A 110,528-nucleotide genomic window follows, 5' to 3' on the forward strand; every position below is an offset into this window, starting at 1 on the left:
ATTTCGCCAGAGACGCTGTTGTCGAAAACGTGACGACCAGGAACTCGCGCGGCTCAGGGGTCAATCTCCGCTACTGCTACGACTATCGGGTGCAGAACTGCGCTGTTTTTGACGGCTTCAACAAGGCACTGAGCGGTCATGCCTACGGCATTTCGATCCTCTTTAGCCGGAAGGGTGATTTGCGCCGCATCACTACCCGCAACACCCGCAATGGCATCGACTTCTCTGGCTGCTACGACGCATCTGTTGATGGTTATGACATCGAGGACTGCAACTATGGCATCGCACTGGCGCATGTCATCCATGGCGGATACTTCCGCGTTCGACACGGCAAGATCACGCGCATTGCAACGGGCGGTTATGCTGTCGGAAACAGTGCGGTCACCGCCGGCCTCTCCAATCCGCAGAACCATGTCTTTCGTGATACGATCGTTCAGGACCTGGCCTATTCATTCGATGAAGCGGCCGATGTCACCAATGACAAGCCGGGGGTGTGGTTCCAGAGCTCGATCAGCAACTGCCATGCCATCGACATCGAGGCATCCTACCGCCGCGGTGGGTCGATCTCGGTGGAGAACGCGGTCATCGTTCGCCTCGAAGGGTTTCCCCTTGGCATCTGTGTCTTTGAGAAGATCAAGACCGAAGCCTACTACAATGACGGCAATCACGGTGTAGGCTGGTGCGTTCACTGCAAACTGGCCGGCGACGCCAGCACCCTGGGCGCGAGCAGCATTGGTCTGCTAGTGGTCCGAGACTGCTACAATCGCTACGGACAGGGCGTCTTGAAAGGCGAGGGGCTGAAGAACGTCCATAGCCAGAACCTTACGATGAGCTTCGCGCCAGGCACTGCGATCAAGTCGTTGTCGACAGCGCACTCTGTATCGAACGTGGTGGACAGCACGGCCGGCGTGCTGGCCGTCGTCTAGGCGCCCACCGCATAAGCGGCACTGAACTATACACAATCTTTCTTGATCATCTCCTGGCCTAGCGCGTCCGCTTGGCCCTTCAAGATGGCAACTTCCGTTTCGCGGTCGGTGCCGGCGAGTGATGAGACGGGCACTCCAATCATGAACACCCCGAGTGCGTCGCCGGTTGCCGCCCGCTGCTGTGCGTTCGAGGCGATTCCCAGCCGGCTATTTACGTCTGTCATTTGTGCGCGGAGATCGGCGCAGGAGAGTGCCGCGTACGCCCCAGCCGGCGGAGCAACCGCCGCAATTCGGTCAGGCGGGGTGGCACATGCTCCGACAACACCAAGAGCAAGTGCAGATACAGTTCTCTTCATTTGATCACTCTCTCCTTGTCCGGTGCTGCTGATCATTCTGTTGCGAGAAGTATTTCGCTGATCTGTTCGTTCCTTGCAACAACAAAGGAAAACCGCCCGATGTTCGACGACGCTACGCGGCGCGCGATAGCGGCTTATGCCGCGCGCCATAAATTCGAGGAAGCTGCGCTTCTTGCCGTGGTCGAGGTCGAGAGCGGTGGCCGTCTTTACGCGACGGTCGCTGGCCGCCAAGAGCCGCTGATTCGGTGGGAAGGGCACTATTTCGATGACCGTCTGACAGGCGAGCAGCGTGCGAAGGCACGCGCGCTGGGGCTTGCGCATCCGAGCGCCGGGCGCGTCGGCAATCCTGCATCGCAGGCAAAGCGCTGGAGCCAGTTGTACCTACCGGCATCGAGGATCAATGCACGGGCGGCCTACGAATCTGTGTCGTGGGGCATCGGCCAGGTCATGGGTGCGCATTGGGCGTGGCTGGGCTATGCATCGCCGGCTGCCATGCTGAAGGTGCTTCGATCCGGGGTCGCTGGACAGATCGAAGTCATGGTGCGCTATATCGAAAAGGCCGGTCTGGTCGGCTCCCTGCAGCGCCTCGACTTCGCTGCCTTCGCCCGCGGTTACAACGGGCCTGCCTACGCCAAGTACGGCTATCACACGAAGATGAAGCGCGCCTATGAGCGTTGGGCTGGCAAGAGGGCTAGTTCGGCCGCCTCGGGCATGCTGCGGATGGGTTCGACCGGCGCCAAGGTGCGTGAGCTGCAAGCGCTGCTGGTGCGCGCGGGACATGCCGTGAACGTCGATGGCGACTTCGGCCCAGCAACTCAGCGCGCGCTTATGGCGTTCCAGATGACGAACAAGCTGACGGTCGACGGTGTGGCCGGGCCGGAAACCTTCGCTGCCCTGTCAGCCTACAAGGTCGCACCCGAAGAGAAGCCGGGCGAACAGGGGCCACTGCAGACGGACGAGGCACTCCAAGGCGGAGGCGGTATCGTGGGCGGCGCCGGCGTAGAGACCGCGAGCCGGGCGATCGAGGAAGCTGCTGACAAAACATCCTGGGTTCCCGGCCTGGAATGGCTGACAGCGATCCTCTCGCTAATCGCCGCACTGCTGGTCATCGGCGGCCTCTGCTGGATCGCCTACGGCTGGTGGAAGAGCAAGAAGACAGTGGAGGCGCCGGCATGATCTCGTGGCTAAACATGGGCATAGGCGGGGCGCTGGGCATGCTGGTCATGTTCGGCGGCTTCTCGGCCTGGGATGCGATCATCGACGATCCGGCGATCCGGAAAGAAACCCGCTCCATCGTGGAAGCGGAGGCCGAGGAGCGGACAAAGGAGGCTCTCAATGAAGTCAGTGATGCTGCGGAGCGTGCTCGCGCTATGCGCCGTTATTGCGCTGAGCGGGGCGAGTTGTACGACTTCGAAACCAATCAGTGCAGGGAGCCGTGATCTGGCATCGGCGGCCCGCTCGGCCGCCGGCACGTCGCTGATCGGCGCGCGGGGCGAATCCCCGGAAGATCAGGACGCGATCGACGACACGGCCGCGGGCCTGTGCGCCGTCGGGGCGTGGACGCGCTCTGAATGCGCCCGCCACGGGCGGGAAAGCCGGCGGCAATAGACGGGGAGCATGGCAATGTCTAATCCACCCGGCCTGTCGGCGATCGAGAGCCGAGTTGCCGCGCTCGAGCAATGGAAGAATGCGCAGACCACGGCTCAGGCTGTTGATGGTGAGCGCCGCAAATATATGGAGACGCGATTCAACGAGCTGGAAAAGCGTCTCGACCGCATCGACGGCCACATCAGCAAAGTGGTCTGGATCGTGATTTCGGCGATCGGCATGGGCTTTATGGCTTTCGTCGTCAGTGGAGGCCTCAATGTTATCCGCTGACCGGCTTTTGTCGCGCGGGGCGATCGCAGCGTGGATGATGCTGATTGCCATTCCGCTGCTCTGGCCGCTTGGTCCTCGCATAGAGGGTTTCCTCCTGCCGGTCACAGGTAAAGTGCAGGTTTCCAAAGTAGAGCAGCGGAGCGAGGGGCTGGCCTTCTTTGTGAAGTTCACGAAGCGCCGGCAATGCGAGTTTGAAGCGATTATCTGGTATGAGGGGCCGGTGCGGCTGACCCTCACATTCGAGCCGGAGGCGGAGCAGCAGCATCGCACGCGTCCGGTCGGCGATCAGTATATCGGTCCATGGCTGCTGAACGGCGTCAGCGATCTCGATGGCGTCGTCGCTTACGTGCTGCACCGATGCCACCCGCTCTGGATGACTTTGACGCGGTTCTACCCGTAACCCGCCTGTTTATCCCTGCCTCGCCCCGCCAGCCTTCGTGCTGTGCGGGGCTTTTTTTGTGTCTGCGGCCTGCGCGAGTGTCCCGGCCTCTTTCCGAGCCATTCTGATCAAGTAGAGCAGGAACTGAGCGTTAAGCGTTGCGGCCAGATACTCTGCCTTCAACAGAAGATCATAGACATTGTTAGGGTCAATCGGTCGGGGAGCCATCCATGCATTATTGGTGAATAGCATTTGTTGTTGTCATGGCGCGATAGCGCCAGTTGCCTATACATGGCACCCGAAGATCGTGCCTCGCGGAAACTCAGAGTTTCTATTCTGCGTCGATTTCCGGCGGGCGTTCGAAGCACCATTCGTTTGCAAACTCGACGACAAGGGCGGCAATCTCCTCCCGACTGCGGCCGTCGCGAGCTGTCGCATCCAGCAAGGCGCGAAGGTGTCGCTTCAGCTCCGATTGTGTCGGTTGGCCCGAAGGCGTTGGCTGGATCGGTTTCATGACGTGGCTGTGTCGCACACTAGCTGTGTGCCTGACCAGAAGTCTCTACCGCTGCCGTGGCGTCAAACCAGGCGCTCTCGACCGCCAATGCCGCGGTTTGCTTGTCGCCAGCCCTGCCGGAATAGGAAACGGTGCGCTGGCCGCAGCGGCCGTAACAGGTCCAGTGCCACATCGTCGGAATGTCGCCGGCGCCGGGCATGAGGTAGATGCGTCCGATCTGTTGGCCATCCGAGTTCGCAACGAAGTCGCGAGACTTGTCCGGCCAGGTGCGGGACCAGCTTAGGCGTAGAGTCTTCTGTCGGGGTGCCATTGGCAATCTCCTTGCTAGAGGTCGATCGCCGCTCGCAGGCAATTAGTCCTACGATGGTGTGCTGGTCAATCCCATGGGGATGATTGTCCGTTTTACAGTTTGCCTCTCCATCATTTGCATACTGAGAGCCGGACGACGGTGCGGGGGAGCGTGTTCGAGGCCGCAATGTTTTCAATGGGCCAGCTTCCGTAGGTGCGGGCGCGCATGCCATTGTATTCCCTCAACCCTTGGACATCGGCAGGGGGCACCACCGGCGACAGATAACATCTTGTATCATCGAAACTGCTTCGCGATGCGGGCCATCTGGTCAAATCGAGCGCTGCTTGGCACATTCGCTTCTGAATCGGGAGTGAATGCATGGCCAAGAAAAATGCCTGGGCGCCGCCCAAACCCTGGAGCGATCTCGCGCCGCTGCTGGTCGATGTCGCGATGGGCCGCAAGCCGGCAGACATGGTGGTGCGCAACGGGCGCTGGGTGAATGTTTATTCCGGCGAGGTGATCTCCGGCACCGATTTGGCGATCGTCGCCGGGCGCTTCGCCTATTGCGGACCGGACGCCAGCCATGCCATTGGCGAAAAGACGAAGGTGGTGGACGCCGCGGGGCGTTATCTGGTGCCCGGCCTCTGCGACGGCCACATGCATGTCGAAAGCGGCATGGTGACGGTAACGGAGTTCTGCCGCGCCGTCATTCCGCATGGCACGACCTCCATGTTCATCGACCCGCACGAGATCGCCAATGTGCTGGGCCTGCCGGGTGTCAGGCTGATGCATGACGAGGCGGTTGCCGCGCCGATCAACGTCTATGTGCAAATGCCCTCCTGTGTGCCGTCGGCACCCGGGCTGGAGCAGGCGGGGGCCGAGATCTCACCCGCCGATGTGGCGGAGGCGATGACCTGGCCGCAGATCATCGGCCTTGGCGAGGTGATGAATTTTCCGGGCGTTGCGGCCAATGACGACACCATGGTCGGCGGCATCCGCGAGACGCTGAAGGCCGGCAAGACGGTTGGCGGCCACTACGCGTCGCCCGATCTCGGCCTGCCTTTTCACGGCTATGTCGCAGGCGGCCCGCAGGACGACCATGAGGGTACCCGGCCTGAAGATGCGATTGCTCGCGTGCGCCAGGGCATGAAGGCGATGCTGCGGCTGGGTTCGGCCTGGTACGACGTCGCAAGCCAGATCAAGGCGGTGACCGAAAGCGGGCTCGACCCGCGCAACTTCATCCTGTGCACGGACGACAGCCACTCCGGCACGCTGGTCAATGACGGCCATATGGACCGGGTGGTACGCCACGCGATTGCGCAGGGGCTGAACCCGATCACCGCGATCCAGATGGCTACGGTGAACACCGCCGAGCATTTCGGGCTGGAGCGCGAGCTCGGCTCGATCACGCCGGGCCGCCGCGCAGACTTACTGATCGTGGCAAATCTCGCGGAGCTTCAGATCGACGAGGTTTATGCGCGCGGGCAGAGGCTGGCGCAGGCCGGCAAGCTTTCGGTCGACATTCCGCCTTACGAATATCCAGACGATGCGCGCGACACGGTGAATACAGGTCGAACGATCGCCGCGGCCGATTTCGACATTGCCGCACCGGCCGGCGCCAACGAGGTGCGGGCGCGCGTCATCGGCGTGGTGGAAAACCAGGCGCCGACGCGCGCGCTGGAAGCCGACCTGGCGGTCCGGGACGGGCTGGTCGAAATGGACCGCCGCAACGATGTCTGCCAGATTGCGCTGGTGGAGCGGCATCGCGGCACGGGCGCGGTGGTCAACGGTTTCGTGTCCGGCTTCGGTTACGTGAAGGACTGCGCTATGGCCTCCACTGTCGCGCATGACAGCCACCACATGATCGTCGTCGGTACCAACAAGGAAGACATGGCGCTCGCCGCGAACATACTTTCAGATGTCGGCGGCGGCGTGGTGCTGGTGTCGGAAGGCAAGCAGCTTGCGCTGGTCGAGATGCCGATCGCCGGCCTGATGTCTGACGAGCGCGCGGAGATCGTAGCCGAGAAGGCGGCACAGCTGACGAAAGCCATGCAGGACATGGGCTGCAGCCTGAACAACGCCTATATGCAGCATTCGCTGCTGGCGCTGGTCGTCATCCCCGAACTCAGGATTTCCGACGCAGGCATCATCGACGTGACCAAGTTCGAAAAGGTGGACCTGTTCCTTTAGGCCTACCGCTCCCAGAACACCGGCGAGAAGATCACCAGCACGGCGAGGATTTCGAGCCGGCCGAGCAGCATGGCCAGCGACAGCACCCATTTGGCGACATCGGGAATGGGGGCGTAGGTGCCGGCAGGCCCGATGATATCGCCAATGCCGGGGCCGACATTGGTCAGGCACGCGGCCATGCCGGCCAGCGCCGTCACGATGTCGAGGCCGGTCGCCGCCAGGATCAGCGTGCCTATGCCCCAGATGACGAGGAAAGAGGCTACGAACAGTACGACGGCCCGCTGCACCTCATCTTCCACAACGCGGTCGCCATAGCGCACGGTCAGCACGGTGTTGGGGTAAATCAGCCGGCGCAGGCCGTTGGCCAGCAGTTCGAAAACGATCAGGAATCGGTAGGCTTTGATGCCGCCGGTGGTTGAACCTGAGCAGCCGCCAAGGAAGGTTGCAATGAAGGCCGCCGCGGCAACAAACGGACCCCACTGCATATAGTCTCCGCTCGCGTAGCCGGTCGTCGTTATCACCGAAGTCATGTTGAACGCCGAGTGGGTGAAAGCGTCGAAGAACGTCTCGTCGGTGGTTAGCCGCCGGTAGATTGTGACGGCCAGAACGAACGACACGACGTAGCCGACGAACACCTTGATTTGCGGATCGGCGAGCGCATCCAGCCGGCCGCGCGCGATGAACAGCATCAGGATCGCGAAGGGCAGGGCACCGATGATCATCGAGATCGTACCCACCCACAACACCGCGTAGTTGTCGTCATAATGGCCGAGCGAGGCGTCGTGGGTGGAGAACCCTGCCGTGGAAATGCTGGTCAGGGCATGGTTGAGCGCGTCGAACCCGGTCATGCCGGCGGCCGCGTAGCAGATGGCGCAAATGACCGTCAGCGTGACGTAGATGGTCAGCAGGCTGGTTGTGTAGGTCGAGAAGCGGGCAAAGGGCCGGTCGTCGATCGCCGACGAGGATTCGATCTGGAAATAGGAAACGCCGCCGACATTGAGGAACGGCAGCACGAATACGCCGAGCGCGATCACGCCAAGCCCGCCGAACCATTGCAGCAGCGAGCGCCACAGAAGCAGGCCGGGCGGCAGGTCGTCGAGACCGTTGATGACCGTCGCGCCGGTGGTCGTCATGCCCGAAACCGCCTCGAACACGGCGTCGGTGAGCGACATCTCGATTGAGGCCGCGAGAAACGGCACGGCGGCTACGGCGCAGGAAGTCAGCCACAACAAATTTACGACGAGAAAACCGAATCGCGTGGACAGCGCCGGTGCGCGCCCCTGCGTGGCCAGCGCGACCGCAAGGCCGAGGCCGCCGGTGAACAGCGACGAAAAGGCGAACACCTTCCAGTCGGGATTGCCGTAATAGAGATCGACTGCCGCCGGGATGAGCATCGCGGCGGACAGGTAGATCGAAAACACCGATGCGACGTGAACCGCGGCGCGGATGGCAAGATATTGCACGGGGTAGGAGCCCTGGTGTCGATTCCCTGCGCGGCCGGACGCGGCCGCAATGCGGGCCGGACAGTGGCTTCAAGTGCCGAAATATGCAAGAGCGGGCACGCGAACGCTTGTCGCGCCTGTGCAGGAGGAAATGCGGTGACCGTCTATGTCGTGCTTTTCCGGGGCGTCGGCGGCGCGACTCAGCTGCCGGTAAAACCGCTGCGCGAGCAGCTTTCTGCGGCCGGGTTCGAAAACGTCGTCACTTACATCAACAGCGGCAACGCGGTGGTGCGCAGCGCGCTCTCGCCCGACAGGGCGGTCGCGCTGATTGCCGAAATCTGCGCCAGGGAGTTCGCGTTCCAAAAACCGATCTACACGCCGACGGCGGCCGAGTGGGATGCCCTGATTGCCAACAACCCGTTCCCCGGGGCAGTGTCGGAGCCGAAGTCCGTTCACGCGGCCTGGCTGGCGGCGGAGCCTGAACCGGCGGACGTGGATACCGTGCGAAGCTTTGCTGTCGATGGCGAAGGCATCGAGGTCGCTGGCAATGTCGCTTATCTGCACACGCCGCACGGCTTCGGGCGCTCGAAAATGGCCGACATGTTTGACAAGCGCATCGGCGTTCCAAACACGGCGCGCAACTGGCGCACCGTGCTGGCCTTGCAGGATCTCGCCCGCGAGGCGGCAGGCTGAGGTCAGGGCAGGGCGCGTATCCACGCCGTGATGAATGTTGCGAATTCAGCGGTGGTCGAGGGCGATAGCGCATCGCCGACGATCACATGGTTTTCGCTGTCGCCGCTCTGCGTGATGACGCGCATTTCGTGCGGCCCGCCCCAGCGTTCCGCGATCGCACGCGTTACCGTGTGATCGACCACGGTATCGTCATCGGAAAAGACAAACAGCGCCGGCGTTTTTGCGGCCTCGTATTCGGCCTCGCGCGCCAGCTTCGTCAATGCCGCCATCGGCAGAAGCGCCGCCGTCGGGTAGCGCGTTGTCCATAGCCGGCCATGCGCCTCGTTCTGCGGCTCCCACGAGCGCTCGGCGCCGATGATGAGATTGGCAAGCTGTGCGCCCCAAGGGCCGGTGAGAAGCGATGCGCCGCCGGCCTTCACCTGAAAATTCGGCGAGATCATCACCAGACCCTTGAGGCCGGTGGCAAGATCGGGCTGCAGCGAGCCCCACGCCGCGAGGCCGCCACCGGTGGACACCGAGATCACGACGACCTCTTCGCCGATGCTGCGGCCTATCGCCATCGCCTCGGCGAAGTCGTTCACCCAGTCATTCACCGAAGCCTCCGCCATGGCCTCGCCGTCACGCCCGTGCCCGGCAAGGCGGGTGTAAAACACGTTGGCGCCGAGCTCGCCCGCGACCCGCTCCGTCAGTGGTGCTGCCTCGCCGCGCGAGGCGGAAAAGCCGTGCACATAGACGAGCGCAAGCGGCGTCCTTGCCTTCGAAGTCGGGTAGGCCCAGACGATGCCCTTTTCCAGGCCCTCGCGGATATCGTCGAAACGTGCCTCCCGCGCTGCGAGATAGGCGTCGGGGTCGGCGCCGATAGCACTGGCCTGGAACGTCGTTTGCGTATCGGTGGAAACGCGCGGGCCGAGCAGGAACGCTGCCGTTAGCAGCGCGGCAACGACTGCCATGCCGATGATGATTTTCTTGCCCATCGTTGCCTCCCGAGCGCTGCTTTCAAGAAGTACTGCTGGGCACAAAAGTGCGCAACGGCTGCGTCAGGCCGGCGGTGGCGCCGGTTTGCGTTTGTGCCAGCCGGTGAAGCGCCGCTGAACCGCATATGTCCAGGGTGCTGGCAGGAACGTCAGCGCTTTCAGGAACCAGGTGAAGCGGCGCGGGAAGGTGAACTCCGTACCGCCGGTTTTCAGACCCTGGATCATGCGCCGCGAGGCATTCTCCACTTTCATCAAGGCCGGCATGGCGAACCGGTTTTCTTTCGTCAGCGGCGTATCGACAAATCCGGGATTGGCGACCTGAATACGGATATTGACGAGGTCGAGATCGTATTTCAGCGACCAGGCCATGCTGTTGAGCGCGGCTTTCGACGCGCCATAGGCCGCCGCCGCTGGCAGCCCGAAAATCGCCGAGGCCGAGCCCACCATGGCGATGTGGCCGCGGCCGCGGCGGCGCATATGTTCCAGCAGCGGCACGAGGCCGTTGACGACGCCGAAGAGATTGACCTCGTAGGTCCTGACGAAATTGTCGGTGCTCAGCCCGTCGAGCTTTGTCGGGAAATAGTCGCCGGCGTTGAAGATGGCGAGCGCGATCGGGCCGGCTTCCTTCTCGATGCGCTCGACCGTCTCGCGCATTCTGGCGGCGTCGGTCACGTCGCAGGGAAAGGCGATGATCTTGCGTCCGGCTGCCGCGGCTTCCTCGGCAAGCGCGGTGAGCTTGTCGGCACTGCGCGCGGTCGCGGCGACTGTGTAACCCTCGGACGCCAGATCGAGCGCCAGCTGCCTGCCGATACCGGTGCTGGCGCCGGTGATCCATGCAACGCCGTCGCCGGGGCGTGCCCTGTAAAGTGCCATGAAATGCCTTTCCGACGTTGTGACTGCCTACCTTCCAGATACGGCTTCGTCGGCGCAAGGTTTCGGGCAACAGGTAACCGATTGTCGCGAAAGCCGTGTTTCGCGCAAAATCGCTCCTTGAAAGCCCGGTTCGCCGTTTCTAGACAGTTGAAAGCTTGACCGCCGCTGCGCGCAACGCGATGCCCTGCCGGCGTACCAGACAAGGACAGAAAATGTTTCAATCGGCAATCGACGCCATCGGCAACACGCCGCTCATACGCCTCAACCGCGCGTCCGAGGAGACCGGCTGCGAAATTCTCGGCAAGGCCGAATTCATGAATCCCGGCCAGTCGGTAAAGGACCGAGCCGGCCTTTTCATCATCCGCGACGCCGAAAAGCGCGGTCTTCTGAAGCCGGGCGGCGTGATCGTGGAAGGCACGGCCGGCAATACCGGTATCGGATTGACCGTCGTGGCGAAGGCCCTCGGCTACCGCACCGTGATTGTCATCCCCGAAACGCAGAGCCAGGAAAAGAAGGACGCGCTGCGTGTGCTCGGCGCGGAGCTGATCGAGGTGCCTGCGGTTCCCTACAAGAACCCCAACAACTATGTGAAGGTTTCGGGCCGGCTCGCCGAACAGCTGGCCAAAACTGAGCCCAATGGCGCGATTTGGGCCAACCAGTTCGACAATGTCGCCAATCGCGACGGCCATATCGCCACGACGGCCGAGGAAATCTGGAGCCAGACCGGTGGCAAGGTCGACGGTTTCGTCTCGGCCGTTGGCACCGGCGGCACGCTTGCCGGCGTTGCGGCGGGCCTGCGCGGCCACAGCAAGGATGTGAAGATCGCGATCGCCGACCCGCTCGGCGCTGCGCTGCACAGCTTCTACACCGACGGTGTGCTGAAGTCCGAAGGCACCTCCATCACCGAGGGCATCGGCCAGGGGCGGATCACGGCAAATCTCGACGGGTTCACGCCCGACTTCTCCTTCCAGGTGCCGGACGAAGAGGCGCTGCCTATCGTTTTCAACCTCGTGCAGGAAGAGGGGCTCTGCATGGGCGGCTCGACCGGCATCAATATCGCCGGCGCCATTCGCCTTGCGCGCGAGCTGGGACCCGGACACACCATCGTGACAATCCTGTGCGACTACGGAACCCGCTATCAGTCCAAACTGTTCAACCCCGAATTCCTGCGCGGCAAGAACCTGCCAGTGCCAGGCTGGATGGAAGCGAAATCGACGGTCCAGATCCCGTTTGAGGACGTGCCGGACTGACAGCTGCGGTGTGGATGCAGGTTGCGCCGGCCACGCTGGCACAATCATGCGGCCCCGATCCGGCTTGCACCTGGGCGCGTGTCGGGGCACACGGTTAGAGTGATTGAACTCATTCTGCCCGGGGCCGCCAAAACATGACCGTCGCCACCGATCCCCTGTTTCGCGATGATTCCTACCTTGCCGAAACCGAGGCGTCGGTGTCGGCCGTCAACGATCGCGGCGGGATCATTCTTGACCGCACCGTCTTTTACGCCACCTCCGGCGGCCAGCCGGGCGACACCGGCAGGCTTGTCCGGGCGGACGGTACTGAAATCGCCATTGCCGGTACCATCACAGGCGAGAGCAAGGACGAGATAATCCACATCCCGGCGCCCGATGCGCCGACGCCCGAAATCGGCGAAAAACTGAAGCTAGTCATCGACTGGGAGCGGCGGCTCAAGCTGATGCGCATGCACACCGCCTGCCATCTGTTGACGGTGATCTGCCCCTTTCCGATCACAGGCGCCTCGGTCAGCGATACCGATTCACGCGTCGATTTCGACATTCCGGACCAGACCTACGACAAGGCCGAAGTCACTGAAAGGCTGATGCAACTGGTCGCGGCGGACCATCCGGTTTTCACCCGCTGGATCACCGACGAGGAGCTCGCCGCCAATCCGGGTCTGGTGAAATCGAAAAATGTGCGCCCGCCGGCCGGCACCGGTCGCATCAGGCTCGTGTGCATCGGCGACAATGGCCTTATCGACAGCCAGCCCTGCGGCGGCACGCATGTGCGCTCCACCGCCGAGGTCGGCGACATCCACATTGGCAAGATCGAAAAGAAGGGGCGCGAAAACCGCCGCTTCCGCATTCGTTTCGGGCCGCTGCCCGAAAGCTGAGGAGAAGCGATGTCTGAGCGCTCGAAGTTTGTCGTTTCGGCCGACTGGCTGCAGGAAAGGCTGGGTACGCCCGGCCTCTCCATCATCGATGGATCCTGGTATCTGCCGGCACACAACCGCGACGCCAAGGCAGAGTACGAGGCCGGGCACATCCCTAGTGCGGTGTTTTTCGATCACGACATGGTGGTGGAACCCGACACCGGCTTGCCGCATTCGCTGCCGCATGCGCGGCTCTTCGCGGCTTTCGCCGGGTCAATGGGGATATCGGAAGACGATACGATCGTCGTTTACGATGGCCCGGGCTTCTTTTCGGCTCCGCGCGTTTGGTGGATGTTCCGCATCATGGGCGCGAAAAACGTCTTCGTGCTCGACGGCGGTCTGGACGGATGGAAGCGCGGAGGCCGGCCGCTGACGGACGCCAACACCAAAGTTGCGAGCTGCGTATTCGACGCAAAGCTGGACAAAAGCCGTGTAGCCAGTTTCGATGAGATGATGCGTACCGTTGAGGCAGGTTCGTCGCAGATCGCGGATGCACGCCCGGCTGGCCGGTTCGAAGGCACCGATCCGGAGCCACGAGCCGGCATGCGTTCCGGTCACATGCCTGGCGCCAGAAATGTGCCCGCAATGGCTCTCGCCAAGGACGGAGAATTGTTATCTGTCAATGAGTTGCGGGAAATATTTGAGAAATCAGGTGTGGATTTGACTCGACCTGTCGTTACCAGTTGCGGATCGGGCGTGACAGCCGCCGTGATCACGCTTGCGCTGGAATCGCTCGGCCATACGGACAACCGGCTCTATGACGGCTCCTGGTCGGAATGGGGCTCGCGCGCCGACACGCCGATCGCCACTGGCAAGGCCTGAACAATGGCAGCCAAGGGACGCAAGGCGGTCGAAGTGACCGTCACCTACCTTGAGATGAATGCACGCCCGGCGCGCCATGTGCCGCTGCCGCTCAACCGGCATGTCGCCCTTTTGGCTGCGACGAATGTGCCGCTGCACTTCTACCGCTATCTGCAGGACCGGGTCGGCCGCGACTGGACCTGGGTGAACGCGCTCAGGCTTTCCGATGAGGAACTTTCGGCCCGCCTCGCAAGCCCGGCCTGCGATATGCGTGTGCTCTATGTCGATGGCGTTCCGGCCGGGTTCTTCGAATTGAAGCTCGACCTGTCGGCCGAAGTGGAAATCGCCTATTTCGGGCTGATGGAGCATGCAGCGGGGCAGGGCCTCGGCCGCTGGTTTCTTGGGGCGGCAATCGAAGTCGCCTGGGAGCACAACCCCGCCAAGGTGGTGCTGCAGACCTGCACGCTCGACCACCCGGCGGCCTTGCCGCTATACCAGAAGATGGGGTTCTCGCCTGTCGGCCAGGCCCGGGAAACGCTGACACCGCTGTCGAAAGCGGAGCGGGCGTCAATCGTGATGCGCTAAGCGCGCGCCGCTTCCCCAAACCCAGTCTAAACAGCCCGTTCATCGCCGCTTCAGGGCGCGTTCGGCATGGTCCGGTCATTGGAACCCGCCAATGAACCAGAGAGGAACGACCATGTTTACCCGCCGCACCATGATCGCTGGCCTCGCCGCTGCGATGCTTGCCCCGACCGCCGCCTCGGCAACCAGCCTCGCGCTTGCCCCGGGCGCTGAAATGCCGTCCGCCGGCAAGATCCTGCGCCAGCTCGAGGCACGCCCGCGCCTCAAGATTGCGCCGCATCAGCGCATGACGATCCAGGAACTCAAGGTTCGCCCCGAGATCCGCGAACTCGCGCCGGCAATCGACATTCAGTCGATCAACTTCGCCTTCGGCTCCGCGATCATTCCGTATTCGCAATACGGCAAAGTCGAAAACATCGCCAACGCTCTGCGGCTGCTGCGCAGCCGCGGCAGGTTTGCCACCGTCCTGATCGAAGGGCACACCGATGCCGTCGGCTCGCCCTATTCGAACCAGCGCTTGTCGGAACGGCGTGCGGATGCACTGAAGCAGGTGCTTGTCTACCACTTTGGCATCCCCGCACGCATGCTGCAGACCGCCGGTTACGGCGAATCCTACCTGCTGGTGTCCACACCCTACGAGGAATGGCGCAATCGCCGCGTCACACTGCGCCGCGTCGACGAGTTCCTGCGCTAAGTCAGGCGCCGGACGCATTCGGGGGCAGGGTCAATCCTGCCCCTTTTCGTTTTTGCGGGCGCGTATCTAGGCCGACAGTCCTTCGATGAAACCGGGTGCGAAAGCCTGTCTGCCTTCCAGAAGAAACCGCAGTGTCGTCCAGCTGGACCAGTCGCTGGTGAGCTGTGCGTTGTAAGGCCCGGCGGCGAGCAGGCCATGCGTTGCTTCAGGCACAACGATGACGCGGTTTGCCGGATTCAGTCCTGCGAGGGCCGCCGCGAAGATGGCTGAATCGCCCGCTGCGTCGACATTGAGATCGTCGGCGCCCCATATCGCCAGCACCGGCATGTCGAGCGCGCTCAGGAGTGCGCGGGAATCTTCGCGCCGGTTGCGCCTGATGAACCCCCAGCGCGCCTGCGAAAGTCCCTCCGCCGCGTATGCCGCATCGTATTCGTCGGTTTCGGCGAAGATGACATCGTCGCTGGCTTGCGAACGTTCGATTTCAGCCGCGATTTCGGCCGCGCCGGCACCTTCCAGCCGCAGCCGCGTGCGCGTGTAATATCGGCCCTGATCGCGCCAGGAAACCGCGGGGCCCACGAGCACGATGAAATCCGCATCGGAGGAGGTGAGCCGCGGCAGCACCCAGCCGGCCTGGGAAAAGCCAACCGCGCCGACGGCAACGGTTGCAAAGCGTGCGCGCAACTGCCTGAGCGCGGTTTGCGTCTCATCCGCACGATTCTGCATCGACTGCGCCAGCCAGTCGCCGCCGGAGCCGCCTACGCCGGGCTTGTCCCAGGAGGCCACAGCGATGCCGTCGTCCAGAAGCGCGTTGATCAGCGGCGCGTAGCCGCCGCCTGAGGTGCGGTCCTGCGCACCGTCGCCATGCGTGAACGCAACCGCTGCGCGCGGCGCGGCGTCAGGTAGCCACAAGGTCCCGGCCAGTTCCGTGCCGTTCGAATTGGAGTCGAAGGGCTCGCTCGGTCGGTCCGATAGGTCGTGATCGCCAAGCCGCCAAAGCACAATGCCGGCCAGTATCGCCAGAACGACGCCCGCCAGAAGGGCAGCCGTCCACCGTCGTTTGATTCTCATGACCCGTTATTTGCGAACTGGCGGCAACTGCCGCAATGGCTGCTTTGGCAGAATGCGGCGCCGGTGCCCGATGTATGAAGAAAAAAGCCCGCCGGTCTTGCGATCGGCGGGCAGCTTCAGGGAAGGAGGCGTCCTTGCCGGACGCTCATATGATCGGGTTCAGGCAGCGAGCGCTGCTTTCGGTTCGGCCATCTCGTATCCCAGCGCCTCGGCAACCGCGTGGTTGGTGATGCGGCCCTTGTGGACGTTGAGCCCGTTCCTGAGATGCGGATCGTCGACCAGCGCCTTCAGGCCTTTGTCCGCGAGCTGAAGGCCGTAATACAGGGTTGCGTTGTTGAGTGCGTGCGCCGAGGTGATCGGAACCGCACCGGGCATATTGGCAACGCAATAATGCACGATGCCATCGACCTCGTAGGTCGGATCGGCATGAGTGGTCGCCTTGGAGGTCTCGAAGCAGCCGCCCTGGTCGATTGCGACGTCGACGAGAACCGCGCCCGGCTTCATGCCCGACAGCATTTCGCGGCTGACGAGCTTCGGTGCGGCAGCGCCCGGGATCAGCACGGCACCGACAATCATGTCGGCGGAGAAACACTCTTCCTCGATCGCTTCGACTGTGGAGTAGCGTGTGTGAACGCGGCCGTTGAAAATGTCGTCGAGCTGCCGCAGACGCGGGATCGAACGGTCGATGATGGTAACGTCGGCGCCGAGGCCGACCGCCATCTTGGCCGAATGAAGGCCGACGACACCGCCGCCGATGACGGCAACCTTGGCCGGCAGGACGCCCGGCACGCCGCCCAGCAGGATGCCGCGGCCGCCATTTGCTTTCTGCAGCGCGGTCGCACCCGCCTGAATGGCGAGACGGCCGGCCACTTCAGACATTGGCGCCAGCAGCGGCAGGCCGCCGCGATCGTCGGTCACGGTCTCGTACGCAACCGCCGTAACGCCGGATTCGACCAGTCCTTTGGTCTGCGCGGCATCGGGGGCCAGGTGCAGATAGGTATAGAGGATCTGGTCTTCGCGCAGTTGCACCCATTCCGAAGGCTGCGGCTCCTTCACCTTCACGATCATGTCGGACTGGGTGAAGACCTCGGCTGCCGTCTTGACGATCTGGGCGCCTGCGGCGCGGTAGGCATTGTCGTCAGCACCGATGCCGGCACCGGCGCCGCTCTCGATGACCACGGAGTGGCCATGCGCGACATACTCGCGTACCGAACCCGGGGTCAGGCCGACGCGATATTCGTGATTCTTGATTTCCTTTGGGCAGCCTACGCGCATCCCGATATCCTCCCGGCTGGAGCGTTGAACCTGCCCTAAGGTAACCGACTTCGCTTCGCATGTGTTTGCGACATCAATTGCCCTGGTTCACATTTTTCGATAATATTTGCGCCAACCGCCAGAAATGCGAAACGAAATGCGAGAATTGCTCTTGGACAGGATTGATATCGCCATTCTGGACACGTTGCAAAAGCAAGGTCGGATCTCCAACGCAGCGCTTGCGGAGAAGGTCGGCCTGTCACAGTCGGCCTGTTCGCGCCGGCTCGATAATCTCGAGCAGTCTGGCGTCATTTCGGGCTACCATGCACGGCTTTCCAATGCGGCGCTCGGGCACAAGATGACGGCGATCGTGCATATTTCGCTGTCCGGCCAGTTCGAGAAATCCTTGTCGGAATTCGAGGCCGCGATCAGGCGCTGCCCGAACGTGCTGTCCTGCCATCTGATGTCTGGCGAATACGACTATATTCTGCGCATCGCCGCGCGCGACCTCGAGGACTATGAGCGTATTCACAAGGAATGGCTGTCGGCCATGCCGCATGTGACGAAGATCAACTCATCGTTCGCCCTGCGCGAGGTGATCGACCGGACCGGCATGGGCATCCGCGCCGACATGGCGTGAGCGCGCCGGTCAATCCTTCGGAATACCGTCTGCGACACCGCGCGGCGCGCCACCCTTCATGATGATTTCGCGATGCGGGTAAGGGATTTCGACGCCGTTCTCCTTGAACGCATCCCACAGCGCCAGAAGCACCTTGCCGCGCACATTGGTGAGCCCCTGCTGGGGGTCGCGTATCCAGAAGCGCAGCACGAAATCGAGGGAGGAATCGCCGAAGGCCGTAATCCAGCAGACCGGCCGCCGGTCGGCATCGACGCGGGCGACTGAAACCGCGGCATTGATGGCCAGCTCGGTGACCTTGTGCGGGTCGCAATCATACGAGACGCCGAAGGGCACATCGAGCCTCACAAGCTCGTCCGAAAACGACCAGTTGATGACCTGTTGTGTGATCAGGTCCTCGTTCGGAATCAGATACTCGCGCCCGTCGCGCGTGACGACGGAGACAAAACGCGCCCTCAATTCTCGTATCCAGCCGAATGTGTCGCCGAGTGAGATCGTGTCGCCGGGCTTGATCGACTTGTCCAGCAGGATGATGACGCCCGAAACGAAGTTGGAAACGACCTTCTGCAGGCCGAAGCCGAGGCCGACGCCGACCGCACCGGAAAAGACGGTGAACGCGGTGAGATCGACGCCGACGGCGGTGAGCGCCACGATACCGGCCAGAAGCACCAGTCCGAACTTCGCGAACTTTCCGATCAGCACCCGGATAGAGGGCGTGAGTTCGCTGGAGCGCTGGACCCGCTCGTCGACGAAATTGCCGATCGTGGTGGCGATCCACACCGACAGCGTGAGCAGGAACGCCGCTTTCAGCACGGTGAGCGCGGAAATGCGTACTTCGTTGAGCGGCAGGGCCAGATTGTCGAGCAGCAGAGCGACGCGCTCGTCGATGCCCACAATGACGAGTGCGGCGTAAATCCATACTAGCCACGCGACCGAACGCGCGACGAGCCGGTTGCGGATGATGCGCGACAGGATCGCGACCACCACCCAGGTGCCGGCGAGCCAAAGCAGGATCCCGAGCAGCCAGCTGCGGCTTGGCCATGTCACGCTTCTCAATACCGCGATGGCAATGAAAAGCAGGACGATGAAGATTACCCAGTCCGAACGCCGCAAGGTCGCCGCGACCAGCCTCAAAAGACCCGGATGCCCCTTGATCGCACGGGCGCGGCTTTCGAGCTTCGGCTCAAGTCTGTTGCCGAGAAAACGCGCCAGCGCAAACAGCGCCAGCGCAATGACCACCTGGTAGATGAACCAGGGTTCCGAAATGTAGTCGAGCGCGCGCGCAGATGTGTCCGTGAGGAATTCGATCAGTTGATTGAGATAGCCGTCCATGCTCGATGCCCTCGGCGCTTGCGCGACTGTTCCACATGAATTCTAGCGCGCGAGGGGACGGCGGCAAACCGGCACCCGGGGCCGTCTCTTGTTGCAATGCACAATCGCGACTATCTTCGTTTTGGCAAATGCGGAGCATAACCATGAACGCGAACACCGGCAGGCATCATGTGGTGGTCGTGGGCGCCGGGTTCGGCGGCCTCCAGCTCATCAGCTCATTGCGCGGCGCCGGTGTTAAGATCACCCTCATCGACCAGCGCAACCATCATCTGTTCCAGCCACTGCTCTATCAGGTTGCGACCACCTCGCTGGCGACATCCGAAATTGCCTGGCCGGTGCGCCATCTGCTGCGCCGCCGCAAGGACGTCACGACGCTGCTTGCCACGGCCACCGGTGTCGACAAGGCGGCCAAGACCGTGCAGCTCGCCGACGGAGGCAGCGTCCCATACGACACGCTTGTAATCGCAACGGGCGCCAGGCACGCATATTTCGGCCACGACGAATGGGAGCCCTTTGCACCCGGCCTGAAGACGATCGAGGACGCAACGGCGATCCGCCGCCGCATTCTGCTCGCCTTCGAGCGTGCCGAGCGCGAGACCGATCCCGTCAGGCGGAGCGCATTGCTGACCTTCGTTGTAATCGGCGGCGGGCCGACCGGTGTCGAACTCGCCGGCACGATCGCGGAGCTGGCGCGCGACACGCTGAAAGGCGAATTCCGCAACATCGATCCCGCCGGCGCGCGCATTGTGCTCGTCGAGGCTGCCGACCGCGTTCTGGCGAACTTCAGGCCCGAGCTTTCCGCCTATGCCGGCCGCGCGCTGGAAAGGCTCGGCGTGGAGCTTATGTTCGGGCACCCAGTGACGGCTGTGGATGCCGACGGGGTTACTGTCGACGGCGTGCATCTGGCGGCCAGGACGGTGCTTTGGGCCGCGGGCGTCGCGGCTTCGCCGGCGGCCGAATGGCTGGGCGCTGAAGCAGACCGCGCCGGGCGCGTCGTCGTGGAGCCGGACCTGACGGTCGGGGGCGAGCCGGATATCTTCGTCATCGGCGACACCGCCCATGTCGAGCGGCCCGAGGGTGGCCTGGTGCCGGGCGTCGCACCGGCGGCAAAACAGCAGGGCCGCCACGTTGCCGAAATCATCAGGGCAAGGTGCGCCGGAACGAATGCGGCGAGACCGTTTCGTTATAAAAACCAGGGCGATCTTGCGACGATCGGCAAGCGCGCCGCGGTGGTCGATTTCGGCTGGATAAGGCTCAAGGGCTGGCCGGCCTGGTGGCTGTGGGGCATCGCCCACATCTACTTCCTGATCGGCCTGCGCTACCGTCTCGCGGTGGCGCTGTCCTGGCTGTGGATCTACGCCTCCGGCCAGCGCTCTGCGCGGCTGATAACGCAGGGCGGCGGCGATGGCGGCACCGGCTAGCGAAAGCTTGCTTGCCGCAGATCATTGCCGCAACGTCACTTGCCCATGCTTTGCCTGTCATGAAGATGTGTCCTGAATCTGCTGGACTCCTGAACAAAGCGGCGCGAAACTTTTCAGATTAGCAGCCGACTTAGTATTTCACTTCAGGAGGCATTCTATGACCACTCATCTTCATTCCGTTTCCCGACGCTCATTTCTCGGAGGCGCCGCCGCACTGGGCAGCCTCGTCGTGATGCATCCTTTCGCCGCCCGCGCCATGGGCAACCAGGCGCATCTGCGCATCATGGAAACGACAGACATTCATGTGTCGGTGCTGCCCTACGATTATTATGCCGACCGGCCCAACGACACGATGGGCCTGGCTCGCACCGCGTCGATCATCGACGGTTTTCGCGCCGAGGCGGCCAACACGATGCTGGTCGACAATGGCGACTACCTTCAGGGCAATCCGATGGGCGACTGGATCGCCTATGAGCGGGGCATGAAGGAAGGCGACATGCACCCGGTCATCAAGGCCATGAACGTGCTGGGCTACGATTGCGGAACGCTCGGCAACCACGAATTCAACTACGGCCTGTCCTTCATGGACAAGGTGAACGCCGGCGCGAATTACCCGATCATTTGCGCCAATCTGGTCAGCGGCACTGAGCTCGCGGCCAACCCGCGCGATGACAAACTCTATGCCAAGCCCTACGTGATCATGGACAAGACGGTGACCGACGGCGCCGGCGCCGAGCAGACCGTACGTGTCGGCTTCATCGGCTTTGTGCCGCCGCAGATCATGACCTGGGATTCGCGCCATCTGGTCGGCAATGTCGTCACCCGCGACATCGTCGAGGCTGCTGCAGCCTGGGTGCCGCAGATGAAGGAAGAGGGAGCCGACATCGTGATCGCGCTTTCGCATTCCGGCATCGACAACAAGAAGTCCGACATGATGGAGAACGCCTCGTTCTTCCTGGCCGGTGTCGAAGGGATCGATGCGGTGTTCACCGGCCATCAGCATCTCGTCTTCCCGGGCGCGTTCGATGGACTGGAAGGCATCGACAACACCAAGGGAACCATCCAGGGCAAGCCCGCCGTGCAGGGCGGTTTCTGGGGTTCCCATATGGGCCTTATCGATCTCCTGATCGAACGCGACGGCAACAGCTGGAAGGTGGTGGATTCCACCTCCGAGGCACGGCCGATCTACACCCGCGACGAAAACCGCAAGGTGAACCCGACCGTGGAGAACCTGGCCGCGGTCGAGGCGGCCGTGATGGAGGACCACGAGAACACGCTCACCTATGTGCGCACGCCGGTCGGCAAGACCTCCGCACCGCTTTATTCCTATTTCGCACTGGTCGCCGACGACCCGTCGGTGCAGATCGTGAGCCAGGCGCAGATCTGGTATGTGAAGGACCTGCTGAAGGACGGCGAATACAAGGATCTGCCGGTGCTTTCCGCGGCGGCTCCCTTCAAGGCCGGCGGCCGCGGCGGCCCTGAATATTATACCGACGTTCCCGCTGGCGACGTGGCGATCAAGAACGTCGCCGACCTCTACCTTTACCCGAACACGGTGCGCGCGGTCGCCGTCACCGGTGCGACGGTCAGGGAATGGCTCGAAATGTCGGCCGGCATCTTCAACCAGGTTGAGCCCGGCAAGGCCGACCAGCCGCTGCTCAACCCGGACTTCCCGTCCTACAATTTCGATGTGATCGACGGCGTGACCTACAAGATCGACCTGTCGAAGCCGGCGAAATACACGCCGAAGGGCGAGGTCCAGAATGCGGATTCAAGCCGCATTGTCGACCTGATGTTCGACGGCAAGCCGATCGACCCGGACCAGAGGTTCATCGTCGCCACCAACAACTACCGCGCCGGCGGCGGCGGCAATTTTCCGGGCATCAATGACGATGTGGTGGTGCTGTCCGCACCCGATACAAACCGCGATGTGATCGTGCGCTATATTGTCGACCGGGGCACCATCAATCCGTCTGCCGACGCCAACTGGACCTTCGCCGCGATCGACGGCGCAACCGTGCTGTTCGACACCGGCCCGAAGGCGAAGGAGTTCATCGCCGACGTGAAGGGCGTGAAGATCGAGGCCGCAGGCGAGGGCGCCGACGGCTTCGCGCAGTACCGCATCACGCTTTAGGTGTTGTTCGCTCTTCTCCCCGTTCACGGGGAGAAGATGCCAGCAGGCAGATGAGGGGCAGCGCGAGGCTGCGAAAGTTCGGGTCGGCCCCTCATCCGGCCCTACGGACCACCTTCTCCCCGTGAACGGGGAGAAGGAAAGCGGTTCAGGCCTTGTAGACCACCTGCCTCACGTCGATGTATTCGGCGCGAAAACCTGCTTCGCAATAATGCAGGTAAAATTCCCACAGCCTGCGAAAACGCTCGTCGAAGCCCATATGGACGATCCTGTCCCATGAATCCTGGAACCGCGTGCGCCATTCGGCCAGCGTGCGTGCATAGTCCTGCGGGAACACGCGCTCGCGCAGAAATGCAAGGCCCTGATCGGCACCGAGCGAGCGCAAGAGCTGCGGTGTCGGCAGCATGCCGCCCGGAAACACATAACGCTGGATGAAGTCGACCCGCGAACGGTAGCGCTCGAACGCTTCCTCGTTGATGGTGATGATCTGCAGCCCGGCGGTGCCGCCCGGTTTCAGGCACTCTTTCATCTTGCCGAAGAACACCGGCCAGTACTTCTCGCCCACCGCCTCGAACATCTCGATGGAGGCGATGCGGTCATATTTGCCGGTCTCGTCGCGATAGTCCTGGAACTTGATCTCCACCTTGTCGCTGAGCCCGGCCTTCTGGATACGTGCCTTTGCGAAATCGTGCTGCTCGCGGCTGATGGTAAGACCCGTCACCCGGCAGCCCACCTCGCGGGCGGCGAACTCGGCGAAGCCGCCCCAGCCGCAGCCGATTTCCAGCACATGGTCGCCGGCCTGAATGCCGATGTCGCGGGCAAGCGCCCGGTATTTTTCGCCCTGGGCGCGCTCCAGATCGTTGGCCCCGGTGGAATAGAGCGCCGATGAATAGGTCATCGAGGGGTCGAGCCACTCGCGATAGAAGGCATTGCCCAGATCGTAATGTGCCGAGATGTTTTTGCGGGCGCGTGTGCGGGTGTTGTCGTTGAGCCAATGGCGGAAGCGCTGGATAGCACCCATGAACCAGTTGGCTCCGCCGGCAAGCTGCTCGCCTGCATTTTCGTTGACGACAAAAAGCTCCAGAAAGCGCGTTACGTCGGGGCTGTCCCAGTCGCCGTCGATGAAGGATTCCGCCACCCCGATCGTAGCGCCGGAAAACGCCCGGCCGGGCAGGCGCCAGTTTTTCAGCGTTAGCACCGCATCCGGCCCGGGCGCATTGCCTCCGACGATCACGGAGCGGCCATCGGGCATGTTGATGGTCAGCGTGCCTTTCGGCAATTCTGTAAGCAAACGCAGCGCCATACGCGCCTTGGCTGGAAGCCCGCGCGTGAATTCTGCGTGGTTTTCTTTCGTGAGCCCGATCGCCTCGTTAACGGTCCCGCCCATATGCACCGCCTCTATCTGCTGCCGCCAGAAAGGCGGCCGACCTCCGAATTGCCGCCAGCGCGGCTATTCACCGGGAGCAGTGTGACGCCCTGCATCACTGAAGCTGACGGGGTGTGGGGGCGGCGGCGACTTGTGAAACCGGGCGCCCTTCAGCCACAGTTTGAGGGCTTCCCAATGGATTCCCGCCATGATTTTCCATGTCATGAAAGGAATACGCAAGAGGTTTGCTGCAAGCGCGGCAGTAGAAACCGGCCGGGCCTTGCCGGAAAACGTAGCGGCAAGCAGTGCTTCGCCGGCCTCCGTCTCGTGAATACGCAGCCGGACTGTCTTTCCGGGCGGCAGGATGCGGAAATGGTAGCGGGCATCCATGCCGATGAACGGCGAGACGTGAAAGAGCTTGGCCCGCGTCTGGCGAATGCCGGCTTCCGACATGTCGCCGGGCTCGACCTGCGCGACGTAGCTGTGACGTTCGCCGAAGGTGTTGCGCACCGCATAGATCAGCGCGATCGGCTTTTCCCCGCCGCCATAGACGAAATAGACCGAGATCGGATTGAACGCATAACCGAAGAGGCGTGGATAACTGAGAAGCAGGATACGCTGTGCCGTTTCGGCGATCCCTGCCTGGCGCAGAAGCCGGTCGGCGAAACCGCGCAGCGTCTCGCCGTCGCGCTCGGTCTGGTCACTTTCGCGCAACGAAACAAGGTTGGGTTTGTTGACCGACATAAGCGGCGATAACCGGTCGACCTCCTCAAGCCGGTCGATATCGACCAGCATCGAAAAGACCTTGTAGTTGAACCGGTGGCCGAACGGCTTCAGCCGCTGATGCATGACTTCGCCGTTATAAAGAACCGCCGCTGCCTCGGGCGGCGGACCATTGTCGGTCATGGTTGTGATGCGTTCCATGGCCAAGCCTATTCCGCGGCGAGCGGCATGTTCGCCGGCAGAGTATTGAGCGAAGCGCGCCACGGCACGGTGGCGCCCAGCGCCTGCGCGGCATTGAGGCCGGAGCGCAGGCCGTCTTCGTGAAAGCCGGCTCCCGTCCAAGCGCCCGCGAACCAGGTGCGGCGCACGCCCTGAATGTCGTCGAGCCGGATTTGCGCCGCCTGAGAGCGGGCATCGAACTGCGGGTGTTCGTAGCTCCACTCGCCGAAGACGAGTTCGTCGCGCGGCTCGACCGCGGGATTGAGTGTCACGAACAGCGGCTTGCCGGCATCGATCCCCTGCAGCCTGTTCATCCAGTAGGTGACGCAGACCTCGTCATCGCCGCTTGAGCGCAGATAGTTCCACGCCGACCAGGCGCGCCGGGACTTGGGCATCAGCCGCGGGTCGCGATGGAGAACGACTCTGTTCGGCTTGTAGGGAACGGCAGAAAGAAGGTTCTTTTCCGTTGCTGAAGGATCGCCCAGCATCGCAAGCGCCTGATCGCTGTGGGCGGCGATGATCACCTGATCGAAACGTTCGGGTTCGGCGTCGCCCGCCCAGATCGTGACGCCCAGCGAATCGCGGATCACGGTTTTCACGGGCGCGTTCGTCCTGATGTCATGGACGGGTGCCAGGAGTTTGTCGAGATAGGTTCGCGCACCGCCTTTCACAGTGCGCCACACCGGTCGCTGCCAATGGATCAGCCGGTGATTCTCGAAAAACGAGATGAAGCTCTCCGCCGGATAGTCCAGCATCTTGATGCGCGGCGTCGACCAGATCGCGGCCGCCATCGGGATCAGATAATTGTCGCGAAATCCCGCCGAGAAGCTGCGGAAATCCAGATATTCGCCGATAGTGCGGTTGTGGAGAACGCCGGCTTGCCGGTCGGTCACGCAAACGGCGTTGAAACGGAATATCTCGCGCAGCATGAAAAGAAACCGCGGCGAGAAGAGGTTTTTCGGCTGCGCGAAGATCGAGCTGATCGTGCTTCCGCTCCACTCGAGTTTGCCGCCGTCGAGCGACAGCGAAAACCCCATGTCGCTTTCGACGGTCGCAATGCCGAGATGTGCAAAGAGGGCGGTCAGCTCCGGATAGTTGTGCTCGTTGTAGACGATGAAGCCGGTGTCGACCGGTATGATCTCGCCATCATAGTCGACATCGACGGTGGCGGTGTGGCCGCCCGGCCGCTCGCCGGCTTCGAAAAGCGTGATATCGGCATGCGCGGCGAGTGCCCATGCCGCCGAGGCGCCGGAAATGCCGGACCCGACGACCGCTATCTTATGCTTGCCTGCGTTTCCCCGGTTGATCGGAATGATGTTCATGTGCTCCCCGCAACTGCTGATAGGCCGCAAGTGCACGCTGGCGCGCCTCGCGGTGGTCAATCAGAGCTACGGGGTAGACGGCTGAGAGTTTCACGTCGGACGTCGATTTCTGCGCTTTTTTTGAAGCCGGCTGGTGAATGGAATCTGCGTCGGTTTTCGCGAGTTCCGGCACGAAGCGGCGCACATAATCGCCATGGGGATCGAATTTTTCGCCCTGCAGCGTTGGATTGAAGATGCGGAAATAGGGCGCGGCATCGGCGCCGCAGCCCGCGACCCACTGCCATGAGGCGGGATTGTTGGCCGCGTCGGCGTCGACCAGCGTGTCCCAGAACCAGGTTTCGCCCTCGCGCCAGTCGATCAGCAGGTGCTTGGTGAGAAACGAGGCGACGACCATGCGCACGCGGTTGTGCATCCAGCCGGTTTCCCAGAGCTGACGCATGCCGGCATCGACAATCGGATAGCCTGTCCGGCCTAGCTGCCAGGCCTTGAGTGCCGATTCATCCTGCCGCCAGGGAAATTCGTCGAAGTCGCGGTTGAAGTTGGTGCGGGCCAGGTCGGGATTGTGGAAAAGCAGATGCCAGGCGAATTCCCGCCACACCAGCTCCTTGCGGAACTTCAGCACGTCGTCGCCGAGCTTGTCGTCGAGCCCGGAAAGTGCATGCCAGATCTGGAACGGCGTGATCTCGCCATTTGCCAGATAGGGCGAAAGCCGCGACGTGCTTTCCCGGTCAGGCCGGTCGCGCTTGACGGCATAATCTTCCAGCGCCCCGTCGATGAAATCGGCAAGCCGCCGTTGGGCTCCGGCTTCGCCCGGCTGCCAGCTTTCGCGGAGGCCGCTGGCCCAGTCGGGTTTTGTCGGCAGGAGTTCCCAGTCGGCGAGATCGTCGGAGGCGAGGGGGCCATCGAACCCACGAATTTTCTTCGGCGCCGCAACCGGTGCGCGCGGTTCGTCGCCGGACGCGAGTGCACGCCAGAAGGGCGTGTAGACCTTGTAGAACCCGCCGCTGCCGGTCTTCGGCTTCCAGGGTTCATGCAGAAGCTGCCCTTCAAAGCTGGCGCAGGCGACGCCGCGATCCTTCAGGCCGGATTTGAGCGCTGTATCGACCTCGATCGCGGGCGGATCGTAGCGGCGGTTCCACAGCACCATGTCGGCGCCGGTCTTTTGCAGAACGTCGTCCACGACCGAAAGCGTTTCGCCCGAACGCAGAAAAAGTCTCGCGCCCCGTTCACCGAGTGCCTTGTCGAGTGCGGTTAGCGAGTGATGCAGCCACCAGCGTCGCGCACCGCCCAGCGGCCGAATGCCGGGCGACACCTCGTCGAATATGAACAAGGGAATGACTGGCTTGCCGCTCTCGGCAGCTGCGGACAGCGCGCGATTGTCCGCCAGCCGCAAATCGTGGCGGAAGAGAACGACAACAGGGTTTTCGGTTTCGCCGGAGCTGGAGACGGTCATGATCTGTCTTGGCTGCTGGGACGCTGGAACCCGTCAAACTAGGCAGCGCCGCCGCGGCGGCAAGGGTAGTTGGTGTAGCTAGACCCTAGGGACCGAGGTGATCCAGCCGCGCACGACGGGCCGACCGTCGACTTTCACTTCGCAAACAGCCTCGAATCTTTCACCCGGCCAATCCCGGTCGCTCATAAATTTGGATACCTTCTGCATTTCGTCCTCTAGCGGAGGACGGCAGAACGACCATGCATCTTCCAAATAGAACGGTACATTCGCTCCGAAACCTAGATAACGCCTCGTGGATTTCTCTTCAGGAATACCGACCAGGATGGCTCGAAGACCGTTCTTGTATGAGAGAGAGAATGCGCCTTCAGGCATCGGCGGCCGCGTAAAATACCCGGCGCGATACTGATCGTAGGTTAAGTAGCCAACGCCTGTCAGCATCGCCGCGAGCACGATCCACTTGAGCATGCTTGTCCCCAATCGATTGAGCATCCGTAAGGGGGACGCTGGTCTATTTCAATGTTTTAGGGCGACAGCTTCTCTTAGGAGACCGAAGCTCAACAAGGCGGCCGGCTGACGCAGCTCGATGGAATGAAGAAGAAAGTGGCTCCCCGGGCCGGATTCGAACCAGCGACCAACCGGTTAACAGCCGGTTGCTCTACCGCTGAGCTACCGGGGAACAGCCGCGCTCGCGAACGGCGGAGCCTATAGCAAACCGACTCGGCTTTGCAAAGCGCGCTACCGGCAAAAAATGCCGCACCGCGATTTTGCTCGCAATACGGGCCAAATCACCTCACATATCGCCCGGAACTTCCCGGGCGGCAAAAGGACGCCTGGCCCGTATTTGCATGGTGGCGAATGGCAAAAACCGACCCGAATGACATGTCCGAAGGCAGCGGTGCCGGTGCGCGGGGCGACTTGCCCAACGCGGCAAAACCGGTACGTTTGCGCTTTCTGGGCCGCGAAGTCGCCTTGCCGCGGTCGCGTCTGGCTCGCACGGCGCTCGGGATTGGCCTTATGCTGCTGGGCACCTTGGGCTTCCTGCCGGTACTCGGATTCTGGATGATTCCCTTGGGCGCGCTCATCCTGTCGTACGATTTTGCCGCCTTTCGCCGCCTGCGCAGGCGAATCGTGCTGTGGTGGGGACAGCGCCGCTCGCAGCGGGCCCGGAATCGCGACTGACAAACGAATTCTTCAGAACACGGCGAGGATTCTCTTCAGAACCGCTTGCCCCGGCTTGACGGAGGATTCGCCCCAACCTATTGATCCGCCTGCGCTGCGCCGAGCAGCGGGGCCTCGTGGCGGAGTGGTTACGCAGAGGACTGCAAATCCTTGCACCCCGGTTCGATTCCGGGCGAGGCCTCCAATTCACACAAGAACTTGCGATCCGGCACCAGCCGGTGTTGCATGAGGGCATGGCGCGACAGCGCTGCAACCGGGCGGTAACGACTATGAGCGGCGATTTCGAGCAGCGCAGGGTGAAAATGGTCGACGGGCAGTTGCGCACGACCGACGTGACGAGCGCGTCGGTTCTGGACGCGATGCTCTCCGTGCCGCGAGAGGAATTCGTGCCCAGGTCGCGCGCCGAGCTGGCCTATATCGACGAGGACATTCTGGTTGCGGATGCGGCATCGGATGCGCCGGCCCGCTATCTGATGGAGCCGTCGCCCTTTGCCAAATTGGTTCAGCTGGCCGAGATCGAATCCGGTGACTTCGTGCTCGATATCGGTTGCACCACCGGCTATTCCAGCGCGGTGCTGTCGCAGCTGGCGAGTTCGGTGATCGCACTGGAGTGCGACGAGGGCCTCGCGGCCACCGCGACCGGCAAACTCACCGAGCTTGGCTATGACAATGTCGCTGTTGTCACCGGTGCGCTCCAGGCCGGGTGCCCGGATGAAGCGCCGTTCGATGTCATTATTGTGGAGGGCGCGGTCGATCAGGTGCCGGACGAGCTGCTGCTGCAGCTGCGCGATGGCGGCCGCCTGGTCGCGGTTGTCGGCAACGGCAACGCAGGTGCCGCGCATGTCTTCTATAATGCGGAAGGCGTGATCAGCGGCCGCAAGGCCTTTAACGCCGCGGTTCGCCCGCTGCCAGGGTTCCAGCAGGTTGCGGAGTTCCAATTCTGAGGCTTGAACGCAACACATTGCGATTCCGTGGACTGGCTCAAATCCGCCTCTTACATTGTTCCTTGAACTCACTACATCTGCCGTGTAGCCATTAAGCTGGCCTCGGATGAGGGGACTCTCCAGGCCGTCTGGACATTGTTTGGCTGGTTGCTGTCCGGCTGTAAGTGAGGTGGGTTGTGTTCCCAGTTCGACGGAGTGTCGCGAGCGCGTTCATGCTCTCACTGGCGCTGGTAATTTCTGCGCCTGCCTCCGCTGAAACCATCGCCGGGGCCATGGCCAAGGCCTATCAGAACAATTCGAGCCTGAATTCGGAACGCGCCGGCGTGCGCGTGACCGACGAAAACGTCGCGATCGCCAAGTCCGGCTACCGGCCCACTATTGCCGGCACCGCAGGTGTCACCTACACCCGCTCCTCCGCGCTTGGAGGCCGCTCGATCACCTCCGGTTCTTTCGGAATCGAGATCAACCAGACGATCTTCGACGGTTTCCAGACCAAGAACAACGTCGCAGCGGCCGAAGCGCAGGTGCGCGCCTCGCAGCAGTCTTTGCGCAATGCCGTGCAGAATACGCTGTTCGACGCCGCGTCAGCCTATATGGGCGTGATTCGCGACCGGCAGGTCGCCGTATTGCGCCAGCGCAATCTCGAGTTCCTGGAAGAACAGGTGCGCGCCGCGCGTTCGCGTTTTGATGTCGGCGAGGGCACCCGCACCGACGTCGCGCAGGCCGAGGCAAGCCGCCAGCAGGCGGTCGCGCAGCTGAGCGCTGCCCGCGCCCAGGTGCTCGCAAGCGAAGCGCTGTACGTTCAGGTCATTGGCGAGCGCCCCGGCAAGCTGCAAGGCGCCGGTCCGGTCGCAAAGCTGCTGCCGGCTTCGGTTGAGCAGGCCTTTGCCGAAGCTGCGCGCGAACACCCGGCAATCGCGGCGACCGAGCATCTGGTCGATGCCGCTGCCTTCACCGTGAAATCCAGCGAAGGTGCGATGCTGCCGGGCGTCTCGGCAACCGCCGGCATTGGCCGCAGCTTTTCCAACGGTGTGCCGGCGCTGCCATCCGATGGCGCAAGCAACACGGCATCGATCGGCGCCGCGCTGCGCGTCCCGATCTATCAGGGAGGACGCGTTTCGGCGACGGTGCGCCGCAACAAGGAATCGCTGGGCCGGGCACGTATCAATGTCGACGTGACCCGCGATCAGGTCCGCAATGCCGTGGCGTCGGCCTGGGCGCAGTATCAGGCTGCGCGCGAATCGGTCGTCGCCAACCGCGAAGTCGTTTCAGCAGCCCAGCTGGCGCTGAACGGCGTTATCGACGAGCGCAGCGTCGGCCAGCGCACGACCCTCGACGTGCTGACTTCGCAGGCCAATGTGAATGCAGCGCAGATCAGCCTGGTGAGTTCCGAATACAGCGTCGTTGTCGCCAGCTATGCCATTCTGTCCGCCATCGGCCGGCTGTCGGTCCACAAGCTTGGGCTGGCGGTTCAGGAGCATGATCCGGAAGAGCATTATCAGGCCGTCAAGGACAAGTGGTTCGGCCTGCGCACGCCCGACGGCCGCTAGATTTCCTCAAGCAATACGCCAGTTCCGGTTCCGCGGCGTCAAACTCTTTGCTGTGCGAAACGGCAAGTTTATTTCACCTGGCGGATTAAACCGTGACGCTCTTTTCGATACGGTCTTGTTGATTCGGATAGTCCGAACAGCGGCGTCGCCAGACGCCGGAGCGAGGAAAGAGGCGGCAGCGGACCAATGGCACAGGCGAGCAGCGTTCCATCGCGCGAACCTTCTATGGAAGAGATTCTCGCGTCGATCCGCAGAATTATCGAAGACAGCGATCATACAGCCCCGGCGGGCAACGATGCGGGGCAGTCGGCGAACGAGGACACGGCGTTCGCGCAGCCCGGCCATGCCGACGACGCGATAGGCGAGCCTGACATCGTAGAGGCTGGCAGCGACGCGGATGCATCCGATATCGATGCCTTCCGAAGTGAACTTTCCGAGCCTGAACCCGTGCGTGACACCACGGATGCCCTGGCAGACGGTTTCACACCGCCGGCAGCCGAGGCAGCTGACAATTTCACGCCGCCGCAGGATTTTCCGCCGCGCGCCGAGCCGCTTCACGACGAGGCACCCGAGCCGTTCGAGCCGTCGGCGACCAATCTGCCGCAGCGTACGTCGATCATCTCCGAGACTGCGGAGCGCCAGGTCGCAGCCGCGTTCGGCGAACTTTCGGACGTGTTTGCAGCCAGCCAGAAGCGCAGCTTCGACGAGATTGCCGAAGAGCTGATGCGGCCCATGCTGCAGGACTGGCTGGACAACAATCTGCCGGTTCTGGTCGAACGTCTTGTCCGCGAGGAAATCGAACGCGTCGCACGCGGCGCAACACGCTGACACCAAGCGGACATTTAGCGCCGCTTCCTGCCGATTGCCGCATTTCAGGCCGCTCGCATGCGCCGGGCGGCCTTGTGCTTTGACCCGTAGCAATTGACTTGGCTGAGCCGTTCCGGTTTACACCGGCGCGACGAATTCCCTTCATCGCGGGCCGCAAATGCTTGAAAAGACCTATGACGCCGCGAGCGTCGAACCCAGGATCACGGACAAATGGGAGGCGGCCGATGCCTTCCGCGCCGGCGCAGGGTCGAAACCCGGCGCGGACCCGTTCACGATCGTCATCCCGCCGCCCAATGTGACCGGCTCTCTGCATATGGGCCATGCCCTCAACAACACCCTGCAGGACATTCTGATCCGCTTCGAGCGCATGCGCGGCAAGAACGTGCTTTGGCAGCCGGGCATGGACCATGCGGGCATCGCGACGCAGATGGTGGTCGAGCGCAAGCTCATGGAAAACCAGATCCATCGCCGCGACCTGACGCGCGAGGATTTCATCGACCGCGTGTGGGAGTGGAAGGGCGAATCCGGCGGTGCGATCCTCAACCAGCTGCGCCGTCTTGGCGCGTCCTGCGACTGGGCGCGTGAGCGCTTCACCATGGACGAGGGACTTTCGGCCGCGGTGCTCGAGGTCTTCGTCACGCTCTACCGGCAGGGGCTGATCTACCGCGGCAAGCGGCTGGTGAATTGGGATCCGGAATTCGAGACAGCCATCTCCGATCTCGAAGTGGAGAACAAGGAAGCCGCCGGCCATATGTGGCACTTCAAATATCCGCTGGCGGGCGGCGAAACCTACACCTATGTCGAGAAGGACGAGGACGGCAATATCGTCTTTACCGAAGAGCGCGACTACATTTCCATCGCCACTACGCGCCCTGAAACCATGCTGGGCGATGGCGCCGTTGCGGTGCATCCCGACGATGAGCGTTATGCGCCGATTGTCGGCAAGCTGTGTGAAATTCCGGTTGGCCCGAAAGAGCACCGCCGCCTGATCCCGATCATCACCGACGAATACCCCGATCCGGAATTCGGCTCAGGTGCGGTGAAGATCACCGGCGCTCATGATTTCAACGATTACCAGGTCGCGCGCCGCAACAGCATTCCGCTCTACCGGCTCATGGATACGCGCGCTGCGATGCGCGCCGACGGCGAGCCTTATGAGCATTGCGCGGCGCAGGCGATGCAGATCGCCAGGACCGGCGACCTGCCGGGTGAAGCGGAAGTCGACGCGATCAATCTCGTGCCGGACGAATATCGCGGCCTCGACCGCTACGAGGCCCGCAAGCTGATCGTCGACGCAATCAACGCCGAAGGCCTCGCCGTCACGGTGAAGGACGAAGAAGGCAACGACATTCCTTACGTGGAATCGAAGAAGATCATGCAGCCCTTCGGTGACCGCTCCAACGTGGTCATCGAGCCGATGCTGACCGACCAGTGGTTTGCAGACGCCAAGACGCTGGCGGAACCGGCCATCGCGTCGGTGCGCGAGGGCCGCACCAACTTCGTGCCCAAGAACTGGGAAAACACTTATTTCAACTGGATGGAAAACATCGAACCCTGGTGCATTTCGCGCCAGCTCTGGTGGGGCCATCAGATTCCCGCCTGGTACGGGCCGGACGGCCATATCTTCGTCGCCAAGACCGAGAAGGAAGCACTGGACGACGCGGTGGAATATTACCTCGCCGTCGACACCCCCTGGAAAAGCTGGGTCGAGGAAAAGCTCGAAAACTTCAAGCCGGGCGAAATCCTCACCCGCGACGAAGACGTTCTCGACACCTGGTTCTCGTCGGCGCTGTGGCCGTTCTCCACGCTCGGCTGGCCGGACAAGACGCCGGAGCTGAAGACCTATTACCAGACCGATGTCCTGGTTACCGGCTTCGACATCATCTTCTTCTGGGTTGCCCGCATGATGATGATGGGCATGCATTTCATGGAAGAAGAGCCCTTCCACACCGTCTACGTGCATGCGCTGGTGCGCGACAAGACCGGCGCCAAGATGTCGAAGTCGAAAGGCAACGTCATCGATCCGCTGGAGCTGATCGACGAATACGGCGCCGATGCGCTGCGCTTCACGCTGGCCATCATGGCCGCGCAGGGCAGGGACGTGAAGCTCGATCCGGCCCGCATCGCCGGCTACCGCAACTTCGGCACCAAGCTCTGGAACGCGACCCGCTTCGGCGAAATGAACGGCATGAAGCGCGACCCGGCGCTGAACCTGTCGGATGTCAAGCTGACCGTGAACCGCTGGATCCTGACGGAGCTATCGCGCACCGCCGGCGAGGTGACGGAGGGCATCACCTCCTATCGCTTCAACGACGCCGCGAGCGCCGCCTACCGGTTTGTCTGGAACCTCTTCTGCGACTGGTATCTGGAGCTTCTGAAGCCGGTATATTCGGGCGAAGACGAGGCCGCGAAAGCCGAGGCGCGGGCGGTATCGGCCTATGTGCTCGACGAAATCTACAAGCTCCTGCACCCCTTCATGCCCTTCATGACGGAGGAGCTTTGGGCTGAAACGGCCGTCGGCGACGAACGCGAAAGCCTGCTTTGCCACGCCGCCTGGCCGCAGCCGGATTTCGCCGATGACGAAGCCGCGGCCGAAATCAACTGGCTGGTCGAGCTGGTCAGCGGCCTGCGCTCGGTACGGGCGGAGATGAATGTGCCGCCAGCGGCAATCGCCCCGCTGGTGATTGTCGGCGCCAACGCCGCAACGCGCGAGCGCGCTGCACGGCACGATCCCGCGATCCGCAGGCTGGCGCGCGCCGGCGAAGTCGGTTTTGCCGATGAAGCGCCCAAGGGTGCCGCGCAGATCGTGGTCGGCGAGGCGACGATCTGCCTGCCGCTCGGCGATCTGATCGACGTGTCTGCGGAGGCTGCTCGGCTGAAGCGGGAAATCGACCGTAATCAGGGCGAGATCGCGCGCATCCAAAAGAAGCTCGGCAATGAGAAGTTCGTCGCCAACGCGCCGGCAGAAGTGGTCGAGGCGGACCGCGAAAAACTCGCTGAACTGACCGAGACCGGCGACCGGCTTAAGCTGGCGCTGCAGCGTGTGGAAGCCGCCGCCTGATCGCCGATTGCAGGTTTTGAGCCTCCCGTGCGCGATTTGTGACGATTCGGCAACAGTCGGGGCAAGAAGAACGGGCAGGCGGCCTGCCTGCCCAAATTGCCCACTTCCCGCCATAAAACGCGCGCACCCGAAAGGTTCATTCACGCCAGGACGCACTCAAGAAGGCGCCCGGCGCAAAACAGATGCGGTTCAGAGCCAACCATGAGTATGTATGTAGCTGGAAAGGGTAACGGGGCTGTCGTCGGCGCTTTTGCAGCGCTAGGCAAAGCCGCAACGGTACTCTGCCTTGCTGTTCTGGTAGCCACGACGCTTTCTCCCGGCGCTTTCGCGCTGGACGAGAAGGCTGTGACTGCTGCGCCGGAGCGCAGCCCGTTCGCGGTGTTCCGTTTCGGCTTCACCGCCTACAAGCAAGGCCACAAGGAAGAGGCCGTCGAAGCCTATCGTTACGCTGCCGAAAACGGCCAGATCGGTGCAAGCTGGAAACTCGCGCGCATGTATGCCGAAGGCGACGGCGTTCAGCGTAACGATTTCGAGGCCTTCAAGTTCTTCAACGAGATCGTGCGTCAGGATGTCGAAGTCGGCTCGCCCGACGTGCCTTATGTATCCGATGCGCTGGTTGCCGTGGCAAACTACCTCAGGACCGGCATCGAAGGCACGCCCGTGAAGCCGAACCTGGCTGCCGCACAGGACTATTACATGCGTGCAGCTGCGACTTACCGTAATCCGGTTGCCCAGTACGAGATCGGCCGCATGTTCCTCAATGGCGAAGGCGTCAGGAAGAATGTGCGTCAGGCCGGCCGCTGGCTCCAGCTCTCGGCGGAGAAGGGCCATGCCGGCGCGCAGGCCACGTTGGGCAACATGCTGTTCCACAGCGGCAAGGTCGTTCAGGGACTGGCGATGATGACCGTTGCGCTGGAGACCGCGCACGTTACCGACGTCGACTGGATCAGAACGATGCAGGAAGAGGCTTTTGCCATTGCCGGCGAAGCCGACCGGCGCACTGCAATCGCCCTTGCCGGCGATCTCCTGCACAAAACCAGCCACTAAGAGCAGGCACTATTTCCTGACGATGCGGGAATGTCCGGCGGCGACTTCGGTTGCCGCCGCCTTCATATCTGCTTGCGGCGACAACACTGGCTCTGTGTCCGCCATGGCAAACGGGCATGACTGCTGCAGCGGCGTCCAGGACGAGTTGTTGAGCACCATGCTGCATCGCGCCAGCCGGTCGCCTCCGGGCAGCCTGAGGCATGCGACTTCGCCGACGCCGTATTTCTTGCCGGCGGCAACGCACTGACAATCAGCCCGGGCCGGGGCCGCGAAAGCGACAACCAGGCCAGCCAGTGAAAGGCCGAGCAGCAGCGTTTTCATGCCCTACATTAGCACAAACGGCCCTTGCGGTCATCCAGGCCGCATTCAGGCGCTCCTGACCCCGTCAGCGCAGGCCTTATGCCGCTTCGAGCGCCAGTTCGGCAATCACCGGCACATGGTCGGACGGCTTTTCCCAGGCCCGGACCCGCTTTTCCACCGTCGTGCCACGCAGATGGTCCGAAGCTTCCGGCGACAGCATCAGGTGATCGATGCGGATGCCGTTGTTCTTTTGCCAGGCACCAGCCTGATAGTCCCAGAATGTGTAAATCCCGGCTGAATCGTCACCGGCCCGCAGCGCATCGGTAAAGCCGAGACCTTCGAGGCGGCGCAGCGACTGCCGGCTTTCCGGCATAAACAGAGCGTCGCCCAGCCAGACGTCGATGTTCTTGGCGTCTTCCGGCTGCGGGATCACATTGTAGTCTCCGGCAAGAACCAGCGGTTCCTCGAACGCCAGCCGGCCTTCGGCCCACCGTTCCAGACGCTCCATCCAGCCGATCTTGTAGGGAAACTTCTCGGTATCCACAGGGTTGCCGTTGGGCAGATAGAGCGACACCACGCGCAGCGCCTTCGGCCTGCCATGCCCGTCGCGCACCGAAAACACGCCTTCGATGAAACGCGCCTGTTCGTCATCGTCGTCGCCCGGAAGCCTGCGATTGACCTCGTCGAAACGCATCTTCGACAGGATCGCGACGCCGTTGAACCCTTTCTGGCCATGGGTTTCGACATGGTAGCCGAGCGATTCGATCTCCATCCGCGGGAAGTTCTCGTCGACCGATTTGATTTCCTGCAGGCAGGCAATATCCGGCGAAGTGTCGCCAAGCCATTGCAGAACATTGTCGATGCGGGCCTTGATGCCGTTGATATTCCAGGTTGCGATTTTCATGAAACGCTTAGCTGTCTTTCAAATTTATTTTGGTGGTCGGGACCTTGCACAGGGAGGATGCTTCACAGCCGCTCCTGCGCTTCGAATCATCTACGCAAAAAGGCGCGGTGTTGAGAAGGGGGAACTTCGAAATGACAGACACGACTGCTGACAACAGCACCGCGCTGGAAGACAGGTTGCGGGATCCCGATTACACGCCGCCGCTCGCCCAGGCCGTGCCACTCGGCATCCAGCACGTGATGGCGATGTTCATTTCCAATGTCACGCCGGCCATCATCGTTGCCGGTGCCGCCGGTTTCGGGTTCGGCTCCAATTCGCCGGACTTTCCGAACCTCATCTACATGATCCAGATGTCGATGCTGTTTGCCGGCATCGCAACCCTGTTTCAGACGATGGGAGCAGGACCGATCGGCGGCAGGCTGCCGATCGTGCAGGGCACAAGTTTCGCCTTCCTGCCGGTCATGATCCCGCTCGTCGCCGGGCAGGGCGTAGCCGCCATGGGCACGCTTATGGGCGGTGTCGTCATCGGCGGCATATTCCACTTCTTTCTGGGCACGTTCATCGGCCGGCTGCGCTTTGCGCTGCCGCCGCTGGTCACGGGTCTCATCGTGCTGATGATCGGCCTGGCTCTGATCAAGGTCGGCATCCAGTATGCCGCAGGCGGCGTACCGCTCATCGGCACCGAGGCCTATGGCGGTGCGCAGCACTGGGGCGTGGCCCTGGTGGTGATTGTGGTCACGCTGCTTTTGAAGTTTTTCGCAAGGGGCATGTGGTCGATCGCAGCCGTACTGCTCGGGTTGATCGCCGGATACATCGTCGCGTTGATGCTCGGCATGGTGAATTTCGGCAATGTCGGCAATGCCGGCTGGGTCGCGGTGCCGACGCCTTTCAAATGGGGTTTCGACATCACCGCCGCCGCGGTCATCGGCATGTGCTTCATGGCCGTCATATCGGCCATCGAAACAGTCGGCGACGTGTCGGGCATCACCAAGGGCGGGGCCGGCCGGGAAGCAACCGACAAGGAAATCTCGGGCGCGACCTATGCCGATGGTCTTGGAACCGCAGTTGCCGGCATTTTCGGCGGTCTGCCCAACACCTCGTTCAGCCAGAATGTCGGCCTCATTTCCATGACCGGCGTGATGAGCCGCCATGTTGTAACCTACGGTGCGATCTTCCTGATCATCTGCGGGCTGATCCCGAAGATCGGTGCGATCATCTCCACGGTGCCGATCGCCGTGCTCGGCGGCGGTGTCATCGTGATGTTCGGCATGGTCGCTTCGGCCGGCATCAACATGCTTTCCGACGTCGACTGGAACCGGCGCAACATGGTGATTTTCGCCATCTCGCTGTCGGTGGGCCTCGGCCTGCAGCTTGAACCCGGTGCGTTGCAGCACTTGCCCAAGACGGCGCAGATACTGCTCACGTCGGGTCTGCTTCCGTCCGCCTTCCTGGCGATCGTGCTCAATCTGGTGCTGCCCAAGGAACTCGAGCGGTAAGGCACCCGCGTAACCCGAACAAAAAAGGCCGCGGAAACGCGGCCTTTTTCATGTCCGATACGGAACGCAGGTCAGATTGAGAAGCTTGTCCCGCAGCCGCAGGAAGCGACAGCATTAGGGTTTTTGATCTGGAATGACTGGCCGATCAAATCGTCGACGAAGTCGATCACCGAGCCGCCCATATAGACAAGCGACAACTCATCGATGAGGACGGTGGCGCCGTCCTTTTCGAACACTTTGTCGTCGTCGTTCTGGCTGTCGGTCAGGTCGATCTTGTAGGAAAAGCCGGAGCAGCCGCCGCCTTCGACGGAAACACGCAGCGCTGTCTTGTCCGGTTGCTTGGCAAGTACGGACAGGATGCGCTTTGCAGCTGCATCGCTGATTTCCACCGAATTCATGGCTGTCTTCGCGTCGGCGCCCATGGCTGTCACCTTGCGTTTGCGTTTCGCTCATAGGTATGAAGCGCCCAGGGGCAAGTCAACCGGCGGCACAGTCACATGACAGCGAGCGGCGATCTGCAGGGTATCGGCTTCGGCTACAGGCCGCGCGCGGCCTATGCCACAGACCCGGCGCGCAGCCGCGGACGTTTTTATGCTGAACCGGAAAGCCCGACGCGAACGCCGTTTCAGCGCGACCGCGACCGCATCATCCACTCAACTGCGTTCCGGCGCCTGAAACACAAGACCCAGGTCTTCATTGCCCATGAAGGCGACCACTACCGCACCCGGCTGACGCATTCGATCGAGGTGGCCCAGATCGCGCGTGCCCTCGCCCGGGCGCTGGAGTGCGACGAAGACCTCGCCGAGGCCGTGGCTCTGGTCCACGATTTCGGCCACACGCCCTTCGGGCATACCGGCGAGGACGCGCTGAACGAGAAGATGGCCCGCTGGGGCGGGTTCGATCACAACGCCCAGTCGCTGCGCGTCGTGACGCGGCTCGAACGGCGCTACGCCGAGTTCGATGGTCTCAACCTGAGCTGGGAGACACTGGAGGGGCTCGTCAAACACAATGGTCCGTTGACCGACGCAGAAGGAAACGGGCTGGATGGCCCCGTGCCGCAGCCGATCCGCGATTACAACGAGCTCGACAATCTGGAGCTCGCAAAGTTTGCCGGCGTGGAAGCGCAATGCGCCGCGATTGCCGACGATATTGCCTACAACGCACACGACATCGACGACGGGCTGCGCTCCGGCCTGCTGACGCTGGACATGCTGCATGAGGTGCCACTCACCGCCGGTCTGCTGGCAACTGTCCAGAGCCGCTATCCGCATCTCGATCCGGCCCGCACCGGGCATGAGATCGTGCGCAGGCAGATAACGGCGATGGTCGAAGACGTGATTGTCACATCGCGCGGCCGTCTTGCCGGCTTGAACCCGCAACGCGTGGAGGATGTCCGCGCCGCATTCGCCCCCTGCGTGGTTTTTTCCGAGCAGATGGCGGCCGACGAAAAGAAGCTGAAAGGCTTTCTTTATGCCAATCTCTACCGCAGCCCGGCGGTGATGCAGGTGCGCGCCCACGCCGAGCAGGTGGTGGCCGACCTCTTCGATGCCTATTACGCGGACCCGCGTCAGATGCCGGAGGGCTGGCGCGAAGGGCTGGACCGGGCCGAGGAGCGGATCCGGGCGCGCAGCGTTGCCGATTTCCTGGCCGGAATGACCGACACCTACGCCCTGAAGGAACACAAGCGCCTGTTTGACCACACGCCGGAATTGGTCTAGGCGAACCACCGTTCAGCCCGACTGAGCCGATTTTCGGGGCGCGTGGGGCGCCAATCTCTGGATTTTCGCCATGAATATCTTCGCCGATTTCAGCAATCGGATTAAGAAAGCTGTAGAACAGTCTGAAATTAAAACAGTAGATGGCGCCAGTCCTGACCTTTCGCGCGTCACTGTCGAGCCGCCGCGCGACCCAAGCCATGGCGACATCGCGACCAATGCTGCCATGGTGCTAGCCAAGGCGGTGGGCCGCAATCCACGCGAGCTGGCCGCCGACATTGCTGCGTTGCTGGAAAAAGACGCCGATGTCGCGGAGGTGGCGGTCGCCGGTCCCGGTTTCATCAATATGCGTTTTTCGCCGCGCTTCTGGCAGGCGCGGCTTGCCGAAATGCTTGCAGCAGCTGGCGGTTTCGGCCGCTCCGGCATGGGTGCCGGCCGCAAGATCAACGTCGAATATGTTTCCGCCAACCCGACCGGCCCCATGCATGTCGGCCATTGCCGGGGTGCGGTTGTCGGCGATGCGCTGGCCAATATTCTTGCCTTCGCCGGCTACGATGTGACCAAGGAATATTACATCAACGACGCCGGCGTGCAGATCGACGTGCTGGCGAAGTCGGTGCTGCTGCGGTACCGCGAGGCGCTGGGCGAGGAGATCGGTGAAATCCCGGCCGGGCTCTATCCTGGCGACTATCTCGTGCCGGTCGGCAAGGCGTTGGCCGACGAATTCGGCGCCGGCCTCACCCAGAAGCCGGAAGACGAAGCGCTTGCGATCGTACGCGACCGCGCGATCGACGCTATGATGGAGCTGATCCGCGAGGACCTCGCAGCACTCAACGTCCATCATGAAGTGTTCTTTTCCGAGCGTTCGCTGCATGGCGATAACGGCGGCGCAATCCGATCCGCCATCAACGACCTGACCCTCAAGGGGCATGTCTACAAAGGCAAGCTGCCACCGCCGAAGGGCCAGTTGCCGGATGACTGGGAAGACCGCGAGCAGACGCTGTTCCGTTCCACCGAGGTCGGCGACGATATCGACCGGCCGCTGGTGAAGTCCGATGGCGCTTATACGTACTTCGCCAGCGATGTCGCTTACATGCGCGACAAGATCGAGCGCGGCTTCGAGGAGCTGATCTTCATTCTCGGCGCCGATCATGGCGGTTATGTCAAACGGCTCGAAGCCCTGGCCAAGGCGCTGTCCGACGGCAAGGTGAAGCTGGAAGTGCTGCTTTGCCAGCTGGTCAAGCTCTATCGCGACGGTGAGCCGGTGCGCATGTCGAAGCGGGCCGGGGAATTCGTGACCTTGCGCGATGTTATCGATGAAGTCGGCCGCGATCCTGTGCGGTTCATGATGCTCTACCGCAAGTCCGATGCACCGCTCGATTTCGACTTTGCCAAGGTGACCGAGCAGTCGAAAGACAACCCGGTCTTCTACGTTCAGTACGCTTCGGCCCGCTGCCATTCGGTATTCCGGCAGGCCAAGGAGGCATTCGGCGTTGAGGGGCTGATCGCCCGCGAGGATATGGCGTCGCGATTCGACCGACTCACCGACGAAGGCGAGGTCGGAATCATCCGCAAACTCGCCGAATATCCGCGTCTGATCGAGCAGGCGGCCGGCGCACACGAGCCGCACCGGCTGGCTTTTTACCTTTACGAGCTGGCAAGTGCGTTCCACACCCACTGGAATCGCGGCACTGAGACACCCGGCTTACGGTTTGTTAAGGTTAACGACCAAGAATTGACCTATGCCAGACTCGGGCTGGTGCAGGCTGTCTCGGATGTACTCACATCCGGCCTCGCGTTGATCGGTGCGGATGCCCCGCAGGAAATGCGCTAGGTTCGCGGAACGTTCTGTCACCATTTGCCCACATTGCGCTGGTAACGGCCACGAAACAGTGACGTCGCCGGCGTCCGACATCGTTTGAGTGCGGGATTAGGCATGGCAGACAGCAACAACATCAATCGCGGCAATGATCACACTGTCGCGGCGGAAGACCCCTTCGCCGAGCTGGCGCGCCTTTTGTCCGGCGACAATGAACAAGAGTCCCACGAAAGCCGCGCGCAGCCCGAGCCCGTGAATGACGAGCCGGCCGACGAAGCGCCGGTCGCGGACGATCCGTTCGCCGTGGACCTCGAAAAGGAACTGCTCGGAGATATGGCTGACGTGGAGGCCGCGCACGCAGCGGCCACCGTCGAAGAGCCCGACGAGATGGACGCCCAATTCCGGGACAACGCACCCGAGATTCCCGATACCGATGAGCCCGGTGCATTCGACGCCTCCGAGGAACCGGATAACTGGGTCGATGACGTGCAAACCGGAGCCGAAGACGTCGCGTATCGCGAGGAAGTGCCCGCATACGACCCGCCGTTCGAAGGCTTGCCGTCCGATGACCGCGAGCCGGAGGGCTATCATGCCCGCGAAAGCACCGATCCGATGCTGGCCGATGTCGACATGGACTTCGGCGAACTCGATGCCGACGGCGCAGAGCCGGTCGATGCAGAGCCTCTCGAAGACGTTGTGGCAGAGATCCCGGACGCCGAAACGCCCGAAGCCGTCTCCCTGGAAGAAGAACTCCAGATGCTGCTTGCCGACACCTCAGGCGAGGTTTCGCACGCTCCGGCCGCAAGCGGCGCGCCGGCGGGCGCCGTGGCAGAGGCCGCGTCGCGGCTTGGACGCGCCAACTATGTCAACGCACAGGGCGCGGCCGCGCCGGTAGAGGCCGGCGGTTGGGACGAGAGCGGTCAAACGGCCGACGATCAGGAAGACGCCGATGACGCGGTCGAGAGTTTCGACGACGCTGACGTCGCGGAATTCCCCGTCGCAGACGACGCAGCGGCAGAGCCGGACAATACCGACACAGACCCCTTCGCCGATCTGGCCGCAATCATGGCCAGGACCGGCGGTGGCGAGACTTCCCCCCAGGCCGAACAGGCTGCCGCTCCCGTGGACATCGAGACCGTGGAGGTTCCCGAAACCGCGCTCGAGCAGGCCGACGACCTTCAATTGCCGGACCTTCCGGCGGATGAACCCGCGCCGCAGCATCCGGATGACGAATTCGAGGCAGACTTGGGTTACGACTTCAATATTCAGTCGGCTGCCCTCGACGATACTGCCGTGCCGGCGGCTGCGGCTTCAGAGGAAACGCCCGACAATCAGGACGACGAAGACCGGTTTTATGCCGAGGCGCTCGGGCTTGGCACCGCAGCAGGTACGGCCGCCGCCTTTGAAACCGCGGCCTACAGCCGCGAACCGCACGAACAGAGTGTCGACGTGGCCCTCGACGAGGCCATGTCGATCGGCGACGACTATGATCAGCCGGCTCGGGAAACCCGCGCCGGCAGGAGCGGGTTTCTGATCGCCGGCGCTGTTGTGGCCGTCGCATTGATCGGCGGCATTGGCGCATTCGCGCTTTCGTTCGGCGGCGACGACGGCCCCGAAACGCCGGTTCTGGTCGAGGCCGACAGCGACCCGCTCAAGGTGAAGCCGGAAAGCCCGGGCGGCGCGGCGGTGCCGGAACAGGACAGCGCCGCACATGAGGCCGCAAGCGGTGTGGCGAATACCGAGCCGACACAGGAAAACCTGGTTTCGACAACGGAGGAGCCGGTCAACATCGCCTCGCGCACCGTCGGCTCCGACCGTCTGCCTGGCGTCGACGAACCGGCCTCGGATGCGGCTGCGGCTGCGGCCAAATCGGAGGATCGCCTCGAACCGGCTGCGACCGAAGCCGAAACCGCGCTGGCAAATGATGTGATTGCGGTTCAGCCGCGCCGGGTGCGCACGATGATCGTTCGCCCGGACGGCACTCTTGTGGCTCGTGAGGAGCCGGCAGCACCGGCCGCCGAAGTTCCCGCACAACCTGCTCCGGCGGTCGAGACCACCCAGCCGGTGCGGCAGATCGAGACCACGCAGCCGGCGGCATCCGGACCGGCTGTGGCACAGACGCCGGACACAGCACCCGCCGCAACGACGCCGGCTCAGCCGGAAACGGTCATAGCCGCCGAGACGCCCGCAACCGAAACCGCGGCAACCGAAGAGGCTGTCGCGGAGAGTGCGGCCAACGATCCGGTGACGCCGAGCGTCGGCCCGGTGGCCACACCGCGCCCTGCAAGCCAGCAGACGGCAGAGCCGCAGCAGGTCGCTCAGGCTGCACCCGCCGCGCGCACCGAGCCGGTTGCTCCCGCGCCGGCCCCGGTAGTGGTCGAGGAAAATTCGACCTGGTCCATGCAGATCGCTTCGCAACCCACCGCCGAGAGCGCACAGGCGACGTATCAGGACCTTGCGCGCCGCTATGGCGAGCTGCTTGGTGGCCGCGGCGTCAACATCGTGCGTGCGGAGATACCGGGGAAGGGCACCTATTACCGTGTCCGCATCCCGACCACATCGCGTGCAGACGGTATCGCCCTGTGCGAGCGCTACAAGGCGATCGGCGGAAGCTGCTTCGTATCGAAATAGGGCCTGCCTGCATTGCAGGCGAAGCGGCGCCCGATGGGCGCCGTTTTTCGTTTCAGAGTCAGCCGCCGAAGAGCTGATACAGGAAGCGCGAGACTTCGCTCTCGAGCGGAAACGACAGCATGCCCATGACCGAATAACCGAGCAGCCAGGGCATCAGGTAAAAGCGGATCATGAAAAAGAACCAGGCCACGTAAAGCGGCACGAAAAGGTCGAGCAGAAAGCTCGGTGTCACCGGCTTAAAGACGCGCAGGATGGGGTTGGTGGCGCGCACGAAGAACTTCATGAAGAAGAACTCGGAGTCCTGAGGCAGGAAAAAGCCCATCGCGGTGCGTGCGATCAGCGTCCACATGACGACGCCCAGCACATAGTCGATGGCAATCACCCAGATCGGAAAGATCGAAAGTGCGTCCATTGTTCGCCTCAGCCCACAGAGATCACAAAATCAGGGGCGGAACCGGGTTCCGCCCCTGAAGCATTTCAGGCTAGCACGTATTAGTGGGTGCTGCCCAGAATGGTTTCGCCCGACGGCAGGCGGACTTCGTCCACCATGCGCTGGGTTTCCTCATCGGGCGCCGGCGTCATCAGGGTGACGACAACCATTGCGATGAGGCTGGCCGGCATGCCGATCATGCCGAACCGCAGGTGGTCAATGCCGAGCCACGGGGCGCCGCCATTGTAGACGTAGTAGAGATAGGCCGAGCCCGCCAAGAAGCCGACGATCATGCCGGCAAGCGCGCCCTGGGTATTGGCCCGTTTCCACCACACGCCCAGCACGAGCGGGAAGAAGAGACCCGAACATGCGAAGCAGAACGCCCAGGCAACCGCACCGAGGATACCGGTGAGCTGCAAGGTTGCGATCAACGCCGCCGCGGCACCGATGACGACCAGCAGCACGCGAGCAACGATCAGGCGAACGGCCGTGTCGGCCTTCGGATCGATGATCTTGTAGTACAGGTCGTGGCTGAGTGCGTTGGCGATGGCGAGCAGCAACCCGTCTGCCGTTGACATGGCAGCGGCCATGCCGCCGGCGGCCACGAGGCCCGAGATCACATACGGCAGACCCGCGATTTCCGGCGTAGCCAGAACCACGATGTCGGGACGCATGAAGAACTCGTTGAGCTGCAGGAGGCCGTCGCCATTCTGATCGGAGACCGCAAGCATGCCCACCGCGCTCCAGTTCTGGATCCACGGCAGTGCCATCACTTCATCGATCGAATGGCCGATGATAGCCGTCGGCAGGGTCGGATCGAGCAGCTGCAGCTTCGTCAGCGTGGCCAGGGCCGGCGCCGTGAAGTACAGCAGGAAGATGAACAGCAGCGACCATGCGACCGATTTGCGCGCAGCGCGAACCGACGGCGTGGTGAAGTAGCGCATCAGGATGTGCGGAAGCGAGGCGGTGCCGGCCATCATGCAGATAGCCAGCGTCACGAACTTCCACGAGTCCATGCCACCTCCCGGCGCATTGTGCGGTGTCGTCAGAACCGCAACGCCGGGTATTGCTTCAGCTGCCTTGACCAGCCCGTATTCGGCCTCGAGTTCGGCGATCCGATGCACGGCATCGCCATACGAGAAGTGCGGGATGATGCCAAAGCCCTGTGCGTTGGACATCCAGACAACCGGCACCACGTAGGCGATAATCAGCACGATGTACTGAGCCACCTGGGTCCAGGTCACCGCCCTCATGCCACCAAGCATCGAGCACAGCAGAATGCCGAGCAGGCCGAACCAGACGCCGTATGAGAACGGGATCTGCAGGGCACGCGCGGCGATGGTGCCGGATGCGTTGATCTGCGCGGTCACATAGGTGAAGGATGCCACCACAAGGATAACAACCGCCACGAAGCGTGCAAGATTGCCGCCATACCGCGTCCCGATGAAGTCAGGCACGGTGTAGCAGCCGAATTTGCGCAGATACGGCGCCATCAGCGAGTTCACGAGCACATAACCGCCGGTCCAGCCGACGATGAAGGCCATATAGCCATAGCCGCCGAAATAGATGCCGCCGGCAAGCGCCACGAAAGACGCGCCTGACATCCAGTCGGCCGCCGTGGCCATGCCGTTGTATACGGCGGGCACTTCGCGCCCGGCGACGTAGTAGGCATCGACCTGCATGGTTCGCGACAGCCAGCCGATCAAGGCGTAGATGGCGATCGTGAAAGCCACGAAGAGAATGCCGATTGTGGCAGCGCTCACGCCCATCTGCTCAAGGATCGCCATGAGCAGGATGAAGACGAGGAAGCCGCCGGTGTATAGGCCGTAGACCCGGCCAAGGTTTTGAATGAATGATCCGTTCACGGTTCGGCCCTCCTATTCCTCACCGAAACCGAACTCGTCATCGATCGCGTCCTGCCGCCAGTTCTGGAAAAAGATCAGCAGCACGAAAACAATGAGCGAGCCCTGGGCAATCATGTAGAAACCGAGCGGAAAGCCGAGGAATGTGGCTTCGTTCAGTTCCTTCGTGAACCAGGGAACGATTATCGAAAATATAAACCAGAGAATGAGAACCAGAACCGTCAGGTTCCTGGTTTTCGCCCAATGGCGTTGTCTAGCATCTGCATCAGCGGACATGACGTCCTCCTCCCCTAAGATGCATGGCAGCGACCAGGTGCCGCCATTCCCAGTCACTCCGGCGAATCATCCGCCAGAGGATGGCGCAAGCATTATTCAGGACAGTTGCAAAAGTAACTGAGACATTGGTATTAGCTCGGAAAAGCGGGGAGAAACGGCGCGAATGATGAGTTTCTGGCATCGCAGTTCCGGCATTCTCAAAGACTTCGCCGCACGTTTCGCAGTAACCCGCGACAACGAACCGATCCGCTCAGTCCCCGAACTGACGCGGTTTGTGATCTCCCGGTCTGCATTTGTTGCGCAGCACAAACTCTATGGCTACGTGAAGACCCGCATGGGTACGCGTTACCCGGCGATGTTTGAGGACGACCGCTTTATACAGTCGCTGAACATCGCCAAGATGCACGTGTTTGCCGCATGTCTTTCCGATCTTGCAGTTCACGCGGTCGCAAAGGCCACTTCAGGCATGGATGCGGTTGCGCGCAACGGCCTCGCAGCCGCGATCTACAATGACGGCATCGCCGAATATGCCGCCCACGCCTCGGGCGAGGGCGATGCGCCGGCGTGGAAGGCTGCATTCGCCGAGCGCCTGACAAAGGTGAACTGGGAAAACGTCGCGGCAGGCGCCGACGCCTTTACGGCAAGTCCCAAGGCGCTAGTGCGTTGGGCGCCTATCTCGGAGGATCTGAAGAGATACGACGTCGAGATCGTCCGCAACTCGGTCCGCTTTGCATGGCACGAAGTCATTCGCGCCTTGCGCAAACGCCTCGATGCCGAAGCGATTCAGGCCGAGTTGAGCGGCGCACCCAATTGAGAAACGAAAAACCCCGGCGCAAGGCCGGGGTTTTCCTTTGTTCCAAGGTCCTGATGATCAGACCGAGTAGTACATGTCGAACTCGACCGGGTGCGGCGTCATTTCATAACGCAGCACTTCTTCCATCTTGAGCTCGATATAGGCGTCGATCTGGTCGTCGTCGAAGACGCCGCCGGCCTTGAGGAAGCCCCGGTCCTTGTCCAGGCTCATCATCGCTTCGCGCAGGCTCGCGCACACGGTCGGAACCTTCTTCAGTTCGCGCGGCGGCAGATCGTAGAGATCTTTGTCCATCGCCTGTCCGGGGTGGATCTTGTTGCGGATGCCGTCGAGCCCGGCCATCAGCATCGCCGAGAATGCCAGGTACGGATTGGCCGTCGGGTCGGGGAAGCGGACCTCTACGCGCTTCGACTTCGGCGAGGAGCCGAACGGAATGCGGCACGACGCCGAGCGGTTGCGGGCCGAATAGGCGAGAAGCACCGGTGCCTCGAAACCCGGAACCAGACGCTTGTAGGAGTTGGTCGAGGGATTGGTGAAGGCATTCAGCGCCTTGGCGTGTTTGATGATACCGCCGATATAGAACAGGCAGTTCTCCGACAGGCCGGCATATTCATTGCCCGCGAAGGTCGGCTTGCCGTCCTTCCAGATCGACTGGTGCACATGCATTCCCGAGCCGTTGTCGCCATAGATCGGTTTGGGCATGAAGGTTGCCGTCTTGCCATAGGCGTTGGCGACCTGATGGATCACGTATTTGTAGATCTGAAGCTCGTCGGCGCTGCGGGTCAGCGTGTTGAACTTCATACCGAGTTCGTGCTGCGCAGCACCCACCTCGTGGTGGTGCTTTTCGGTCGAGACGCCCATCTCGGCCATGACGGTGAGCATCTCGGAGCGCATGTCCTGCGCGGAATCGATGGGCGGGAGCGGGAAATAGCCGCCCTTGACGCGCGGCCGGTGGCCGAGGTTGCCGGTTTCGTAGTCGGTGTCGTCGTTGGACGGCAGTTCGCTGGAATCCAGCTTGAAGCCGGTGTTGTACGGATCGGCCTTGTACTTCACGTCATCGAACACGAAGAACTCGGCCTCGGGGCCGAAATAGGCGGTGTCGCCGAAGCCATCGGCGGCAATTTGCGCCTCGGCCTTCTTTGCGGTGCCGCGGGGATCGCGATTGTAGCTCTCACCCGAAACCGGATCGAGAATGTCGCAGACCACAACCATGGTCGACTGCGCAAAGAACGGGTCCATGTGGACGGAAGTGGTGTCCGGCATCAGAACCATGTCGGACTCGTTGATCGCCTTCCAGCCAGCGATCGAGGAACCGTCGAACATGACGCCGTCGACAAACATGTCTTCATCGACCACGGCGGTGTCCATGGTGAGATGCTGCATTTTGCCCTTGGGGTCGGTAAAGCGCAGATCGACGAATTTTACGTCGTTGTCCTTGATCTGCTTCATGATGTCGTTCGATGTCGTCATGTCTTGTTATCCCTGTATGACGTTGGATATCTGAGATACCGGCCGCGGCCGGTCAGATGGCGTCGGAGCCGCGCTCACCCGTGCGGATGCGAACGATCTCCTCGATGTTGGATACGAAAATCTTGCCGTCGCCGATGCGGCCGGTTTCGGCGGCCTTGCGGATGGCCTCAACGGCCTGCTCGACCGCATCGTCCTCAAGCACGACTTCGATTTTCACCTTTGGAAGAAAATCGACGACATATTCCGCGCCGCGATAGAGTTCGGTGTGGCCTTTCTGGCGACCGAAGCCTTTCGCTTCCGTGACCGTGATCCCTTGCAAACCGACTTCTTGAAGGGCCTCCTTCACCTCGTCGAGTTTGAATGGTTTGATGATCGCCTCGATCTTCTTCATGCGTTGAAAGCCTCCGGGTGGACGAGCAGAAATTAGGCAGCCCGCTTCGCATGCAACAAAGCAGGAAATATGCCAGTTGGGTGTCCGCGGCACATTTTTGCATTGCCGGCGCGATGTGGCGGTGTCGGCGCAATAAACTGGCGCCGTCCCGCCGTCGCCGGTACGAAAGCTTGCCCATACCGCGAGGACCTCTGACACCTATGCACAAAAATTATGCAACCTGCAAAGCAGATGAGCAGAATGGCTGCGCAGACGCGCGCCCATTTCCGGGAGCGCTGGTGAGATGAGGGATTGTTTGCTGCTCACACCTGACGAAATGGCCGCCGCCGACCGCATGGCGGGAAACGCTGGGCCGTTCGGTTTACGCCGGCTGATGGAAAACGCCGGCGCCGCCATCGCGCATGAGGTGCTGCGCCATTATCCCCGGGCCGAGGCCTTTGATATATTATGCGGGCCGGGCAACAATGGCGGCGACGGTTATGTCGCGGCGCGCATTCTGGCGGAGACGGGATTGCCGGTGACGGTCTGGGCTCTGAATGACCCGCAAGACGGAAGCGATGCTGCCAGTGCAGCGAAAGGCTGGACCGGGGAGACACAACCGCTGGCAAGGTTCCAGCCGAGGCCCGGCGCTCTGGTGATCGACGCATTGTTCGGCGCAGGTCTCGCCAGGCCCCTGGATGGAGAAGCAGCCCGTGCCGCGCAGGTTTGTTCGGAAGCGCAGATCCCGGTTCTCGCGGTCGATCTTCCGTCCGGCATCTCAGGTGCGGACGGCACCGTGCATGGCTCGGCCTTCACCGCAGCAACCACGGTCACATTCATGGCGCGCAAGCCGGGCCATCTGCTTTCGCCCGGCCGCGGCCGCTGCGGCGAGCTAATCGTCGCCGATATCGGCATATCCGACGCAATCATCACCGCCTGTGCGGGCGCAACCTTTGCGAACCGCTCCAGCCTGTGGTGCGACGCGCTGCCGGCAGTGAGCGACGACACACATAAATATGCGCGCGGCCACGCGGCGGTTTGTTCCGGCGGTCCATCCGCCACGGGCGCGGCGCGCCTCGCAGCGCTCGCCGCCGCGCGCGCCGGGGCAGGTGCAGTGACAGTGTTGTCGCCGGCTGGCGCGCTGCAGGTGAATGCGATGCACCTTACGTCGATCATGCTCGCGCGCGTCGAAGCCGCGGAAGAGCTGGTCAATTACGCGGCCGAACGCAAAGTGCGGTCGCTGGTCATCGGCCCCGGTTTCGGCGTCGGCGAGAAGGCGCGTGAGTTCGTCCAGGCATTTCTGGCCAAGGCTGATGACAGCCGGGCGCTGATCGTCGACGCCGACGCGATCACCTCCTTTGCGAACGAGCCGGACACGCTGTTCGCGGCGTGCAGGGCCTCGAAGGCCCAGACCGTGCTGACGCCTCACGCGGGCGAATTCGCAAGACTGTTTCCCGACCTCGCCGAGATGCGCTCGAAGCTCGAGCGGGCGAGGCAAGCAGCGCGGCGCAGCCATTGTACCGCGGTGCTGAAGGGTCCTGACACAGTGATCGCCGCCCCTGACGGGCGAGCCGCGATCAACACCAACGGCACGCCGCTGCTGGCGACGGCAGGCTCCGGCGACGTGCTGGCCGGCATCATCGCCGGGCTGACCGCGCAGGACATGCCGGTGTTCGAGGCGAGCTGCGCGGCAGTATGGATACACGCCGAGGCCGCGAGGGCGTTCGGGCCAGGGTTGATCGCGGAAGATTTGCCGGGCGCGATCCCAGACGTGTTGAAGCGTCTGGAGCGCGGTGGTTAGCCGCCGACGCGCTCCTGCAGCGCCATCGCGCCCTGCGGCGCGCGCACCTTGCCCTCATGGATGATGTAGACAAACACGTCGCGCGGCTTCTTATCCGGCGCATTGGTCGGATCGGCGAGCGGCAGATCGTCCGGCTGGCCGCCATCGGCCCAGGCCTTCAGCCGCGCCGCCCAGCCGTCGATATCGGACGCCGAATAGGCGGTCGGGATGTCGTCATGGCCGCGCTGCAGCCGCGCATAAACGAAGTCCGAAGTGACGTCGGCGAATTCGGGATATTTCTCGTGGTGCGCGTAGCAGATCGCGCAGCCATGTTTGCGCGCCAGCGCCACGAATTCCGGGTCGGCGAAACTCGGGTTGCGGACCTCCAGCGCGTGGCGCAGCGTCAGCCCCGAAAGTGTGGCCGGCAGCAGCTTGAGAAATCCCTCGAAATCGGCAGCCTCGAATTTCTTCGTCGGCGCGAACTGCCACACGATCGGCCCGAGCTTCGGCCCGAGCTCCTCCAGTCCCTGCGCGAAGAATTTGTCCATCGACCCGCCGGCCTCGGCAAGCACCTTGCGGTTGGTGACGAAGCGGTTGCCCTTGATCGCGAAGACAAAATCGGCCGGCGTCTCGGCCGCCCATTTGGCGTAGGTCGCCGGCTTGAAGCCCGAATAGTAGGTGCCGTTGACCTCGATCGTCCTGAGTTTCGACGAGGCGTATTCGAGCTGCCGCTTCTTCGGCCATTTCTCGGGATAGAACGTGCCTTCCCAGGGTTCGAAGGTCCAGCCGCCGATGCCGGCGCGAATGGTTCCAGATTGCATCGCTCTTGTCCTCGTTGGCTGCGGGCCGCGAAGATGCGCGGGCCGGCCGCCGATGTCCACCCGGATCGTGCGGGCTGCTGACAGAGTGGGCGCAGCCATATTTGCGCCCATCACTATGTGTTCTCTGTCTCCGGCTGCCGCGGCGTGGGGCAGTTACGTATGTCTTTTGAAACCTGAAAAGGAACATTGCATATGATGAAACATGTACTTTCGCTTGTCGCCGGAGCTTTTGCTCTTGTCTCCCTCAGCGGCGCGGGCATCGCCCAAGACGGCAGCCAGCTCTCGGCAGCGGATGCCGCCAAGACCCGGTCGATGCTCCAGGTCGCGACCGGCGTGATTACGCTCGGCCGCACCAACAAGGACCCGATGATGATGCTGGTCGGCGCCAAGATCCTGTCCGAGCTGGGCTCGGTCACGACCGAAGGCGACGCAAGCAGCGCCTACGACATTTCGGCGGTGCTGGGCGAGGCCAAGGAATTCGCCGGCGGCAATGAATATCTGCTCGGCGAAATCGCCGCGGTGCCGACCGACCGCAGCGCCCGCGTCAACGCGCGCTACTGCAACTGGTATCAGAACTGCGGCTATTCGATCGTCGATCCTTATGCCTGCGAAGAAGTGATGGTCTGCAACTAGGCTGATTGCCTGAGGGCAGTCGGCATCGCGCATCTGCGCGAGGGACGCACACGCGTCCGTCATGCCCGGCCTTGTGCCGGGCATCCACTTTAGGCGAAGCGCCCTGTCGATAAGGTAGATGGTCGCCGACCTTGACGGGCCGGGGATTTCACGACGTGTCGGGGCTTTCCAGCGCCCAGAAGGCGAGGCCGTGAACGTCCTCCAGTATCTGGTGGACTGTGTGGGGTGAGCGCCGGCCTGATGGAGAACCGGGCGGCGGGCCGAGACGCAGCGGCCAGATGCGACGCCTCTTCGCTTTCCTGTGTAGCCCACTCGCTCCCGCCGCTACTTTTCCAACTTGTGCGCCTGCGGCGTCCGGAGTTCGCTCAATTTGTGCGCTTGCAGCGCTACGGGCGGCTTTCCACCGGGCGAAGCGGTGGGCCTCGCGCGGCAGGTCGTCCAGCGCGCGGGCGATTGCCACGAGCCGCAAGGTGAGGCGGGTGGCGTCGATCGCGTCGTCGGGCGAGGGCGGAACGGGAAGCGGCGGCGGCTCGCTCCAGCCGGGGATCGAGATGCGCGGCATGGCGGTGGCCGACGCTCGCAAGCTTTTGTGCGGCAAGCGCCTCAGCGGGTCGAAAAGGGGCAGGGCGATTTGCTTTCCCCCACTCCGTCGCGCTGCGCGCGCCACCTCTCCCCCTCGAACTCGATGGGGAGAGGAAACGGGCGGCTTCTCGATACCCCTCGCAGCGACGATGACCAGCCGCCGTGCCGCGGCTTCGGCCGGGCGCAAGAGGCGCAACACCGCGCGGTGGAGATGACGGGGGAGAGACGCCGGTATCGGGCGAAGCCCGAAATCCTTCATGCCAGTGGCATGAAGGAAGGCGCCGAGCGGGCGGGAGCTGCCGGAGGCAGCGGGTCCCGCCCCGGGATACGGTAAACCTGACGCACCGCTTACCAGTGCTGNTCCCGCCCCGGGATACGGTAAACCTGACGCACCGCTTACCAGTGCTGCGAGCGTGGCCAGCACGCGCTTCAGCGCGATGCGGTGTCGCTCGATCGCAGCATTCCAGTCCATCGCCACCTCCGTTCAAGGGCAGCGGGATTGTAAGGGAGGTTGGAGGGGCGGGGATAAAGGAGAAAACTGGACGGCACGGCTGTTATGCAGATATCGCCGTAGGCCGCCCACTAGTACCAGACTAGGCAAAGAGCGGAAGTGTCCCCGTTTGGTCCGGAGCGGTCGGCAAGCCGTAGTGCCGACGGATCCCCTCGATAAATTCGCTCTGTCCCCCGTAGCTCGGGTGCCGAACTTTTCCGGCTTTAATCTCGAGGTCGGCGAGGGCTAACGTGGCATCCCGGCCGATCGCCAAAATAGATCTGGGCTCCAGCAATTCTAGCAGGGTGACCATCACATGTCGGCAGGCATGTCGCTCTGCGCGGGTATGACACCTGTTCGACATCGGTCGGCTGGCCTCGTGCGGGTGAAGTGGAAAAACGTTCCAAAGGAATACCGGTTGCTGGATAGAAATGAGCATTCGCCAAATTATTGTCGCGGTCCGTTCGGCCACCGCCGGGCCTCTGGTTGATCGCGCCAGAGGGCATGTTCCGAACATGCGGCCATGTGCTTCCAAGTGTGCCTCGTCCGTCAGGGCGAGGCCAGTTCGGCGACCGCCGCGGTAACCAAGGTCGCGCGCCACCCAAACTGTGCCAACGCCACGTTCCAAAGCCGCTTCGAGAACAAGCGCGAGGTTTTCGCGTCGAATAGCGGCCGCATTGGGTTGGTCGAAATCATGGCAGGTATCGGCGTATGGGTTGAACGCATTTTCGAAGCGCAGGTCGGCCACCAGCCGGACGAAGTCGCGCGCAGTCGCGGAGTACTTAGCCATGCGATTCTCTAAATTCTATGGATCGACGGTTCAGGTCGATCTTCACGGTCCCGTGACGATGCTCCCTGAGTTCGCGAAAGACCCGAAATCCCTCCAGGATCGCGCGCTCCCATTGCCAGAGCGGCCGCCGCTCAACTTCGTACCCTCGGACCAATTCGTGCACTGCCTTCAGCAATCCATAATCGAGCGAGCCAACATTCCTGAACTCGGAATGTCGTAGACCATGATTGAAAATCCATGTCGATATACCTTCCTCGATGATATTGGCTCGTGCTCCATCCTCATTCTCATCGATGTCCGGTTGGCTTTTGCGTTTGATTTTGAGAAGCGCGCGCAAGGTCGGTGACCAACCAAGAATACCGGCAAAGGCCAGGTGAAAGACGTCATGATAGCGATAGTCATCTGGCTCATGACGATTGTCGGTGAGCGGGCTACCTAGGTTTACGCCATTGTATCGCATGACGACAAACTCACGCCCACCTACGGTCCGTTCGATAAATTCGACTTCCATCACGCGCGGCAATTGCTCGTAATCCGGAAAGGCTTCGTCGAACAGTGGTCCCCAAGTCTCTTTGTCTGGCCAACGTCCCAAGGTCTTCACGACGTTTTTGCGAGCAGCAAGATCGAGACTCACCTGCGCGTCATCCGCCGCCATGAGCAGCGCACGAAAGATTTCGACGAGATCGGCGGACAGGCGGTCGCGGTTCTCTCGTATTTCGCCGGCGGCCCAGTCGGACAGCAGCACACCCACTCGTCCAGCAAGGGCGAGTAAGCGACGTTCGACGATATCGCCCGATATTGGACCCTCGAATGGGGCCTCGTGCTGCTGCAAGTCTACGAAAGTCGTTGCTCCGCTCTTGCCCGCGTAGTCCCAATCCGCCAACGAGAGGGGTACGCTTCTGACGATCTGCTCAAGCGGCAGGTCGGCACGCCGGGCGGCGTTTGAGAAGTACCATAATGCGTCCCCTAGTTCCTCAATGACCTCGTCATGATAGGCGACGAAAGCTTCCTTATCTCGCTGCTTCTTCTTCAGAGCGCTCAATAGACTGCCGATTTCACCGAACAGTCCCAGAAACACGAAACCTAGACCGTCTATGCCGGAGCGCTCATTCCTGTCTGTTCTAGCCGTGAAGCGCTGGTACTCGTCGAGACCCAAAGGTTGGTCCGCATCAGCAAACAGACCTTGCTGTTGGCGTACCAGTGCAATCGCGTTGTCGCTCAATCTTCGAATCCTATTCGCTCCACAATTCAATATGGCAGTGAACTAAACGATCCGGTCCACTTCTTTAGAATATCTTGCCCCGCTTATGCGAAACTGGAAAGGGTCGCCTAATACCATGTTCCAGTTGCCTTTGCCTTGTTCTTCAATCCATTGAAGCAATGGACCACTTTGCCAGTGCTCAAATGTTCGGTGGGCGCGAACATTCGTGTACCCTATTTCTTGGAGTATATTCTCAGGCACCATTGGCGCGTTGGCCCCGAAATAGACAAACCGATTTGAATAGAGAACCCGATCTCGGCTGGTGTCCGTTCCTATGTTGCTGAGCTCCGGAGTGCCGTCCGGCTTACTGTGATGCGAGTCCTCCTGCGTCCACGGGTCGCCCTCCTGATCACGATGATAGATGTTATCGCCAACCATCATCACCCGCGAGCCGTTCCGTACCGGCCGCTTGGACCTACAATCAGGGTGGTTCCAGTACTCATTAAAAGTCATCGCGCCTGACACCTGCATAAAGTAGATACACTTGCCGGTCGCGTTAAGCGCGGCTCCCCCCATCCCGACTATCCAGTCGCCGGGTCGAGCAACCCCACGAATTTTGGGTTTGCAAGTCGCCAATGTGCAGACGCCGTGAAATGGATTTGGTGCAAAGCCAAAATCCCTAGCGACCACATACATGTAAACTTTCGCCATGCTGGCTCAGCAACGGGAGGTCGAGCCGGTGTGTGCAGGTTCGCGCTGCTTTCCGGTAGGGGTTTGGAATGTATTCTCGCCCTCGACGGCGGCGACGATGCTGTCGGCATTCCAGTTAACGATGGCGCTCGCATAGCTCTCGAGCTTATCCGGAATGTCGTTCTCAGTGCCCCCGCGTTCATAGACCCCGACGATCCGCTTACCCAATTGGTGCGCCTTCTGAATCTCCCAATCCACCCAAGGTCGCTTGGCTGTGTCCTTCCCAACCAGAACAATGACAGTTGATGCCCATGCCATCTTCATCCTGAGAAGACGCTTTATCGTTCGGTCGCTCACCAAGCCTTTGTCGAGTCGCTCTTGGTTCGCTGGCTTTGCGCGTATTGAGCTATTACGGATTTCGTAACCGCCGCGAGCCAACAGGTCAGTCATGTTTGACACAAGCTGGTCGTCTGCGTGGTGATGGCTGATAAAAACGTGTCGACGCGACGCCATGAGCTGCTCCTTCGACGTTGCGGGGAGGATGACGAACATGTGTTCGTTCACGGTTTGCCCCCTTTCGATGAATATCGATCGGCTTCACAGTCTTGTAAAGAGATTATTGATCGCGATTGTTGTTGTCCTAGGAAATTGTTAGCGTGGTTTTAGGTGCGAGCAGCCTCTGTGGAGTTTTTCGCGTCCCACTTCCAATTCCGATCCCCAACATCGATATGACTAACCAGATGGAATCAGCGAAAAACGCTGTCGAGATCACCGACTACTTCAGGATCGCCCTCGACCAAAGCTTTGGGCTCACCCTGCACGTCAACGCTGTCAGCGCTCTGATTGCGCTGGCGCTGATCGCGCTACTCTTCCTTGTTTGGCGCTTTGTGCAGAACCAAAGTCTTGCCGATTTCGAGATCGATGAGGCGGAATTCGGCCTTGGCGATCAGAAGGTCAAGCTACGAGCAAATGACCTCGACAGGACCGTCGCTTACAGAATTTGGGTAGAATTAAGTACCCGCAAAATTGGATTGGAAATTGACATCGAAGATGACGTTATTGATGAGATCTACGAAAGTTGGTACCAATTCTTTTCAGTGACGCGTGACCTAATCAAAGATGTACCAGTAAGCAAACTGCGCAGGAGTTCGACGCGCAAGATCGTACAGTTGTCGATTGAAGTCCTCAATCAAGGACTTCGCCCGCATCTAACACGCTGGCAAGCGCGCTTTCGGCGATGGTACGCCCATCAAATAAAAAAGGACAGCGAAGCTGCCTTTCACCCACAAGAAATCCAGAAGAAATTTCCTGATTACCAAGACCTTGTAAACGATATGCTTGATGTAAACAAAAAACTCATAGCGTACCGGGAAAAAATGTTTGAACTTGTTACACAGAAGCGTTGATGACTTGGTGCTTGTAGAACCGTCGCCACCGCAAGGCCGGCAGCCCCCTCCTACTCCGCCGCCTCGCGCTTCCTTCCCGGTCGCCTTTCCAGCAGCTCTTTCAGGAACCGCCCGGTGTAGCTGCGCTTTTCCGCCACGATATCCTCCGGCGTGCCTGAGGCGACGAGTTCGCCGCCGCCGTCACCGCCTTGCGGACCGAGGTCGAGGATCCAGTCGGCGGTCTTGATCACTTCCAGATTGTGCTCGATGACGACCACCGTATTGCCCTGTTCGACCAGCGAGTGGAGGACTTCGAGCAGCTTGGCGACATCGTGGAAGTGGAGGCCCGTGGTCGGCTCGTCGAGGATGTAGAGCGTCTTGCCGGTTGCCTTGCGCGACAGCTCCTTGGCGAGCTTGATGCGCTGCGCCTCGCCGCCCGACAGCGTGGTCGCCTGCTGGCCGATATGGATGTAGCCGAGGCCGACCTTGTCGAGCGTGACCAGCTTGTCGCGCACGCCGGGCACGGCGGCGAAGAAGTCGACGCCTTCCTCCACCGTCATGTCGAGCACGTCGGCGATCGACTTGCCCTTGAACTGCACCTCCAGCGTCTCGCGATTGTAGCGCTTGCCGTGGCAGACGTCGCAAGTGACGTAGACATCTGGCAGGAAGTGCATCTCGATCTTGATGACGCCGTCGCCCTGGCAGGCCTCGCAGCGGCCGCCCTTGACGTTGAAGGAGAAACGGCCGGGCTGGTAGCCGCGCGCCTTGGCTTCCGGCAGGCCGGCGAACCAGTCGCGGATCGGCGTGAAGGCGCCGGTATAGGTGGCCGGATTGGAGCGCGGGGTGCGGCCGATCGGCGACTGGTCGATGTCGATGACCTTGTCGATGAACTCCAGCCCCTCGATGCGGTCATGCTCGGCCGGGTGCTCACGGCTGCCCATGATGCGGCGCGAGGCCGCCTTGTAGAGTGTCTCGATGAGGAAGGTGGACTTGCCGCCGCCGGACACGCCGGTGACGCAGGCGAAGGTGCCGAGCGGGATCTCGGCGGTGACGTTTTTCAGATTGTTGCCGCGCGCGCCGACGACGCGGACGCGCTTGCCCTTTTTCGGCTGGCGGCGCTCTGCCGGCACCTCGACCGCGAGCGCGCCCGACAGATATTGCCCGGTGAGCGATTTCGGATTGGCCATGATGTCGGCCGGCGTGCCTTCCGCCACGATGCGCCCGCCATGAACGCCCGCCGCGGGGCCGATATCGACGACATGGTCGGCGGTGAGGATGGCGTCCTCGTCATGCTCCACGACGATCACGGTGTTGCCGAGGTCGCGCAGGTGTTTCAGCGTGTCGAGCAGGCGGGCATTGTCGCGCTGGTGAAGGCCGATGGACGGCTCGTCGAGCACATAAAGCACGCCGGTGAGTCCGGAGCCGATCTGGCTGGCGAGGCGGATGCGCTGGCTTTCGCCGCCCGACAGCGTGCCCGAATTGCGGGAGAGCGTCAGGTAGTCGAGGCCGACATCGTTGAGGAAGGCGAGACGCTCGCGGATTTCCTTCAGGATGCGCGCGGCGATCTCGTTCTGCTTGTCGGAGAGTGAGGCCGGCAGCTCCTCGAACCAGGCGCCGGCCTTGCGGATCGACAGTTCGGTCACTTGGCCGATGTGTTTGCCGGCGATTTTCACCGCCTGCGCTTCCGGCTTGAGGCGGTAGCCGGAACAGGCCGGGCAGGGGGTGGCCGACATGAAACGCTCGATCTCTTCGCGCATCCAGGCCGAATCCGTCTCCTTCCAGCGGCGCTCCAGATTGGGGATCACGCCCTCGAAGGTCTTCGACGTCTTGTAGGAGCGCAGACCGTCATCATAGGTGAATTCGATCTTGCGCTCGCCGGTGCCGCGCAGGATTGCCTGCTGCGCTTCGGTCGAAAGGTCGCTCCAGCGGTCGCCCTGCTTGAAGTCGTAGACCTTGCCCAGCGCGTCCAGCGTCTGTGCGTAATAGGGCGAGGAGGATTTCGCCCAGGGCGCGATGGCGCCGTTGCGCAGCGTCGCGCTGTCGTCGGGGATGATCAGCGTTTCGTCGATCGCGTTCTGGAAGCCGAGACCGTCGCAGGAGGGGCAGGCACCGAACGGGTTGTTGAAGGAGAAGAGCCGCGGCTCGATCTCGGGGATGGTGAAGCCGGAGACCGGGCAGGCGAATTTTTCGGAGAACAGCACGCGCTCATGCGTCTCGTTCTTCGATTTGTTGACCGCATCCTCGCCGGTGAGATTGCCTTCGAGCGGCTTGTCGGCGAATTCGGCGACTGCGATTCCCTCGGCAAGCTTGAGCGCGGTCTCAATGGAATCCGCCAGCCGCGCGGCAAGGTCCGGCCGCACCACGATGCGGTCCACCACAACGTCGATGTCGTGTTTGTATTTCTTGTCCAGCGCCGGAACGTCGGCGATCTCGTAGAAGGTGCCGTCGACCTTGACGCGCTGAAAACCTTTCTTCTGCAGCTCGGCGAGCTCCTTGCGGTATTCGCCCTTGCGGCCGCGCACGATGGGCGCCAGCAGATAAAGTCGCGTGCCTTCCTCGAAGGCGAGCACGCGATCGACCATCTGGCTGACCGTCTGGCTCTCGATCGGCAGGCCGGTGGCCGGCGAATAGGGAATGCCGGCGCGGGCGAAAAGCAAGCGCATATAGTCGTAGATTTCGGTGACGGTGCCGACCGTCGAGCGCGGATTGCGCGACGTTGTTTTCTGCTCGATCGAGATGGCGGGCGACAGGCCGTCGATCTGGTCGACATCCGGCTTCTGCATCATCTCCAGAAACTGGCGCGCATAGGCCGAAAGGCTCTCGACATAGCGCCGCTGGCCTTCGGCATAGATCGTGTCGAAGGCGAGCGAGGATTTGCCTGAGCCGGAAAGGCCGGTCATCACGATCAGGCTGTCGCGCGGCAGCTCCAGATCGACATTCTTCAGATTGTGTTCGCGCGCCCCGCGAATGGAAATGGTCTTGTGCTCGGCCATGTGAGCTTACGCCGCCTCGTCGAAAATGTTCGCTGCCCCCGAACGCCGCCGCGCCTGGCTCGGTCGGGACGGATGTCATGTAGAATTTCCCGGCGCGGTGTCGAGCACGGGCCGAGCATATACGTTTCGGGTTGTCCTGCTTTTTGCACCCGCGGGCAAGTCAAAAGAACAAAAAACGAACGGCATCCTGACATCATTGTGTCAGGATGGGCGGGTGTTGATAGGCGATCACATTTTCTGTCAGCCCGACCTCGGCGGTTGACGCGTGCCCGGTCGAGGCGCACACTCCGCCAATCGCTGCAAGACGCAGGGAATACCGGGTTCCGGTGTGTCGGAACGGTTCCGCGGAGCGTGACTGCAGCGAGAGAACGAAGCCTGATGGCGAACGACGGGAGACGAGGCATGAATCCGCCGGACAGTCTTGCCTGGCTCCGCCCCCGAGCGGAGCCGCGGTTTTAGGCGAAGCCGCCTGAAGACCGGCTTTGGCCGCGAGCCGTCAAAATCATCCTACATCGCAGAGACTACGAGTCGGATCATCGGACCGGCATATGCCGGGAACCCGAGACGCGTCCGAAAAGCAGCCGGAATACCTTCCGGCAGCGGCCACAGAGGCCGCAATGCCCCGCCGCTCTCCGCAAAGGGCGCGGGGCATTTCCGTTGGGTGCGATATTGACATTTCGCGCGCATAGAACATACAGTGAACAATTGAGTTGTACACAGGCGATCAACCGGCAGTATGTGGCCGTCGTGGCGCGACTGGTATAGGCGCATAGAAAATTCGGTTTCGGACGAGCGTGGAGCGAACAAATGGCAGGTAGCGTCAACAAGGTGATCCTGGTCGGCAATCTGGGTGCGGACCCGGAGATCAGGCGGCTGAACTCCGGCGATCCGGTCGTCAACTTGCGCATTGCCACGTCCGAGACCTGGCGCGACCGCCAGTCGGGCGAGCGCCGCGAACGTACCGAGTGGCACAACGTCGTGATCTTCAACGACAACCTCGCCAAGGTGGCCGAGCAGTACCTGAAAAAGGGTGCCAAGGTTTACCTTGAGGGCCAGCTCCAGACCCGCAAATGGCAGGATCAGACCGGCCAGGACCGCTACACGACCGAGGTCGTACTGCAGAAGTTCCGCGGCGAGCTGCAGATGCTGGATTCGCGTGGCGCGGGTGGCGATGGCGGTCAAGTCGGTTACGACCGTGGCGGCAGCAGCCGCGGCTCCGATTTCGGCCAGTCGAGCCCGGTCGAGGACCGCGGCCGCGCCAGCGCCGACATGGATGACGAAATCCCGTTCTGATCGCCGAACGATGCAGCGCATTGCTCATGTCATGCTGGTCGTGCGCGACTATGACGAGGCGATTGCGTTTTATTGCGGCAAGCTCGGCTTCGAGCTGATCGAGGACACATACCAGCCCGAACAGGACAAACGCTGGGTGGTTGTTGCGCCGCCGGGCGGCGGCGCGTCGCTGGTGCTCGGGCGCGCCTCTGACGACGAACAGGCGGCCGCGATCGGCAACCAGACCGGCGGCCGCGTTTTCCTGTTTCTTCAGACCGACGATTTCGAACGGGACTATCGCCGCTACCGCGATGAAGGCGTCGAATTCGTGCGTCAGCCGAACGTCATGGATTACGGCACGGTCGCTGTCTTCCGCGACCTCTATGGCAATCAGTGGGACCTGATCGAATTCGCCAAGGGGCACCGGCTGGCCTTACCCGCGTCCTGATTGCATGGCGCCGAGCCTGCAACTGCGCTGAGGTCGCCCCCCACTCCATCTTGCTGCGCAAGCCACCTCTCCCCCTGCAGGGGGAAAGGAAAGGGAGCCATGCGCCCCCCGGCCGGTACGTCCTCTCCCCCGTCGAGCGGGGAGAGGTGACCGCAAAGCGGTCGGAGTGGAGGTCGACCAATAGTGTCAACCAAAGTGCCGCCTCCGACATCTTTGGCCGGAGGCGGAGTCCTTTGGAGGGATCGGATCTGAGCCTCTCTAGAGGCCAAGTCCATCTGCGATCGCCTCAAGGAGCCGGACGTGTGTGGCGGCACGATCAGTGCCTTCCGGGTCCGTGCAGATCGGGTCGTCTTCGTATTGCTCGAGCAACCCGGCTGCGCCAGGTTTGCATGTCGCCAGGAAGGTAAAATGGTTCGCCGGTGCAATCTCAACGTAGGACGCGTCAGGCAACCGGCTCGCGAGGTCATTGCCGTCTGGTCCGACGTCAGCGGCAACGAGCCTGTCTGCATCGCCCAGATTGATCAGGGTCATACCTGCCAAGGCGCTTTGAAGCGTGTCGGGATCGGCGGCGCCGCCAAAACCGGGATCGATGATCACGGCCCGTGAAATGCGTGGGTCGCGTGCATTCGCGTCGAAGCCCGCGTAGTCGGCAAACCGCACACCGCCAAGGCGAAAGAACGCACAATCGGCAGCCTCAGGACCTTTGCTGCAGTTCGCGTCTTGCGTAGCGCCGTCGAAGCGGACACCAGCCAGGCTGAGGGCGGTTGCCCCGCCCAGGGAGAACCCGACGACGCCGATCCGATCCGTATCGATGAACGGCCCAAACGCCGGGTCGGCGAGGATCATATCCAGCGCGGCAGTCAGGTCATTTGCGCGCGCTTCAAGATCGACCGAGCGGCGCGGGGAACTGTCGCCACTCGTTGAGCCGGGATGGTTCACCGCAAGAACCATCGCTCCGTTGGCTACTAGACCGCTGGTCAACCACCCCAAAGTATCCGCAGAGCCGCCCGAGCCGTGCGACAGGAGGATGAGTGGGTGTTCGCCCTCAGCGATCGCAGGACCGATGAACGCGAAGGTCGGATCAAAGATCGGGCCGTCACCGACCGGCGCGCGATAGGTGGGGTTCGCTGCGGGATACCAGATCGAGGCAGCAACCGGACGGGCGCGGTGATGGGCTGTCAGGTCGAACCGGTCGTAGCCGGGCGCCATATCCGCCGCTGCCGTATTGGGCTGGAGCAGTGCAAGCATGGCGAGAAGTGCAAGACGTTTCATGGGAACCTCCGTGTTGAACGCTTGCCAACTGATTTCAGCATAGGCGGGATGATTGCGTCCTGTTTTCGGGATTCAGGTCGTCACAATCCGGATTTTGGACAATAGTCGCGATATGCCCATGCTCCCGATCCCTGCTTTTGCAGCCATTGTCCTCGCCTGTCTCGCCGTCCGTACCCTTCTTTCGGAGGGCAGGCCGCTGCTGGTCGCGTTCCTCGCCGCCTGCGCGGTTCAATCGCTTCTGGTCGCGCTGGTTCTGGGATACGATTTTGCGTGGCTCAGACCCGTTTTGCCGGTCAGTGCCACGGTCATTCCGCCGCTCGCCTGGATTACATTTCAGGATGCCCTGATCAGCCGGATATCGCTTCGCCAGGCCGCCATCCACGGCGCGGCTCCGGCATTCACATTGTTCTGTCGCATCTTTGCGCCCGGAACGACGGATGTCGTGGTGCCACTCGTCTTTGTAGGTTATGGAACCGCGATCCTTTTTCTCCTGCACAGCGCCACCGACTTGCCCCTTGCCCGACTGGAGGCTGGACGCGTTCCGGTGGTGCTTTGGCAGGTCTTGGGCTGGGCCTTGATCGCCTCTGCCCTCAGCGACGTGCTTATCGCGGCGGCCTTCATGACAGGCAACGAGAACTGGGCGGGGTGGCTGATCACGTTCTCGTCGTCTCTGGTCCTTTTGTTTTTGGGCCTGCTCAGTGGCAGCCCAGCGGCATCGGGTGTAGCTGGCGAAGACACAGGCGCGCCGGCTCTGCCATCGAGAGAAACGAGCAAAGAGGACATCGAGATCATGGAAGCGCTCGAGGCTTTCCTGAAGCGCGAACCCATGCACCTTGATCCGAACCTGACCCTGTCGCGGCTCTCCCGCCGTTTGCATCTCCCCGAGAAGCGTCTTTCTACGGCAGTCAATCGCGCAACCGGCGCCAATGTCTCGCGCTACGTCAACACGTGGCGCATACGTCATGCCCGCAGGTTGATCGAGGGCGGCACGGCTGTCACCGAAGCGATGCTTGAAAGCGGGTTCAACACGAAATCGAACTTCAACCGGGAGTTCTTGCGAGAGACAGGCGTTCCGCCAAGCCAATGGAAACGCGGCATGCAGTCATCTTCGAATGTGACGCGGATTTCTGAGGCGGGCAAAAACACATAACCGGTGAACCTGATTGCATGGCGCCGAGCCTGGAGTAACTGCGCTGAGGTCGACCCCCACTCCGTCTTGCAAACTGGTCTCCGAGCGCACCTGACCGCTTCGTGACTGGTCCTTGAGCAAGGTCATGAGTCACAAGGAACCTATGATCCGGGTTCGTTTTGCGATCTGCTCTCTTATCATCGCTCTGGCTGCAGCGCCGGCGATGGCCGGCGAAGTGGACGTGGTGGATGTCCGCGCCGTCGAGGCGTCGAACCGCAGCTGGACCTTTCAGGTCACGCTGCGCCATGCCGACGAGGGCTGGGATCATTATGCCGATGCCTGGGAAATCCTCGATGACAAAGGCGTGGTGCTTGGTATTCGCAAGCTGCTGCACCCGCATGTCGATGAACAGCCCTTCACCCGCAGCCTGTCCGATGTCGTCATTCCCGACAATGTGCGCATGGTGACGGTGCGTGGGCACGATTCCGTCCATGGCTATGGCGGCGCCGAGATGCAGGTGGTGCTGCCCGGCCGGTAGCTCGGCAGGCGCCCGCATCGACTGCGCAGCTTTCGGGTGGCGTGAGAAACGCCTGCTTTGCTAGCCAGCTCCAAGGTGAAACCGAGGAAGCCGGCATGAACGCCATTCAACGACTGACACTGTCCGCATACGGCATGCATCTGGCCGACCAGATCGCGCTGGTTGCAGTTCCCCTTGTTGCCGCACTGGTGTTCGATGCGCCGGCTCAGATCATCGGCGTTCTGGTTGCCTGTCAGTCGATGGCGCATCTGCTCGGCTCGCTGCCTTTCGGTCTGATCATCGACCGGGCGCAGGCCCGCACCATCGCGATCGCAGCTGCACTCATCTCCTGCGTCGGCTTCGGTTGCGCGGCGGCAAGTGTGTTTGCAGGCAGTCTCGTCTGGTTTGGAGCATCGGTGACGGCCGCCGGTTTCGGCGTCGTGCTGTTTGTGCTCGTCAGCCTGTCCATCGTGCCGAAAATTACCGATGTCGCGCATATTGCGAAGGCCAATTCGCGCCTCGATCTTGCCAGAGCCTTGTGTTCGTTCGCCGTTCCGCTCGCAGCCGGCATTCTGATAACGGCGCAGACCGCCGATTGGGTCTTCGCGCTTGCCGCCGCAGGCGGCGTGTTCGCGCTTGCAGCTGTCACGGGGCTGCCCGCCTTTTCGGTCACGCCGCAGACGACCGACGGTATCCTGACCCGCATCCGGGAAGGAGGATGGTTCGTGCTGCGCCACCAGCTGCTTTTGCCGATCTCGTTATGCGCGGTCTTCTGGAACCTGGCTTTCGCCGCTCTGTTGGTCACCATGGTGCCGCTCGTCGTTCAGGTGCACGGAGCCGAACCCGGTGTCTTCGGCATCGCGCTTGGCGCGTTCGGGCTGGCGGCAATTCTCGGCGCCTGGACGGTGGGTCGCTTCTCCGGTTCGGTTCCGCCCAATGTCTTCCTGCTTTTCGGCCCCGGAAGCTCGGTGCTGGCGGCACTCGGCCTTTATGCCATTCCGCCCGGCGGGCCGGTGATCGCCATCTACGCGGCATTTTTCCTGCTGGGGTTCGGACCGTCGATGTGGCTGACGACGCAGAACTCGGTGCGCCAGCTTGTAACGCCGGCGGCGATGCTGGGGCGCGTCAACGCGGTGATCCAGACCGCCATCTATGGCGTGCGGCCGCTGGGTGCGCTGCTTGGCGGTACGATTGCCGGTGCCGCTTCGCCGCGAACCGCGCTGGCGCTGGTGGTGCTTGCCTATGGCGCTTCGTTCGCAGCGGCGCTGTTCAGCCGGCTGAGGACCGTGCGCCATTATGCCGATATCAGGCTTGTGGAACCGGCCTGACGCGACCGGTGACAATCAGCGGCGCAGATGATTTGATCCCGCCATGCTGCGGGATGTCCTCAAATGTGCCTGATATGCGGTGACGCAACGCTCGACCATGCCTTCGCGCTGACCGAGCGGCCGGGCCATCGCCTGACGGGTCGGTTCTGGAGCGGCACATTCGAACAGGCGGCTGCCGGCGCGCTGCACCCACTGATCGAGGAAATGAAGCTGCTCTCGGCCAGCAGCGCCGACCTGTGGAAGAGCCCGATCGTCGGGCTGACCTGGAACGACCGCCCGGACGGCTTTCGGTATTTCGTCGGCATCGAGACCGAAGAGGAGGCCGGCGGCTTCGAGCGGCTTGACGTGCCCGCAATGCAATGCGCCGGGCTTTGGCACGGGGCAGGTGCGGGCACCGTGGTCGAGAGCTACGGCCGGCTGATGCGCGGGCTCAAGGAAGCCGGCATCGCGCGCGACCAGAGCTTTTGCGACCAACGCGAAGAATATCCGCCCGACATCGACCTCTCACAGCCGATGGCGCTGAGGCTGTTGCTGCCGGTGAGGGGGGAAGGAGTCTGTAAAAGGCAGCCTCAGCGTGAACCCATGGACGCGAATGACCGCACATGGTCGAATGCGGCTTTCAATCAACGGACCGCTTTGCTGCACCATGAGACGAGCTTTGGCTCACCTAACCTGTTTTGGACAATGGCAGCAAAGCTGAATTTGAGCGTATGGCAATCGAAACGGAATTCTCATTCCACTCGCTAACGGCCTCGGCACGACGGCACATACGGGTGTTTCAAATACACCAGTTTCTCGACCGTTTTGCGATGGGCCTGACGGTGGCGGTGGTTGCCTTGGCGCTGACCGACCGAGGCATGGACCTTTTTCAGATAGCGCTTCTTTTTGGCGTTTATTCTCTCACAACTATGGTGATGGAACTGCCGTTTGGCGGTTTAGCCGACAACATCGGGCGTAAACCGGTTTTTCTTGCGGCGGTCGTCGCGAGCTTGATTTCGCTGGCACTTTTTCTTTCTTCCAGTGACTTCTACGTCCTGGCTCTTTCGTTCGCATTCATCGGTTTTGGACGGGCTCTTCGGTCGGGCACGCTCGATGCATGGTTTGTCGAAACCTTCAAAGCCAACGCGCCGAATGTGGACGTTCAACCTGCCCTCGCCAAAGCACAATGGGCTAACGCGATGGGCTTGGGCATTGGGGCCATTCTGGGAGGACTCCTGCCGGACACTTTCGGTTCAGTCGCGAAAGGTAACGGGTTCAGCATCTATGACGTTTCGTACGCTGCAAGTTTTGGTGTGATGCTCGTGGTGTTCATCTATACCATGTTCGCAATTGCCGAAGAGCCGCGTCAGCTGAGCCCAAGTGCCCTCAAGAAAGGATTTGCAAACATCCCTTCGGTGGTAGGGGATGCGGGCCTTCTTGCCCTGAAGCATCCAACACTTTCGATGCTGTTGGCTGCGCTTGCGCTTTTTCTGATCGCAACCAATCCAGTCGAGGTAATCTGGCCAACCCACGCCAAGCCGATGTTGGAAGCGGGCTATGCCAACACCGTCATTGGTGTTCTGACAGCAGCCTATTTCTTTTCCATCGCCTTCGGCGCGTCTCTGTCCGCGCGCATAGGCCGTATGTTCAAACGTCGTCACGCTGTCACGCTCATGGCTACTATGGCGTCTCTGACGGCAGTTCAGATCGTTTTGGCGCTACAGGGTAATATTTTTGGGTTTGTAGCGGTTTTTGTCCTCTACTCTGTGTTCCTCGGCGCATGTGAGACGCCAGCCAGCAGCATTCTGCATAGCTGCGTAGAGGATCGCCAGCGCTCCACAATGCTGTCCCTAAGGTCATTGATTCAGCAGCTAGGGGCTACACTCGGCTTGGTATTGACTGGTGCTATTGCCGAATCCTACTCCACCCCCATCGCGTGGATCGTCGGCGCAGTATTTCTCTTGATTGCCACGATATTAGCCGGATTGCTGGCCAGGCGGCTCGGTGCGGCGATCAGAGTATCTCAAGCCTAATTGCTGGCACTCCGACAATTATGCCGCTTGCCCTCTCACCCGCCGTTGCAACGGCCACATGGCCACAATCGCCACGGCGGGGCCGATGCCCAATATGACCAGCGTCGCCGGCCAGCCCAGCAGCTCGGCGCCCAGCGGCACGACCTGTACGGTCACTATGGTGAGTGCGAAGCCGAGCGCGGTCTGGAAGGTCAGCAGGCTGCCCGCCAGTTCGGGCGGCGCGCTGTCGGCGACGATGGCCGAAAACTGCGCGGAGTCCGGGATGATCGCGATGCCCCACACGATCATCAGCGCGACGGTCAGCCAGGGCGCGCCGCCAAAGGTCAGCCCTGTGAGCACGGCCGCAAGCCCGCTCGCCAACAGCGCGATGATGGTGACCTCCGCCTTGCCGATCCTGTCGGCGAACCAGCCCGCCGCCACGCAGGCGAGGGCACCCAGCGCAATGGCCAGAAAAGTGGTGATCTTGGCAAGGCTCTCGGCGTGGATCGTTTCCATCGTGAATGCGAAGGATGCTGCCGCGGCTGCGCTCAGCCAGGCCCACATCGCGAACAGCTCCCACATATGGCCGAGATAACCGATATAGGCGCGCCGGATCGTCGTGTCGGTCCATGCCAGGGCGATCGCGCGCGGCCTGAAATTGGCGGCGCGCGCATGGTGCGGACCAAGCGAGGTGGCGAGCACGAGCAGCCCGCCGATGCCGGCCAGCGCCGAGATCGCCACCACCGTGACGCGCCACTCCGTGCCGCCCGCGAAAGCAGCGAGATAAGGCATGGATTTGCCCAGCGTGAGGGCGGCGACCAGCGTGCCGACGAGAAGCCCGCGGTCGCGCGTGCCCCAGCCCACAGCGATCTTCATGCCCACGGGATAGACCCCGGCGAGCAGCGCGCCGGTGACGAAACGCGTTGCAATCGCAGCGTTGCCGCCGAGTGGGTGGATGAGCAGCGTGAGATTGGCCAGCGCCGCCACAATGGCGCAGACGACGATGACGCGGCGCGGATCGAGCCGGTCGGCAATGCCGGTGATCGACACGACAAGCGCGCCAACCACGAAACCGGCCTGCACCGCGCTCGAAAGCAGCGCCTGCCGGTCGAGCGGTATTGCGCCTTCGCGCGCCATGTCGGGCAGAATGGCCGCCGAGACGAACCACAGGCTCATCGCGGCCATCTCGGCCACGACCAGCAGCGCGATGGATTTCGCCTTTGGCGTCATGCCGCCGAGATCAGATCCCGCACCCCATCCGCCACGAACTGCACCGCCAGCGCGGCCAATATGACGCCGAGCAGGCGGGTCAGGATGGAGCGTCCTGTCTCGCCGAGAAAGCCGTCCACGCGTTCCGCCAGCACGAAAACCAGGAAGGTGGCAAGCACGCACACAAGGATGATGCCGACCAGGACCAGCCGCGAGGTGACGTCGGCGAACGTGCCCGAAAGGAGCACCGTTGCGGAAATCGCGCCGGGTCCGGCGATCAGCGGGATCGCCAGCGGGAATGCCGCGATGTTGCGGATCATGTCCTTGGTGATGGCGCGTTCGGCGCTGCGCTCATGCCGCTCCTGACGGCGCTCGAAGATCATCTCGAAGGCGATGTAGAAGAGCAGCAGACCGCCGGCGAGGCGGAAAGCCGGCAAGGTGATGCCGAAGACGGCGAGTATCTTGTCGCCGGCGACGGCAAACAGCGCCAGAACGATGAACGCCGTGACGCTGGAGCGCACCGACACCTGCATGCGCTCGGCCCGGTTCATGCCGCCCGTCAGCGCCAGAAACAGCGGCGCCAGCCCCGGCGGGTCGATCGTCACGAGGAGTGTGACGAAGGCGTTGAATACGGCGTCGAAGCCGGGCATTCATGTCCTCCCGCGCGATGTTTCCGGGCGCGCAATCCAGCAGCGTGGAACTGCGTTAGTAGATCACCTCGTGCCGCGATTCCACCCGTGCGGCGAAACCGTTTCGGGGCGAAATTGTGGATGGTTCGGCGCGACTTTCCAGCGCATGGCATAACCCACTGAATTCAAACATGGAAATCTGCCTGCACCGCATCTTCCGATTGCTGGCTGAGATTGGTGAACGCGCGCGACTTCCTATATAAACGGACAAGTGATTCCGACATCTGACTGCGACAGAATTTGACCGACCAGACCACACCCAGCGGACCGGGCGACCAGCCGGACGATATCGAGCCGGTATCCATTATCGAGGAAATGCAGCGATCCTACCTCGATTACGCCATGAGCGTGATCGTGAGCCGGGCGCTGCCGGACGTCCGCGACGGCCTGAAACCCGTGCACCGGCGCATCCTCTATGCCAGCCACGAGAGCGGCTATCACTGGAACCGCAAATATGTGAAGTCGGCCCGGCCCGTCGCCGACGTGATGGGTAAATACCACCCGCATGGCGACGGCTCGATCTACGACGCTCTGGTGCGTATGGCGCAGGACTGGTCGCTGCGCGTGCCGCTCATCGACGGGCAGGGCAATTTCGGTTCCATCGACGGCGATCCGCCGGCGGCGATGCGCTACACCGAATCCCGGCTGCAGAAGGTCGCGCACGAGCTCCTGGAGGATATCGACAAGGAAACGGTCGATTTCCAGGACACCTATGACGGCTCGGCCAGCGAGCCCAAGGTTCTGCCGGCCGGCTTCCCCAACCTGCTGGTCAACGGCTCCGGCGGCATCGCCGTCGGCATGGCGACCAACATTCCGCCGCACAATCTGGGCGAGGTGATCGACGGCTGCATGGCGCTGATCGACAACCCGGCCATGCAGCTTTCGGAACTGATGGAAATCATTCCGGGCCCGGATTTCCCGACCGGCGGCCTCATTCTGGGCCGCGCCGGCATTCATAGCGCCTATTCGACCGGCCGCGGATCGGTCGCCATGCGGGCCCGCGTTTCGGTCGAGCAGATCCGAAACGACCGCGAAGCCATTGTCGTCACCGAAATTCCCTATCAGGTGAACAAGGCGTCGATGATCGAGAAGATGGCCGAGCTGGTGCGCGACAAGCGCATCGAGGGCATCTCCGACATTCGCGATGAAAGCGACCGCCAGGGTTATCGCGTTGTGATCGAACTGAAGCGCGACTCGATGGCCGATGTCGTGCTCAATCAGCTTTACCGCTACACGCCGCTGCAGACCTCCTTCGGCTGCAACATGGTGGCGCTGAACGGCGGCAAGCCGGAAGTGATGACGCTGGCGGACATGCTGAAGGCGTTTATCGTTTTCCGCGAGGAAGTTGTCACCAGGCGCACCAAGTTCCTGCTCAGAAAGGCGCGCGACCGCGCCCATGTGCTTGTCGGCCTGGCGATCGCCGTCGCCAATATCGACGAGGTGATCAAGCTCATCCGGCAGGCGCCCGACCCGCAGACGGCACGCGACCAGCTTATGGAGCGACGCTGGCCGGCGGCGGATGTGGAAGCGCTGATCCTTTTGATCGACGACCCGCGCCACCGCATCAACGAGGACGGCACCTACAACCTCTCAGAGGAACAGGCGCGTGCCATTCTCGATCTCAGGTTGCAGCGCCTGACGGCCCTCGGCCGCGACGAGATCGCCGACGAGCTCAACCAGATCGGCGCCGAGATTTCCGATTTCCTCGACATTCTGTCGTCGCGGGCACGTGTCCAGCAGATCGTCAAGGACGAGATGATCGCGGTACGCGACGAGTTTGCCACGCCGCGCCGCACGGAAATCACCGACGGCGGCGCCGACATGGAGGACGAGGACCTTATCCAGCGCGAGGATATGGTCGTTACCGTCACCCATGAGGGCTACATCAAACGCGTCCCGCTCTCGATTTACCGGGCCCAGGCACGCGGCGGCAAAGGCCGCTCCGGCATGTCGACCAAGGACGAGGACTTCGTCACCCGGCTGTTTGTCGCCAACACCCACACGCCGATCCTGTTCTTCTCCTCGCGCGGCATTGTCTACAAGGAAAAGGTCTGGCGCCTGCCGATCGGCACGCCGCAATCGCGCGGCAAGTTCCTGCGCAACATGCTGCCGCTGGAACAGAACGAACGCATAACCTCAATTATGCCGCTGCCCGAGGATGAAGAAAGCTGGGGCGAGCTGCATGTGATGTTCGCGACCACGCGCGGCACCGTGCGCCGCAACAAGCTGTCGGATTTCACCCAGGTGAACCGAAACGGCAAGATCGCCATGAAGCTCGACGACGAGGGTGACGAGATCCTCGGCGTCTATACCTGCACCGAACACGACGACGTGCTTCTGACCGCGGATTCGGGCCAGTGCATTCGCTTCCCGGTCACTGACGTGCGTGTTTTTGCCGGCCGCAATTCGGTCGGTGTGCGCGGCATATCGATGGGCGAGGACGACCGCATCATTTCGATGGCTATCCTCGGTCATGTAGACGCGGAAGCACCCGAGCGCACCGCCTATCTCAAGCGCGCCGCGCAGGAGCGTAAGCTTGCAACGGGCGAGGAAGAAGACGTCGAGATCCCAGCCGATGAAGAGGCAGCGGCGACGGACCTGTCCGACGAGCGCTACGAAGAACTGAAGGCGCGCGAGCAGTTTGTGCTCACCGTGTCGGAGTTCGGATTCGGCAAGCGTTCGTCGTCCTACGATTTCCGGGTGATCGGTCGCGGCGGCAAAGGCATTCGCGCCACCGACGTGTCGAAGAAGGACGAAATCGGCCGGCTTATCGCGGCATTCCCGATCGAACAGGACGATCAGATCATGATGGTCACGGATGCGGGCAAGGTGATCCGCATCCCGGTCGGCGACATTCGCATCGCAAGCCGCGCCTCAAAGGGCGTTACCATGTTCCGGACCGCCGAGGGCGAGCGCATCGTCTCGGTTGAGCCGATTTCGGAGCCCGAAGAGGACGAAGCGGTCGAAGGCGCGGCGGAAGAGGGGGCGACCCCGGCGGCGCCGGATACGTCCGGAGCCTAGTAGCGGAAACCGCGGGCGCGCACGCGCTTGAGTTCCAGCTTCTCGCGCTGGCTTTCCTGGTGAAGGCCGATGGCGGTTGCGATAAGCATGGCGACGGTCATGGCCGAGGCGAGGGCGATTATCAGCATGTCATGTCTCCTTCCTGCGCGCATTTCTGCGCATTTGCGGGTTATTCGTCGCATGCTGCGACTGAACTCCCACTGATAGACACGTTCAGCCGGCGTTCAGGTTTCGCCCGATTGCGCACCGGCGTGGCATGTGTATTTGTGGATCATCTCATTCAGGGAGCCTCCCGATGGCCGACACCGCATTTCTGCTGTCCTTTGCACTTGCCAGTTTCCTGATCGTCATCGTGCCGGGACCGACAGTGACGGTGATCATCGCCAATTCGCTCAAACACGGCGCTCGTGCCGGGCTGCTCAATGTGCTCGGCACCCAGATCGGCCTGACGATGATGATCGCGATCCTGGCCGTCGGCATGTCGGCCGTCGTCTCCAGCATGGGCAGCGTGTTCGAGATATTGCGCATCGCCGGCGCGGCTTACCTAATCTGGCTGGGTATCAAGATGTGGCGCTCCGACGGCGCGCTCGGCGAGAAGGAAGCTGCGGTACGGCCGATGGGCTCCTTCGTGCTGCAGGGGTTCATTGTCATCTGGTCGAACCCGAAGGCGCTGCTCTTTTTCGGTGCGTTCATTCCCCAGTTCATCGACCCGGCGGGCAGCGCAGCCATGCAGACAGTCGTGCTCGGGTCGATCTTCATGGTCGTCGCAACCCTGTTCGACAGCGTCTACGCCATTGCGGCAGGCGGAGCCGGCGGCTGGCTGTCACGCGAGCGGGTGCGCCTGACCGAGCGTATTTCAGGTACATTCCTGATCGGCGGCGGACTGTGGCTGGCATTTGCCCGCCGATAGGTTCGATTGCGTTTGGGGACAAGCAAAGTTAGAAGCCGACCCGATGACTGAGCGAACCGCAATCTATGGCGGGTCCTTCGACCCGCTGACCAATGGCCACCTTGACGTGATAAAGGCCGCCCTAACGATTGCCGACACGATCTATATCGGTGTTGGCATCCAGGCGTCGAAAACGCCGGTCTTTTCGCTCGCTGAGCGTATGTCGCTGATCGAGACGGCATGCCGCGAGGAACTTGGCGATAACGCCAGCCGTTTGAAGGTCGTTTCATTCGACGGGCTTCTCGTCCATGCGGCGCGCGACCACGGCGCGTCGATCGTCATTCGCGGCCTGCGCGACGGCACCGATCTCGACTACGAAATGCAGATGGCGGGCATGAACGAAACGATGGCGCCGGACCTGCAAACTGTTTTTTTGCCGGCCAGCCCCTCGGTTCGCACGATTACCGCCACACTCGTAAGGCAAATAGCGGCAATGGGGGGCGACTTCCGTCCCTTTGTCCCCACTGCGGTGGTTGGGCCCCTTACGGCGAAATTCAAGAAATAGGTACGAGGAGTACTCCATGCATTTCACCAGGCGCGCTTTGCCGCTTGTTCTGGCCGCCGGCCTTTTTTCTACGGCCTCTGCTGTTGCGGCGGAGCCGGAGAACACCATGATCATTACGCTCAAGGACGGCGACGTGCAGATCGCATTGCGGCCCGACCTTGCGCCAAGACATGTGGAACAGATCAAGGCGCTGGTGCGCGAGGGCGCCTACGACAACGTGGCTTTCCATCGTGTCATTCCCGGATTCATGGCCCAGACCGGCGACGTGCAGTTCGGCGACATGGCGGACGGCTTCAACTCACGGCGCGCAGGCACCGGCGGTTCCGCACGCTCCGACCTCCCGGCAGAGTTCTCGCCCGAACCTTATGTGCGCGGCACCGTCGGGATGGCACGCGCGGCCGATCCGGACTCTGCCAACTCGCAGTTCTTCATCATGTTCGAGCCCGCTCCGTCTCTTGACGGCCAGTACACGATCATCGGCAATGTCGAAAGCGGCATGGAGTTCGTAGACAACATCCGCAAGGGCAACCGGGCGCAGAACGGATTGGTTGCCGACCCGGACCGCATGCTCAAGGTGCGCATCGCGGCGGATAATTAGAGGCAGCCGACAGGGCTTCCGACTGCCAGCATACAATTGGCAAGCTAAATGAAGGGAAAAACGAATGGCCGAGATCAAGGATCCGGAAAACGCACTTCTGATGGAAACCACCAAGGGCAAGGTTGTGATCGAGCTTTATCCCGATCTCGCGCCAGGCCATGTTGGCCGCATCAAGGAGCTCGCGCGCGAAGGCGCTTATGACGGCGTGGTGTTTCACCGCGTGATCGACGGCTTCATGGCCCAGACCGGCGACGTGGAGTTCGGCAATTCCAACAGCGACAGCTTCAACCCGGGCCGCGCCGGCATGGGCGGCTCAAGCAAGCCGAACCTGAAGGCGGAATTCAACAACGCCAATCACGGCCGCGGCGCATGCTCCATGGCACGCGCGCAGAGCCCGGATTCGGCCAATTCGCAGTTTTTCATCTGCTTTGGCGATGCAAGCTTCCTCAACCGGCAGTACACTGTGTGGGGACAGGTCATCGAGGGCATGGAAAATGTCGATCAGATCAAGCGCGGCGAGCCGGTGCAGGACCCGGACAAGATCGTTTCTCTCAAGGTTGCCGCGGACGCGTGATATCGCGCCGCTGCTGAGCCTTCCGGCTTTTGGCATGGCGCTCCTTTGCGCCGTGCCCGCTCATGCGACGGGCGGCATCGCCTGTTCTTCGCCTGACGATGTAGCTTCTGTCGAAATCACCGTCGGCCGGGTTCCCGGCATGGCCGTTGTCGGCGCGCGGATCGATGTCGGCGACCGCTATTGGGCCATGAGCGAAACCGGCGACAAGGCGCTGACCGTCAGCCAGGCATTTGCCACGGGCGGTCATTACTGGATCGACTTCACCGACGAGATCGTCAACCGCGTTGTGGCCGAGCTGCGGCTGCACAGGGTGGACGAGGGCGACGACACCGGCTTCGGCGGCACAATGCGCATGCCCGACTTCGGCGCATGGACGCTGATCTGCTTCGAAGGTTGAACCGCAAAACGTTCGCTGCGCGGTCGATTCCGGAACGCGGGCGGTGTAGACGGAACTCATGGCGGCACTGCTTCGCAAATCCTCGATCCTCTTCGCCCTTGGCGCCTTTGGCGGACTGGTGACGGCGCTCGCAATATGGCTCGCGGGTCTGGCAGGTGTTACGGCGTTGTTCGGTGTTGCGATCGCCCCCGAACTCACGCCGGAGTTCGTCTATCCCAAGCTGGTATGGGGCGGCATCTGGGGCTGGCTGGGTTTCCTGCCGCTGGTGGTGACCGGCTGGTGGTTGCGCGGTCTGGTGATCTCCATCATCCCGGCCGCAGCCGCCTGGTTTTATTTCCTGCCGGCCGACGGGGCTGGCCTGCTTGGCTTGTCGCTGGGTTTGCTGACCCCGATAGTCGTGCTTGGTTTCACACTGATCTGGGGGCTGGTCACCGAAGGGCTGGCCGAAATGTGCGGCGTGTATGCGCGGCACCCTGCCTGACAGAATTGCTCGGATTTCCAGATAAATGCGCGTTGACCTCTTCGATTTCGAGCTGCCTCAGGAGCGCATTGCGCTGCGCCCGGTTTCGCCCCGCGATGCGGCGCGCATGCTTGTCGTTGATGGCGAAAGCGGCCTGAGCGACCGCACGGTGCGCGACCTGCCGCAGCTGCTGCAACCGGGCGACGCGCTGGTTTTCAACGATACGCGTGTCATTCCCGCCAGGCTGTCCGGCATTCGCGAGCGCGGCGACGCCTTGGCGCAGATCGAGGCGACACTTCACATGCGCGCCGGCGAGGACAGCTGGCTCGCCTTTCTGAAGCCGGCCAAGCGTGTGAATGCCGGCGAGCGCATCAGTTTCGGCCACGACAGCAATCTGTGTCTGGTCGGTTCGCTGGACGCGACGGTGGAGGAAAAACGCGACGGCGGCGAGGTGCTGCTGCGTTTCGATATGGCGGGTCCTTTTCTCGACGAGGCAATCCGCACAGCGGGCCACATTCCGCTGCCGCCCTACATCGCCGCGCGCCGCGACGATGACGAGGCCGACCGGCGAGACTACCAGACGATCTACGCGCGGGAGGAGGGCGCCGTGGCTGCACCGACCGCGGGGCTTCACTTTACGGATGAATTGATGGCCGCGCTCGACAGGCGCGGCATCGAACGTCACTTCGTGACGCTGCATGTGGGCGCGGGCACGTTTCTGCCGGTCAAGGCCGACGACACGGACGATCACCGCATGCATGCCGAGATCGGCGAAGTGAGCGCGAAAACCGCCGGGGCGCTGAACGCGGTGCATGAGCGCGGCGGTCGCGTCGTGGCGGTCGGCACCACGTCGCTGCGCCTGCTGGAAAGTGCTGCGGGCGAGGACGGCACGATCGTGCCATGGTCGGGGGCGACCGACATATTCATCACGCCTGGCTACCGCTTTCGCGCGGTCGACGTGCTGATGACGAATTTTCATCTGCCGCGCTCGACGCTTTTCATGCTCGTTTCGGCGTTTTCGGGGCTGGATGCCATGCGCGGCGCATACAAGCATGCGGTGAACGACGGTTACCGCTTTTATTCCTATGGCGACGCCAGCCTGCTTTTCAGGAGCGATTCTTGAGCCCCGATTTTCGATTTTCCGTCCACGCCACCGACGGAGCGGCGAGGCAGGGCGAGATCACCATGCCGCGCGGCACGATCCGAACGCCGGCCTTCATGCCGGTCGGCACCGGCGGCACGGTCAAGGCCATGTATATGGACCAGGTGCGTGAGCTTGGCGCCGACATCATTCTCGGCAACACCTACCATCTGATGCTGCGTCCGGGCGCGGAGCGCGTGGCGCGGTTGGGCGGCCTGCATGAACTCGCCCGCTGGCCGTGGCCGATCCTGACCGATTCCGGCGGCTTTCAGGTCATGTCCCTGTCGCAGCTGCGCAAGGTGACCGAGACCGGCGTCACCTTCAAAAGCCATGTCGACGGCAAAGTGTTCGAAATGACGCCGGAGCGCTCGATCGAGATCCAGCAATTGCTGGATAGCGACATCCAGATGCAGCTGGACGAATGCGTGGCGCTGCCGGCGGACGAGGAGACGATCCGCAAAGCGATGGAGCTTTCGCTGCGCTGGGCCGAACGCTGCAAGACGGCATTCGGCGAGCGGCCCGAACGCGCGATGTTCGGCATCGTGCAGGGCGGCGACAATGCGGCGCTGCGCGAACAATCGGCGCTGGCGCTGAAGGCGCTCGACCTGAAGGGATATGCAGTCGGCGGCCTCGCAGTCGGTGAGCCGCAGGAGGTGATGCTGGCGATGCTTGAGACGGTCTGTCCGGTCCTGCCTCAGGAAAAGCCGCGTTACCTGATGGGCGTCGGCACGCCCGACGATATTCTGAAATCGGTTGCCCGCGGTATCGACATGTTCGATTGCGTGATGCCGACGCGGGCAGGGCGCCACGGGCTTGCCTACACGCGGCGCGGCAAGGTGAACCTGAAGAATGCACGCCATGCCGACGACCCGCGCCCGCTGGACGAGGAAAGCGATTGCCCCGCCGCGCGCGATTACAGCCGCGCCTATCTGCACCATCTCGTGAGATCGGGCGAGGCGCTGGGCGGTATGCTGCTGACCTGGAACAATCTCGCTTATTATCAGAAGCTGATGGCCGACATCCGCGCCGCGATCGGAGCCGGCAGGTTTGCCGACGGGGCCGCGGAAATTTCGGAAGGCTGGGCGCGCGGCGACCTTCCGCCGGTGTGAGCGAAACTTTGCGCGCTCCGGACGCGTAGCTGCTGGCAACCTCTTGAACCTACGGAGCTGGCCATGAAGTTTGCCTACGCATACGGCATAGCGCTGATCGTGTTTCTGGCGCTGGATGCGCTTTGGCTGGGCGTGATTGCCCGCAACTTCTACGCAAACCGCATGGGCGAGCTTCTGCTCGATCAGCCGCGCTGGGGCGTGGCTGCGGTGTTTTATGCCGTTTATGTGGTCGGCATCGTCTATTTCGCGATCGCTACCGGCCTGAATGGAGGTGGCGTTTCGACGGCGGTGCTCAATGGCGCGCTGTTCGGCTTTTTTGCTTATCTCACCTACAACGCGACCAATCTGGCCGTGCTGAAGGGCTATGACCCGGTGGTGGCGCTGGTCGATACGAGTTGGGGTACGGCAGTCGGTGCGGCGACCGCCGGCGCTACCGTGTGGCTGATGGCAAGGTTCGGCCTGAACTGAGCGCGTCAGGCTCCCAGCGTCTGCGCACCGCGCAGGCTCACCCCGGTGATGCGGAACGTGCCGTCATCCTGTAGCGAGAGCGTGTAGAGCGCTTCATAGGCACGTCCGTCCGGCCCCGTGATCAGCACGCGTTGCGCAATCGTGGTCGGGCTCATCTCCACGGCGTCGCCAAAAGCATAGTCGCGCGGCTTCCAGACCGGCTGATAACCATTCTGCACCATAGCCATGAACCGATCGACGGTCGGGTATATCTGCTTGATGTTGGGAGCGGCATAGCTGTAGGCGCGCTCGTTGTCGCCGGCCAGAAAGGCCTTGATCTGCGCTTCGATGGAAGATTGCGCCGCTCTGATCTCGGCTTCCCCGGACAAGGCCGGGGCCAGACAGAGCCAGAGAGCCGCTGCGGTTGATGCGAGCCTGAGTTTCATGCCGTTTACCTCGCTCGGTTGCTCCCGAAGATACGGCAAAACGCTGCAAATGGTTTCACAATCGCGTGCGGGGCGCTGCCGGCATTTCGGACGGCGCGCGCCGAAACCGTGGGCAAACCGCGCCGAAATGCCCGCAAAACGTGCACGGATCGCCGCAATGTCGCCGCTGAGCGGCAATCTTGCGAAATGACTTGATCTTGACCCCGCCGATCCGCTCAAATGAAAGCGAGGGAGTTATTGCTTGGTAGCGTTCGATGAAATGCGCCCGGCGGAAAGCGGCTTGAGGCAGCCCTATACCGCCTATGAGAACTGGTTGAACCAACAGGATCCTGCGCGGCTGCGCGAAAAGGCAGCCGATGCCGAGCGCGTCTTCCGTCGCACAGGCATCACCTTCAATGTCTATGGCCAGTCCGAAGCAGCCGAACGACTGATCCCGTTCGACATCGTTCCGCGCATCATCTCCGGCTCCGAATGGCGGCGGCTGACACAGGGCATCGAGCAGCGCGTTCAGGCGCTGAACGCATTCCTGGACGATATCTACCACCGCCAGGAGATCCTTCGCGCAGGGCGCATCCCGAAGGAACTGATTGCCGACAACGAGGCGTTTTTGCCCGAGATGATCGGCGTGCGCCCGCCCGCCGGCGTCTACACCCACATCATCGGCGTCGATATCGTGCGCACCGCCGAAGACGAGTTCTTCGTCCTTGAGGACAATGCCCGCACGCCGTCGGGCGTCTCCTACATGCTGGAAAACCGCGAAACCATGATGCAGCTCTTCCCTGAGCTGTTTCAGAAGGTGAAGGTGCTGCCGGTCGAAAACTACCCGCAGCTTCTGCGCCAGTCGCTGTCGGCGGTGAAGCCCTCACGCGTCAGCGGCGCGCCAACCGTCGCTGTGCTGACGCCGGGCATCTACAATTCGGCCTATTTCGAACACGCATTCCTTGCCGACCAGATGGGCGTCGAGCTGGTGGAAGGACAGGATCTGCGCGTGGTGGACGGCCATGTCGCGATGCGCACCACCCAGGGCTACAAGGCGATCGATGTGCTTTACCGCCGCGTCGACGACGCGTTCCTCGACCCGCTGACCTTCAACCCGGAGTCCGCACTTGGCGTGCCGGGCATCATGGACGTCTACCGCGCCGGCAACATCACCATTGCCAACGCACCCGGAACGGGCATTGCCGACGACAAGGCGATCTACTCCTATATGCCGGAAATCGTTGAGTTCTATACCGGACGCCGGGCAATCCTCGGCAATATCCCGACCTGGCGCTGCGGCGAAGTCGACAGCCTGAAATACGTGCTCGAGCATCTGGACGAGCTGGTGGTGAAGGAAGTGCACGGCTCCGGCGGCTACGGCATGCTGGTCGGCCCGGCCGCCTCCAAAAAGGAGCGCGAAGCCTTTGCCGCCAAACTGAAAGCGAAGCCGGCCAACTACATCGCACAGCCGACGCTGTCGCTCTCGACCTGCCCGATCCTCACCCAGAAGGGGCTGGCGCCGCGCCACGTGGACCTGCGGCCGTTTGTGCTCGTCTCCGACCGCGTCCGCATCGTACCCGGCGGGCTGACCCGTGTGGCGCTGAAAGAAGGCTCGCTTGTTGTCAACTCCTCGCAGGGCGGCGGCACCAAGGATACGTGGGTGCTGGATGACTAGTGCGGTGCGGCAATCGGCAGTCGGCAGTCGGCAGTCGGGAGGTACGAACCCGCGAGATGAAATTCGGTCGTATCGCGACCTACGCGTCTGGCAGCTGTCGATTGCGCTAACCGTAAACTGCTACGATGCCACGAAGACTTATCCTGCGGCGGAAATGTATGGTCTTACATCACAGATAAGGCGCGCTGCCACGTCTGTTGCCGCGAACATTGCCGAAGGTTACGGGCGAGAAAACAGGGGTTCATATCTGCAATTCCTACGCATTGCACAAGGCTCACTCAAGGAGCTGGAAACGCATCTGATCGTCTCACAGAAACTTGGGTTCCTGGATGCAAGCACCGAAGAAAAGTTGCTGATCGAGACAGAAGACATTGGAAAAATGCTCCGAGCTCTGATCCGCAGCATCGAGAAAGCAGGCTGATGCGAGTGCATGGTCTAAATGCTTGGCACGATTGCCGACTGCCGACTGCCGATTGCCCGGCCTCCTGCAGGAGCTGCTGATGCTGCTCGGACGCACAGCCAACGGTCTCTACTGGATGAGCCGCTATATCGAGCGGGCGGAGAACATGGCGCGGCTTGTCGACACCGGGCAACGGCTGGCGCTGACGCGCGGGGCCGAGACCGCCGAGGAATGGAACTCCGTCCTGTCGAGCGCCGGTGCGGACCAGGCGTTTGCCGCCGCCGGGCGCGAGTGCGACCAGAACGCCGTCGTCGATTTTCTGCTGCGCGACCCGGCCAACCCTTCGAGCGTGATGTCGTCATTCGAGACCGCACGAAACAACGCCCGTATGGTCCGCACGGCACTGACGCGCGAGACATGGGAGAGCCTCAACGAAGCCTGGATGTCACTGAAGCGCATGTTGGCCAAGCCGGTGGACGATCGCGATCTGCCGCGTGTTCTCGACGCCATCAAACGCGAAACCGCGCTCATCCGCGGCGCGTTTCACGGCACCATGCTGCGCAACGAAATCTTCGATTTCGCGCAGCTCGGCATATTCGTGGAGCGCGCCGACAACACCGCCCGCATCGTCGACGTCAAATATTACGTCCTGCTACCTTCTGTTTCATGGGTCGGGTCGTCGCTCGACAATTATCAGTGGGAGGCGATCCTGCGTTCTGTCTCCGCGCACCGTTCCTACCGGTGGGAATATGACGCGGAATACGTGCCGACCAACATTGCCGACTTCCTGCTTCTCAACCAGCGCATGCCGCGCTCGCTCAGCTTCTGCTATTACAACCTGACCCAGAGCCTGCGTTATCTGGCCGAAAACTACGAAGAAAGCCCGGGTTGCCTGGCCCGTGCCGAGAAAACGCTTGCGCGGCTGACGGGGTCATCGATCAGCGACGTGTTCGACACCGGGCTGCACGAATTCCTGGCCGACTTCATCCTCGACAACAACCAGCTCGGTGAAGAAATCTCCACCCATTACCGGTTCTATTGAGACAGCGCATGCGGCTGAAAATCACCCACACAACGCGCTATCACTACGACGCCCCGGTGGCTTATGCGCTGCAGCGGCTGCGGCTGGTTCCGCTCGAAGGCCCGGCCCAGGACGTGAAGAAGTGGGAACTCGATATCGAGGGCGCCACGCAGGAAGTGCGCTTCATCGACCAGTTCGGCAACGACACGCGGCTCGTCAGCGTCAGCGGCGAACCGCATATGATCTCGGTCGAGGCCCGGGGCGAGATCGAAACCCGGGACACCGCCGGCGTGATCGGCCATCACCGCGGTTTCGCGCCGCTCTGGCTGTTCCTGCGCCAGACCGGCCTGACCGAGCCCGGGCAGGGCACGAACAAGCTGCTCGACGCGATGCCGGAGAAAAAGGACGTAGCCTGGCTGCATGAGCTGGTGAGCCGCATCCGCGGTCGCGTCGCATACGAAGTCGGCACCACGGACGCGGCAACGTCTGCGGAAGAGGCGCTGTCGCACGGCAAGGGCGTATGCCAGGACCACGCCCACATATTTCTCGCCGCGGCACGGGCCGCCGGCATCCCGGCACGTTATGTGAGCGGTTACCTTCTGATCGACGGCCAGACCGACCAGGTGGCAAGCCATGCCTGGGTTGAGGGCCATGTGGACGGGCTCGGCTGGGTCGGCTTTGACGTGTCCAACGGCATCAGCCCGGACGAACGTTATGTAAAAATCGCTGTCGGGCGAGACTATCGCGATGCCATGCCGATATCGGGCATTCGGCTGGGCGCGGCAAACGAGCGGCTTGAAGTTCGCATCACTGTCGAGCAGTAATCACGCGTGACTGTTCGTTACTGGATTCGCGCATGACGTATTGCGTTGGCATGAGGCTGGACCGCGGCCTGGTTTTTATGTCCGACACCCGCACCAATGCGGGCGTCGATTCAATCGCCACGTTTCGCAAGATGCGCAAATGGGTCGTGCCGGGCGAACGCGTGCTGGTGCTGCTGGCGGCCGGCAACCTGGCCACCACGCAGGCCGTGGTGTCGCTGATCGATGAACGCACCAAGGCGCCGGAAGATCGTGCGCCGTCGCTGCTCAAGACGCCGTCGATGTATCAGACCGCGCGGCTGGTGGGCGACACCATCCGCGAAGTGGTTGCGAGTTCGACACCCGCCGGCCAGACGGCCGATGCCTTTTCCGCAACGTTTGTCCTTGGCGGGCAGATCGCCGGCACCGAGCCGCGGCTGTTCATGATTTATCCGGAAGGCAACTTCATCGAAGCCTCCGATGACACGCCCTTCTTCCAGATCGGCGAGACCAAATACGGCAAGCCCATTCTGGTACGGGCCTACAATCGCGAAATGAGCTTCGCGGAGGCGGCCAAGCTTTTGATGGTGTCGCTGGATTCGACCTTGCGCTCCAACCTCTCTGTCGGGCTGCCGCTCGACCTCTTGTTTTACGAGCGCGACAGCTTCGAGATCGGCTTCGAAAAACGAATCGGCGCCGACGACGCCTATTACCAGTCGATTGCGAGCGGCTGGTCGGATGCGCTGCGCGCCGCCTTCGACAGGCTGCCTGACTTTCCATACGAATAGGGCGGTTTGCCGGACCGGCGAGGGTGCGACGCGAGAGCGCCTTTTTCAGGTTGACCGCCCCGGCACCCGTCCCTATGTTCCGCGCCACTTTCGGGGCGGAAATTCCGCCCTTCGGGAGCGCGTAGCTCAGCTGGTAGAGCAACTGACTTTTAATCAGTAGGTCCAGGGTTCGAGCCCCTGCGCGCTCACCACTCGATTCACGTGAAACATAAAGGGCTTAGGCGTTTGCGGCTTGGGCGACATCCTCGGCCGTGCGACAAACCGTGCGACAAGTTTGTCGCACGGTTCATTGCTGTTCACCCTTTATTCCGCAGTTTTCGTTCAGCACCATACGTAGAACCAGCAGCGTGGCCGTGCTGGCCTTGAACCATTCGCCGCGCAAGCGCTGATGGCGCAGCCGGCGGTGCAGGCGGCGTTCGTCGCCTCTCGTGCCAGGTACAGTCAAAAACAGGCGCATATCGCTGCTGATGCCTGTTTTCAGGGCCGACGCCCTGACAAACGGATCGCGCGAGAATCCGACCTTGATGGCGTCTCCCGCCCACAGAAAATAGACGAAGCCGCGTTCGTAGCTTCCGGTGACCGGCCGTTCAGCCGGCGGCGGGGCCTTGGCTGGCGCTGTGCGGCGGGCAATGAAATCGCTCGACCATGCAACGGTTTCGTCCAGCGTGTACCATCTGCCGTCTTCGTGCCGAAGATCGAAGCTCTTGTAGCCTGCCAGCCGCAGCTCCGGCCCCGGAGAGAACCGGGGCCTGCCGCCGCGCCACACGACATGAGGGTGCGGTGAGCGCTTCGGCATCAGTGCGCAGTCAGGTCGATTGATCGATGAAGCTGGCCAACCGAACCAAACATGCTGCGCAGCTTGTCGTTGGCCGTGTAGAGCAGCGCGATCGTGGCGAGACGAACGCGCTCCCTGTCGTCGCTGTCTTCCTGCAGCATGATTACAGCTTCGATGATGCCCTGCAGTTCACCCAGCTGCATGTCAATGTCGCCAATGGCGGCCATGGTCTTTCTCCTAGTTGTTATGCCGCCTCTGCCAAGGGGCGGCCGGACACACCAGGTTGGCAGACCGGCTAGGAGACCGGCAGGTGTCAGCTTGGATGGCTGAACCTCCCAATGTGCCCGACCAAACAAAAACGCGCTCATGCGAGCGCGTTGGGCGCTCCTAGTATTCCCGGCTGCCAATCCGGGCTCCGCTGACATGCGAAGCATGCCCAAGGTGAATCTCGGTCGGGAAATTGTCAAGTCCGCGCAGAAATGCGTCGGCCGTCCGATACCTAAATCGTCAACACCTCCGCGCCGTCCTCGTACCATGCCAGCATCTTGCCGATCGCGGCGTCCGCCAGCTCCGGGCTCATGGCCAGGTAATGGCGCAGGATGCGCGTGGCCGACACCAGCGAGTGCCCGGTAACCGCGCAGATGCCCGGAATATCGACGCCGGCGAGCGCCATCCAGGTGACGGCCGTATCGCGCAGATCGGGATCGGTGAAATCGGCCAGCGACGGGCATGGCGCGATCAGCCATTCATTCGTGCCAGGCTTCGGCACGCCGGCGACGGCGATGGCGCGAATCTCGGCAAACAGATGCGAATATGTCTGGCCCTCGAAGGTGCGCCAGAGGCACTTGCCATAGCGGCTATCGACCAGCTCGTTGAGGATGACGCGGCGAAAGCGCCGCTCGACCTCGGCGCGCGCGGCATCGTCCGGCGCCTGCAGCATCGCCTCGGCGCGCGGCTTGCGCCGCCGCTCTTGCGCGGCTGCGAGCCGGCGGGTGAGCTCCGGCACCTGCTTGATGGCGACGGTTGCCCCGGTTTTCGATTGGCGGAACACACGGCGCCCGGCAATCAGGCCCTTGTCCTCAAGGGCCAGGCGGTCGCCCTGGCGCTGGCCGGTCCACACGCCGAGCATGATCATGTCGCCGGCTTCCGGCCTGCCGATGCGATCGGCCACGGCCACAAGCGTTTCGATTTCAATGCGGGTGGCGACACGCACGCGCGGCGGCGGCGTGGCCATGTCCAGATCGTGCGCCGGGTTCGCCCCGTCATTCAGGCGGAAGGATACCTTGCCGCGCTTGCGGCCCCATTTGAGCGCGATCGACAGCACGGCGATGGCGCCGCGCGCGGTGGCTATGCCGCGTTCCTTGCGCAGCCCTTCATAGACGCCATAAACCACCGGGGTGGTCAGCGCCCCGGCCGGGGCCCACCACAATTCCGTGTCGAAGGTTTCCAGAACGCGCGCCTTCTGGCGGAAATCGCGCACGGTGCGCGGTGCATAAACGGCCTTGGCCTTGACCTGGCGGGCGAGCTCGCGCGGATCCTCGGGCAGCTGGAACTTCGCGCTGCAAAACCAGTCATCAAAAAGCTGCGCGAGGGTGATGGAGTGTTTCTGCCTCACGGGCAGTTCGGCCTTCGGCCGGCCCTCCGGAGGGGCGGGCAACGCCGTTCTTTGACTTGCGCGCTCCGCTGCGCTGCGCGACGCGGCCGGGCCCGCAGTCGCGGGCTCGGCCTCCGGCCGGCTGGGCTTTATGCTCGCCATAAGAACGTCCGACCAGTCCACGCATTCGCCGCGCGAGAACCATGTGCCATCGCGGTGTTTCAGGTCCATGCCCTTGTGACCCTGCCTGCGCAGGACCGGCGACGGCGAGAAACGCGGGCGGCCGTCGCGCCAGACGACATAAGGGTGCGGTGAGCGATTGGGCATCGTGGTGGCTCCTGATGCGAAAGCGCGGGGAGAGTGAATCGCCCCGCGCGGAATGTCAAAACAGTTCAAACTGATGCGGCTTTGGCCGCGCCAGCCGCGCTATGTCAGGCCGAGTGCCGATAACAAGGACTTCATCCGGGTTGTTGGAAAACAGCTGGAGAATGCGGCCGTCCACAGGCACGAGTTCGTTGATCCAAGCGTTAGGCATCGGCAAGCGCCTCGGAATTTTTGCGAGGCTGGAGATCGTTACGAGCTGTAAAGACCAGTGAGGCGGGTAGTTGGCGCCGTAGGACTCGACATAAGGCCCGCCCATGCCGACAACGCAGAAGGGTCCGGTTCCGTAGTTCGTCTTGACGACACTGCCGGGCCAAACCAATTCCTCGATCGGAGGTCCGGAGCACAGCCGATAGTCACGCAGATCGTTCATTCCGAGGCTGGCCTGCAGCGTACTATGTGCGTCCCAACTCGACATGGAAACTCCTCAATGCCCGGCGGCTACTCGGTACAATTGCCGCCGGGCTGCGGTCCGCCGTCTTGGGGCGGGTTTCCTGCGCGTCACACGGGCGGCGTTTTGACCCGCAGGAGAAAAGGTAAGCGCAGGCCGGCGCGCCGAAGCGGAGCCCCCGCCGGCCTGCGCCAGTCACGCGCCCGGTCTGGTCGCGTGAAACCAAAGCGCCGCTGCCATGACGCCGAGCATGAAACCGACAATGCCGATGACCGCCATTTCGGGCAGGCCGAACGCACAGGCGCAGCTCATGCCGAGGCCGCCGCTTCGGCAATGCGGCGCTGCGCGCCTGCGATCCAGTTGGTCAGCGCGCCGTGAAGGCTGGATGTGGACGATGCCTTGAACCCGCCCATCTGGACCCGGACGAAATGAACAGTCCGGGCGATCCGTGCGCCTTCCTGTTCCTCCAGCCGCTTGCCGATAGCGGCATATTCGGTGCTGCGTCGGTTGTGCCAGTCAGACCAGCTTTCTGCCTTGTTGCCCCCATGCGAATAGGGCGATGGTCCAACCTTTTCGTCTGCCTTTTCGATCAGCTCTTGGACCAAATTTGCCAGACGGCGCAGCTTGTCGACATCGCTCATATCTTCCCTCCCTCAATCACGGTGAGCTTCTTCCTGAGTGTCAGGCCGGGGCAGTCGAGCTCGACGGTGCCGGCCGGGCAGCACGCGCCGTCGCTTGTCTGCCAGCGCGGGCAGTTGAACGGTTCCTCGGCCGGCACGACATAAAAGCCGCCCAGGCGGCGGGTGCGGCAGCTGGCGCGGTAATGCGCGACCAGCGCCACGACGACGAGCAGCGCCGCCAAACCAAGCGCGACGGGAACAAACACGCTCATGCCTGCCACCCGACAGGCAATGGCATCCAGGCCAACACCTTGCCTTGGCCATCGACAAAGCAGTCATGCGACCAATCCCACCCTGCGAATTGCCAACAGTCGGTGCCGGTGTCGTCTCGACCGTTGAAGCCGATCGTCACATAGGGGTCCATGCTGTCTGCAAATGGTGTCCAGCCTTCTCCCTCGATCGGCTGGACAAGCAGAAGGACCATTGTGTTGTCCTTTGGCGCTCCGTGCATGGACCGCCATCCGCGTATCGCATCGCTCATGCCTGCCTCCATCCGGCGAGGAACTGGCGGCCGGCGTCGGTGATCGGCGCGCGTGCGCCCCATTTCGCGGCGTTGCCTTCGATCGCGAGATAACCGCGGTTGACCAGCGCATCGACCTGGCGCGTGGAAAACCACGGCCCCATGTGGCGGCCCCAGCCGGCGCGGCCCTTGATCAGCGGGCCGGCCTCGGCTTCGCGCAGCGCGGCGCACATGCCGGCGGTCATGCCCGTTTCCTCGCGTCGGCCACGTCGAGCGTGTTCATGCCGGCATAGGTGACGATCAGCCGGCGCTTGCCGTCGCGAAACTCGCCGCGCACCAGGCCGCGAGCGGCCAGATCGCCGGCGAGCTTGAGCGTGATCTTGCGCGTGCCCACACCGCGCCAGCCGCCCTTGCAGCGATAGAGGAACTGCGAGCGGGCGAGCTGCAGCCCCGAAAGCTGGGCGGGCGTGAGTTCGGCCGGATCGACCATGCCGTTGCGCAGCTCGCGCCTCGGCGTGAAAGCGGGTGACCTCATCGTGGTCATGCGTTGCCTCCATAACGTTCGAGGAGAGAGGCGGCGGCAAGCGCGACGTGATCCGAAACCTCGTTCTGGTTGGCAGGGGCGGGAGCGGCCGGCGGTTCTTCGCCGCCCGCTTCCAGCCATTTCTCGACCGCCTTGCGCGGCCAGCGCCACGTGCCGGGTATGCGGCGCGGAAAGCCGGTGCGGCGGTGATAGGCAAGCCAGTGGCGCTGCAGCCATGCCGGCTCCTTGCCGATCGCTGCCGCCACTTCTCCGATATCCGCCGTCTGGTGCTTGAGCATCGCCGCAAAACCCTGCCTCGTGATTCGCGGCTACAATAAGCGAAAACGCTTATAACGCAATAGTCACGCTGATAGTGCGATGATAATCGCTGAAAGCGGATGGGCAAAGCCGCATGCGGTTTGGCAATTGCTCGCACATCCAAACCGCGCGCGGTTTGTCAATTATGGCGGGGCTGAAACCGCACGCGGTTTGTCAAGCAAGCCTTGCGGTGGAACCGCGCGCGGTTTGTCAATTGCTAGGGAAGGCGCGGAGATGACTGATTGTCGGCTGGTTGCGGTACCAATAATGGTAGGAGCAATAGCGGCGCTTTCGGCGTGCGCGCCCTCAATTCCGGCGGGTCCGCCGCCTGCGGCGCCTGCACCGATAAGAGCAGGCGCCGGCTCAATAGGTGAAGAGGTTGCGCGTGTGGCCTACCAGTGTCGCAGGAACGCAGAGACTCAATGCCCAAGTTTGACCCTGGCTTGTGAGTCGTTCCGTGCAGGATATGTAGAGACCTGCCTAACGCGCGCTAACGTGCCGCCCGAATACATCATGGTGCTGACGCGGCGCTGACCTTACAGGCGGCGCTACTGCCTCGGGCGAATGATCCCGACCTCAACGCCCATGATGACCACGCGCTCATCGTCCACCGGCTCCGGCCGGGACGGGCCGGTTTTTGCGGAATGCGTGACGATGTAGGGCGGTTCAAACCGGCGCATGACCGTTTCGGCCCGGCCTGTTGCCAGATCCGTGAGCTGGGCGCAGACGACATCGCCGGCGCGCGCGCGGCGGTTCTGATCGATCATCAGCACATCGCCGGGGTATACGCCAAGCAAATCTAGGGCCCAGCCCCGCATGACCCAGGGCTCTACGCCTGGCCGGTTGCTTTTGTGCGCAGCGATCGCGGCTTCGACCCATGCTGGCAGCCGTTCCTCTGAATGCTTGTCATAGGGGACGGCTTCACTTTCACCGAAACCCGGAAGCTTTCGCTGCCCCGGAAACACGTGCTTCGGGATTCCCGTGTAGCTTGAAATCTTGTCGAGGGACCGGCCGGTTATGGTCAGCGTTCCGGTGCCGTCATTGAGGTAGCGGGTAACCGTGGAGGCAGCGAGGCCGGCGTTCAGCGCGAGCTGCGACGGCGACATGTTCATGTAGCGTGCGACCGCCCGCAGCCATTCCTTCGTGTCGTTGTCCTGCGTCATCGGACGCAAAATTACTGGGGAACTCGCTGATAAGCGCACACACACCCGCCTTGCAAAATGAGCGAACTCGCTTATCACGGTAAGTGATTCGCAAGCAAGGTGATTCGCTTTGAGCCTGATTTCAGAGATCGACAGCCGCCGAGCCAAACATGGCATCCGCCAGGCGGTGCTGTGCAAGCAGGCTCGCGTACATCCGACGACCTATTCGGCACTAAAGAGCCGCCGGCGTGGCGCGCACTCGCGCACTCTCGAGAAGCTTGCTGCAGCATTGGACGCATTGATCGAGAGAGGGGCGCGCTGATGGAAGAATATGGCGTTTCACCTGCCATGAACACGCTGCGCGCATACCGCGAGGCCGAAGCGCGGGAACGCCGCGAGGCCGCCGTGGCGCGGGTGCGCACGATCGTTGCCCAGTCCATGCTTGCCGACCTGCCCGAACCGCAGCCCGGCGACCGGATCGGCGCGCACAAGGTTCATCTAGCCGCCGGCGTCAGCCCGCTGGCGATCGTCTGCGCCTGGCATGCGTGGCCATGAAACCGCTCACCGTCCTTGTCAGCGTGCCGGCCGGCGACAAGCCGCCTTTGCGGCGGGTGGCCGGGCTGCTGGACGATGACGCGACCATTGCAGTGGCGCTGATGGCCGAGGGCGACAACCAGGCCGAACCCGAAATCACCTTTCAGATCGCCGAGGGCCAGCAGCTGGCCGAGGCAGTGCTGGCCGGCAACGACCGCGCCAAAACCACGCCGGGGCTTGCCCGGATATTGAGCGCCTCGGTCGCGGTTTTGTGCCGCGTTGCGCTGTCGGCCGGGGCTCTAAGGGAAATCGAGCATGGAAACGCGGATGGACTTTGCAGAGATCGAGGCGAAGCGGGCCAGGATGGACATTCCGGCGACGACGCTGTGTAGGGCCGCCAATGTGGGCCTGCGCACCTATCAACAGGCGCGCGACGGCGCGACGAAGCAGCCGCGCCCGGCCACGCTCGGGCGGCTGGCGACTGCGCTCAACCGCTTCCGGCTCGGTTTCGGGGGCGAGGCGCAGGACATTGCCCCGCATGCGGCCTACCGCGCCTGCCTGGTGGTGGCTGCCTTCGCCATGAAGGCCGACCCGCGCCAGGTGCTCAATTCCGACCCGACCAGGCGGGCCACTCTGGACCCCGACTGGCTGGCGGCCGCGCGGGTGCGGCGCGTCGGCTACTACATCGCCTCGCAATTCGGCGGCTTCCGCATTTCGGACCTTGCGCGCGCGGCCGGCGTGACCAAACAGGCGATCAGCTCGGCGCTGAAAGAGCTTTACGACGAACGCGACACCGACGCGGACCTGGCGCGCGTGCTGGGCCGGCTTGAGGAGATTTTTGAATGAGCGAGGTTGTGAGCTTTCCCGGCGAGCGTTCGGTACCGGAACCGGAAGCCGCGCAGACGGTGGCGGCCGGGCAGCTGCGCGCCTTCATCGAGCGCATCGAGCGTCTGGACGAAGACGCCAGGGCGCTGAACGAAGACCGCAAGGAAGTCTATGCCGAGGCGAAAGGCAGCGGTTTCGACACCAAGGCGATGAAAACGATCATCGCCATGCGCCGCAAAGACCCCGACCAGCGCCACGAAGAAGAAGCCATGGTCGAGCTCTACAAAGCCGCGCTGGGGATGAACTGATGACCTATCGCCTGGCATCCACGGCGGTCATGGCGCGGCGGGCGGAGCCTGCCGGCAGCCTCGATTTTTTCCCGACCCCGCCCTGGGCCACGCGCGCGCTCTGCACGCATATTCTGCCGCAGGCCTGGCCCTGGCCGGACCTTTTCAACTGCGCCGCGTGGGATCCCGCATGCGGCGAGGGCCACATGGCGGTGGCGCTGGCGGAATATTTCGTCGGCGTGCGGGCGAGCGACATTTTCGGCTACGGGTTCAGCAGCCATGTGTCGGATTTTCTGCTCCCCGATCCGGTCTACAGCCCCGAAAGCGACTGGATCATTTCCAACCCGCCCTTCAACCGGGCGGCCGAGTTCGTGCATGCGGCTTGCGGCCAGGCGCGGCGCGGCGTGGCCATGCTGGTGCGCACGCAATTTGCCGAGGGGCAGGCGCGCTACCGCGAGCTGTTCAAAGACATGCCGCCGCAGATCGACGCGGTGTTTACCGAACGCGTGCCGATGCACCGCGGCCGCTGGGTGGTGGCGCGGTCGAAGGACGGCGGCGGCAGCTCGGCGACCAGCTATTCGTGGATGGTGTGGCTGACCCGGCCGCGCGGCGCGGAATGGCAGCATTCGCGGCGCATCTGGATACCGCCCTGCAAGAAACAGCTGACCAAACCAGGCGACTGGCTGACCTTCGGCGGCTGCATGGACGTGCCGGCAAATCACCGCGTGATGAAGCGCATCGAGCAGCTGAAACGCGATGTGAAAGCGCCGGCCACGCCGGGCCAGATGCGCGAACTGAAACAGCAGCTGGAGGCGATGATTTGAGCTGCAGCTGTCCCACGTGCGGCCAGGCGCTGCCCTTTTATGACGAATTGCAGGTCGACCCGGCCGGCATTGTGGTGCGGCGCGGCCGTTTCGCGCGGCTTTCCGGGCATGAGTTCACGATTTTCGAGACGCTGCGCGCTGCTGCCGGCCGTCTCGTCACGCGCGAGGCGCTGATGGCCGTCATTTACCCGCTCGAACAGGATGAGGCGCAGATCAGGATTATCGATGTCTGGATCTGCAAGCTGCGCAAGAAGGTGAAGCCGCTCGGCGTCGAAATAGGCACCGCATGGGGCCGCGGCTACCGGCTGATTTCAAAGGCCCCGGAACAGGAGGCCGCATGAGCGAGATCAACCGGACGATCGGCAACAAGCCGGAGCTGCAATGGGTCAGCGTCGAGCTGATCGACGTGGACAACAACTATCAGCGCGAAATCAAACCGCACCTGGTCGAGAAGATATTGAAGCGGTTCAGCTGGGCAAAGTTCGGCGCCATCGTTTTGTCGCGCGGCGAGGCCGGCCGCTTCAATGTCGTGGAGGGTCAGCACCGCTGGAAAGCGGCAAGCCTGCATCCCGACGTGTCGGATGTGCCGGCCGTGATCGTGTCCCACGAGGACGTGAAGGGCGAAGCCGAAAGCTTCCTGGCCATCAACCGCGACCGCATGGCGGTCACGTCTGTCGAGCAATATTGGGCAGGGCTTACCGCCGGCGACGAGCGCGCCATCGCCGTGTCGAACGTGCTGCAGTCTGCGCATTGCGATGTGGTGCCGGCGCAGGGCCATTATCGCCCGAATTTGACCAATTCGGTGACGGCGATCGACCGCTGCCTGAAACGATACGGCCAAGCCGCCACGCGCCGGGCACTGTTGATCATCCGCGCCGCCTGGCCTGACGACGCCAAGGCGCTACGCGGGACACTGATCACTGCTCTGGCGCGTATCATCCGGGCCAACGACAAGACGGTGCAAGACCACGAGCTGACGGCCGCGATCCGCAATCAGAGTTTTGCCCGGCTTACCGCACATGCAGAAGGTTTCCGCAAACTCTCCGGCGGCTCGGCCGAGACTGCGCTGACCAAGACGATCGCCGAGCTCTACAACAAGGGTAAGCGGGTCAACGTCATCCTTATCGGCGAGGCGCGATGACCTCCGATCTGCCTGTCATCAAGCAGGGCCTCATCGACCGGATTGAGGAAGTCTGCCGGCGGCTTCTGCCCGATGGCCGCATGGAGGGCGGCCAGTGGGTTTCGTTCAACCCGATCACCGGCGACTATCGGCCGGGCCGGCTGCCGGCGCTGAAAATCCGCATCCATGGCGGGGTGGCCGGCGCCTGGAAGGACTGGCGCGATGGCGAGAAAGGCGACGCCCTGGCGCTGGTTGCCTATGTGCTGACCGGCGACACCAGGGCCACCAAACAGGCGCTGGCCTGGGGGCGTGATTTCCTCGGGCTTGCCCAGATGACCCGCGCGGATCGACTGGCGCTCGCCGAGCAGGGCAGGAAGCACAAACAGGCGCAGGACGAGCGCGCCGCGAGATCGCGCGCCTACAAGCTGAAATCGGCCGAACAGCTGTTTTCCGTACACGGGGAAACCTCGCGCGACATCGGCCCCGCCGGCTGCCCGCATGGCACGTTTCCGTTCTGCGGTGCTGCCGGCCATGTGTCGCCGGCCGAGCGCCACGCGCAAGCCTATTTCGCGGCGAGGCAAGTGCCGATCGCCGACGCGCCGGCGGACGTGGCGGCCGCTCTTGCCCGCACCATGCGCTTTTCGCCGGCGACGGAATACTGGCGCGGCGCGACCTGGAAGACCGAGGGGCTGCGCAAGATCAAGGCGGAGGCCGGGCCGCTCTATCCGGCCGTGCATTCGGCCATGCGCAATGCGACCGGCATCGTGACGGCGTGCCATGTGACGTTTCTGGACCCGGCCGCGCCCGCCAAGGCGCCGGTCGCGCCGGCCAAGCTGATGTGGGGCGAGGCGCGCGGCGCGGTGATCGAGCTTTCCACCGGCCCGGCCGGCGAACCCTTCTGGCTTGCCCGCGAGCCGGCGCCGCTGATCATCGCGGAAGGCATCGAGACCGCGCTTTCCTTCGCCGTCAACCAGGAAGAAGCGCGCGTGTGGGCCGGCGGCTCGCTGGCCGGGATCTGCCAAGCGCCGGTCGGTCTCGACTGCGTCTCGTGGATCCTTTTCGCCCGGGACAACAATGTGGGGAACCCCCAGGCACAGCAGCAATTCGAGGCGGCGCTGGCCGAGCTCGAAAGCCACGGCAAACGCGTCGTCGTGAAGGCCAGTCACGTCGGCGACGATTTCAACGACCTGGCAAAAGGAGACGATTGAGGTGATGGACCAAAACGAAGCGCTCGCAATGATGCGTCGTTGCCGGGAGGAGATCGTTTCGCTCCGGCGCGCGAACGCCGAGCTGGCGCCGAAAGCACAGGCCTATGACGACATGAGCAAGCTAATCCGTGTGGCCATCCCAGAGCGGGCGGTCGGCATGGGTGAGGATCTGGCGTGGACACTCGACAAGCGCATTCGTGAAGTCGAGGCCGAGCTAGAGGCCTCAAAATCCAACGAGGACTAGCGCGATGGCCGGAAAGAAACACAGTCCCAAGCGGGGCATAGCTCCTCCCCGGCGCATCAGGGTCAACGGCCGTGTCGTCGTTGAAGGCAGCGAGTCCCACAAGCGAGCGTTAGCGCAGAGGAAGCCTGCAACGGTTTCGCAGCTGCGCGACCGGATTACCGATCTCGAAGTCGAGAACAGTCACCTCTACGAACGGCTCGCAGAACGCGAGAACCAGTTTCTTGAAGCCGTTGCGGTCAAGGACGCACTCATCAGTGAGTTGCGCGAAAGGCGGTTCGGCAAACGGGTGACGGCCACCGATCTGCAAAATCCGATCCCCTTCTAACCCCTGAAAAACGAGGACAAACGACGATGGCAAAGAGCAGGAAAAGAACCAATGCGCAAAACCCGAAAACGAAAGCCGCAACTGCGGCTGATCAGCGTCAGCCTTCGGTCGCGGCCGAAGGGCCGGCAGAGACTGAAACCGATCTCACCGATGGAGCTGCTGCGCAGGGAACGGATGATCGAGGCGCAGATGCAGCGGCTGGCGGCCAGGGAGACAGCAACATGGCTTCCAAGGCCGATGCCACCGGGGAGGCTGTATCCGGTTCCGGCAACGCCGGGCCAGTGGATGGTGCTGCACTAGGAGCAAGCGAGAATGTGGACACCGCCGCCGATGCTGGAAATGCGCAAACTGCTGGCGCCAACGATGCGGCCGCAGCTGCTAGCCCGGGACCGGCTGCAGAAAACGCCCAGGCCCCGGCCGGAGGCGGGGAAAAGCCGCCCGCTGCCGCGCAAGGCGGGGAAATGCAAGGCGCTGCTGATGCTGCGCCGGATGCGCCCGATGCTGGCGCAGCTGAAACCGAAGAAGCGCCGGCCATGCCCGACCATCCGCTGATGCTCGATCCAAATGCGCTTGCGGCCGGGCTGGCCGCCAGTGCCGCCTATGGCACCCGCGAACCGCGCCCGACAGTCGATACCGGCTTTGTCGGCGGCGGCGACCTCTCGCTTGACCGGATGAACACGGCCGCCGCCTTCGTGCGTGGCAACCCCGACGCACCGGCAGGTGCGATTCCCATCGAATTGAAGCTGAAAGGTTTTCGCGATTTGCCGGAGCAGGGGCTGCGCGAAATGGCGGCCTGGGATGTCTTCGCCTTCACGCTGAAACGGCTCGACGCGCTGGACGCGGAGATTGACCGCCGGCGCGAGCAGGCGGAGCGCGAAGCGAAGCCGCCACAACGGCCGGTGGCGCATGGCAAGCTGGCAATGACGCCGGCCGAGCCGCCATTCAGCCCGTCCGGCTTTTCCCCTCGGCACTAGGAACCTCTCCTCCTACTGGTGCCGTGCACGGCCGGCGGGCCTGACCAATCTCCCCAGGCCCGCCGGTTTTATCTCCTCGGGGCGCTCGCCCTTAAGCTCCTCGGGAACGCCTCGTCGCTGGCGAACGCGCGACCGACATCAACGTGACATCAGGCTGGTTCGCATTTGCCCAAGAAGCCACAGACACAGACCGGCGCCCGCGCCATCCGCGCCATCTTCGCCGATGCCAAGCATGAGGCGGTGGACGATCCGGCAAGCCTGGAGACCGCCGACCCGAACCTGCCGCGCGACGGCATCAAAGCAGGTGAGTGGGAAGGCGCACCATATGACCGCATGCCGCCGGCCGAGCTCGGCAACAAGGTGCGGGTAGTTGGGCGCGATGCGGAAGGTCTTGTTTACGCCATTTCGACCACCGGCCATATGCGCCGGATGGAAAAATGGGACGTGCAGTCGCTGACCGACCTTTACGCGCCCGACGCCAACAGTCTGCTGTTTTTCTGGCCCGCGCGCGGCAAGAAAATGGTCTACGACCCCGAGCTGGAAAAGATGGTCGAAAAGCTGGTTGTCAATCGCGTCGAGCGGGACAAGGCCATGATGTGCATGATCAACGAGGCGGCCAGGAAGCCCGATTTCGACCCCAACACACAGCATCGCGGCCGTGGCGGCTGGGAAGACAAGCAGGGGCGTTTCATCTGGCATTCGGGCGGCTGGCTCTGGTCGGTGAAGCCAAAGGGCGCGGCCACACAGCTGGAGCGCTCGCGGCCGGCCCAGCATGAGGGCTTTCTGTATACGCGCCAGGCCGGCACGATCGAGCCATGGAACGAGGCCGTGGCGGCGCAGGAGAGCCCCGCCAGGCGCATTCTTGAGGATCTGCGCACATGGAACTGGCAGCGGCCGTTTCTCGACCCGCTGCTGGTGCTTGGCTGGATTGCTACCGCGCTGATGGGCGGCGCGCTGAAAGCCCGGCCGATCGTGTTCACGACCGGCGGCGCCGGCGTGGGCAAAAGCCGGCTGCAGGAGCTGGTGCGCTCCGCGCTCGATGGCGCCGTGATCAACTCGGTGAACACCACGGCCGCCGGCATCTATCAACGCGTGAAGCTCGATGCGCTGCCCTTCATGGTCGACGAGCTGGAATCGAAACCCGGCTCGACCAGGGCCGAAAGCGTGATCGAGCTGGCGCGCGTGGCCTATACCGGCGGCGACATTTCACGCGGCGGCCAGGACCATGAGGCGACCACCTTCACGGCGCGCAATTCGTTCTTCTTTTCCGCCATCATTCCCCCGCCCATGGGCGCGCAGGACAAAACCCGCATGGCGATTCTCAACCTGCAGCAGCTGGAGCGGCCGGGCAATTCCGGCCGCGAACTGATCCTGCAGCCCGAGACGGACGGCCGCATGCTGTTGCGCCAGGTGATGGACGGCTGGACCGATTTCCGCGACCGGCTTTTGCCCGACTATGCGACCATTCTTTCGGCCCAGGGCATGAGTGCGCGGGCGATCGACACCTATGGCACGCTGCTGGCGGCCGCGCAGCTCCTGATCGGCGAGGAAGCCATGGAAGATGTCGGCCTGCCTGTGACCGACGCCGAGAGCCTGGGCGCGGCGATCGCCACCGCGACGGAGGCCGACCGCACCGAAAATCTCGACCACTGGCACAAGGCCGTGGACATGCTCTACCAGTCCTCGATCGAGGCCTGGCGCGACGGCGTGAAACCGACCGTGGGCGAAGTGTGCGACCTGTTCATGCGCGGCAACTTCACCAGGGAGGAGGCCCGTATTCGCCTGCAGCTGGTCAATCTGGGCGTCATGGATGCCACCTGGGCCGGGCCCAACGCCGGGCCGGTGCTGGCCATACCCGGCGACGGCCAGGTGCTGCGGCGCATCTATGCCGACAGCGAGTTCAAGCAGGGCAACTGGATTGCCGCCTTGAAGCAGGCGCCCAGGGGCATCGTGCATGCCGGCAAGAAGGTGAAGATAAACGGCTCGACCAGGCACTGCCTGCTGCTGGACCTGAAAGCCTTCGACCAATACGCCGCCACCGGGGAGAAGCCGAGGTGACCCGCTGCCCCTGTTGCGGCCAGGAGCTGCCGGCGGGCTATGTCGCGCCGCGCGAGGAACTGGCGGGGCGGCTCAATACGGATAGTCCGGTCTTTCATTCGATCGTGCGGCGCTTGGCATGGCGGCCAGGCCTGTTCGTCGGCACCGCCGAACTGGTCGATTATGTCTACCGCGATGACCCTGATGGCGGGCCGCTCGATGCCAACAAGTGCATTCAGATCGCTATCACCCGGTATCGCCAGCAGCTTGAGCCGTTGGGCTGGGAAATCAAAACCCGGTTCGGACGCGGCTATCGCCTGATGATCCGCTAGGCGCTTTCCACCCGCCATTTCGCCCTGCGCACTGTCCAGACGCGTTCCAGCCGCCGCACGCGGATTGCCTGGCGCTCGCCGGCGGTTGGATGCTGCACGGCCACGCGCATGGGCTCGCGGCAGGATTCGCAGCGCATGAGCGCCCCGACGCTGCTGCAGTCGATATCCCCGAACAATGTGATCAGATCGGCTGGCACGTACCACCTGGCGCGGCCGCTGCCGCAATAGCATACGGCCTTGAACAAAGCGCCCTGGTCGCGCGCGGCCGAGAGACGATAGGGCGGCAGGCCTCGGCGCTGGCGGTGCTGTTCGGGCATTCCTTCGCAATAGGAACGAATGCCTATCGCGTCAAGACCGCAGGCGGAATGACCAGAGGCAAAAGAGCGCGCCAGCGCCGTCATTCGAGGCCGTCAGCAGCCCGGCGCGCGGCGGCGGTGAGGCGTGTCACGCATGGAACAACCAGCGGCCCGGCAGGGCCGCGCCGCTTGCTTTCAACCCGCGCCCGAGCCCCTGAATTTCCATCAATTTCCGCCGCCGCAATTGACGCCCGCGCCCCGTCCCGATTGGGCGTGAAATTGATCCGCCTCGCGCCTTTCCATTGCCAGCAATTGACGCAGGCGGATTTGGCGGAACCTGACCACCTGGCGACGGGATCGGGGACGGTTACCCGGTTACATCGCGGTTACACCACTGGTAACCAAGAAAACCCAAGGAAATCAACGACATGAGCGCTACGGTTACCGGATACCCGGAATGCATCACTCGCATGCACGCGCGCGCGCGTGCGCGTATGTGAGGTAACCGTGTAACTTGTAACCGGGTGGGTATATCTATCTGAAATTGCAGCGCAAAAGCCGGTTACATCGCGGTTACCCGGCGCCATCAGCAGGTGACCGCATCGGCGCTGAATAAAAAATCCCCTATGGAGCGTTTTCGATGAGCGATCGACCGTCAGAAGGGTATCGGACAGCCCACACGCCGAGCTCGGCCGGTGACGACCAGGCGGCCGAGAGCTCCGACCAGGCCGCGCCCGAGCTGACCGGAGCCGATCCCGCCGACCTTCTGGCCGGCCTGGATGACGAACAGGCTGCCGACGCCCTGGAATTGGTCGCCGAAACAGCATTGACCGCGCGGAGGGGTGCGGGAAGGCCGCAAGGCGCTTTGAACCGCAAGAACAACGACATGATCGCCTACCTGCAGGCGAAGGGGCACCGCGACCCGTGGGTAACGTTGAGCCTGATCCAGTCGGCCGATTTCGCGGCTTTGTGCGCAATGGTCGGAGCCGGAACGGGCAAGGCGAAGATGGCCGTGCTCAAGCTGCAGAAGGATGCGGCGGATGCGATCATGCCATACAACCACGGCAAGATGCCGACGACTGTCAATCTGACCGGCAACGGCAGCAAGCGGCCGCTGATGGTCATCGGTGAAATGAACATCAACCAGGTGTCGCATGACGGCTATATGAGCGCCGGGGAACCTGTACCGAAAAGCCAAGGAAATCAGCGGGTTATCGACGGCGAGGCCGTGCGACAAACCGACGATACCGGCGATAGCTGACTAAGCCATTGATTTCGTTGGTTGCGTGACTGATCGCAAATCACTTGCCGAACCTCGCAAAACTGCTGATCGAGGGCAGGGCATGCCCGGCGATTGGCCTGGCCGGTGCGCGCCTGGCGTAGTGCCGCTACCCCGCCCCACCCCTCGCGCATGCCCGCACCCGCGAGGGCCGAATTTCCAAAACGGCACCCCCTCCACCCCCATGGGCTCCGGTGGGCCTCACACACACCGGCCTTTTCAAGCCTGCCTGCACTGGACTCGCGGCGGTCGCAAATAAATTCGTGCCGGTGAATCGGGGCGCGGGTTCGAGGGTGCGCGCCCGCAAAAGCAAGGAAATCGGGCATGGGTCCAGAACCGCAATTCGACCTTGTGCGCAAATATCTGCCGCCGGGGCCGGTGGCGACCAAGTTCATTCAGTCGCAAGGGCCTATAGACCTGATCATGGGCCCCTGGGGGTCGGGCAAGACGGTGGCCTGCGTTTTCAAGTTGGTCACGCATGCCGCGGTTAACTTTCCGATCTGCAGGGATGGCGTCGTGCATGTGCGGGCGGCCGCGATCCGCGACACCTACCGCGAAATGGCCAAGACGGCGTTGGCGACCTGGCTGGAGTTCTTTCCGAAAGGTGGCCCTTACACGGCCAGCGACAAAGACGCCTTCTCCGGCGGCCAGGACCGCCCCGTCAAACACGTGCTCGAATGGGACATCTTGCGTCCCTGGTATGCCGGTAAGGGCCTTTGGGAAAAGCGAAAGACCGTAATTCGCCTCGAAATGGAGTTCGGCGCGATCGGCGAACAGAATCTCGATAGTTTCTTCAAGGGCTACGAGATTTCCATGGGTTGGCTCAACGAGTGCGACCTTGTGCATGAGGATGCGCCCGGCCGCCTTTACGGTCGCACGGGGCGGTATCCTCCACGCTCCGAAATCATGGAATGGGAAGCCGAGCGGCTGGGTACGACTGAGGATCCAGACAGTGGCGCGGAAACGATGAACGTACCGCGCATCGTTTGCGGTGACTATAACCCGCCAGACGAAAGCAACTGGACCTATAAACGCCACATCGAGGAGCCGGAAAAATGGCCCGGCTACAACTTTTTCCAGCAGCCTTCCGGTCTGTCACCGCAAGCCGAAAACCGCATCGGTAAATCGCGCAAGCAGTATGAGGAGGAGGAGCGCCAGTTCGGCGGGCCTGATACGCCGGAAAGCCGCCGCAACGTGCATGGCATGTACGCGCCGAAAGCCAGCGGAACCGTGATCTTTTCGCGCTTCAACGTACTGCGCAACCGTGCCGACCAGCCGCTGCGGATCGTCAAAGAGCTGCCGTTTTACGTGGGGATGGACGCCGGCGGCCGCCCGGCCGCGAAGATTGCCCAGATCATGCCCAACGGCCAGTTGCGACACCTGCGCGAAGTGATTTCGGACGCCAAGATCGTCACCGGCCCGTCCCGCTTTGCCGAGAATGTCATGGAAGTGCTGTTGCGCGACTTCGCCGGCATGCGGTGCGCGGGCGCCTGGGCCGATCCGTCCTCCTGGTACGGCGCCGACAAGAAGGCGGGCGAGCTGGCCTGGGTGGAAACCGTGTCGATGGCGCTGCAGATACCGATCCTGCCCACTGCGAGCAACGATCTCGGAGCCCGCTTCGAGGCGGTTGACTGGTATCTCGGCGACATCGACGCCAATACGCCGCGCATGCTGGTTGACCCGTCCTGCATTTACACGATCCGGGGTTATGTTTCGCAATACCAGCTCACCAAGAATTCCAGCGCAAGCAAAACTGACGGTCTGCAAGTCGAAAAGAACGAATACTCGCACATCATCGAGGCCGACCAGTATCTTTGCTATGGCTATCGCGGGCCTGTCGCCGTCAAGAAAGAGGCCGCGCAGATGGGCCGTTCGGGCAATGTGGTTCCGATCCGCAGCGTGACGGCCAAGTCTGACTTCGATGTCTTCCAACGGCGATAGCTGGCGCATCGTGTCGCCGGCGCCGGGCTCGGCGGCGCTCGCGGTCGCGGGCGCGCGCGCGAGAGAGAGACGCGGCGTGCTTGCCCAGGTGCGAACGGCGGATTCGCTCGCCGTCTATCGTGGCAGCGAACCCTTGGCCGTTGTGATGCTGGCACGGCATGGCTGGCGGCGAACCGAAATGGCGATGGCGATTCGCCGTGAGGCCGCCCCGCACATGCGCCGTCTCATTCGTCTGGCGCAATTGACGCTTTTCCGCCTGGCCCAAGATCGCCTCATCGTCGTTTCCATTCAGCCCTCAAATCTGGCCGGGCAAAGAATGGCGATGCTTTCGGGCTTCTGCCGAGCGCGGCTGAAAAACCCGTTCCTGTGGGTCTATCGGAGGGAATGAGCGATGAAGCTATTCGGTGGCGGCAGAAGCTCCAGCAGCAGCACCAGCAGCAGCGATTCGGTCAAGGCAGCGGAGGAAAGCCGCAGGGCGCAGGCCGTTGCCAACGATCGTCAACTGGCCGAACAGCGCGCGCGTGACGAGCGCACGGCGGCAAGCCGACGCAAACCACGCGGCCGCAGGCTGTTTGTGAGCGGCACCGACGCAAACAGCAAATTGAGCTGATCCTTCCCGTGGCCGACACCTCCGAACTCTCGCCGGTAGCGAAGGCGCGGCAACGCTCGCGCCAGGCATGGAACAGCCGTTCTGGCTGGGACCAGCTGTACCAGGACGCCTATGACTACGTGCTGCCAAACCGGCGGCCGGGCGGGCAGGGCGTCTCCAAGAACCCCGCGACATACATTTTCGACATGACCGGGCCCAATTCGGCCATCTACGGGGCCGGCCAGCTGCAGCGCCAGGTGTTTCCGCTATCGACACCGTTTGTCGCCGAAACCGGCCCGTTGCTTGCCCAGCGTCTAAGCGCCGGCGAGCGCGCGGTTTTCGACCGCGAGCTGAACCGCGTCGCCAACTTCGTCTATCCGTTTTTCCAGTCAGGCTCTTTCGACACGGCCGTGCATGAATACTGCACCGACCTGATGATTGGCACCGGCGCATTGCTGCCGCTCAAGGGCCCTTCGATCGAGGAACCGCTGCTTTTCTGCACCATCCCGCAGGATGAAATCGCCATCGGGCAAGACGCCTGGGGCCGCACCAACTTTGTCAGCTGGAAACGGGCCAATCTCGGCCGCGAGGCCGCACTTCTGGCCTGGCCGAACGGCAATTTCACCAAGGATTTTCGCGATCGCGCGAAAGACCGGCCATATGAGGAAATCACGGTCTACCAGGATTTCCGCAAGCTGCCGGACGGCCGCTGGGAATTCGTCGCGTACCTCGAAAAAGACGGTGACGACTTCATTGCACGCAGCGTCACGCTGACACAGCCAATCGCGGTCGGCCGCTTCTATCGTGTCGCTGGCGAAGCCTACGGCCGGGGCCCGGTGCTTTTTGCGCTGCCGACCATCAAGACGGTCAACAAGGCGCAGGAGCTGGTGTTGAAGTCGGCAGCAATCCAGCTGCTGGGCATCTGGGGCTACCGTGCCGGCGGCACGTTCAATCCCGACACGATCCGCCTCGGCCCTGGTGAGTTTTGGCCGATGCACTCGACCGGCGGCGTTCTGGGCCCTGACGTGCAGCGGCTCGATCCCGCATCCGGCCGCCTGGACGTGGCGCGGCTGATCGTCGGCGGCGGCCAGCAACAGATCCGTGACGCAATGCTGGACACCCGGATTTACGACGATGGCGGCACACCGCCCTCGGCTTCCGAAGTGGCGGCGCAGCTGCAGCAGAACACCAACATTCACGTCGGCGCCTACGGCCGGCTTGAGCGCGAAACAGTGCCGGTCGTGGTCGCTCGGTCGATGGAAATCCTCAACGGCTGGGGCCTGCTGCCGCAGCTGATGAGCTTCAACGAGCTGCTAACCTCGATCTACTTCAATTCGCCGGCACGCATGGCCATGAAGGCCGACCAGACCCGCGCAGCCATGCAGTATTACGAGCTGGCAGCGACGATCGCCCCGCAGTCGGTCAGCGAATACATCCACAAGGGGCGGCTGCTTGAACACGTGCGCCAGACCTCGGTTGTGCCGGCCACCATCCTGCCCAGCCCGGAGGAGGCGGCCGCAGCACGCGAACAGGCACAGGGTGAGCAGCTGGCCGGTGTAGCAGGCGAAGCAACCGTGCGCGCCGCGCCGCAGCTGGTGCAGGCCGCCCAGGCGGAGGCCGAAGCAGCGTGAGCGGCCCTGCAGCATTCGGCCGCCAGACGGCGGCAATCGAGAATTTCGTTCGTCAAACACCCGATTGGGACGGGCTGGAAAGAGCTCTTTTCGGCAGTGAAGGCGCGCCCGATCCGCACCGGCCCGACGATCGCGTCAAGAAATTCCTGGCCGCCATCTGGCGCACGCCGGAGGGGCGCGAGTTTATCGAATGGCTTGCCGACCTCACCGTGCGGTCGGCCCCGGAGCCTGGCGGGCTGACCTTTGAAGGCCAGCACATCGCGCACGCCAAACACGAGACACGCTGGGCCCTGGGGCAAGCGGTTTTCCGCGCCCTGGCCGAAGGCGACGAGTTGATCAACCAGACGGAGCCACGACGATGAAAAACCTGCTTGAACGATATCTTCGCGAGATCCCGCGTGTGCCCGATGGCGGCGGCAGTGGGGAAGGTGCAGCCGCCGGCGGAGAGGGCGGCGGCGAAGGCGGTTCCGGTGACGGCGGTAACGCCGGCGGCGGAGGCGAGGGCGGCGCTGCTGCTGACGGTGGCTCCGGCGATGGCGGCGCCGCCCAGCCATACCGGCCCCAAGGCCTGCCTGAAACCATGTTCGGCAAAGACGATCGCGAGACCATGGACAAGATGGCAACCGCGCTCAATGGCTATCGCACACGCGAAAGCCAAGTCGGCAAGGATGCCGATGCCTACAAGGCCTTCGATTTCGACAAGCTGCAGATTGCCGACGATCTGAAACCGCATATGGACGGGCTTGCCCAAGACCCGATCATGGAGGCGGCGGCAAACTACGCACTCGAAAACAAGATGCCGGTGCCGATGATGCAGGGGCTTGTCGCCACCGTCTATGGCGAGGCCATGAAGGCTGGCGTGTTCGAGGGCTTTGTGGACGTGAACGCCGAGCGCGCCGCGCTGCTGCCAGAAAGCGCAAAGTCGCTTGCCCAGGACAAACAGGATGCTGCGATCGACGCGCGCATGCAGGCCAACGAGGATTGGGTGAAGCTCAACACGGCGAGCAAGGACAATCCGAACGGCATGCCGCAGGAAGTGGCCGACCACATGCTGCTGATGCTCATGGACACGGCCAAGGGCAACCAAGCGATCGAGTGGATGAAATCAAGGATTACCGGCGCGGGCGATGCCCAGCCGAATGCCGGCGCAGGTCATGGTCCAGGCCAGCTTACTGCAGAAAAGCTGCGTGAACGGTCTGCGCTGCCGCAGAACAATCCCGGCCCCCAATTCGACCAGAAGTCCTATGACGAGCTGCAGGCAGACTACCGAAAGCTGCACGGAGAATAGGACCGCAATTGACGCGTGCGCGGGCGGGGCATCCTCGCCCGGCGCAACCAAGGGTGCGACCCGGCGACGTGACGGCTATCCTTCACCGGACCCCGAACAGACCGGCTCTATCGGCCCCGAGGATTGCTTTTGACACAGCAACCAAAGGGGTTTTCCCATGTCACAGAACATTGCCAACTGGTATCGCGAAGTCATCAAGGACAAGGTGACCGTCGCCTTCCAGGCCCATGGCGGCCTGCTCGACGGCACAATGATGTCTGGCGACATCCAGGCCAACACCGTCAAGTTCCCGACCGTCGGCCGCACGGAAGTGTACAAGCTCACCGGCGCGATCGAAAAAGTGCCTACCGGCGGCCCGTCGCTCGGCACCGTCCAGGTCACCATGGACGATTTCGAAGCTTCCGACTGGTGGCGCACGCAGGACGCCTACAAGGCCGGTCCGAACGAACAGCAGGCGCTGGCGAACATCATCGTAAAGGCAGTTCGCCGCAAACGCGACACGATCAAGATCGACGCGCTGACCGCCTTCGCCAATCTCGGCGGTTCTGGCGTCACGAATATCGGCGACGGAACCGAAGTTATCGATATCCTGCACACCGAGCGCGCGCGCGCCGAGATCGCGGCGACCGGCGCAGACGACACCGGCGAAGTCAGCGTGTTCGCCCTGTTCCCGGCTATGTGGATGAGCCAGCTGGCCTTCTACAAGGAATTCGCAGATGCGCAGTGGGTCGGTCTCGAAAATGCACCGTTCTCCAAGGCGCAGCGCGCCCGAATGAAAACGGTGCGTGGCGTCCATTACATCGAGGGGCCGGACGAGTACTTCAACGAGTACGAGACCGGAAAGCTCGAAGCCTTCATGTGGCACAGGGAGTCGATGGGCGCGGAAATGCCGTGGAATCAGGAAGCGCCCTCAATGACCCAGCACACCGAGTATCAGGGCTCACCCTGGTTGATCAAGGCTGGGCTGGGCGGGGCCGCCATCGGCATCCAGGGCGCCGGCGTCAAGCGTCTGCGCATGTCCAAAATAGCAGCCCCGACACGTCCGGCCCAGCCGACCATAGCCGTGACGCCGTAAGGGCGGAGCGTCCATCCGATCCATAGGGCGGCGGTCTCCGCCGCCCTGACAGAAACGGGGCAATCGTCCCCCATTCGAGGAAAAGACCAAATGTCTCTCAATCTTCGTTCCCTGGCGCTCTGGGCATCGGCTCCTTTCGGGCTCTCGACCGCCGCCGCCAGCAAGGTGAACTTCTACACCTATGCCAGCGCCGACAGCCTCGCGACCATTCTGGCCGCCGGCTATTTCAACGACGCCCGCGACAAGCTGCAGGTCGATGACGTAATTTTCGTCCTGTCCGCTGCAGGCGGGGCGTCGGCGTTCACCACAATCATCATGGATACAGTGCCCACATCGGGCAATGTTCTCGTTCGTGGTGATACCGACGAAGGCGGAGGCGAGGTACGCGCCGTCACTGCTACGGACGACGGCCTGACTACCGGCCAGCTCCTCGCGACCGATACCTTTGTTGGCGTCACCAGCGCCGATGCCAACCATATCGTCACTGCCCCGCCGATCGCCGACGTTCCGCTCGGCAAGGAAATCTGGGGCAAGAATGGCGGCACGGCGTTCGAGTTCCGCACCCCGGCTGCGTCCAACACCAAGATTAACAATGTGGACGCGGACAACACCGAGGCGGCCGTGGCGGCGAATACCAGCTTCATGCTGAAAAAGATCGCCGCCGACGAATGGGCGCTGGTCACAATCGTTGCCGGCACGATCGCGGCGCCAGCTGTCGATTAAGCCTGACACAAAAAGGCCGGGCGGCCCCGCGCCGCCCGGTTTTCCAGTTCCATTCCTGCGAGGCGCGCCGCCATGCCCGACGATCAACTCACCAAGGCCACAATCGTCAATTGGTCGCTGGTCGAGCTCGGCCAGGCGCCCAATTTCTCCATTACCGAAGAAACACGGCTCGGCGGCATCGTCGACAAGATGTGGCCGCGCGCCGTTGCGCGCTGTTTCGGCCTGACAGACTGGCCTTTCTGTCGCCGCACCTATTCGCTCACCCGCCAGTCGGCAACGCCGGTGACCGGCTACCGCTACGGGTTCGATCTGCCCCGCCCGCGGTTCGGCCCGCCGGTCAAATATCTGGAAGGCAATCCACGCGACAACCGCCCGGTGCGGGACACGCGCATTGAGGGCGAGACGGTTTTTGCCGACACGGAGACCCTTTCGGCTGTCTGCCTGGTCGAAGTTAACCCCGAATATTGGGACGGGCAGTTTGCCGACTGCTTTGCGATCGCGCTGGCTTCCTATCTTTCTGTGCCGCTGCTGCAGGACATCGAGCTTGCCCGCGAAAAGGAGGAGCTTGCGTTCGGAAAACGCATGGAGGGCGGTGCCGGCGGCGCTTTCGGCCGCCTGATCGCGCAGCATCGCGCAGCCGGGCCGCTCGCCACGCCCACCGATGCCAGCACGCTTTCGGGCGGCCGCAGCGGCGGCGCCTGGCACGGAAGGTATTGACAGCGTGGTCGCGCGCCCAACAACTCCCTTTCGCTCCGCCAACGCCGGCGAGTTCTCGCAAGACGCCGCCGGTCGGGTCGATATCAAGCAGTATTATTCGGCCGGTCT

122 protein-coding genes and 3 tRNA genes (1 of these 125 running past the window's edge) are annotated in these 110,528 nt (G+C 62.6%); 80 read left to right on the forward strand and 45 right to left on the reverse strand.

All coding sequences use genetic code 11. The features are described 5' to 3' along the window. The 5 genes from EP165_RS20425 to EP165_RS14510 all read left to right on the forward strand — a co-directional run. A partial coding sequence (locus EP165_RS20425; protein ID WP_164743051.1) for a right-handed parallel beta-helix repeat-containing protein occupies positions 1-926 on the forward strand: 926 nt, incomplete at its 5' end. Between the two features lie 455 nt (positions 927-1,381). After that, on the forward strand, positions 1,382-2,458 hold the full coding sequence (locus EP165_RS20430; RefSeq protein ID WP_164743052.1) for an N-acetylmuramidase domain-containing protein: 1,077 nt from the start codon (positions 1,382-1,384) through the stop codon (positions 2,456-2,458). Beyond that, positions 2,455-2,721 (forward strand): hypothetical protein, encoded by a 267-nt coding sequence (locus tag EP165_RS14495; protein ID WP_127523559.1) that lies wholly within the window; start codon positions 2,455-2,457, stop codon positions 2,719-2,721. The genes EP165_RS20430 and EP165_RS14495 overlap by 4 nt, the downstream gene beginning before the upstream one ends. Positions 2,722-2,905: 184 nt before the next feature. Continuing rightward, positions 2,906-3,160 carry a hypothetical protein gene (locus EP165_RS14505; protein ID WP_127523560.1) on the forward strand — a complete coding sequence of 85 codons (255 nt, stop codon included), beginning with the start codon at positions 2,906-2,908 and terminating at the stop codon, positions 3,158-3,160. Continuing rightward, entirely contained in the window at positions 3,147-3,560 is a 414-nt protein-coding gene (locus tag EP165_RS14510; RefSeq protein ID WP_127523561.1) for a hypothetical protein, read from the forward strand. Before EP165_RS14505 ends, EP165_RS14510 begins: the two co-directional genes overlap by 14 nt. A gap of 512 nt (positions 3,561-4,072) precedes the next feature. Here the strand turns inward: EP165_RS14510 and EP165_RS14515 are convergent. Then, a complete protein-coding gene (locus EP165_RS14515; protein WP_127523562.1) occupies positions 4,073-4,363 on the reverse strand; it encodes a hypothetical protein in 291 nt (96 codons plus the stop codon). A gap of 357 nt (positions 4,364-4,720) precedes the next feature. On the opposite strand from EP165_RS14515, the gene ade reads away from it, so the two are divergent. Then, positions 4,721-6,532, forward strand: a complete 1,812-nt coding sequence (ade, locus tag EP165_RS14520; protein WP_127523563.1) for an adenine deaminase — start codon at positions 4,721-4,723, stop codon at positions 6,530-6,532. Positions 6,533-6,534: 2 nt separating this feature from the next. Here ade and EP165_RS14525 read toward each other — a convergent pair whose 3' ends face one another. After that, positions 6,535-7,995: a TrkH family potassium uptake protein gene (locus EP165_RS14525; protein ID WP_127523564.1), complete on the reverse strand. Its 1,461-nt coding sequence runs from the start codon at positions 7,993-7,995 to the stop codon at positions 6,535-6,537. Between the two features lie 135 nt (positions 7,996-8,130). Between EP165_RS14525 and EP165_RS14530 the strand changes: the two genes are divergently transcribed. Then, the gene (locus EP165_RS14530; protein WP_127523565.1) at positions 8,131-8,667 is read left to right on the forward strand and encodes a DUF1697 domain-containing protein; all 537 of its coding nucleotides are present in this window, start codon (positions 8,131-8,133) and stop codon (positions 8,665-8,667) included. A 2-nt stretch (positions 8,668-8,669) separates the two neighbouring features. Here the strand turns inward: EP165_RS14530 and EP165_RS14535 are convergent, their stop codons facing one another. Next, positions 8,670-9,641, reverse strand: coding sequence for an alpha/beta hydrolase (locus EP165_RS14535; protein ID WP_127523566.1), 972 nt, complete (start codon positions 9,639-9,641; stop codon positions 8,670-8,672). 63 nt (positions 9,642-9,704) lie between these two features. Beyond that, positions 9,705-10,514 (reverse strand): SDR family NAD(P)-dependent oxidoreductase, encoded by an 810-nt coding sequence (locus EP165_RS14540; protein ID WP_127523567.1) that lies wholly within the window; start codon positions 10,512-10,514, stop codon positions 9,705-9,707. A gap of 212 nt (positions 10,515-10,726) precedes the next feature. On the opposite strand from EP165_RS14540, the gene EP165_RS14545 reads away from it, so the two are divergent. The 5 genes from EP165_RS14545 (at position 10,727) to EP165_RS14565 (ending at position 14,758) form a co-directional block, all read left to right on the forward strand. Further along, complete coding sequence (locus tag EP165_RS14545) at positions 10,727-11,764, forward strand: cysteine synthase A (RefSeq protein WP_127523568.1); 1,038 nt, start codon at positions 10,727-10,729, stop codon at positions 11,762-11,764. 134 nt (positions 11,765-11,898) lie between these two features. Next, positions 11,899-12,642, forward strand: coding sequence for an alanyl-tRNA editing protein (locus EP165_RS14550; protein WP_127523569.1), 744 nt, complete (start codon positions 11,899-11,901; stop codon positions 12,640-12,642). A gap of 9 nt (positions 12,643-12,651) precedes the next feature. Further along, positions 12,652-13,503 (forward strand): 3-mercaptopyruvate sulfurtransferase, encoded by an 852-nt coding sequence (sseA, locus tag EP165_RS14555; RefSeq protein ID WP_127523570.1) that lies wholly within the window; start codon positions 12,652-12,654, stop codon positions 13,501-13,503. A gap of 3 nt (positions 13,504-13,506) precedes the next feature. Continuing rightward, positions 13,507-14,067: a GNAT family N-acetyltransferase gene (locus EP165_RS14560; protein ID WP_127523571.1), complete on the forward strand. Its 561-nt coding sequence runs from the start codon at positions 13,507-13,509 to the stop codon at positions 14,065-14,067. Between the two features lie 112 nt (positions 14,068-14,179). Beyond that, on the forward strand, positions 14,180-14,758 hold the full coding sequence (locus EP165_RS14565; RefSeq protein ID WP_127523792.1) for an OmpA family protein: 579 nt from the start codon (positions 14,180-14,182) through the stop codon (positions 14,756-14,758). A 66-nt stretch (positions 14,759-14,824) separates the two neighbouring features. Here EP165_RS14565 and EP165_RS14570 read toward each other — a convergent pair whose 3' ends face one another. After that, positions 14,825-15,826 (reverse strand): alpha/beta hydrolase, encoded by a 1,002-nt coding sequence (locus tag EP165_RS14570; protein WP_206075919.1) that lies wholly within the window; start codon positions 15,824-15,826, stop codon positions 14,825-14,827. Positions 15,827-15,985: 159 nt separating this feature from the next. Beyond that, positions 15,986-17,101 (reverse strand): alanine dehydrogenase, encoded by a 1,116-nt coding sequence (gene ald, locus EP165_RS14575; protein WP_127523572.1) that lies wholly within the window; start codon positions 17,099-17,101, stop codon positions 15,986-15,988. 145 nt (positions 17,102-17,246) lie between these two features. On the opposite strand from ald, the gene EP165_RS14580 reads away from it, so the two are divergent. Next, a complete protein-coding gene (locus tag EP165_RS14580; RefSeq protein ID WP_127523794.1) occupies positions 17,247-17,720 on the forward strand; it encodes an Lrp/AsnC family transcriptional regulator in 474 nt (157 codons plus the stop codon). A 9-nt stretch (positions 17,721-17,729) separates the two neighbouring features. On the opposite strand, the gene EP165_RS14585 is transcribed toward EP165_RS14580, so the two are convergent. Further along, positions 17,730-19,049: a mechanosensitive ion channel domain-containing protein gene (locus EP165_RS14585; protein ID WP_127523573.1), complete on the reverse strand. Its 1,320-nt coding sequence runs from the start codon at positions 19,047-19,049 to the stop codon at positions 17,730-17,732. 143 nt (positions 19,050-19,192) lie between these two features. On the opposite strand from EP165_RS14585, the gene EP165_RS14590 reads away from it, so the two are divergent. Next, on the forward strand, positions 19,193-20,470 hold the full coding sequence (locus EP165_RS14590) for an NAD(P)/FAD-dependent oxidoreductase (RefSeq protein WP_127523574.1): 1,278 nt from the start codon (positions 19,193-19,195) through the stop codon (positions 20,468-20,470). A 157-nt stretch (positions 20,471-20,627) separates the two neighbouring features. Continuing rightward, positions 20,628-22,604 (forward strand): bifunctional 2',3'-cyclic-nucleotide 2'-phosphodiesterase/3'-nucleotidase, encoded by a 1,977-nt coding sequence (locus EP165_RS14595; RefSeq protein WP_127523575.1) that lies wholly within the window; start codon positions 20,628-20,630, stop codon positions 22,602-22,604. A gap of 145 nt (positions 22,605-22,749) precedes the next feature. Here the strand turns inward: EP165_RS14595 and EP165_RS14600 are convergent, their stop codons facing one another. The 6 genes from EP165_RS14600 to EP165_RS14625 form a co-directional block, all read right to left on the reverse strand. Then, on the reverse strand, positions 22,750-23,988 hold the full coding sequence (locus EP165_RS14600) for an SAM-dependent methyltransferase (RefSeq protein ID WP_127523576.1): 1,239 nt from the start codon (positions 23,986-23,988) through the stop codon (positions 22,750-22,752). 63 nt (positions 23,989-24,051) lie between these two features. Next, the gene (locus EP165_RS14605) at positions 24,052-24,891 is read right to left on the reverse strand and encodes a DUF1365 domain-containing protein (RefSeq protein ID WP_127523577.1); all 840 of its coding nucleotides are present in this window, start codon (positions 24,889-24,891) and stop codon (positions 24,052-24,054) included. A gap of 8 nt (positions 24,892-24,899) precedes the next feature. Further along, on the reverse strand, positions 24,900-26,231 hold the full coding sequence (locus EP165_RS14610) for an NAD(P)/FAD-dependent oxidoreductase (protein ID WP_127523578.1): 1,332 nt from the start codon (positions 26,229-26,231) through the stop codon (positions 24,900-24,902). After that, complete coding sequence (locus EP165_RS14615) at positions 26,188-27,684, reverse strand: cryptochrome/photolyase family protein (RefSeq protein WP_127523579.1); 1,497 nt, start codon at positions 27,682-27,684, stop codon at positions 26,188-26,190. Before EP165_RS14615 ends, EP165_RS14610 begins: the two co-directional genes overlap by 44 nt. A 78-nt stretch (positions 27,685-27,762) precedes the next feature. Continuing rightward, complete coding sequence (locus EP165_RS14620) at positions 27,763-28,149, reverse strand: hypothetical protein (protein WP_127523580.1); 387 nt, start codon at positions 28,147-28,149, stop codon at positions 27,763-27,765. A 136-nt stretch (positions 28,150-28,285) separates the two neighbouring features. Continuing rightward, positions 28,286-28,360 (reverse strand) — tRNA-Asn (locus EP165_RS14625). 179 nt (positions 28,361-28,539) lie between these two features. On the opposite strand from EP165_RS14625, the gene EP165_RS14630 reads away from it, so the two are divergent. The 7 genes from EP165_RS14630 to EP165_RS14660 all read left to right on the forward strand — a co-directional run bounded on the left by EP165_RS14630 (position 28,540) and on the right by EP165_RS14660 (position 36,293). Continuing rightward, the gene (locus tag EP165_RS14630; protein WP_245440164.1) at positions 28,540-28,863 is read left to right on the forward strand and encodes a hypothetical protein; all 324 of its coding nucleotides are present in this window, start codon (positions 28,540-28,542) and stop codon (positions 28,861-28,863) included. A gap of 110 nt (positions 28,864-28,973) precedes the next feature. Then, a tRNA-Cys gene (locus EP165_RS14635) sits at positions 28,974-29,047 on the forward strand. A gap of 85 nt (positions 29,048-29,132) precedes the next feature. Beyond that, entirely contained in the window at positions 29,133-29,807 is a 675-nt protein-coding gene (locus EP165_RS14640) for a protein-L-isoaspartate O-methyltransferase family protein (RefSeq protein ID WP_127523581.1), read from the forward strand. Positions 29,808-30,019: 212 nt separating this feature from the next. Further along, a complete protein-coding gene (locus tag EP165_RS14645) occupies positions 30,020-31,357 on the forward strand; it encodes a TolC family outer membrane protein (RefSeq protein WP_281040016.1) in 1,338 nt (445 codons plus the stop codon). 186 nt (positions 31,358-31,543) lie between these two features. Continuing rightward, a complete protein-coding gene (locus EP165_RS14650; protein ID WP_127523583.1) occupies positions 31,544-32,185 on the forward strand; it encodes a DUF2497 domain-containing protein in 642 nt (213 codons plus the stop codon). Positions 32,186-32,342: 157 nt separating this feature from the next. Further along, complete coding sequence (locus EP165_RS14655) at positions 32,343-35,246, forward strand: valine--tRNA ligase (protein ID WP_127523584.1); 2,904 nt, start codon at positions 32,343-32,345, stop codon at positions 35,244-35,246. 201 nt (positions 35,247-35,447) lie between these two features. Further along, positions 35,448-36,293: a tetratricopeptide repeat protein gene (locus EP165_RS14660; protein WP_245440166.1), complete on the forward strand. Its 846-nt coding sequence runs from the start codon at positions 35,448-35,450 to the stop codon at positions 36,291-36,293. Positions 36,294-36,302: 9 nt separating this feature from the next. On the opposite strand, the gene EP165_RS14665 is transcribed toward EP165_RS14660, so the two are convergent. Next, on the reverse strand, positions 36,303-36,614 hold the full coding sequence (locus EP165_RS14665; protein ID WP_127523585.1) for a hypothetical protein: 312 nt from the start codon (positions 36,612-36,614) through the stop codon (positions 36,303-36,305). 76 nt (positions 36,615-36,690) lie between these two features. Then, entirely contained in the window at positions 36,691-37,497 is an 807-nt protein-coding gene (xth, locus tag EP165_RS14670; protein ID WP_127523586.1) for an exodeoxyribonuclease III, read from the reverse strand. A 131-nt stretch (positions 37,498-37,628) separates the two neighbouring features. Here xth and EP165_RS14675 point away from each other — a divergent pair, with 131 nt between their 5' ends. Beyond that, positions 37,629-38,993, forward strand: coding sequence for a uracil-xanthine permease family protein (locus tag EP165_RS14675; RefSeq protein ID WP_127523587.1), 1,365 nt, complete (start codon positions 37,629-37,631; stop codon positions 38,991-38,993). 71 nt (positions 38,994-39,064) lie between these two features. On the opposite strand, the gene erpA is transcribed toward EP165_RS14675, so the two are convergent. After that, positions 39,065-39,415: an iron-sulfur cluster insertion protein ErpA gene (gene erpA, locus EP165_RS14680; protein ID WP_127523588.1), complete on the reverse strand. Its 351-nt coding sequence runs from the start codon at positions 39,413-39,415 to the stop codon at positions 39,065-39,067. 75 nt (positions 39,416-39,490) lie between these two features. On the opposite strand from erpA, the gene EP165_RS14685 reads away from it, so the two are divergent. From EP165_RS14685 to EP165_RS14695, 3 genes are all read left to right on the forward strand, one after another. Next, positions 39,491-40,711 (forward strand): deoxyguanosinetriphosphate triphosphohydrolase, encoded by a 1,221-nt coding sequence (locus tag EP165_RS14685; RefSeq protein ID WP_127523589.1) that lies wholly within the window; start codon positions 39,491-39,493, stop codon positions 40,709-40,711. 70 nt (positions 40,712-40,781) lie between these two features. Further along, positions 40,782-42,542: an arginine--tRNA ligase gene (gene argS / locus EP165_RS14690; RefSeq protein WP_127523590.1), complete on the forward strand. Its 1,761-nt coding sequence runs from the start codon at positions 40,782-40,784 to the stop codon at positions 42,540-42,542. Between the two features lie 102 nt (positions 42,543-42,644). Continuing rightward, positions 42,645-45,158, forward strand: coding sequence for an SPOR domain-containing protein (locus tag EP165_RS14695; RefSeq protein ID WP_127523591.1), 2,514 nt, complete (start codon positions 42,645-42,647; stop codon positions 45,156-45,158). 58 nt (positions 45,159-45,216) lie between these two features. On the opposite strand, the gene EP165_RS14700 is transcribed toward EP165_RS14695, so the two are convergent. The 3 genes from EP165_RS14700 to EP165_RS14710 all read right to left on the reverse strand — a co-directional run bounded on the left by EP165_RS14700 (position 45,217) and on the right by EP165_RS14710 (position 47,726). After that, positions 45,217-45,570, reverse strand: a complete 354-nt coding sequence (locus tag EP165_RS14700) for a YggT family protein (RefSeq protein ID WP_127523592.1) — start codon at positions 45,568-45,570, stop codon at positions 45,217-45,219. A gap of 80 nt (positions 45,571-45,650) precedes the next feature. Beyond that, positions 45,651-47,453 (reverse strand): sodium:solute symporter family protein, encoded by a 1,803-nt coding sequence (locus EP165_RS14705; protein WP_127523593.1) that lies wholly within the window; start codon positions 47,451-47,453, stop codon positions 45,651-45,653. A 12-nt stretch (positions 47,454-47,465) separates the two neighbouring features. Next, positions 47,466-47,726 (reverse strand): DUF4212 domain-containing protein, encoded by a 261-nt coding sequence (locus EP165_RS14710; RefSeq protein WP_127523594.1) that lies wholly within the window; start codon positions 47,724-47,726, stop codon positions 47,466-47,468. A gap of 163 nt (positions 47,727-47,889) precedes the next feature. On the opposite strand from EP165_RS14710, the gene EP165_RS14715 reads away from it, so the two are divergent. Next, positions 47,890-48,540, forward strand: a complete 651-nt coding sequence (locus tag EP165_RS14715) for a hypothetical protein (RefSeq protein ID WP_127523595.1) — start codon at positions 47,890-47,892, stop codon at positions 48,538-48,540. 57 nt (positions 48,541-48,597) lie between these two features. On the opposite strand, the gene glnA is transcribed toward EP165_RS14715, so the two are convergent. Next, positions 48,598-50,007, reverse strand: coding sequence for a type I glutamate--ammonia ligase (glnA, locus tag EP165_RS14720; protein ID WP_127523596.1), 1,410 nt, complete (start codon positions 50,005-50,007; stop codon positions 48,598-48,600). A 52-nt stretch (positions 50,008-50,059) separates the two neighbouring features. Further along, the gene (locus EP165_RS14725; protein WP_127523597.1) at positions 50,060-50,398 is read right to left on the reverse strand and encodes a P-II family nitrogen regulator; all 339 of its coding nucleotides are present in this window, start codon (positions 50,396-50,398) and stop codon (positions 50,060-50,062) included. Positions 50,399-50,681: 283 nt separating this feature from the next. On the opposite strand from EP165_RS14725, the gene EP165_RS14730 reads away from it, so the two are divergent. Beyond that, on the forward strand, positions 50,682-52,178 hold the full coding sequence (locus EP165_RS14730) for an NAD(P)H-hydrate dehydratase (RefSeq protein WP_127523598.1): 1,497 nt from the start codon (positions 50,682-50,684) through the stop codon (positions 52,176-52,178). On the opposite strand, the gene EP165_RS14735 is transcribed toward EP165_RS14730, so the two are convergent. Then, positions 52,175-52,978, reverse strand: coding sequence for a DUF72 domain-containing protein (locus EP165_RS14735; protein WP_127523599.1), 804 nt, complete (start codon positions 52,976-52,978; stop codon positions 52,175-52,177). The two genes, EP165_RS14730 and EP165_RS14735, sit on opposite strands and share 4 nt — an antisense overlap. 192 nt (positions 52,979-53,170) lie before the next feature. Here EP165_RS14735 and EP165_RS14740 point away from each other — a divergent pair, with 192 nt between their 5' ends. Beyond that, the gene (locus EP165_RS14740; protein WP_127523600.1) at positions 53,171-53,611 is read left to right on the forward strand and encodes a hypothetical protein; all 441 of its coding nucleotides are present in this window, start codon (positions 53,171-53,173) and stop codon (positions 53,609-53,611) included. A gap of 148 nt (positions 53,612-53,759) precedes the next feature. Here the strand turns inward: EP165_RS14740 and EP165_RS20700 are convergent, their stop codons facing one another. The 5 genes from EP165_RS20700 to EP165_RS14765 form a co-directional block, all read right to left on the reverse strand. Next, complete coding sequence (locus EP165_RS20700) at positions 53,760-54,173, reverse strand: hypothetical protein (RefSeq protein WP_245440167.1); 414 nt, start codon at positions 54,171-54,173, stop codon at positions 53,760-53,762. 613 nt (positions 54,174-54,786) lie between these two features. Next, positions 54,787-55,473: a uracil-DNA glycosylase gene (locus tag EP165_RS14750; RefSeq protein ID WP_127523602.1), complete on the reverse strand. Its 687-nt coding sequence runs from the start codon at positions 55,471-55,473 to the stop codon at positions 54,787-54,789. Then, positions 55,466-56,695 carry a nucleoside triphosphate pyrophosphohydrolase family protein gene (locus EP165_RS14755; RefSeq protein WP_127523603.1) on the reverse strand — a complete coding sequence of 410 codons (1,230 nt, stop codon included), beginning with the start codon at positions 56,693-56,695 and terminating at the stop codon, positions 55,466-55,468. The genes EP165_RS14750 and EP165_RS14755 overlap by 8 nt, the downstream gene beginning before the upstream one ends. A gap of 42 nt (positions 56,696-56,737) precedes the next feature. Further along, positions 56,738-57,385: an Nmad2 family putative nucleotide modification protein gene (locus tag EP165_RS14760; protein WP_127523604.1), complete on the reverse strand. Its 648-nt coding sequence runs from the start codon at positions 57,383-57,385 to the stop codon at positions 56,738-56,740. 6 nt (positions 57,386-57,391) lie between these two features. Beyond that, entirely contained in the window at positions 57,392-57,928 is a 537-nt protein-coding gene (locus EP165_RS14765) for a TIR domain-containing protein (RefSeq protein WP_245440168.1), read from the reverse strand. A gap of 176 nt (positions 57,929-58,104) precedes the next feature. Between EP165_RS14765 and EP165_RS14770 the strand changes: the two genes are divergently transcribed. After that, a complete protein-coding gene (locus EP165_RS14770; protein WP_127523605.1) occupies positions 58,105-58,770 on the forward strand; it encodes a hypothetical protein in 666 nt (221 codons plus the stop codon). A gap of 50 nt (positions 58,771-58,820) precedes the next feature. On the opposite strand, the gene uvrA is transcribed toward EP165_RS14770, so the two are convergent. Next, positions 58,821-61,742 (reverse strand): excinuclease ABC subunit UvrA, encoded by a 2,922-nt coding sequence (uvrA, locus tag EP165_RS14775; protein WP_127523606.1) that lies wholly within the window; start codon positions 61,740-61,742, stop codon positions 58,821-58,823. Between the two features lie 807 nt (positions 61,743-62,549). Between uvrA and ssb the strand changes: the two genes are divergently transcribed. Beyond that, positions 62,550-63,035 carry a single-stranded DNA-binding protein gene (gene ssb / locus EP165_RS14780; RefSeq protein ID WP_127523607.1) on the forward strand — a complete coding sequence of 162 codons (486 nt, stop codon included), beginning with the start codon at positions 62,550-62,552 and terminating at the stop codon, positions 63,033-63,035. 10 nt (positions 63,036-63,045) lie between these two features. Continuing rightward, positions 63,046-63,462 carry a VOC family protein gene (locus EP165_RS14785; protein ID WP_127523608.1) on the forward strand — a complete coding sequence of 139 codons (417 nt, stop codon included), beginning with the start codon at positions 63,046-63,048 and terminating at the stop codon, positions 63,460-63,462. A 258-nt stretch (positions 63,463-63,720) separates the two neighbouring features. Here EP165_RS14785 and EP165_RS14790 read toward each other — a convergent pair whose 3' ends face one another. Beyond that, on the reverse strand, positions 63,721-64,734 hold the full coding sequence (locus EP165_RS14790; RefSeq protein ID WP_127523609.1) for an alpha/beta hydrolase family protein: 1,014 nt from the start codon (positions 64,732-64,734) through the stop codon (positions 63,721-63,723). Positions 64,735-64,852: 118 nt separating this feature from the next. Between EP165_RS14790 and EP165_RS14795 the strand changes: the two genes are divergently transcribed. The 5 genes from EP165_RS14795 (at position 64,853) to EP165_RS14815 (ending at position 69,720) form a co-directional block, all read left to right on the forward strand. Beyond that, positions 64,853-65,884: a helix-turn-helix domain-containing protein gene (locus EP165_RS14795; protein WP_245440169.1), complete on the forward strand. Its 1,032-nt coding sequence runs from the start codon at positions 64,853-64,855 to the stop codon at positions 65,882-65,884. Between the two features lie 124 nt (positions 65,885-66,008). Further along, a complete protein-coding gene (locus tag EP165_RS14800) occupies positions 66,009-66,401 on the forward strand; it encodes a hypothetical protein (RefSeq protein ID WP_245440170.1) in 393 nt (130 codons plus the stop codon). 95 nt (positions 66,402-66,496) lie between these two features. Continuing rightward, positions 66,497-67,708: an MFS transporter gene (locus EP165_RS14805; protein WP_127523611.1), complete on the forward strand. Its 1,212-nt coding sequence runs from the start codon at positions 66,497-66,499 to the stop codon at positions 67,706-67,708. A 63-nt stretch (positions 67,709-67,771) separates the two neighbouring features. Then, complete coding sequence (locus EP165_RS14810; protein WP_127523612.1) at positions 67,772-68,455, forward strand: GyrI-like domain-containing protein; 684 nt, start codon at positions 67,772-67,774, stop codon at positions 68,453-68,455. After that, complete coding sequence (locus EP165_RS14815; protein WP_127523613.1) at positions 68,419-69,720, forward strand: MFS transporter; 1,302 nt, start codon at positions 68,419-68,421, stop codon at positions 69,718-69,720. Before EP165_RS14810 ends, EP165_RS14815 begins: the two co-directional genes overlap by 37 nt. Before the next feature lie 18 nt (positions 69,721-69,738). On the opposite strand, the gene EP165_RS14820 is transcribed toward EP165_RS14815, so the two are convergent. Together EP165_RS14820 and EP165_RS14825 are read right to left on the reverse strand one after the other, a co-directional pair. Next, positions 69,739-70,929 carry an MFS transporter gene (locus tag EP165_RS14820; protein ID WP_127523614.1) on the reverse strand — a complete coding sequence of 397 codons (1,191 nt, stop codon included), beginning with the start codon at positions 70,927-70,929 and terminating at the stop codon, positions 69,739-69,741. Next, positions 70,926-71,558: a MarC family protein gene (locus EP165_RS14825; RefSeq protein ID WP_127523615.1), complete on the reverse strand. Its 633-nt coding sequence runs from the start codon at positions 71,556-71,558 to the stop codon at positions 70,926-70,928. Before EP165_RS14825 ends, EP165_RS14820 begins: the two co-directional genes overlap by 4 nt. Positions 71,559-71,837: 279 nt before the next feature. On the opposite strand from EP165_RS14825, the gene gyrA reads away from it, so the two are divergent. After that, complete coding sequence (gyrA, locus tag EP165_RS14830) at positions 71,838-74,618, forward strand: DNA gyrase subunit A (RefSeq protein ID WP_127523616.1); 2,781 nt, start codon at positions 71,838-71,840, stop codon at positions 74,616-74,618. Here gyrA and EP165_RS20765 read toward each other — a convergent pair. Then, positions 74,615-74,746 carry a hypothetical protein gene (locus tag EP165_RS20765; protein ID WP_281040017.1) on the reverse strand — a complete coding sequence of 44 codons (132 nt, stop codon included), beginning with the start codon at positions 74,744-74,746 and terminating at the stop codon, positions 74,615-74,617. The genes gyrA and EP165_RS20765 overlap by 4 nt on opposite strands. Before the next feature lie 167 nt (positions 74,747-74,913). On the opposite strand from EP165_RS20765, the gene EP165_RS14835 reads away from it, so the two are divergent. From EP165_RS14835 to EP165_RS14875, 9 genes are all read left to right on the forward strand, one after another. Beyond that, positions 74,914-75,528: a LysE family translocator gene (locus tag EP165_RS14835; protein WP_127523617.1), complete on the forward strand. Its 615-nt coding sequence runs from the start codon at positions 74,914-74,916 to the stop codon at positions 75,526-75,528. A 43-nt stretch (positions 75,529-75,571) separates the two neighbouring features. Continuing rightward, positions 75,572-76,072, forward strand: a complete 501-nt coding sequence (coaD, locus tag EP165_RS14840; protein ID WP_127523618.1) for a pantetheine-phosphate adenylyltransferase — start codon at positions 75,572-75,574, stop codon at positions 76,070-76,072. Between the two features lie 16 nt (positions 76,073-76,088). Continuing rightward, entirely contained in the window at positions 76,089-76,670 is a 582-nt protein-coding gene (locus EP165_RS14845; RefSeq protein WP_127523619.1) for a peptidylprolyl isomerase, read from the forward strand. 64 nt (positions 76,671-76,734) lie between these two features. Beyond that, positions 76,735-77,244, forward strand: coding sequence for a peptidylprolyl isomerase (locus tag EP165_RS14850; protein ID WP_127523620.1), 510 nt, complete (start codon positions 76,735-76,737; stop codon positions 77,242-77,244). A gap of 34 nt (positions 77,245-77,278) precedes the next feature. Then, entirely contained in the window at positions 77,279-77,641 is a 363-nt protein-coding gene (locus EP165_RS14855) for a hypothetical protein (protein ID WP_127523621.1), read from the forward strand. A 58-nt stretch (positions 77,642-77,699) separates the two neighbouring features. Beyond that, positions 77,700-78,122, forward strand: a complete 423-nt coding sequence (locus tag EP165_RS14860) for a hypothetical protein (RefSeq protein ID WP_127523622.1) — start codon at positions 77,700-77,702, stop codon at positions 78,120-78,122. A gap of 25 nt (positions 78,123-78,147) precedes the next feature. Then, positions 78,148-79,224: a tRNA preQ1(34) S-adenosylmethionine ribosyltransferase-isomerase QueA gene (gene queA, locus EP165_RS14865; RefSeq protein ID WP_127523623.1), complete on the forward strand. Its 1,077-nt coding sequence runs from the start codon at positions 78,148-78,150 to the stop codon at positions 79,222-79,224. Next, positions 79,221-80,351, forward strand: a complete 1,131-nt coding sequence (gene tgt, locus EP165_RS14870; RefSeq protein ID WP_127523624.1) for a tRNA guanosine(34) transglycosylase Tgt — start codon at positions 79,221-79,223, stop codon at positions 80,349-80,351. Before queA ends, tgt begins: the two co-directional genes overlap by 4 nt. 63 nt (positions 80,352-80,414) lie before the next feature. Then, positions 80,415-80,819, forward strand: a complete 405-nt coding sequence (locus tag EP165_RS14875; protein WP_127523625.1) for a DUF2177 family protein — start codon at positions 80,415-80,417, stop codon at positions 80,817-80,819. 5 nt (positions 80,820-80,824) lie between these two features. Here EP165_RS14875 and EP165_RS14880 read toward each other — a convergent pair whose 3' ends face one another. Beyond that, positions 80,825-81,244 (reverse strand): DUF4864 domain-containing protein, encoded by a 420-nt coding sequence (locus EP165_RS14880; protein WP_127523626.1) that lies wholly within the window; start codon positions 81,242-81,244, stop codon positions 80,825-80,827. Positions 81,245-81,485: 241 nt separating this feature from the next. Here EP165_RS14880 and EP165_RS14885 point away from each other — a divergent pair, with 241 nt between their 5' ends. The 6 genes from EP165_RS14885 (at position 81,486) to EP165_RS14910 (ending at position 86,098) form a co-directional block, all read left to right on the forward strand. Then, the gene (locus EP165_RS14885) at positions 81,486-82,898 is read left to right on the forward strand and encodes a circularly permuted type 2 ATP-grasp protein (RefSeq protein ID WP_164743054.1); all 1,413 of its coding nucleotides are present in this window, start codon (positions 81,486-81,488) and stop codon (positions 82,896-82,898) included. Next, complete coding sequence (locus tag EP165_RS14890; protein ID WP_127523627.1) at positions 82,891-83,319, forward strand: four helix bundle protein; 429 nt, start codon at positions 82,891-82,893, stop codon at positions 83,317-83,319. Before EP165_RS14885 ends, EP165_RS14890 begins: the two co-directional genes overlap by 8 nt. Before the next feature lie 79 nt (positions 83,320-83,398). Further along, positions 83,399-84,340 (forward strand): alpha-E domain-containing protein, encoded by a 942-nt coding sequence (locus tag EP165_RS14895; RefSeq protein ID WP_127523628.1) that lies wholly within the window; start codon positions 83,399-83,401, stop codon positions 84,338-84,340. Between the two features lie 8 nt (positions 84,341-84,348). Continuing rightward, on the forward strand, positions 84,349-85,143 hold the full coding sequence (locus EP165_RS14900; RefSeq protein WP_127523629.1) for a transglutaminase family protein: 795 nt from the start codon (positions 84,349-84,351) through the stop codon (positions 85,141-85,143). Positions 85,144-85,175: 32 nt separating this feature from the next. Continuing rightward, positions 85,176-85,907, forward strand: coding sequence for a proteasome-type protease (locus tag EP165_RS14905; RefSeq protein WP_127523630.1), 732 nt, complete (start codon positions 85,176-85,178; stop codon positions 85,905-85,907). Positions 85,908-86,022: 115 nt separating this feature from the next. Further along, positions 86,023-86,098 (forward strand) — tRNA-Lys (locus tag EP165_RS14910). A 95-nt stretch (positions 86,099-86,193) separates the two neighbouring features. Here EP165_RS14910 and EP165_RS14915 read toward each other — a convergent pair. The 11 genes from EP165_RS14915 to EP165_RS14965 all read right to left on the reverse strand — a co-directional run bounded on the left by EP165_RS14915 (position 86,194) and on the right by EP165_RS14965 (position 92,192). Next, positions 86,194-86,703: a GIY-YIG nuclease family protein gene (locus EP165_RS14915; RefSeq protein WP_127523631.1), complete on the reverse strand. Its 510-nt coding sequence runs from the start codon at positions 86,701-86,703 to the stop codon at positions 86,194-86,196. Next, positions 86,703-86,909 (reverse strand): hypothetical protein, encoded by a 207-nt coding sequence (locus EP165_RS14920; RefSeq protein WP_127523632.1) that lies wholly within the window; start codon positions 86,907-86,909, stop codon positions 86,703-86,705. Before EP165_RS14920 ends, EP165_RS14915 begins: the two co-directional genes overlap by 1 nt. Positions 86,910-87,181: 272 nt before the next feature. Beyond that, positions 87,182-88,603 (reverse strand): site-specific integrase, encoded by a 1,422-nt coding sequence (locus EP165_RS14925; RefSeq protein WP_127523633.1) that lies wholly within the window; start codon positions 88,601-88,603, stop codon positions 87,182-87,184. A gap of 55 nt (positions 88,604-88,658) precedes the next feature. Further along, positions 88,659-89,075 (reverse strand): hypothetical protein, encoded by a 417-nt coding sequence (locus EP165_RS14930; protein WP_127523634.1) that lies wholly within the window; start codon positions 89,073-89,075, stop codon positions 88,659-88,661. A 281-nt stretch (positions 89,076-89,356) separates the two neighbouring features. Next, entirely contained in the window at positions 89,357-89,689 is a 333-nt protein-coding gene (locus tag EP165_RS14935; protein ID WP_127523635.1) for a hypothetical protein, read from the reverse strand. Next, positions 89,686-89,940, reverse strand: a complete 255-nt coding sequence (locus tag EP165_RS14940) for a hypothetical protein (RefSeq protein WP_127523636.1) — start codon at positions 89,938-89,940, stop codon at positions 89,686-89,688. Before EP165_RS14940 ends, EP165_RS14935 begins: the two co-directional genes overlap by 4 nt. Then, complete coding sequence (locus tag EP165_RS14945) at positions 89,937-90,209, reverse strand: hypothetical protein (RefSeq protein WP_127523637.1); 273 nt, start codon at positions 90,207-90,209, stop codon at positions 89,937-89,939. The genes EP165_RS14940 and EP165_RS14945 overlap by 4 nt, the downstream gene beginning before the upstream one ends. Beyond that, the gene (locus tag EP165_RS14950) at positions 90,206-90,433 is read right to left on the reverse strand and encodes a hypothetical protein (protein ID WP_127523638.1); all 228 of its coding nucleotides are present in this window, start codon (positions 90,431-90,433) and stop codon (positions 90,206-90,208) included. Before EP165_RS14950 ends, EP165_RS14945 begins: the two co-directional genes overlap by 4 nt. Then, on the reverse strand, positions 90,430-90,732 hold the full coding sequence (locus EP165_RS14955) for a hypothetical protein (RefSeq protein WP_127523639.1): 303 nt from the start codon (positions 90,730-90,732) through the stop codon (positions 90,430-90,432). The genes EP165_RS14950 and EP165_RS14955 overlap by 4 nt, the downstream gene beginning before the upstream one ends. Beyond that, positions 90,729-91,010, reverse strand: a complete 282-nt coding sequence (locus EP165_RS14960) for a hypothetical protein (protein ID WP_127523640.1) — start codon at positions 91,008-91,010, stop codon at positions 90,729-90,731. Before EP165_RS14960 ends, EP165_RS14955 begins: the two co-directional genes overlap by 4 nt. Positions 91,011-91,577: 567 nt before the next feature. Then, the gene (locus EP165_RS14965) at positions 91,578-92,192 is read right to left on the reverse strand and encodes a LexA family transcriptional regulator (protein WP_127523641.1); all 615 of its coding nucleotides are present in this window, start codon (positions 92,190-92,192) and stop codon (positions 91,578-91,580) included. 109 nt (positions 92,193-92,301) lie between these two features. On the opposite strand from EP165_RS14965, the gene EP165_RS20555 reads away from it, so the two are divergent. The 16 genes from EP165_RS20555 (at position 92,302) to EP165_RS20440 (ending at position 100,881) form a co-directional block, all read left to right on the forward strand. Beyond that, a complete protein-coding gene (locus EP165_RS20555; RefSeq protein WP_206075920.1) occupies positions 92,302-92,493 on the forward strand; it encodes a helix-turn-helix domain-containing protein in 192 nt (63 codons plus the stop codon). Beyond that, a complete protein-coding gene (locus tag EP165_RS14970) occupies positions 92,493-92,726 on the forward strand; it encodes a hypothetical protein (protein WP_127523642.1) in 234 nt (77 codons plus the stop codon). The genes EP165_RS20555 and EP165_RS14970 overlap by 1 nt, the downstream gene beginning before the upstream one ends. Next, the gene (locus EP165_RS14975) at positions 92,723-93,097 is read left to right on the forward strand and encodes a hypothetical protein (RefSeq protein ID WP_127523643.1); all 375 of its coding nucleotides are present in this window, start codon (positions 92,723-92,725) and stop codon (positions 93,095-93,097) included. Before EP165_RS14970 ends, EP165_RS14975 begins: the two co-directional genes overlap by 4 nt. Further along, the gene (locus tag EP165_RS14980; protein ID WP_127523644.1) at positions 93,021-93,551 is read left to right on the forward strand and encodes a hypothetical protein; all 531 of its coding nucleotides are present in this window, start codon (positions 93,021-93,023) and stop codon (positions 93,549-93,551) included. Before EP165_RS14975 ends, EP165_RS14980 begins: the two co-directional genes overlap by 77 nt. Beyond that, a complete protein-coding gene (locus tag EP165_RS14985) occupies positions 93,548-93,838 on the forward strand; it encodes a DUF2312 domain-containing protein (protein WP_127523645.1) in 291 nt (96 codons plus the stop codon). The genes EP165_RS14980 and EP165_RS14985 overlap by 4 nt, the downstream gene beginning before the upstream one ends. Continuing rightward, entirely contained in the window at positions 93,838-94,641 is an 804-nt protein-coding gene (locus EP165_RS14990) for a hypothetical protein (protein ID WP_245440171.1), read from the forward strand. The genes EP165_RS14985 and EP165_RS14990 overlap by 1 nt, the downstream gene beginning before the upstream one ends. Next, positions 94,638-94,982: a winged helix-turn-helix domain-containing protein gene (locus tag EP165_RS20560; RefSeq protein WP_206075921.1), complete on the forward strand. Its 345-nt coding sequence runs from the start codon at positions 94,638-94,640 to the stop codon at positions 94,980-94,982. Before EP165_RS14990 ends, EP165_RS20560 begins: the two co-directional genes overlap by 4 nt. After that, positions 94,979-95,782, forward strand: coding sequence for a DUF6551 family protein (locus tag EP165_RS15000; protein ID WP_127523647.1), 804 nt, complete (start codon positions 94,979-94,981; stop codon positions 95,780-95,782). The genes EP165_RS20560 and EP165_RS15000 overlap by 4 nt, the downstream gene beginning before the upstream one ends. Beyond that, positions 95,779-96,969, forward strand: coding sequence for a DUF7146 domain-containing protein (locus EP165_RS15005; RefSeq protein ID WP_127523648.1), 1,191 nt, complete (start codon positions 95,779-95,781; stop codon positions 96,967-96,969). The genes EP165_RS15000 and EP165_RS15005 overlap by 4 nt, the downstream gene beginning before the upstream one ends. Positions 96,970-96,973: 4 nt before the next feature. Beyond that, on the forward strand, positions 96,974-97,213 hold the full coding sequence (locus tag EP165_RS15010) for a hypothetical protein (protein WP_127523649.1): 240 nt from the start codon (positions 96,974-96,976) through the stop codon (positions 97,211-97,213). A 4-nt stretch (positions 97,214-97,217) separates the two neighbouring features. Further along, positions 97,218-97,538, forward strand: coding sequence for a hypothetical protein (locus tag EP165_RS15015; RefSeq protein ID WP_127523650.1), 321 nt, complete (start codon positions 97,218-97,220; stop codon positions 97,536-97,538). A gap of 51 nt (positions 97,539-97,589) precedes the next feature. Beyond that, positions 97,590-97,838 carry a hypothetical protein gene (locus EP165_RS15020; protein WP_127523651.1) on the forward strand — a complete coding sequence of 83 codons (249 nt, stop codon included), beginning with the start codon at positions 97,590-97,592 and terminating at the stop codon, positions 97,836-97,838. A gap of 30 nt (positions 97,839-97,868) precedes the next feature. Next, positions 97,869-98,090, forward strand: coding sequence for a hypothetical protein (locus EP165_RS15025; protein WP_127523652.1), 222 nt, complete (start codon positions 97,869-97,871; stop codon positions 98,088-98,090). Beyond that, complete coding sequence (locus tag EP165_RS15030) at positions 98,072-98,512, forward strand: hypothetical protein (protein ID WP_127523653.1); 441 nt, start codon at positions 98,072-98,074, stop codon at positions 98,510-98,512. Before EP165_RS15025 ends, EP165_RS15030 begins: the two co-directional genes overlap by 19 nt. Positions 98,513-98,677: 165 nt before the next feature. Next, complete coding sequence (locus tag EP165_RS20435) at positions 98,678-100,570, forward strand: hypothetical protein (RefSeq protein WP_164743055.1); 1,893 nt, start codon at positions 98,678-98,680, stop codon at positions 100,568-100,570. After that, a complete protein-coding gene (locus EP165_RS20440) occupies positions 100,567-100,881 on the forward strand; it encodes a helix-turn-helix domain-containing protein (RefSeq protein ID WP_164743056.1) in 315 nt (104 codons plus the stop codon). The genes EP165_RS20435 and EP165_RS20440 overlap by 4 nt, the downstream gene beginning before the upstream one ends. Here EP165_RS20440 and EP165_RS15040 read toward each other — a convergent pair. Then, entirely contained in the window at positions 100,878-101,198 is a 321-nt protein-coding gene (locus tag EP165_RS15040; protein WP_127523655.1) for a hypothetical protein, read from the reverse strand. The genes EP165_RS20440 and EP165_RS15040 overlap by 4 nt on opposite strands. A 619-nt stretch (positions 101,199-101,817) precedes the next feature. On the opposite strand from EP165_RS15040, the gene EP165_RS15045 reads away from it, so the two are divergent. The 11 genes from EP165_RS15045 to EP165_RS15095 form a co-directional block, all read left to right on the forward strand. Continuing rightward, the gene (locus EP165_RS15045; protein WP_127523656.1) at positions 101,818-102,438 is read left to right on the forward strand and encodes a hypothetical protein; all 621 of its coding nucleotides are present in this window, start codon (positions 101,818-101,820) and stop codon (positions 102,436-102,438) included. Between the two features lie 342 nt (positions 102,439-102,780). Further along, the gene (locus tag EP165_RS15050; RefSeq protein WP_127523657.1) at positions 102,781-104,397 is read left to right on the forward strand and encodes a hypothetical protein; all 1,617 of its coding nucleotides are present in this window, start codon (positions 102,781-102,783) and stop codon (positions 104,395-104,397) included. Positions 104,398-104,407: 10 nt separating this feature from the next. After that, positions 104,408-104,785, forward strand: coding sequence for a hypothetical protein (locus tag EP165_RS15055; RefSeq protein ID WP_127523658.1), 378 nt, complete (start codon positions 104,408-104,410; stop codon positions 104,783-104,785). A 3-nt stretch (positions 104,786-104,788) separates the two neighbouring features. Continuing rightward, positions 104,789-105,007, forward strand: coding sequence for a hypothetical protein (locus EP165_RS15060; protein WP_127523659.1), 219 nt, complete (start codon positions 104,789-104,791; stop codon positions 105,005-105,007). Positions 105,008-105,015: 8 nt separating this feature from the next. Then, positions 105,016-106,617 (forward strand): portal protein, encoded by a 1,602-nt coding sequence (locus EP165_RS15065; protein ID WP_164743057.1) that lies wholly within the window; start codon positions 105,016-105,018, stop codon positions 106,615-106,617. Continuing rightward, a complete protein-coding gene (locus EP165_RS15070; protein WP_127523661.1) occupies positions 106,614-106,979 on the forward strand; it encodes a hypothetical protein in 366 nt (121 codons plus the stop codon). The genes EP165_RS15065 and EP165_RS15070 overlap by 4 nt, the downstream gene beginning before the upstream one ends. Beyond that, positions 106,976-107,905 (forward strand): hypothetical protein, encoded by a 930-nt coding sequence (locus EP165_RS15075; protein WP_127523662.1) that lies wholly within the window; start codon positions 106,976-106,978, stop codon positions 107,903-107,905. Before EP165_RS15070 ends, EP165_RS15075 begins: the two co-directional genes overlap by 4 nt. Before the next feature lie 157 nt (positions 107,906-108,062). Next, the gene (locus EP165_RS15080) at positions 108,063-108,980 is read left to right on the forward strand and encodes a phage capsid protein (protein WP_127523663.1); all 918 of its coding nucleotides are present in this window, start codon (positions 108,063-108,065) and stop codon (positions 108,978-108,980) included. Positions 108,981-109,070: 90 nt separating this feature from the next. After that, positions 109,071-109,703 (forward strand): hypothetical protein, encoded by a 633-nt coding sequence (locus EP165_RS15085; protein WP_127523664.1) that lies wholly within the window; start codon positions 109,071-109,073, stop codon positions 109,701-109,703. A gap of 72 nt (positions 109,704-109,775) precedes the next feature. After that, positions 109,776-110,420, forward strand: a complete 645-nt coding sequence (locus EP165_RS15090) for a hypothetical protein (RefSeq protein WP_127523665.1) — start codon at positions 109,776-109,778, stop codon at positions 110,418-110,420. A 4-nt stretch (positions 110,421-110,424) separates the two neighbouring features. Next, positions 110,425-110,528 carry the start of a phage tail protein gene (locus tag EP165_RS15095; RefSeq protein ID WP_127523666.1) on the forward strand. Its footprint extends 2,371 nt past the window's final position, so only the first 104 of its 2,475 coding nucleotides appear in the window; it begins with the start codon at positions 110,425-110,427; its stop codon lies beyond the right edge, outside the window.

It is taken from the genome of Mesorhizobium sp. Z1-4 (assembly GCF_004000235.1).
Taxonomy (GTDB): Bacteria; Pseudomonadota; Alphaproteobacteria; order Rhizobiales; family Rhizobiaceae; genus RCIO01.

What these genes read in the sequence shown, in the direction of transcription:
- EP165_RS20430 (WP_164743052.1), top strand. Translation starts at nt 1,382, where the DNA reads ATGTTCGACGACGCTACGCGGCGCGCGATAGCGGCTTATGCCGCGCGC.
- EP165_RS14495 (WP_127523559.1), top strand. Translation starts at nt 2,455, where the DNA reads ATGATCTCGTGGCTAAACATGGGCATAGGCGGGGCGCTGGGCATGCTG.
- EP165_RS14505 (WP_127523560.1), top strand. Translation starts at nt 2,906, where the DNA reads ATGTCTAATCCACCCGGCCTGTCGGCGATCGAGAGCCGAGTTGCCGCG.
- EP165_RS14510 (WP_127523561.1), top strand. Translation starts at nt 3,147, where the DNA reads ATGTTATCCGCTGACCGGCTTTTGTCGCGCGGGGCGATCGCAGCGTGG.
- EP165_RS14515 (WP_127523562.1), bottom strand. Translation starts at nt 4,363, where the DNA reads ATGGCACCCCGACAGAAGACTCTACGCCTAAGCTGGTCCCGCACCTGG.
- ade (WP_127523563.1), top strand. Translation starts at nt 4,721, where the DNA reads ATGGCCAAGAAAAATGCCTGGGCGCCGCCCAAACCCTGGAGCGATCTC.
- EP165_RS14535 (WP_127523566.1), bottom strand. Translation starts at nt 9,641, where the DNA reads ATGGGCAAGAAAATCATCATCGGCATGGCAGTCGTTGCCGCGCTGCTA.
- EP165_RS14540 (WP_127523567.1), bottom strand. Translation starts at nt 10,514, where the DNA reads ATGGCACTTTACAGGGCACGCCCCGGCGACGGCGTTGCATGGATCACC.
- EP165_RS14545 (WP_127523568.1), top strand. Translation starts at nt 10,727, where the DNA reads ATGTTTCAATCGGCAATCGACGCCATCGGCAACACGCCGCTCATACGC.
- EP165_RS14550 (WP_127523569.1), top strand. Translation starts at nt 11,899, where the DNA reads ATGACCGTCGCCACCGATCCCCTGTTTCGCGATGATTCCTACCTTGCC.
- sseA (WP_127523570.1), top strand. Translation starts at nt 12,652, where the DNA reads ATGTCTGAGCGCTCGAAGTTTGTCGTTTCGGCCGACTGGCTGCAGGAA.
- EP165_RS14560 (WP_127523571.1), top strand. Translation starts at nt 13,507, where the DNA reads ATGGCAGCCAAGGGACGCAAGGCGGTCGAAGTGACCGTCACCTACCTT.
- EP165_RS14565 (WP_127523792.1), top strand. Translation starts at nt 14,180, where the DNA reads ATGTTTACCCGCCGCACCATGATCGCTGGCCTCGCCGCTGCGATGCTT.
- EP165_RS14570 (WP_206075919.1), bottom strand. Translation starts at nt 15,826, where the DNA reads ATGAGAATCAAACGACGGTGGACGGCTGCCCTTCTGGCGGGCGTCGTT.
- ald (WP_127523572.1), bottom strand. Translation starts at nt 17,101, where the DNA reads ATGCGCGTAGGCTGCCCAAAGGAAATCAAGAATCACGAATATCGCGTC.
- EP165_RS14585 (WP_127523573.1), bottom strand. Translation starts at nt 19,049, where the DNA reads ATGGACGGCTATCTCAATCAACTGATCGAATTCCTCACGGACACATCT.
- EP165_RS14590 (WP_127523574.1), top strand. Translation starts at nt 19,193, where the DNA reads ATGAACGCGAACACCGGCAGGCATCATGTGGTGGTCGTGGGCGCCGGG.
- EP165_RS14595 (WP_127523575.1), top strand. Translation starts at nt 20,628, where the DNA reads ATGACCACTCATCTTCATTCCGTTTCCCGACGCTCATTTCTCGGAGGC.
- EP165_RS14600 (WP_127523576.1), bottom strand. Translation starts at nt 23,988, where the DNA reads ATGGGCGGGACCGTTAACGAGGCGATCGGGCTCACGAAAGAAAACCAC.
- EP165_RS14605 (WP_127523577.1), bottom strand. Translation starts at nt 24,891, where the DNA reads ATGGAACGCATCACAACCATGACCGACAATGGTCCGCCGCCCGAGGCA.
- EP165_RS14610 (WP_127523578.1), bottom strand. Translation starts at nt 26,231, where the DNA reads ATGAACATCATTCCGATCAACCGGGGAAACGCAGGCAAGCATAAGATA.
- EP165_RS14615 (WP_127523579.1), bottom strand. Translation starts at nt 27,684, where the DNA reads ATGACCGTCTCCAGCTCCGGCGAAACCGAAAACCCTGTTGTCGTTCTC.
- EP165_RS14620 (WP_127523580.1), bottom strand. Translation starts at nt 28,149, where the DNA reads ATGCTCAAGTGGATCGTGCTCGCGGCGATGCTGACAGGCGTTGGCTAC.
- EP165_RS14630 (WP_245440164.1), top strand. Translation starts at nt 28,540, where the DNA reads ATGGCAAAAACCGACCCGAATGACATGTCCGAAGGCAGCGGTGCCGGT.
- EP165_RS14640 (WP_127523581.1), top strand. Translation starts at nt 29,133, where the DNA reads ATGAGCGGCGATTTCGAGCAGCGCAGGGTGAAAATGGTCGACGGGCAG.
- EP165_RS14645 (WP_281040016.1), top strand. Translation starts at nt 30,020, where the DNA reads ATGCTCTCACTGGCGCTGGTAATTTCTGCGCCTGCCTCCGCTGAAACC.
- EP165_RS14650 (WP_127523583.1), top strand. Translation starts at nt 31,544, where the DNA reads ATGGCACAGGCGAGCAGCGTTCCATCGCGCGAACCTTCTATGGAAGAG.
- EP165_RS14655 (WP_127523584.1), top strand. Translation starts at nt 32,343, where the DNA reads ATGCTTGAAAAGACCTATGACGCCGCGAGCGTCGAACCCAGGATCACG.
- EP165_RS14660 (WP_245440166.1), top strand. Translation starts at nt 35,448, where the DNA reads ATGAGTATGTATGTAGCTGGAAAGGGTAACGGGGCTGTCGTCGGCGCT.
- EP165_RS14665 (WP_127523585.1), bottom strand. Translation starts at nt 36,614, where the DNA reads ATGAAAACGCTGCTGCTCGGCCTTTCACTGGCTGGCCTGGTTGTCGCT.
- xth (WP_127523586.1), bottom strand. Translation starts at nt 37,497, where the DNA reads ATGAAAATCGCAACCTGGAATATCAACGGCATCAAGGCCCGCATCGAC.
- EP165_RS14675 (WP_127523587.1), top strand. Translation starts at nt 37,629, where the DNA reads ATGACAGACACGACTGCTGACAACAGCACCGCGCTGGAAGACAGGTTG.
- erpA (WP_127523588.1), bottom strand. Translation starts at nt 39,415, where the DNA reads ATGGGCGCCGACGCGAAGACAGCCATGAATTCGGTGGAAATCAGCGAT.
- EP165_RS14685 (WP_127523589.1), top strand. Translation starts at nt 39,491, where the DNA reads ATGACAGCGAGCGGCGATCTGCAGGGTATCGGCTTCGGCTACAGGCCG.
- argS (WP_127523590.1), top strand. Translation starts at nt 40,782, where the DNA reads ATGAATATCTTCGCCGATTTCAGCAATCGGATTAAGAAAGCTGTAGAA.
- EP165_RS14695 (WP_127523591.1), top strand. Translation starts at nt 42,645, where the DNA reads ATGGCAGACAGCAACAACATCAATCGCGGCAATGATCACACTGTCGCG.
- EP165_RS14700 (WP_127523592.1), bottom strand. Translation starts at nt 45,570, where the DNA reads ATGGACGCACTTTCGATCTTTCCGATCTGGGTGATTGCCATCGACTAT.
- EP165_RS14710 (WP_127523594.1), bottom strand. Translation starts at nt 47,726, where the DNA reads ATGTCCGCTGATGCAGATGCTAGACAACGCCATTGGGCGAAAACCAGG.
- EP165_RS14715 (WP_127523595.1), top strand. Translation starts at nt 47,890, where the DNA reads ATGATGAGTTTCTGGCATCGCAGTTCCGGCATTCTCAAAGACTTCGCC.
- glnA (WP_127523596.1), bottom strand. Translation starts at nt 50,007, where the DNA reads ATGACGACATCGAACGACATCATGAAGCAGATCAAGGACAACGACGTA.
- EP165_RS14725 (WP_127523597.1), bottom strand. Translation starts at nt 50,398, where the DNA reads ATGAAGAAGATCGAGGCGATCATCAAACCATTCAAACTCGACGAGGTG.
- EP165_RS14730 (WP_127523598.1), top strand. Translation starts at nt 50,682, where the DNA reads ATGAGGGATTGTTTGCTGCTCACACCTGACGAAATGGCCGCCGCCGAC.
- EP165_RS14735 (WP_127523599.1), bottom strand. Translation starts at nt 52,978, where the DNA reads ATGCAATCTGGAACCATTCGCGCCGGCATCGGCGGCTGGACCTTCGAA.
- EP165_RS14740 (WP_127523600.1), top strand. Translation starts at nt 53,171, where the DNA reads ATGATGAAACATGTACTTTCGCTTGTCGCCGGAGCTTTTGCTCTTGTC.
- EP165_RS20700 (WP_245440167.1), bottom strand. Translation starts at nt 54,173, where the DNA reads ATGCCGCGCATCTCGATCCCCGGCTGGAGCGAGCCGCCGCCGCTTCCC.
- EP165_RS14750 (WP_127523602.1), bottom strand. Translation starts at nt 55,473, where the DNA reads ATGGCTAAGTACTCCGCGACTGCGCGCGACTTCGTCCGGCTGGTGGCC.
- EP165_RS14760 (WP_127523604.1), bottom strand. Translation starts at nt 57,385, where the DNA reads ATGGCGAAAGTTTACATGTATGTGGTCGCTAGGGATTTTGGCTTTGCA.
- EP165_RS14770 (WP_127523605.1), top strand. Translation starts at nt 58,105, where the DNA reads ATGGAATCAGCGAAAAACGCTGTCGAGATCACCGACTACTTCAGGATC.
- uvrA (WP_127523606.1), bottom strand. Translation starts at nt 61,742, where the DNA reads ATGGCCGAGCACAAGACCATTTCCATTCGCGGGGCGCGCGAACACAAT.
- ssb (WP_127523607.1), top strand. Translation starts at nt 62,550, where the DNA reads ATGGCAGGTAGCGTCAACAAGGTGATCCTGGTCGGCAATCTGGGTGCG.
- EP165_RS14785 (WP_127523608.1), top strand. Translation starts at nt 63,046, where the DNA reads ATGCAGCGCATTGCTCATGTCATGCTGGTCGTGCGCGACTATGACGAG.
- EP165_RS14790 (WP_127523609.1), bottom strand. Translation starts at nt 64,734, where the DNA reads ATGAAACGTCTTGCACTTCTCGCCATGCTTGCACTGCTCCAGCCCAAT.
- EP165_RS14795 (WP_245440169.1), top strand. Translation starts at nt 64,853, where the DNA reads ATGCTCCCGATCCCTGCTTTTGCAGCCATTGTCCTCGCCTGTCTCGCC.
- EP165_RS14800 (WP_245440170.1), top strand. Translation starts at nt 66,009, where the DNA reads ATGAGTCACAAGGAACCTATGATCCGGGTTCGTTTTGCGATCTGCTCT.
- EP165_RS14805 (WP_127523611.1), top strand. Translation starts at nt 66,497, where the DNA reads ATGAACGCCATTCAACGACTGACACTGTCCGCATACGGCATGCATCTG.
- EP165_RS14810 (WP_127523612.1), top strand. Translation starts at nt 67,772, where the DNA reads ATGTGCCTGATATGCGGTGACGCAACGCTCGACCATGCCTTCGCGCTG.
- EP165_RS14815 (WP_127523613.1), top strand. Translation starts at nt 68,419, where the DNA reads ATGGCAATCGAAACGGAATTCTCATTCCACTCGCTAACGGCCTCGGCA.
- EP165_RS14820 (WP_127523614.1), bottom strand. Translation starts at nt 70,929, where the DNA reads ATGACGCCAAAGGCGAAATCCATCGCGCTGCTGGTCGTGGCCGAGATG.
- EP165_RS14825 (WP_127523615.1), bottom strand. Translation starts at nt 71,558, where the DNA reads ATGCCCGGCTTCGACGCCGTATTCAACGCCTTCGTCACACTCCTCGTG.
- EP165_RS20765 (WP_281040017.1), bottom strand. Translation starts at nt 74,746, where the DNA reads ATGCTGATAATCGCCCTCGCCTCGGCCATGACCGTCGCCATGCTTATC.
- EP165_RS14835 (WP_127523617.1), top strand. Translation starts at nt 74,914, where the DNA reads ATGGCCGACACCGCATTTCTGCTGTCCTTTGCACTTGCCAGTTTCCTG.
- coaD (WP_127523618.1), top strand. Translation starts at nt 75,572, where the DNA reads ATGACTGAGCGAACCGCAATCTATGGCGGGTCCTTCGACCCGCTGACC.
- EP165_RS14845 (WP_127523619.1), top strand. Translation starts at nt 76,089, where the DNA reads ATGCATTTCACCAGGCGCGCTTTGCCGCTTGTTCTGGCCGCCGGCCTT.
- EP165_RS14850 (WP_127523620.1), top strand. Translation starts at nt 76,735, where the DNA reads ATGGCCGAGATCAAGGATCCGGAAAACGCACTTCTGATGGAAACCACC.
- EP165_RS14855 (WP_127523621.1), top strand. Translation starts at nt 77,279, where the DNA reads ATGGCGCTCCTTTGCGCCGTGCCCGCTCATGCGACGGGCGGCATCGCC.
- EP165_RS14860 (WP_127523622.1), top strand. Translation starts at nt 77,700, where the DNA reads ATGGCGGCACTGCTTCGCAAATCCTCGATCCTCTTCGCCCTTGGCGCC.
- queA (WP_127523623.1), top strand. Translation starts at nt 78,148, where the DNA reads ATGCGCGTTGACCTCTTCGATTTCGAGCTGCCTCAGGAGCGCATTGCG.
- EP165_RS14875 (WP_127523625.1), top strand. Translation starts at nt 80,415, where the DNA reads ATGAAGTTTGCCTACGCATACGGCATAGCGCTGATCGTGTTTCTGGCG.
- EP165_RS14880 (WP_127523626.1), bottom strand. Translation starts at nt 81,244, where the DNA reads ATGAAACTCAGGCTCGCATCAACCGCAGCGGCTCTCTGGCTCTGTCTG.
- EP165_RS14890 (WP_127523627.1), top strand. Translation starts at nt 82,891, where the DNA reads ATGACTAGTGCGGTGCGGCAATCGGCAGTCGGCAGTCGGCAGTCGGGA.
- EP165_RS14895 (WP_127523628.1), top strand. Translation starts at nt 83,399, where the DNA reads ATGCTGCTCGGACGCACAGCCAACGGTCTCTACTGGATGAGCCGCTAT.
- EP165_RS14900 (WP_127523629.1), top strand. Translation starts at nt 84,349, where the DNA reads ATGCGGCTGAAAATCACCCACACAACGCGCTATCACTACGACGCCCCG.
- EP165_RS14905 (WP_127523630.1), top strand. Translation starts at nt 85,176, where the DNA reads ATGACGTATTGCGTTGGCATGAGGCTGGACCGCGGCCTGGTTTTTATG.
- EP165_RS14915 (WP_127523631.1), bottom strand. Translation starts at nt 86,703, where the DNA reads ATGCCGAAGCGCTCACCGCACCCTCATGTCGTGTGGCGCGGCGGCAGG.
- EP165_RS14920 (WP_127523632.1), bottom strand. Translation starts at nt 86,909, where the DNA reads ATGGCCGCCATTGGCGACATTGACATGCAGCTGGGTGAACTGCAGGGC.
- EP165_RS14925 (WP_127523633.1), bottom strand. Translation starts at nt 88,603, where the DNA reads ATGCCCAATCGCTCACCGCACCCTTATGTCGTCTGGCGCGACGGCCGC.
- EP165_RS14930 (WP_127523634.1), bottom strand. Translation starts at nt 89,075, where the DNA reads ATGTCGAGTTGGGACGCACATAGTACGCTGCAGGCCAGCCTCGGAATG.
- EP165_RS14935 (WP_127523635.1), bottom strand. Translation starts at nt 89,689, where the DNA reads ATGAGCGATGTCGACAAGCTGCGCCGTCTGGCAAATTTGGTCCAAGAG.
- EP165_RS14940 (WP_127523636.1), bottom strand. Translation starts at nt 89,940, where the DNA reads ATGAGCGTGTTTGTTCCCGTCGCGCTTGGTTTGGCGGCGCTGCTCGTC.
- EP165_RS14945 (WP_127523637.1), bottom strand. Translation starts at nt 90,209, where the DNA reads ATGAGCGATGCGATACGCGGATGGCGGTCCATGCACGGAGCGCCAAAG.
- EP165_RS14950 (WP_127523638.1), bottom strand. Translation starts at nt 90,433, where the DNA reads ATGACCGCCGGCATGTGCGCCGCGCTGCGCGAAGCCGAGGCCGGCCCG.
- EP165_RS14955 (WP_127523639.1), bottom strand. Translation starts at nt 90,732, where the DNA reads ATGACCACGATGAGGTCACCCGCTTTCACGCCGAGGCGCGAGCTGCGC.
- EP165_RS14960 (WP_127523640.1), bottom strand. Translation starts at nt 91,010, where the DNA reads ATGCTCAAGCACCAGACGGCGGATATCGGAGAAGTGGCGGCAGCGATC.
- EP165_RS14965 (WP_127523641.1), bottom strand. Translation starts at nt 92,192, where the DNA reads ATGACGCAGGACAACGACACGAAGGAATGGCTGCGGGCGGTCGCACGC.
- EP165_RS14970 (WP_127523642.1), top strand. Translation starts at nt 92,493, where the DNA reads ATGGAAGAATATGGCGTTTCACCTGCCATGAACACGCTGCGCGCATAC.
- EP165_RS14975 (WP_127523643.1), top strand. Translation starts at nt 92,723, where the DNA reads ATGAAACCGCTCACCGTCCTTGTCAGCGTGCCGGCCGGCGACAAGCCG.
- EP165_RS14980 (WP_127523644.1), top strand. Translation starts at nt 93,021, where the DNA reads ATGGAAACGCGGATGGACTTTGCAGAGATCGAGGCGAAGCGGGCCAGG.
- EP165_RS14985 (WP_127523645.1), top strand. Translation starts at nt 93,548, where the DNA reads ATGAGCGAGGTTGTGAGCTTTCCCGGCGAGCGTTCGGTACCGGAACCG.
- EP165_RS14990 (WP_245440171.1), top strand. Translation starts at nt 93,838, where the DNA reads ATGACCTATCGCCTGGCATCCACGGCGGTCATGGCGCGGCGGGCGGAG.
- EP165_RS15000 (WP_127523647.1), top strand. Translation starts at nt 94,979, where the DNA reads ATGAGCGAGATCAACCGGACGATCGGCAACAAGCCGGAGCTGCAATGG.
- EP165_RS15005 (WP_127523648.1), top strand. Translation starts at nt 95,779, where the DNA reads ATGACCTCCGATCTGCCTGTCATCAAGCAGGGCCTCATCGACCGGATT.
- EP165_RS15010 (WP_127523649.1), top strand. Translation starts at nt 96,974, where the DNA reads ATGGACCAAAACGAAGCGCTCGCAATGATGCGTCGTTGCCGGGAGGAG.
- EP165_RS15015 (WP_127523650.1), top strand. Translation starts at nt 97,218, where the DNA reads ATGGCCGGAAAGAAACACAGTCCCAAGCGGGGCATAGCTCCTCCCCGG.
- EP165_RS15020 (WP_127523651.1), top strand. Translation starts at nt 97,590, where the DNA reads ATGCGCAAAACCCGAAAACGAAAGCCGCAACTGCGGCTGATCAGCGTC.
- EP165_RS15025 (WP_127523652.1), top strand. Translation starts at nt 97,869, where the DNA reads ATGCTGGAAATGCGCAAACTGCTGGCGCCAACGATGCGGCCGCAGCTG.
- EP165_RS15030 (WP_127523653.1), top strand. Translation starts at nt 98,072, where the DNA reads ATGCCCGACCATCCGCTGATGCTCGATCCAAATGCGCTTGCGGCCGGG.
- EP165_RS15040 (WP_127523655.1), bottom strand. Translation starts at nt 101,198, where the DNA reads ATGCCCGAACAGCACCGCCAGCGCCGAGGCCTGCCGCCCTATCGTCTC.
- EP165_RS15045 (WP_127523656.1), top strand. Translation starts at nt 101,818, where the DNA reads ATGAGCGATCGACCGTCAGAAGGGTATCGGACAGCCCACACGCCGAGC.
- EP165_RS15050 (WP_127523657.1), top strand. Translation starts at nt 102,781, where the DNA reads ATGGGTCCAGAACCGCAATTCGACCTTGTGCGCAAATATCTGCCGCCG.
- EP165_RS15060 (WP_127523659.1), top strand. Translation starts at nt 104,789, where the DNA reads ATGAAGCTATTCGGTGGCGGCAGAAGCTCCAGCAGCAGCACCAGCAGC.
- EP165_RS15075 (WP_127523662.1), top strand. Translation starts at nt 106,976, where the DNA reads ATGAAAAACCTGCTTGAACGATATCTTCGCGAGATCCCGCGTGTGCCC.
- EP165_RS15080 (WP_127523663.1), top strand. Translation starts at nt 108,063, where the DNA reads ATGTCACAGAACATTGCCAACTGGTATCGCGAAGTCATCAAGGACAAG.
- EP165_RS15085 (WP_127523664.1), top strand. Translation starts at nt 109,071, where the DNA reads ATGTCTCTCAATCTTCGTTCCCTGGCGCTCTGGGCATCGGCTCCTTTC.
- EP165_RS15090 (WP_127523665.1), top strand. Translation starts at nt 109,776, where the DNA reads ATGCCCGACGATCAACTCACCAAGGCCACAATCGTCAATTGGTCGCTG.